Annotated in this window: 97 protein-coding genes, 4 tRNA genes, 1 rRNA gene and 1 riboswitch (1 of these 103 running past the window's edge); of the genes, 62 read left to right on the top strand and 40 right to left on the bottom strand. The window is 44.8% G+C overall.

Annotation, left to right across the window (positions count from 1 at the left end; genetic code table 11):
* The 6 genes from yqiA to folA form a co-directional block, all read left to right on the top strand.
* Positions 1 to 199: the 3' portion of an esterase YqiA gene (yqiA, locus tag AACS92_RS17060; protein WP_099108978.1), read on the top strand. Its footprint begins 410 nt before the window's first position; 199 of the gene's 609 nt are visible here — the last part of the coding sequence; the start codon falls outside the window, past its left edge; its stop codon occupies positions 197 to 199.
* Between the two features lie 131 nt (positions 200 to 330).
* Entirely contained in the window at positions 331 to 2,226 is a 1,896-nt protein-coding gene (parE, locus tag AACS92_RS17055; protein WP_099108977.1) for a DNA topoisomerase IV subunit B, read from the top strand.
* Between the two features lie 98 nt (positions 2,227 to 2,324).
* Positions 2,325 to 4,577: a DNA topoisomerase IV subunit A gene (parC, locus tag AACS92_RS17050; RefSeq protein ID WP_099108976.1), complete on the top strand. Its 2,253-nt coding sequence runs from the start codon at positions 2,325 to 2,327 to the stop codon at positions 4,575 to 4,577.
* A gap of 79 nt (positions 4,578 to 4,656) precedes the next feature.
* A complete protein-coding gene (locus AACS92_RS17045; RefSeq protein ID WP_099108975.1) occupies positions 4,657 to 5,388 on the top strand; it encodes a 1-acylglycerol-3-phosphate O-acyltransferase in 732 nt (243 codons plus the stop codon).
* Between the two features lie 330 nt (positions 5,389 to 5,718).
* Positions 5,719 to 7,143, top strand: coding sequence for a cell division protein FtsP (ftsP, locus tag AACS92_RS17040; RefSeq protein ID WP_099108974.1), 1,425 nt, complete (start codon positions 5,719 to 5,721; stop codon positions 7,141 to 7,143).
* A 104-nt stretch (positions 7,144 to 7,247) separates the two neighbouring features.
* Positions 7,248 to 7,733, top strand: a complete 486-nt coding sequence (gene folA / locus AACS92_RS17035) for a type 3 dihydrofolate reductase (protein WP_099108973.1) — start codon at positions 7,248 to 7,250, stop codon at positions 7,731 to 7,733.
* Between the two features lie 56 nt (positions 7,734 to 7,789).
* Here the strand turns inward: folA and apaH are convergent, their stop codons facing one another.
* The 6 genes from apaH to lptD all read right to left on the bottom strand — a co-directional run bounded on the left by apaH (position 7,790) and on the right by lptD (position 14,559).
* The gene (gene apaH, locus AACS92_RS17030) at positions 7,790 to 8,626 is read right to left on the bottom strand and encodes a bis(5'-nucleosyl)-tetraphosphatase (symmetrical) ApaH (RefSeq protein WP_099108972.1); all 837 of its coding nucleotides are present in this window, start codon (positions 8,624 to 8,626) and stop codon (positions 7,790 to 7,792) included.
* Positions 8,627 to 8,628: 2 nt separating this feature from the next.
* Positions 8,629 to 9,006 carry a Co2+/Mg2+ efflux protein ApaG gene (gene apaG / locus AACS92_RS17025; RefSeq protein WP_099108971.1) on the bottom strand — a complete coding sequence of 126 codons (378 nt, stop codon included), beginning with the start codon at positions 9,004 to 9,006 and terminating at the stop codon, positions 8,629 to 8,631.
* 34 nt (positions 9,007 to 9,040) lie between these two features.
* Complete coding sequence (rsmA, locus tag AACS92_RS17020; protein WP_099108970.1) at positions 9,041 to 9,871, bottom strand: 16S rRNA (adenine(1518)-N(6)/adenine(1519)-N(6))-dimethyltransferase RsmA; 831 nt, start codon at positions 9,869 to 9,871, stop codon at positions 9,041 to 9,043.
* Positions 9,864 to 10,862 carry a 4-hydroxythreonine-4-phosphate dehydrogenase PdxA gene (gene pdxA / locus AACS92_RS17015; protein ID WP_099108969.1) on the bottom strand — a complete coding sequence of 333 codons (999 nt, stop codon included), beginning with the start codon at positions 10,860 to 10,862 and terminating at the stop codon, positions 9,864 to 9,866. The genes rsmA and pdxA overlap by 8 nt, the downstream gene beginning before the upstream one ends.
* Positions 10,843 to 12,141 carry a peptidylprolyl isomerase SurA gene (gene surA / locus AACS92_RS17010; protein ID WP_099108968.1) on the bottom strand — a complete coding sequence of 433 codons (1,299 nt, stop codon included), beginning with the start codon at positions 12,139 to 12,141 and terminating at the stop codon, positions 10,843 to 10,845. The genes pdxA and surA overlap by 20 nt, the downstream gene beginning before the upstream one ends.
* Before the next feature lie 66 nt (positions 12,142 to 12,207).
* Positions 12,208 to 14,559: an LPS assembly protein LptD gene (lptD, locus tag AACS92_RS17005; RefSeq protein ID WP_099108967.1), complete on the bottom strand. Its 2,352-nt coding sequence runs from the start codon at positions 14,557 to 14,559 to the stop codon at positions 12,208 to 12,210.
* Positions 14,560 to 14,759: 200 nt separating this feature from the next.
* On the opposite strand from lptD, the gene djlA reads away from it, so the two are divergent.
* Positions 14,760 to 15,569 carry a co-chaperone DjlA gene (gene djlA, locus AACS92_RS17000; protein WP_099108966.1) on the top strand — a complete coding sequence of 270 codons (810 nt, stop codon included), beginning with the start codon at positions 14,760 to 14,762 and terminating at the stop codon, positions 15,567 to 15,569.
* 27 nt (positions 15,570 to 15,596) lie between these two features.
* On the opposite strand, the gene rluA is transcribed toward djlA, so the two are convergent.
* From rluA to AACS92_RS16985, 3 genes are all read right to left on the bottom strand, one after another.
* Positions 15,597 to 16,250, bottom strand: a complete 654-nt coding sequence (gene rluA, locus AACS92_RS16995) for a bifunctional tRNA pseudouridine(32) synthase/23S rRNA pseudouridine(746) synthase RluA (protein ID WP_099108965.1) — start codon at positions 16,248 to 16,250, stop codon at positions 15,597 to 15,599.
* A 127-nt stretch (positions 16,251 to 16,377) separates the two neighbouring features.
* Positions 16,378 to 19,287, bottom strand: coding sequence for an RNA polymerase-associated protein RapA (rapA, locus tag AACS92_RS16990; RefSeq protein WP_099108964.1), 2,910 nt, complete (start codon positions 19,285 to 19,287; stop codon positions 16,378 to 16,380).
* Between the two features lie 212 nt (positions 19,288 to 19,499).
* The gene (locus tag AACS92_RS16985) at positions 19,500 to 21,848 is read right to left on the bottom strand and encodes a DNA polymerase II (protein ID WP_099108963.1); all 2,349 of its coding nucleotides are present in this window, start codon (positions 21,846 to 21,848) and stop codon (positions 19,500 to 19,502) included.
* Between the two features lie 304 nt (positions 21,849 to 22,152).
* On the opposite strand from AACS92_RS16985, the gene AACS92_RS16980 reads away from it, so the two are divergent.
* Complete coding sequence (locus AACS92_RS16980; protein ID WP_099108962.1) at positions 22,153 to 22,860, top strand: hypothetical protein; 708 nt, start codon at positions 22,153 to 22,155, stop codon at positions 22,858 to 22,860.
* Between the two features lie 134 nt (positions 22,861 to 22,994).
* Here the strand turns inward: AACS92_RS16980 and AACS92_RS16975 are convergent, their stop codons facing one another.
* Positions 22,995 to 23,633: a LysE family translocator gene (locus AACS92_RS16975; protein WP_193756874.1), complete on the bottom strand. Its 639-nt coding sequence runs from the start codon at positions 23,631 to 23,633 to the stop codon at positions 22,995 to 22,997.
* A gap of 113 nt (positions 23,634 to 23,746) precedes the next feature.
* Entirely contained in the window at positions 23,747 to 24,001 is a 255-nt protein-coding gene (locus AACS92_RS16970) for an IS1 family transposase (RefSeq protein WP_099108960.1), read from the bottom strand.
* Between the two features lie 265 nt (positions 24,002 to 24,266).
* Between AACS92_RS16970 and AACS92_RS16965 the strand changes: the two genes are divergently transcribed.
* Together AACS92_RS16965 and AACS92_RS16960 are read left to right on the top strand one after the other, a co-directional pair.
* Positions 24,267 to 25,037 (top strand): hypothetical protein, encoded by a 771-nt coding sequence (locus AACS92_RS16965; RefSeq protein ID WP_099108959.1) that lies wholly within the window; start codon positions 24,267 to 24,269, stop codon positions 25,035 to 25,037.
* Positions 25,038 to 25,059: 22 nt separating this feature from the next.
* Positions 25,060 to 25,278, top strand: coding sequence for a hypothetical protein (locus tag AACS92_RS16960; RefSeq protein ID WP_099108958.1), 219 nt, complete (start codon positions 25,060 to 25,062; stop codon positions 25,276 to 25,278).
* A gap of 27 nt (positions 25,279 to 25,305) precedes the next feature.
* Here AACS92_RS16960 and AACS92_RS16955 read toward each other — a convergent pair whose 3' ends face one another.
* The 4 genes from AACS92_RS16955 to thiB all read right to left on the bottom strand — a co-directional run bounded on the left by AACS92_RS16955 (position 25,306) and on the right by thiB (position 29,397).
* A complete protein-coding gene (locus AACS92_RS16955) occupies positions 25,306 to 25,785 on the bottom strand; it encodes an Hcp family type VI secretion system effector (protein WP_099108957.1) in 480 nt (159 codons plus the stop codon).
* Positions 25,786 to 26,115: 330 nt separating this feature from the next.
* The gene (thiQ, locus tag AACS92_RS16950; RefSeq protein WP_099108956.1) at positions 26,116 to 26,811 is read right to left on the bottom strand and encodes a thiamine ABC transporter ATP-binding protein ThiQ; all 696 of its coding nucleotides are present in this window, start codon (positions 26,809 to 26,811) and stop codon (positions 26,116 to 26,118) included.
* The gene (gene thiP / locus AACS92_RS16945; RefSeq protein ID WP_099108955.1) at positions 26,804 to 28,408 is read right to left on the bottom strand and encodes a thiamine/thiamine pyrophosphate ABC transporter permease ThiP; all 1,605 of its coding nucleotides are present in this window, start codon (positions 28,406 to 28,408) and stop codon (positions 26,804 to 26,806) included. Before thiP ends, thiQ begins: the two co-directional genes overlap by 8 nt.
* On the bottom strand, positions 28,384 to 29,397 hold the full coding sequence (gene thiB / locus AACS92_RS16940) for a thiamine ABC transporter substrate binding subunit (RefSeq protein ID WP_099109054.1): 1,014 nt from the start codon (positions 29,395 to 29,397) through the stop codon (positions 28,384 to 28,386). Before thiB ends, thiP begins: the two co-directional genes overlap by 25 nt.
* Before the next feature lie 125 nt (positions 29,398 to 29,522).
* Positions 29,523 to 29,627, bottom strand: a riboswitch (TPP riboswitch).
* 259 nt (positions 29,628 to 29,886) lie between these two features.
* Here thiB and rppH point away from each other — a divergent pair.
* The 5 genes from rppH (at position 29,887) to AACS92_RS16915 (ending at position 35,369) form a co-directional block, all read left to right on the top strand.
* Positions 29,887 to 30,414 (top strand): RNA pyrophosphohydrolase, encoded by a 528-nt coding sequence (gene rppH / locus AACS92_RS16935; RefSeq protein WP_099108954.1) that lies wholly within the window; start codon positions 29,887 to 29,889, stop codon positions 30,412 to 30,414.
* 9 nt (positions 30,415 to 30,423) lie between these two features.
* Positions 30,424 to 32,670 (top strand): phosphoenolpyruvate--protein phosphotransferase, encoded by a 2,247-nt coding sequence (gene ptsP / locus AACS92_RS16930; protein ID WP_099108953.1) that lies wholly within the window; start codon positions 30,424 to 30,426, stop codon positions 32,668 to 32,670.
* Between the two features lie 116 nt (positions 32,671 to 32,786).
* Entirely contained in the window at positions 32,787 to 33,704 is a 918-nt protein-coding gene (lgt, locus tag AACS92_RS16925; protein WP_241537898.1) for a prolipoprotein diacylglyceryl transferase, read from the top strand.
* The gene (gene thyA / locus AACS92_RS16920; RefSeq protein ID WP_099108952.1) at positions 33,701 to 34,495 is read left to right on the top strand and encodes a thymidylate synthase; all 795 of its coding nucleotides are present in this window, start codon (positions 33,701 to 33,703) and stop codon (positions 34,493 to 34,495) included. Before lgt ends, thyA begins: the two co-directional genes overlap by 4 nt.
* Positions 34,496 to 34,748: 253 nt before the next feature.
* Complete coding sequence (locus AACS92_RS16915; RefSeq protein WP_099108951.1) at positions 34,749 to 35,369, top strand: RES family NAD+ phosphorylase; 621 nt, start codon at positions 34,749 to 34,751, stop codon at positions 35,367 to 35,369.
* Between the two features lie 57 nt (positions 35,370 to 35,426).
* On the opposite strand, the gene AACS92_RS16910 is transcribed toward AACS92_RS16915, so the two are convergent.
* Entirely contained in the window at positions 35,427 to 36,092 is a 666-nt protein-coding gene (locus AACS92_RS16910; protein ID WP_099108950.1) for a hypothetical protein, read from the bottom strand.
* Positions 36,093 to 36,441: 349 nt separating this feature from the next.
* Here AACS92_RS16910 and AACS92_RS16905 point away from each other — a divergent pair, with 349 nt between their 5' ends.
* Genes AACS92_RS16905 through recD form a run of 8 tightly spaced genes read left to right on the top strand, consistent with a single transcriptional unit; the run spans position 36,442 to position 50,262 of the window.
* Positions 36,442 to 36,936 (top strand): prepilin peptidase-dependent protein, encoded by a 495-nt coding sequence (locus tag AACS92_RS16905; RefSeq protein ID WP_099108949.1) that lies wholly within the window; start codon positions 36,442 to 36,444, stop codon positions 36,934 to 36,936.
* Positions 36,933 to 37,544 (top strand): prepilin peptidase-dependent protein, encoded by a 612-nt coding sequence (locus AACS92_RS16900; RefSeq protein ID WP_099108948.1) that lies wholly within the window; start codon positions 36,933 to 36,935, stop codon positions 37,542 to 37,544. Before AACS92_RS16905 ends, AACS92_RS16900 begins: the two co-directional genes overlap by 4 nt.
* 4 nt (positions 37,545 to 37,548) lie before the next feature.
* Positions 37,549 to 38,013, top strand: coding sequence for a YgdB family protein (locus tag AACS92_RS16895; RefSeq protein ID WP_241537897.1), 465 nt, complete (start codon positions 37,549 to 37,551; stop codon positions 38,011 to 38,013).
* 22 nt (positions 38,014 to 38,035) lie between these two features.
* A complete protein-coding gene (locus tag AACS92_RS16890) occupies positions 38,036 to 38,440 on the top strand; it encodes a prepilin-type N-terminal cleavage/methylation domain-containing protein (protein WP_099108947.1) in 405 nt (134 codons plus the stop codon).
* Positions 38,409 to 41,789 carry an exodeoxyribonuclease V subunit gamma gene (gene recC, locus AACS92_RS16885; RefSeq protein ID WP_099108946.1) on the top strand — a complete coding sequence of 1,127 codons (3,381 nt, stop codon included), beginning with the start codon at positions 38,409 to 38,411 and terminating at the stop codon, positions 41,787 to 41,789. The genes AACS92_RS16890 and recC overlap by 32 nt, the downstream gene beginning before the upstream one ends.
* A 25-nt stretch (positions 41,790 to 41,814) precedes the next feature.
* Positions 41,815 to 44,700, top strand: a complete 2,886-nt coding sequence (ptrA, locus tag AACS92_RS16880) for a pitrilysin (RefSeq protein WP_099108945.1) — start codon at positions 41,815 to 41,817, stop codon at positions 44,698 to 44,700.
* Complete coding sequence (recB, locus tag AACS92_RS16875) at positions 44,697 to 48,311, top strand: exodeoxyribonuclease V subunit beta (RefSeq protein WP_099108944.1); 3,615 nt, start codon at positions 44,697 to 44,699, stop codon at positions 48,309 to 48,311. Before ptrA ends, recB begins: the two co-directional genes overlap by 4 nt.
* A 19-nt stretch (positions 48,312 to 48,330) precedes the next feature.
* Positions 48,331 to 50,262: an exodeoxyribonuclease V subunit alpha gene (recD, locus tag AACS92_RS16870; protein WP_193756881.1), complete on the top strand. Its 1,932-nt coding sequence runs from the start codon at positions 48,331 to 48,333 to the stop codon at positions 50,260 to 50,262.
* An 8-nt stretch (positions 50,263 to 50,270) separates the two neighbouring features.
* Here the strand turns inward: recD and argA are convergent, their stop codons facing one another.
* On the bottom strand, positions 50,271 to 51,605 hold the full coding sequence (argA, locus tag AACS92_RS16865; protein ID WP_099108942.1) for an amino-acid N-acetyltransferase: 1,335 nt from the start codon (positions 51,603 to 51,605) through the stop codon (positions 50,271 to 50,273).
* A gap of 241 nt (positions 51,606 to 51,846) precedes the next feature.
* Between argA and amiC the strand changes: the two genes are divergently transcribed.
* Together amiC and AACS92_RS16855 are read left to right on the top strand one after the other, a co-directional pair.
* Complete coding sequence (gene amiC / locus AACS92_RS16860) at positions 51,847 to 53,091, top strand: N-acetylmuramoyl-L-alanine amidase AmiC (RefSeq protein ID WP_099108941.1); 1,245 nt, start codon at positions 51,847 to 51,849, stop codon at positions 53,089 to 53,091.
* A 116-nt stretch (positions 53,092 to 53,207) separates the two neighbouring features.
* On the top strand, positions 53,208 to 53,558 hold the full coding sequence (locus tag AACS92_RS16855; RefSeq protein ID WP_099108940.1) for a DUF2834 domain-containing protein: 351 nt from the start codon (positions 53,208 to 53,210) through the stop codon (positions 53,556 to 53,558).
* Positions 53,559 to 53,606: 48 nt separating this feature from the next.
* Here the strand turns inward: AACS92_RS16855 and AACS92_RS16850 are convergent.
* From AACS92_RS16850 to AACS92_RS16835, 4 genes are all read right to left on the bottom strand, one after another.
* Positions 53,607 to 53,683, bottom strand: a tRNA-Met gene (locus AACS92_RS16850).
* A gap of 52 nt (positions 53,684 to 53,735) precedes the next feature.
* Positions 53,736 to 53,812 (bottom strand) — tRNA-Met (locus tag AACS92_RS16845).
* A gap of 52 nt (positions 53,813 to 53,864) precedes the next feature.
* Positions 53,865 to 53,941 (bottom strand) — tRNA-Met (locus AACS92_RS16840).
* A gap of 52 nt (positions 53,942 to 53,993) precedes the next feature.
* Positions 53,994 to 54,070, bottom strand: a tRNA-Met gene (locus AACS92_RS16835).
* Positions 54,071 to 54,295: 225 nt separating this feature from the next.
* On the opposite strand from AACS92_RS16835, the gene mltA reads away from it, so the two are divergent.
* Positions 54,296 to 55,411 (top strand): murein transglycosylase A, encoded by a 1,116-nt coding sequence (gene mltA, locus AACS92_RS16830; RefSeq protein WP_099108939.1) that lies wholly within the window; start codon positions 54,296 to 54,298, stop codon positions 55,409 to 55,411.
* Positions 55,412 to 55,527: 116 nt separating this feature from the next.
* Positions 55,528 to 56,340: a tRNA cyclic N6-threonylcarbamoyladenosine(37) synthase TcdA gene (tcdA, locus tag AACS92_RS16825; RefSeq protein WP_099109052.1), complete on the top strand. Its 813-nt coding sequence runs from the start codon at positions 55,528 to 55,530 to the stop codon at positions 56,338 to 56,340.
* Positions 56,341 to 56,383: 43 nt separating this feature from the next.
* Here tcdA and AACS92_RS16820 read toward each other — a convergent pair whose 3' ends face one another.
* The 4 genes from AACS92_RS16820 to csdA all read right to left on the bottom strand — a co-directional run bounded on the left by AACS92_RS16820 (position 56,384) and on the right by csdA (position 58,805).
* Complete coding sequence (locus tag AACS92_RS16820; RefSeq protein ID WP_099108938.1) at positions 56,384 to 56,677, bottom strand: HigA family addiction module antitoxin; 294 nt, start codon at positions 56,675 to 56,677, stop codon at positions 56,384 to 56,386.
* A complete protein-coding gene (locus tag AACS92_RS16815; RefSeq protein ID WP_099108937.1) occupies positions 56,677 to 56,955 on the bottom strand; it encodes a type II toxin-antitoxin system RelE/ParE family toxin in 279 nt (92 codons plus the stop codon). The genes AACS92_RS16820 and AACS92_RS16815 overlap by 1 nt, the downstream gene beginning before the upstream one ends.
* 124 nt (positions 56,956 to 57,079) lie before the next feature.
* Complete coding sequence (gene csdE, locus AACS92_RS16810) at positions 57,080 to 57,562, bottom strand: cysteine desulfurase sulfur acceptor subunit CsdE (protein WP_099108936.1); 483 nt, start codon at positions 57,560 to 57,562, stop codon at positions 57,080 to 57,082.
* Between the two features lie 7 nt (positions 57,563 to 57,569).
* On the bottom strand, positions 57,570 to 58,805 hold the full coding sequence (gene csdA, locus AACS92_RS16805) for a cysteine desulfurase CsdA (protein WP_099108935.1): 1,236 nt from the start codon (positions 58,803 to 58,805) through the stop codon (positions 57,570 to 57,572).
* 428 nt (positions 58,806 to 59,233) lie between these two features.
* On the opposite strand from csdA, the gene AACS92_RS16800 reads away from it, so the two are divergent.
* From AACS92_RS16800 to AACS92_RS16765, 8 genes are all read left to right on the top strand, one after another.
* Positions 59,234 to 60,154, top strand: a complete 921-nt coding sequence (locus AACS92_RS16800) for a transcriptional regulator GcvA (protein WP_099108934.1) — start codon at positions 59,234 to 59,236, stop codon at positions 60,152 to 60,154.
* A gap of 29 nt (positions 60,155 to 60,183) precedes the next feature.
* Positions 60,184 to 60,579 (top strand): DUF423 domain-containing protein, encoded by a 396-nt coding sequence (locus AACS92_RS16795; protein WP_099108933.1) that lies wholly within the window; start codon positions 60,184 to 60,186, stop codon positions 60,577 to 60,579.
* Positions 60,572 to 61,669 carry a 23S rRNA (cytidine(2498)-2'-O)-methyltransferase RlmM gene (gene rlmM / locus AACS92_RS16790; RefSeq protein WP_099108932.1) on the top strand — a complete coding sequence of 366 codons (1,098 nt, stop codon included), beginning with the start codon at positions 60,572 to 60,574 and terminating at the stop codon, positions 61,667 to 61,669. The genes AACS92_RS16795 and rlmM overlap by 8 nt, the downstream gene beginning before the upstream one ends.
* Positions 61,670 to 62,110: 441 nt before the next feature.
* Positions 62,111 to 63,550 (top strand): serralysin family metalloprotease, encoded by a 1,440-nt coding sequence (locus tag AACS92_RS16785; RefSeq protein ID WP_099108931.1) that lies wholly within the window; start codon positions 62,111 to 62,113, stop codon positions 63,548 to 63,550.
* 156 nt (positions 63,551 to 63,706) lie between these two features.
* Entirely contained in the window at positions 63,707 to 64,024 is a 318-nt protein-coding gene (locus tag AACS92_RS16780; protein ID WP_099108930.1) for an AprI/Inh family metalloprotease inhibitor, read from the top strand.
* Between the two features lie 125 nt (positions 64,025 to 64,149).
* Positions 64,150 to 65,949 carry a type I secretion system permease/ATPase gene (locus AACS92_RS16775; protein WP_193756873.1) on the top strand — a complete coding sequence of 600 codons (1,800 nt, stop codon included), beginning with the start codon at positions 64,150 to 64,152 and terminating at the stop codon, positions 65,947 to 65,949.
* Between the two features lies 1 nt (position 65,950).
* Positions 65,951 to 67,288, top strand: a complete 1,338-nt coding sequence (locus tag AACS92_RS16770) for an HlyD family type I secretion periplasmic adaptor subunit (protein ID WP_099108929.1) — start codon at positions 65,951 to 65,953, stop codon at positions 67,286 to 67,288.
* 5 nt (positions 67,289 to 67,293) lie between these two features.
* Entirely contained in the window at positions 67,294 to 68,697 is a 1,404-nt protein-coding gene (locus tag AACS92_RS16765) for a TolC family outer membrane protein (protein WP_099108928.1), read from the top strand.
* A gap of 38 nt (positions 68,698 to 68,735) precedes the next feature.
* Here the strand turns inward: AACS92_RS16765 and xni are convergent, their stop codons facing one another.
* The 4 genes from xni to AACS92_RS16745 form a co-directional block, all read right to left on the bottom strand.
* On the bottom strand, positions 68,736 to 69,494 hold the full coding sequence (xni, locus tag AACS92_RS16760; RefSeq protein WP_099108927.1) for a flap endonuclease Xni: 759 nt from the start codon (positions 69,492 to 69,494) through the stop codon (positions 68,736 to 68,738).
* Between the two features lie 76 nt (positions 69,495 to 69,570).
* Positions 69,571 to 70,938: a nucleotide 5'-monophosphate nucleosidase PpnN gene (gene ppnN / locus AACS92_RS16755; RefSeq protein ID WP_099108926.1), complete on the bottom strand. Its 1,368-nt coding sequence runs from the start codon at positions 70,936 to 70,938 to the stop codon at positions 69,571 to 69,573.
* A 274-nt stretch (positions 70,939 to 71,212) separates the two neighbouring features.
* Positions 71,213 to 72,058: an NADPH-dependent 7-cyano-7-deazaguanine reductase QueF gene (gene queF, locus AACS92_RS16750; protein WP_099108925.1), complete on the bottom strand. Its 846-nt coding sequence runs from the start codon at positions 72,056 to 72,058 to the stop codon at positions 71,213 to 71,215.
* Positions 72,059 to 72,287: 229 nt separating this feature from the next.
* A complete protein-coding gene (locus tag AACS92_RS16745) occupies positions 72,288 to 73,976 on the bottom strand; it encodes a cholesterol oxidase substrate-binding domain-containing protein (protein WP_099108924.1) in 1,689 nt (562 codons plus the stop codon).
* A gap of 467 nt (positions 73,977 to 74,443) precedes the next feature.
* Between AACS92_RS16745 and syd the strand changes: the two genes are divergently transcribed.
* The 4 genes from syd to AACS92_RS16725 all read left to right on the top strand — a co-directional run bounded on the left by syd (position 74,444) and on the right by AACS92_RS16725 (position 77,187).
* Positions 74,444 to 74,995 carry a SecY-interacting protein gene (syd, locus tag AACS92_RS16740; RefSeq protein WP_099108923.1) on the top strand — a complete coding sequence of 184 codons (552 nt, stop codon included), beginning with the start codon at positions 74,444 to 74,446 and terminating at the stop codon, positions 74,993 to 74,995.
* 563 nt (positions 74,996 to 75,558) lie between these two features.
* Positions 75,559 to 75,900, top strand: coding sequence for a YqcC family protein (locus AACS92_RS16735; RefSeq protein ID WP_099108922.1), 342 nt, complete (start codon positions 75,559 to 75,561; stop codon positions 75,898 to 75,900).
* Positions 75,901 to 75,902: 2 nt separating this feature from the next.
* Complete coding sequence (gene truC, locus AACS92_RS16730; RefSeq protein WP_099108921.1) at positions 75,903 to 76,676, top strand: tRNA pseudouridine(65) synthase TruC; 774 nt, start codon at positions 75,903 to 75,905, stop codon at positions 76,674 to 76,676.
* Positions 76,677 to 76,740: 64 nt separating this feature from the next.
* Complete coding sequence (locus AACS92_RS16725; RefSeq protein WP_099108920.1) at positions 76,741 to 77,187, top strand: flavodoxin; 447 nt, start codon at positions 76,741 to 76,743, stop codon at positions 77,185 to 77,187.
* A 94-nt stretch (positions 77,188 to 77,281) separates the two neighbouring features.
* On the opposite strand, the gene AACS92_RS16720 is transcribed toward AACS92_RS16725, so the two are convergent.
* The 4 genes from AACS92_RS16720 to map all read right to left on the bottom strand — a co-directional run bounded on the left by AACS92_RS16720 (position 77,282) and on the right by map (position 82,497).
* On the bottom strand, positions 77,282 to 77,668 hold the full coding sequence (locus tag AACS92_RS16720) for a DUF3461 family protein (protein WP_099108919.1): 387 nt from the start codon (positions 77,666 to 77,668) through the stop codon (positions 77,282 to 77,284).
* Positions 77,669 to 77,954: 286 nt separating this feature from the next.
* Positions 77,955 to 78,797 carry a 2,3,4,5-tetrahydropyridine-2,6-dicarboxylate N-succinyltransferase gene (dapD, locus tag AACS92_RS16715; protein WP_369800371.1) on the bottom strand — a complete coding sequence of 281 codons (843 nt, stop codon included), beginning with the start codon at positions 78,795 to 78,797 and terminating at the stop codon, positions 77,955 to 77,957.
* Between the two features lie 45 nt (positions 78,798 to 78,842).
* Positions 78,843 to 81,497, bottom strand: a complete 2,655-nt coding sequence (gene glnD, locus AACS92_RS16710; RefSeq protein ID WP_099108918.1) for a bifunctional uridylyltransferase/uridylyl-removing protein GlnD — start codon at positions 81,495 to 81,497, stop codon at positions 78,843 to 78,845.
* Between the two features lie 202 nt (positions 81,498 to 81,699).
* The gene (map, locus tag AACS92_RS16705; protein ID WP_099108917.1) at positions 81,700 to 82,497 is read right to left on the bottom strand and encodes a type I methionyl aminopeptidase; all 798 of its coding nucleotides are present in this window, start codon (positions 82,495 to 82,497) and stop codon (positions 81,700 to 81,702) included.
* Between the two features lie 605 nt (positions 82,498 to 83,102).
* On the opposite strand from map, the gene rpsB reads away from it, so the two are divergent.
* The 20 genes from rpsB (at position 83,103) to AACS92_RS16605 (ending at position 106,816) form a co-directional block, all read left to right on the top strand.
* Entirely contained in the window at positions 83,103 to 83,828 is a 726-nt protein-coding gene (rpsB, locus tag AACS92_RS16700) for a 30S ribosomal protein S2 (protein WP_099108916.1), read from the top strand.
* A gap of 284 nt (positions 83,829 to 84,112) precedes the next feature.
* Positions 84,113 to 84,970: a translation elongation factor Ts gene (gene tsf, locus AACS92_RS16695; RefSeq protein WP_099108914.1), complete on the top strand. Its 858-nt coding sequence runs from the start codon at positions 84,113 to 84,115 to the stop codon at positions 84,968 to 84,970.
* Between the two features lie 278 nt (positions 84,971 to 85,248).
* On the top strand, positions 85,249 to 85,977 hold the full coding sequence (gene pyrH, locus AACS92_RS16690; protein ID WP_086955305.1) for a UMP kinase: 729 nt from the start codon (positions 85,249 to 85,251) through the stop codon (positions 85,975 to 85,977).
* A gap of 140 nt (positions 85,978 to 86,117) precedes the next feature.
* Positions 86,118 to 86,675 (top strand): ribosome recycling factor, encoded by a 558-nt coding sequence (gene frr, locus AACS92_RS16685; protein WP_099108913.1) that lies wholly within the window; start codon positions 86,118 to 86,120, stop codon positions 86,673 to 86,675.
* 234 nt (positions 86,676 to 86,909) lie between these two features.
* Positions 86,910 to 88,106, top strand: coding sequence for a 1-deoxy-D-xylulose-5-phosphate reductoisomerase (gene ispC / locus AACS92_RS16680; protein ID WP_099108912.1), 1,197 nt, complete (start codon positions 86,910 to 86,912; stop codon positions 88,104 to 88,106).
* 255 nt (positions 88,107 to 88,361) lie between these two features.
* Positions 88,362 to 89,114: a (2E,6E)-farnesyl-diphosphate-specific ditrans,polycis-undecaprenyl-diphosphate synthase gene (ispU, locus tag AACS92_RS16675; RefSeq protein WP_099108911.1), complete on the top strand. Its 753-nt coding sequence runs from the start codon at positions 88,362 to 88,364 to the stop codon at positions 89,112 to 89,114.
* Between the two features lie 9 nt (positions 89,115 to 89,123).
* Positions 89,124 to 89,987 (top strand): phosphatidate cytidylyltransferase, encoded by an 864-nt coding sequence (gene cdsA / locus AACS92_RS16670; protein ID WP_099108910.1) that lies wholly within the window; start codon positions 89,124 to 89,126, stop codon positions 89,985 to 89,987.
* Positions 89,988 to 89,997: 10 nt separating this feature from the next.
* Complete coding sequence (gene rseP, locus AACS92_RS16665) at positions 89,998 to 91,350, top strand: sigma E protease regulator RseP (RefSeq protein ID WP_099108909.1); 1,353 nt, start codon at positions 89,998 to 90,000, stop codon at positions 91,348 to 91,350.
* Between the two features lie 33 nt (positions 91,351 to 91,383).
* Positions 91,384 to 93,792 (top strand): outer membrane protein assembly factor BamA, encoded by a 2,409-nt coding sequence (gene bamA / locus AACS92_RS16660; RefSeq protein WP_099108908.1) that lies wholly within the window; start codon positions 91,384 to 91,386, stop codon positions 93,790 to 93,792.
* A gap of 97 nt (positions 93,793 to 93,889) precedes the next feature.
* The gene (skp, locus tag AACS92_RS16655; protein WP_099108907.1) at positions 93,890 to 94,387 is read left to right on the top strand and encodes a molecular chaperone Skp; all 498 of its coding nucleotides are present in this window, start codon (positions 93,890 to 93,892) and stop codon (positions 94,385 to 94,387) included.
* 4 nt (positions 94,388 to 94,391) lie between these two features.
* On the top strand, positions 94,392 to 95,420 hold the full coding sequence (gene lpxD / locus AACS92_RS16650) for a UDP-3-O-(3-hydroxymyristoyl)glucosamine N-acyltransferase (protein ID WP_099108906.1): 1,029 nt from the start codon (positions 94,392 to 94,394) through the stop codon (positions 95,418 to 95,420).
* A 229-nt stretch (positions 95,421 to 95,649) separates the two neighbouring features.
* Positions 95,650 to 96,102, top strand: a complete 453-nt coding sequence (fabZ, locus tag AACS92_RS16645) for a 3-hydroxyacyl-ACP dehydratase FabZ (RefSeq protein WP_099108905.1) — start codon at positions 95,650 to 95,652, stop codon at positions 96,100 to 96,102.
* 3 nt (positions 96,103 to 96,105) lie between these two features.
* Complete coding sequence (gene lpxA / locus AACS92_RS16640) at positions 96,106 to 96,903, top strand: acyl-ACP--UDP-N-acetylglucosamine O-acyltransferase (RefSeq protein ID WP_099108904.1); 798 nt, start codon at positions 96,106 to 96,108, stop codon at positions 96,901 to 96,903.
* A gap of 129 nt (positions 96,904 to 97,032) precedes the next feature.
* Positions 97,033 to 98,217: a lipid-A-disaccharide synthase gene (gene lpxB, locus AACS92_RS16635; RefSeq protein ID WP_099108903.1), complete on the top strand. Its 1,185-nt coding sequence runs from the start codon at positions 97,033 to 97,035 to the stop codon at positions 98,215 to 98,217.
* Positions 98,217 to 98,807, top strand: coding sequence for a ribonuclease HII (gene rnhB, locus AACS92_RS16630; RefSeq protein WP_099108902.1), 591 nt, complete (start codon positions 98,217 to 98,219; stop codon positions 98,805 to 98,807). Before lpxB ends, rnhB begins: the two co-directional genes overlap by 1 nt.
* A 28-nt stretch (positions 98,808 to 98,835) precedes the next feature.
* Positions 98,836 to 102,318 (top strand): DNA polymerase III subunit alpha, encoded by a 3,483-nt coding sequence (dnaE, locus tag AACS92_RS16625; RefSeq protein ID WP_099108901.1) that lies wholly within the window; start codon positions 98,836 to 98,838, stop codon positions 102,316 to 102,318.
* A 12-nt stretch (positions 102,319 to 102,330) separates the two neighbouring features.
* Complete coding sequence (accA, locus tag AACS92_RS16620; protein ID WP_099108900.1) at positions 102,331 to 103,290, top strand: acetyl-CoA carboxylase carboxyl transferase subunit alpha; 960 nt, start codon at positions 102,331 to 102,333, stop codon at positions 103,288 to 103,290.
* A gap of 151 nt (positions 103,291 to 103,441) precedes the next feature.
* On the top strand, positions 103,442 to 104,359 hold the full coding sequence (locus AACS92_RS16615) for a DMT family transporter (protein WP_099108899.1): 918 nt from the start codon (positions 103,442 to 103,444) through the stop codon (positions 104,357 to 104,359).
* Positions 104,360 to 104,390: 31 nt separating this feature from the next.
* Positions 104,391 to 105,764, top strand: coding sequence for a tRNA lysidine(34) synthetase TilS (gene tilS, locus AACS92_RS16610; RefSeq protein WP_099108898.1), 1,374 nt, complete (start codon positions 104,391 to 104,393; stop codon positions 105,762 to 105,764).
* A gap of 554 nt (positions 105,765 to 106,318) precedes the next feature.
* On the top strand, positions 106,319 to 106,816 hold the full coding sequence (locus tag AACS92_RS16605; protein WP_099108897.1) for a hypothetical protein: 498 nt from the start codon (positions 106,319 to 106,321) through the stop codon (positions 106,814 to 106,816).
* Positions 106,817 to 106,921: 105 nt separating this feature from the next.
* Here AACS92_RS16605 and rof read toward each other — a convergent pair whose 3' ends face one another.
* Complete coding sequence (rof, locus tag AACS92_RS16600) at positions 106,922 to 107,188, bottom strand: Rho-binding antiterminator (protein WP_099108896.1); 267 nt, start codon at positions 107,186 to 107,188, stop codon at positions 106,922 to 106,924.
* Positions 107,189 to 107,501: 313 nt separating this feature from the next.
* On the opposite strand from rof, the gene nlpE reads away from it, so the two are divergent.
* Positions 107,502 to 108,191, top strand: coding sequence for an envelope stress response activation lipoprotein NlpE (gene nlpE / locus AACS92_RS16595; protein ID WP_339373557.1), 690 nt, complete (start codon positions 107,502 to 107,504; stop codon positions 108,189 to 108,191).
* A 98-nt stretch (positions 108,192 to 108,289) separates the two neighbouring features.
* On the opposite strand, the gene proS is transcribed toward nlpE, so the two are convergent.
* The 6 genes from proS to metN all read right to left on the bottom strand — a co-directional run bounded on the left by proS (position 108,290) and on the right by metN (position 114,124).
* On the bottom strand, positions 108,290 to 110,011 hold the full coding sequence (gene proS, locus AACS92_RS16590) for a proline--tRNA ligase (RefSeq protein WP_099108894.1): 1,722 nt from the start codon (positions 110,009 to 110,011) through the stop codon (positions 108,290 to 108,292).
* A gap of 233 nt (positions 110,012 to 110,244) precedes the next feature.
* Positions 110,245 to 110,961: a tRNA (N6-threonylcarbamoyladenosine(37)-N6)-methyltransferase TrmO gene (gene tsaA / locus AACS92_RS16585; RefSeq protein ID WP_099108893.1), complete on the bottom strand. Its 717-nt coding sequence runs from the start codon at positions 110,959 to 110,961 to the stop codon at positions 110,245 to 110,247.
* 34 nt (positions 110,962 to 110,995) lie between these two features.
* Positions 110,996 to 111,388 (bottom strand): Rcs stress response system protein RcsF, encoded by a 393-nt coding sequence (gene rcsF / locus AACS92_RS16580; protein ID WP_099108892.1) that lies wholly within the window; start codon positions 111,386 to 111,388, stop codon positions 110,996 to 110,998.
* A 115-nt stretch (positions 111,389 to 111,503) separates the two neighbouring features.
* Entirely contained in the window at positions 111,504 to 112,319 is an 816-nt protein-coding gene (locus AACS92_RS16575) for a MetQ/NlpA family lipoprotein (RefSeq protein ID WP_099108891.1), read from the bottom strand.
* A 127-nt stretch (positions 112,320 to 112,446) separates the two neighbouring features.
* Positions 112,447 to 113,100 (bottom strand): methionine ABC transporter permease MetI, encoded by a 654-nt coding sequence (locus AACS92_RS16570; RefSeq protein ID WP_099108890.1) that lies wholly within the window; start codon positions 113,098 to 113,100, stop codon positions 112,447 to 112,449.
* On the bottom strand, positions 113,093 to 114,124 hold the full coding sequence (gene metN, locus AACS92_RS16565) for a methionine ABC transporter ATP-binding protein MetN (protein WP_099108889.1): 1,032 nt from the start codon (positions 114,122 to 114,124) through the stop codon (positions 113,093 to 113,095). Before metN ends, AACS92_RS16570 begins: the two co-directional genes overlap by 8 nt.
* A 188-nt stretch (positions 114,125 to 114,312) precedes the next feature.
* Here metN and gmhB point away from each other — a divergent pair, with 188 nt between their 5' ends.
* Both gmhB and AACS92_RS16555 read left to right on the top strand, forming a co-directional pair.
* Positions 114,313 to 114,879, top strand: coding sequence for a D-glycero-beta-D-manno-heptose 1,7-bisphosphate 7-phosphatase (gene gmhB, locus AACS92_RS16560; RefSeq protein ID WP_099108888.1), 567 nt, complete (start codon positions 114,313 to 114,315; stop codon positions 114,877 to 114,879).
* 370 nt (positions 114,880 to 115,249) lie between these two features.
* A 16S ribosomal RNA gene (locus AACS92_RS16555) occupies positions 115,250 to 115,343 on the top strand; the annotation flags it as partial.

The following is a 115,343-nucleotide window of genomic DNA, read 5'->3' as shown; positions in this document are numbered from 1 at the left end:
TCTTATCTGGTTATTGCAGCAAACCGGGGACGAAGTGCTGGACTACCGTCAGGCGGTTGCCTACCTGATGCAGTGCAGACAAACCGTCGAATCTGGTGGAAATCATGCATTTATTGGTTTCGAATACTATTTTCCTCAAATCATTGACTTCTTGGGGCTAGCCAGCGGCAATAGTAAAAAAATTGCCAAAAATAGGTAAGCGACTGGTATTATCAACAGTATCTATCCAATGGATTCCGGGTTAACGCCGTTCTGATGGTGTTCCGGAATACGTAGGGTAATCAATACTGATTGGCCCTTTAATCATGAAGCAACCGACAGAATTACAACATGACTCAATCTAGTTATAACGCAGAGGCCATTGAAGTCCTCAGTGGCCTGGAGCCAGTTCGTCGCCGCCCAGGAATGTATACCGACACCGCCCGCCCGAACCATCTGGCACAGGAAGTGATCGATAATAGTGTGGACGAAGCGCTAGCTGGTCACGCAAAGCATATTCAAGTGATTCTCCACAGCGATCAGTCTCTGGAAGTGATAGATGATGGCCGTGGTATGCCGGTTGATATCCATCCTGAAGAAAAAGTATCAGCAGTTGAATTGATCCTGACCCGTCTGCATGCAGGTGGTAAATTTTCCAATAAAAACTACCAGTTCTCCGGTGGCTTGCACGGGGTTGGTATTTCGGTCGTTAATGCTCTGTCCAAACGGGTCGAAGTGACCGTTCGTCGCGACAGTCAGGTTCATCAGATCGCCTTCGAAAATGGCGATAAAGTACAGGAACTGGCTGTTATAGGTAGTTGCGGAAAACGTAATACCGGGACCAGTGTGCATTTCTGGCCGGATGAAAGCTATTTCGATACTCCCCGTTTTTCGACTTCACGTCTGGCTCATTTGTTGAAAGCAAAAGCAGTTCTGTGCCCCGGCGTTGAAATTATCTTTAAGGATAAACTGGCCGGAACCGAGCAAAAATGGTGTTATGCCGATGGGCTGACTGACTATTTGCTGGAAGCGGTTAATGGGCTGGTGACATTACCTCAGGCCCCGTTTGTCGGTGCACTCAGTGGCGAAACTGAAGCCGTGGACTGGGCGTTGCTCTGGCTGCCGGAAGGAGGTGAGTTACTGGCGGAAAGCTATGTTAACCTGATCCCGACAATACAGGGCGGTACCCACGTCAATGGCTTGCGTCAGGGGTTGCTGGATGCCATGCGTGAGTTCTGTGAATTCCGCAACATTTTGCCTCGTGGCGTCAAACTTTCTGCTGACGATATCTGGGATCGCTGTGCTTATGTATTATCCCTCAAAATGCAGGATCCACAATTTGCCGGGCAGACTAAAGAACGTCTGTCATCGCGCCAGTCTGCGGCTTTCGTTTCCGGTGTTGTCAAAGATGCATTCAGCCTGTGGCTGAACCAGCATATTCAGGAAGCAGAGCAATTAGCTGAAATGGCCATTGCCAGCGCTCAACGCCGCATGCGCGCGGCCAAAAAAGTGGTACGTAAGAAGCTGACCAACGGCCCGGCATTGCCGGGGAAACTGGCTGACTGTACCTCACAGGATCTGAATGTCACTGAACTGTTTCTGGTGGAAGGGGATTCTGCTGGTGGCTCTGCCAAACAGGCCCGTGATCGTGAATTTCAGGCTATTATGCCTCTTCGCGGTAAGATACTGAATACATGGGAAGTCTCTTCAGATGAGGTATTGGCTTCGCAGGAAGTCCATGATATTTCGGTCGCAATCGGTATCGATCCTGACAGTGAAGATCTCAGCCAGCTGCGTTACGGTAAAATCTGTATTCTGGCCGATGCAGATTCCGATGGCCTGCACATTGCAACGCTGCTGTGCGCCTTATTTGTCCGCCATTTCCCGACGCTGGTCAAACGCGGTCACGTTTATATGGCGATGCCACCACTGTATCGTATCGATCTTGGCAAAGAAGTTCACTATGCACTGGATGAAGGTGAAAAGAGTGCGGTACTTGACCGCCTGAGCCGTAAGCGTGGTAAGCCAAATGTTCAGCGCTTCAAAGGATTGGGTGAAATGAACCCGATGCAGTTGCGTGAAACTACGCTAGATCCCAATACTCGCCGTCTGGTGCAATTGACTATCAATGATGAAAATTATCAGGAAACCCTTTCCGTTATGGATATGCTTCTGGCGAAGAAACGCTCGGAAGACCGCCGTAACTGGCTGCAAGAAAAGGGTGATTCCATTGATATTGAAGTATAGCAATTGAATTGAAATTTAAACCCGATAGATTTCAAGATGCATCGCGGCCAACTAAAGCGGCAACTTGAAAGATGACGGGTTTTGAGGAAATTATTAACATGAGTGAAATAACTCACGATGGAGTGGAACGTCAGCCGCTCCACACATTCACTGAAAACGCTTATCTGAATTATTCCATGTACGTCATCATGGACAGGGCGCTGCCTTTTATCGGTGATGGATTAAAACCCGTGCAGCGTCGTATCGTCTACGCGATGTCAGAGCTTGGGCTGAGTAGCAGTGCAAAATTCAAAAAATCTGCCCGTACTGTCGGTGATGTACTGGGTAAATATCATCCACATGGTGATAGTGCCTGTTACGAAGCGATGGTGCTGATGGCTCAGCCTTTCTCTTACCGTTATCCACTTGTGGACGGTCAGGGAAACTGGGGTGCTCCGGATGATCCTAAATCTTTTGCGGCAATGCGTTATACCGAATCCCGCCTGTCTAAGTATGCAGAGTTGCTGCTGAGTGAACTGGGGCACGGGACAGTAGACTGGTTGCCAAACTTTGATGGTACATTGCAGGAGCCGAAAATGCTGCCTGCGCGTCTGCCTAATATCCTGCTGAACGGCACAACAGGTATTGCTGTTGGTATGGCAACGGATATACCGCCTCATAACTCACGTGAAGTGGCCAATGCGCTGATTTCCATACTGGATAAACCAGAGTCTTCACTTGATGAAGTCATGGAGCACGTGAAAGGCCCGGATTACCCGACAGATGCGGAAATCATTACTTCGAAAGAAGATATCCGTAAGATCTACAAAAATGGTCGTGGCTCGATACGCATGCGTGCTGTGTGGTCAAAAGAAGAGGGTAACGTTGTCATTACCGCTCTGCCACATCAGGTATCTGGTGCGAAAGTATTAGAACAGATCGCCAGCCAGATGCGTTCGAAGAAGTTGCCGATGGTGGATGATCTGCGGGATGAATCCGATCACGAGAACCCGACGCGTCTGGTGATTGTGCCCCGGACTAACCGTGTGGATGTCGAGCAGGTTATGAACCACCTGTTTGTCACAACCGATCTGGAAAAGAGCTATCGTGTTAACCTCAACATGATTGGTCTCGACAATCGCCCGAGTGTTAAAGGTCTGGTTGAAATTCTCAGTGAATGGCTGGTATTCCGTCGTGAAACGGTACGTAACCGCCTTAACCACCGTCTGGAAAAAGTGCTCAAGCGACTGCATATTCTGGAAGGTTTGCTGGCAGCCTATCTCAACATTGATGAAGTGATCCATCTTATCCGTAGTGAAGATGAGCCGAAACCAGTGTTGATGCAGCGTTTTGGTTTAACAGAAACACAGGCAGAAGCGATTCTGGAACTGAAACTACGTCATCTGGCAAAACTGGAAGAAGTCAAAATCCGGGGTGAGCAGGATGAACTGGCAAAAGAGCGGGACAAACTTCAGGCTATCCTTGGCTCTGAGCGCAAGCTGAACACACTGCTGAAAAAAGAGATTATTGCAGATGCGGAAAACTATGGTGATAAGCGTCGTTCTCCGCTGAAAGAGCGCTCAGAAGCGAAGGCAATGAGCGATCATGATATTCTGCCATCAGAGCCGATTACGGTTGTGATGTCTCAAATGGGCTGGGTTCGTAGTGCGAAAGGGCATGATATTGATCCTACTGGTTTAAATTACAAATCTGGTGACAGTTATCGCGATGCTGTGCGTGGTAAGAGTAATCAGCCGGTAGTCTTTATTGACAGTACCGGGCGTAGTTATTCTATTGATCCTCTGGATTTACCTTCAGCCAGAGGACAGGGAGAGCCTTTGACCGGCAAACTGGCATTACCGGCCGGAGCATCCGTTGAGCATCTGCTGATGGAGAAAGAAGATCAGAAACTCCTGATGGCATCGGATGCGGGTTATGGCTTCATCTGTACCTTCAGTGACTTAATTGCCAAGAATCGGGCAGGGAAGGCCCTGATTACGTTGCCACAAAACGCTAAGGTCATGTCACCATTGGCGATCGGCAATGAACAGGATGATATGTTACTGGCGATCACCAAAGCGGGACGCATGTTGATGTTTCCTGTCGCTGATCTCCCACAGCTGTCAAAAGGTAAGGGCAATAAAATAGTTTCCATTACCTCGGCGCAGGCGGCTTCTGGAGAAGATATATTGAGCTGGTTGCTGGTATTGCCGCCAAAATCTTCAATCACGCTTTATTTCGGTAAGCGAAAATTACAGCTTCAGCCAGAGGAATTGCAGAAATTCAGGGCAGAAAGAGGCCGTAAAGGAACCGCCCTGCCGCGTGGCTTACAGCGTGTTGAGCGTGTAGAAATAGAAACAAAATTGAACTGAATATAACTTCATTTTTATATAATTAAATAACCCTGACAGCAGGCCAGTACAACACTGGCCTGCCTTGCAAGAGGAAACTATGCTAACCATTATTCGTGGGATCATTGTTATTCTGTTTACCTTTCTAGTCTGTATATTCGGCGGTATTTACTGTTTATTCAGCCCCCGGGATCCGCGTCATGTGATGACCTTTGGCCGTGCATTTGGCAAGCTGCACACAATATTCGGTATCAAACTGATTGAACGTATTCCTGAAGATGAGCCACAAGTTGGCCCAAGCATCTATATCGGTAATCACCAGAACAATTTCGACATGATAACCATGTCAAACGCTGTACAGCCCCGCACGGTGACAGTTGGTAAAAAAAGTCTGGTTTTTATTCCTTTCTTTGGTCAGTTGTACTGGCTGACAGGCAATATCCTGATTGACAGACAAAACCGGACAAAAGCACACGGGACGATTTCACAGGTTGTTGAGCAGATTAAAAAGAACCGTGTTTCTGTCTGGATGTTTCCGGAGGGTACCCGCAGTCGTGGTCGTGGTTTAATGCCGTTTAAAACGGGGGCTTTCCATGCAGCCATTGCGGCCGGAGTGCCGATTGTACCGGTTTGTGTTTCTTCAACACATGGCAAGATCAAGCTTAATCGTTGGAATAATGGCACGGTTATTGTTGAAATGCTGCCGCCGATTGATACAACAAAATATACAAAAGAGCGGGTTCGTGAATTGGCTGAACATTGTCATCAGGTGATGAAGGCCAAGATTGAAGCGCTGGATAAAGAAGTTGAGGAGCTTAACAAGCGAAGTTAATTGAATTAAAATAACTTACGCTATTTTTACGCAGTACTCCTTTCTGATATGGGGATGAATTCTGACTATAAATTTAAGATAGTTTTAGAATTTATCCCCTGTTCGCGATATGATTGCTTCTTGATAAATTAACGTTTTTTATTAAACGCAATCGATAAGATATATACCTATACCCAGTGGATTTCAACGAGTGTCCAGCAAAGACATGATGTGGAAGACAAAGGGTAGTACCGCCGCGATATAATTTGAAATCAATTAGATATGAATAAGCACTCAATTTGGGAAGTTATTCTTTCTTTTCGTGGCGCTCATTCCTGCCGTGGAGAAAATATGTCACTGAGTCGGCGCCAATTTATTCAGGCATCTGGTTTAGCAGTATGTTTAGGAGCGCTCCCCTTTGCTGTTCAGGCAGATAAAGACCAACAAATAGCATTACCTGTTCCCCCCTTACTGGAATCTCGCGGTGGCCAGCCCCTGTTTTTAGCTCTTCAGAGAGCCAGCTGGTCTTTTGACGGGGAAAATAAGGCATCAGTGTCGGGTATCAATGGTCTCTATCTGGGGCCGACTATTCGTGTCCGTAAAGGGGATAACGTTAAACTGATATACAGTAATCGCCTGTCAGAGCCGGTTTCAATGACTGTAAGCGGGTTACAGGTACCCGGAACACTGATGGGGGGTGCATCACGCCTGATCCCTGCTCATGGGAACTGGTCTCCGGTCATTCCGATTGATCAACCAGCAGCAACATGTTGGTATCACGCCAATACACCACACCGGATGGCGGAACAGGTTTATGCAGGGTTAGCAGGAATGTGGCTGGTGGAAGACGAAAATACCCATCGCTTGCCTTTACCCAGACATTATGGCGTCGATGATTTTCCGGTTATTTTGCAGGACAAACGATTGGATAATTTTGGTACGCCCCGCTATGACAAGGCTTCTGCCAGTCAGGGATTCCTTGGGGATACACTGGTTATTAACGGGGTGGAAAACCCGTTTATCGAAGTTGCCAAAGGGTGGATCAGGCTGCGTCTGTTAAATGCTGCCAATGCCCGCCGTTTCCAGTTACAGCTCAGTGATGGCCGGCCTTTCTATATGATTGCGACTGATCAGGGGTTATTGCCAGCGCCGGTGGCGGTTCAGACGCTTTCATTGGCACCGGGAGAACGTCGTGAGGTGCTGATTGATATGTCGAAAGCAGACAGTGTTGTTATCACGGCAGGAGAATCTGCCGGCATGATTGATCGACTGAAAGGGCTGTTTGAACCATCCAATAAATTACGCTCAACAAATGTTCTGACGATTAAATCAGGTGGGTTGCTACCTCTGGTCACAGAAGAGCTGCCCTCCCAGCTTGTGACTGATACGACTGGCATTGATTCCTCAATTCGCAACCGACAAATTGTTTTAGGGGATGAAACACAGGGCATCAATGGAGTATTACTGAATCCCAACCGAACCGACATTACCAGCCATCAGGGAGCATGGGAACGCTGGATAGTGACAACCTCGATTCCACAGCCTTTCCATATCGAAGGTGCCAGATTCAAAGTTATCAACCACAACGGGGTACAACCGGAGCCGCAGGATTATGGCTGGAAAGATACCGTTTGGGTGGATGGCAGAACTGAGCTGTTGGTCAATATGATGCAGCCATCCTATGAACACTACCCGTTTATGTATTACAGCCAGATATTAGAATGGGCCGATCGTGGCGTGGCAGGGCAATTGGTAGTGACTCCGGCGGGGATGTAAGGGAATACGTTTCACATTGATAAGTTGCTAATCTTATCGACTGTGACTACCCCTTTCCGTATAGTGTCCGCAATTTTCATACTACTTGCCTGTAAGGTGACTTAATGAATATCAGCTTGATTGCTGCAATGGCGATGGATCGCGTTATTGGTCTGGACAATGCTATGCCGTGGACTGTTCCGGGTGATTTAGCCTGGTTTAAGCGTAATACACTCGGAAAGCCGATTGTGATGGGAAGAGTAACCTATGAATCGATTGGTCGACCTTTACCGGGCCGTCTGAACATTATCATCAGCCGTCAGCCAGGCAGCGATGATCGTGTAACCTGGGTCAGCTCTATCGAAGAAGCTCTGGCTGCGGCAGGTGATGTCGAAGAAATAATGGTGATAGGCGGTGGTAAAATTTATGAACAATTTATTCCTCTGGCCAGTCGCATGTACCTGACTCATATTGACGCCGAAGTGATCGGGGATACCCATTTTCCTGATTATGAACCCGATGAGTGGAACTCGGTTTTTACTGAATATCACGATGCTGATGAGCGCAATTCACACAGCTACTGTTTTGAAATTCTGGAAAGAAGGCAGTAATTATTTTTCTCTGTCAGGTTTGAGAAATGGAGTGTCAGACGACCCTCCATTAAAAATTACGAATCTGAATCATCTGACTGAGTAGTAAATGCAGGCTGACTGAAATATTGTTTATCTTCCCAACGTAAAAGCGTCAGCTCTCCACCCCAGCAACAGCCTGTATCTAAAGCATAAATATCAGCAGGCGTTCCTCTTCCTTCCAGTGCTGCCCAGTGACCAAATGCAATGGAATAATCTTCAGGAATTTTTCGCGGGAGTTCAAACCAGGGTTTTAGTGGCGCGGGAGCATTTTCGGGCTTGGATTTGCAAATCATATCCAGCTGACCATTCGGAAAACAGTAACGCATTCGTGTCAATACGTTGGTGCTATAACGCAGTCGTGACAGTCCGCTTAATTTTGGTGACCAGCTATTGGGCATATCACCATACATAGCATTGAGAAACAGGGGATAACTGTCACTACGCAGGATCGCTTCCACTTCGTGGGCACATATTCTGGCTGTCTCCAGATCCCATTGTGGAGTCAGCCCTGCATGAGCCATGACCAGTTTCAGTTCATCATCGATCTGTAATACCGGTTGTTTTCTCAGCCAATTAATCAGTTCATCGACATCAGGAGCAGTAAGCAACTCATCCAACTGGTCTTTAGGTTTATTACGACTGATTTTGTTATACACAGCCAGCAAATGCAGGTCATGATTACCCAGAACCAACCTGACGGCGGATCCCAGTTGCTTAACATAGCGCAGAACCGCCAGAGAATCAGGGCCGCGGGCGACTAAATCACCTGTCAGCCACAATGTATCTCTGTCGGGATCAAAATCAACCTGTTGTAAGAGTGCAATCAGCTCGCGGTAGCAGCCGTGAATATCGCCGATAAGGTATGTAGACATAGTTAATTTATCAGTGTTGGGATAGCCAGTCGGAATACTGGAATAGCAACCCGGAATGGATTGCCAAGATGATCAATCATCTCATAATGGCCTTCCATTGTTCCCAAAGGTGTTTCCAGAACAGTCCCGCTACTGTAGCGATACTCCGTTCCGGGCGGGATCACCGGCTGCTCTCCCACCACGCCTTCGCCATGAACTTCTGTCTGATGGCCGTTACTGTTGGTTATACGCCAGTAACGGCTGATGAGTTGCACGGGGGAATGCCCAAGATTACGAATTAATATTATATAAGAAAACACAAAACGTAGCCGGTCCGGTTCTGACTGGCTTTCAACGTAAGCGCTTTGAACTTGAATATGAACTCTTGGTTCGTTGAGCATAAATGCCTCCTTTTACTGCAACGTATGTCCGTTATCAGACAGTTTCAGATTGAGACGATAACCAGTTTGCCATTTTACAGTATTGCTCGACTGAAATATTTTCAGCACGTGTGCCCGGATCAACACCCAAATCAGAGAGTTGTTCAGGAGAAAACAGGTCACTCAGGCTATTGCGGATAGTTTTGCGACGTTGATTAAATGCTTGTGTCGTGATCCTTGCCAGCATGCGGATATCCTGCACAGGATGAGGTATCGACTTATAAGGCATAGCCTTATGAGGGATTAATCGCACGATAGCAGAATCGACTTTCGGCGCCGGGGTAAACGCGGTCGGCGGTACTTCCAGTACTGGCATAACATGACAGTAATATTGCGCCATGACACTCAAACGCCCGTAGGCTTTACTGCCCGGCCCGGCAACAAGACGATTTACGACTTCTTTCTGCAACATGAAGTTCATATCAGCGACAGCATCAGTGAAGCTGAACAGATGAAACATTAATGGCGTAGAGATGTTATACGGCAGATTACCGAATACACGCAGAGGTTGCCCCAGTTCTTTGGCGATCTCACCAAAATCAACGGTCATGGCATCCTGCTGAATAATAGTCAGCTTATCTTTCAGTTTCGGATGGAGCTGCAAACGAGCAGCCAGATCACGGTCAAGTTCGACGACCGTCATTTTATCCAGACGCGCTGCAACGGGTTCGGTCAGTGCTGCCAGACCCGGCCCGATTTCCACCATAGCCTGCCCAGGCTGTGGGTTCATAGCATCAACAATGCTATCAATGACATACTGGTCGGTTAAGAAATTTTGCCCGAAGCGTTTACGGGCATGGTGCCCTTGGTGGACTTTATTATTCATTACTGTTTTGTATCATTTTAATTGCGAGATTCAATGCGGTGATAAAACTTCCCACATCAGCTTGACCTGTCCCTGCCAGCTCCAGTGCGGTGCCATGATCGACAGAGGTTCGGATGAATGGCAGCCCCAGAGTGATATTCACCGCTCTGCCAAAACCCTGGTATTTTAGCACGGGCAGCCCTTGATCGTGATACATAGAAAGCACTGCATCAGCATGATCCAGATATTTTGGCTGAAACAGCGTATCAGCAGCTAATGGCCCTTCCAGCCAGATACCTTCGGCTCTGAGGCTCTCCAGTGCCGGAATAATCACATCAATCTCTTCACGCCCCATATGGCCGTTTTCACCTGCATGAGGGTTAAGACCACAGACATAGATATGAGGGCGCGGGATGCCAAACTTGGTTTTCAGGTCATGATTAAGTATGGTGACCACTTCCCGCAGAGAATCAAAAGTTATCGCTTTGGGAACATCCAGAATCGGTAAATGGGTTGTTGCCAGAGCGACCCGTAACTCTTCTGTTGCCAGCATCATTACAACGCGTGAACACTGGCTATGGTCAGCAAAAAACTCAGTATGCCCGGTGAAGGCGATCCCGGCATCATTGATAACCCCTTTATGTACAGGGCCTGTTACCAGTGCCGAAAACTCACCTCTTAAACAACCATCGCAGGCTTTAGCCAGAGTTTCTGTTACATAAGTACCATTCTCCCGGTTTAATTCACCCGCGACAGCCGGAGTATGGAGAGAAACGGGGAGAATACTCAGTGTTCCGGCAGACTGTGAGTCAGATAAATGTTCCGGGGAGTAAGGCTGCAATTGCAAGGGCAGGTTCAGTTGCCGTGCACGGGAGAGCATGAGTTCAGGATCGGCACAGACAACTAATTGGACGGGCCACTCAAATTGGGCGAGGGCAATGACTAAATCCGGGCCAACCCCGGCTGGTTCGCCGGGGGTGATAATGATGGGTTTATTTTGCATCGTTGCCATCTAAAATTTTCACATAAGCAGAGGCGCGTAATTCCTGCATCCAGGTTTGCGCTTCTTCATTAAATTTACGGGTAAACAGCAGCTTGTAGGCACGATCTTTCTGTGCTGCATCGGTTTTGTCGACTTTGCGGGTATCAAGCAACTGAATCAGATGCCATCCGAAAGCAGAGTGAATAGGCTGGCTGATTTCGCCTTTTTTCAGTTTAACCAGAGCATCACGGAAAGCAGGATCATAAGCACTTGGCACATTCCAGCCCAGTTCACCGCCACGCATGGCAGAGCCAGGGTCTTCAGAATACTCTTTTGCTGCTTTCTCAAATGTCGTTTTACCGCTTAAAATTTCTTCCCGGAGCTGTCTTAATTTGTCGCGGGCCTGCTCATCAGTCATCACTGGTGATGCTTTCAGCAGAATATGGCGGGCATTGACTTCGGTGACTGCAACAGGCGCATTACCGCCACGGATATCATTCACTTTCAGGATATGGAAGCCGACACCGGAACGGATTGGGCCGATAACCTGCCCTTTTTGAGCTGACTGAAGCTGTTCAGCAAATAATGATGGTAGTTCCTGTAACCGGTTCCAGCCCATGTTGCCGCCTTTTAAGGCTTGTGTATCGCTGGAATAAGCAATTGCCAGTTTCCCAAAATCCCCGCCTTTTTTCAGATCAGATAAGATCTTGTTTACGGTAACTTCTGCTTTCTCGACCTGAGCGTGAGTTGGGTTCTCAGGCAGAGGGATCAAAATCTGACTAACGTTCAGTTCAGTATTCTGATCATTATGGCTACTGAGTTGATTCACTAAAGAATCAACTTCTTGAGGCAGAATAGAAATGCGACGACGGACTTCGTTGTTACGCACTTCAGCAATCAGCATTTCTTTGCGGATTTGATTTCGATAGGTATCGAAACTCATACCCTCCGCAGCCAGACTTTGCTTCATCTGAGCAAGGCTCATATGGTTCTGTGCTGCAATGTTTTCAATGGTTGAGTCCACATCCGCATCAGGAATAGTAAGCTGCATCTGCTTTGCCATTTGCAGGACGATGTCATCCATAATCAGACGCTCAAGAATTTGGTGGCGCAATGTCTTTTCATCCGGTATCTGCTGACCAGATAATCTTGCGTTATTCTTAACGGACTCTAAGAGGTTGTTGACGTCACTTTCCAGCACGACATCATTATTAACAATGGCAGCGACCTTATTGATTTCCTGTGGTGCTGCTATGGCAGTGTTCATTGCAAACATCAACCCGAGAATGAGCGTTCTCCAGTTCTTCATATGTTTCCCATCATATCAATCCCGCCTTACAGCGGGGTTATTGTGTTTACATTTTGTTTATTGGTATCAGAAAGCACGCTGATAAGGCAAAATACTTTGCTGAAGCATCTTCTGGCTACCCAAACTATGATTGTTACTTAAGCCACGGAGTTCAATATTGAGTGACCATTTATTATCATATTCACTCTGGTTATCCTTCCAGCTGACTATCTTACGCTCGTAACCGACATTCACAGCCCAACAACAGGTACTATACTGCATACCGAGCATCTTGCTGGCGGGTTGTTTCTCTTTGGCATCGTAGTAATATGCGCCGACGACCGCCCAGCGATCAGTCAACGGCCAGCTTCCTATCACACCTACCTGAGAAATACCCTGCTGATACGCAGGAGCGTTTCTGAGAGTAGCCCGAATATAGTCACGATTAACAAAGCGATAATTCAGCTGTATCAGGCGGTCAGCATCACGGCGGTATTCCACGACTGAATTCCCCATTGAAACCTGGCTCAGACGGGTATCATACTGCACTCCACCTTTGAAGCCCCAGGATGAGTTGATGTTCCATTCAACATCACTGGCCCAGGTTGTAGAACCCGTTCTTCGGTTATTACTGGCATCAATAGGACTTTGTGTTTGCCCGGAAGAGTCAGCATCTTTAACGCGTGGTGCCTCAAAGTAATAAATTTGACCTATAGAGAAACTAAAACGTTCAACTAAATCTTCATCATAGATACGGGTGGTGATACCACTTGTAAATTGGTTGGCTGATGAAATGCGATCCAGACCACTGTAGAACCGATCACGGAACAAGCCGGTATAATTGGTGTGCAGCAGGGAGGAATCATAGTCGTAAATATTATTCTGATTCCTATAGGGAACATAAAGGTACTGAACCCGAGGCTCCAATGTCTGCGTAAAACCGGGCTTAAAGTACATGGCCCGTTCAAATACCATCTGTGCATCTGATTTAAACTGTGGCAGAACGCGATTAACCGATTTCTCCAAATCAGAGGTCTTTTGCGCCGCAGGAATATCTTGTTGGTAGTGGGTTGCCATCAACTTAACTTCATTGTTGAGACTTGCCCAGCCATTGGAGAGTGGCAGGTTGATGGAAGGCTCTACATGCCAGCGGGTTGCGTTCGGCTGTTCCTTACCAACGCTGGTAAATTTGGCAAATTGCGCATAGGTGCGGAAATCAAATGGTCCCAGATCATTTTTATAGTAATTCAGATCTAGCTGAGGGGTAGCACGGTATGCTTTTCTGGTATCGCTGGCGGTAAAGATCTGGAATTGCTTGGTGGTTAACGTTGCATTCCAGTTCTGTTGCGCATAACCGATACTGAATTTTTGCGTGGCGTAACCATCAGTACTGGTTCCGTACTGAGAGCTGTAATCCGTAAAATAGTGCGGATCACTGACTTTGGTATAATCAGCACTGAAGCGCCAGACCTGATTCATCACTCCACCGTGGTTCAGGTAAAATAACCAGCGGCTGTTGCTATCCCGTTCAGGTCTGAGATTAAAATCTTTATCTTCTGCGTACAGGCGGTCTTTCTTAATCCAATCCAGTGCTACGGTGCCTGAGCCCGCTTTCGTTAAGTAACGGAACTCGTTATCGAGCTTCAGACCGCGTTTGCTGATCAAGTGCGGAGTGATGGTCGCATCGTAGTTGGCAGCAATATTCCAATAATAAGGCAGGATGAACTGGATACCGTCTTTATTGGAAAAACTGGCATTGGGGATCAAAAAACCAGAGCGGCGTCTATCGCCAATCGGTAGTTGCAGGTAGGGAGTATAAAATACGGGAACATTTGCGACCCTGAAACGGGCGTTCCAAATCTCAGCCACTTCTTCCTGACGATCCAGAATGACTTCTGAACCGATAACGCTCCAGCTATCGTTACCCGGCAGACAGGAAGTAAACACGCCATTATCTAAAATGGTATAGCGATTCTCACCGCGCAGCATCATTTTATCTGCGCTACCGCGTCCCTGGCGACCTACCATCTGGTACTTCCCTTGTTCCACATCGGTATCTTTTGTGGTTAAGTTAGCCCAGGCGCGTGGCCCTTTCAGAATTATCTGAGGATCATCATATCTGACATTCCCGGCAGCATGGATAGTCCGCACCGGGTCTTTAGCTTCAGCCTGCTCGAATCTGACTCTGTCGGCAGTCAGTGTTTTATTTCCTTGTTGGATATCGACATTACCGACAAACTCTACAGCAGTAGGGTATTCACCATGGGTATCATCAGACTGAATTTTAATCGGGAGTGTGTTGGGATCCCCGGTAATAATGGGTTTGTCGTAGACAGGGACACCCAGCATACATTGTGCTGCAAGGTCAGCGTGTGCCTGCTGACTGTAAAGTGCTGCCCATACCATCGTGGCCAGCAAAGTGGGATAACATTTATTCATAGATGCTTATGCGGTTCCATCATGAGTGGCATCATGCCGACAAACGCTGAGAGACTAACGCACTTGATAGATATGCGCCAGAGTAAAGTTAAATTTCACTAATCATGCTGTTAGGCACAGAGCTTAATGGATAGTATGATAATGATGAATAGTATGATAATGCAAAATTTCACTCAGGGCATTGAGGAATTAGAGAGTATATGCAGTATTGGGGAAAATTATTAGGGTTAATATTTGGTATTGCATCTGGTGCCGGGTTCTGGGGCATTGTGGTGGGTGTTCTGCTGGGCCATATCCTTGATAAGGTGAGGATACGGAATCAGGGAACCCCTGCTAAAAACCCATCGCGGCAGGCACTGTTTTTCCGCAGTACCTTTCAGGTATTGGGCCATTTGACTAAGTCAAAAGGACGGGTTACTGAAACGGATATCCAACTGGCCAGCCAGCTTATGGATCGAATGCGCCTGCATGGTGACGCCCGCCTTGCTGCACAACAGGCATTTCGTGAGGGTAAACGCCCTGAGTTTCCATTACGTGAGACATTAAAACAGCTTCGTCGGGCCTGTTTCGGGCGCTTTGATCTGATCAGAATGTTTCTCGAAATCCAGCTTCAGGCTGCATTTGCTGATGGTGAACTTCATCCCAATGAAAGAAAAGTGCTGTTTGTGATTGCTGAAGAACTGGGAATTTCCCGTATGCAGTTCGAGCAGTTTCTGGCGATGATGGAAGGCGGTCGTCATTTTGGCGGTCAATATCAGCAGAATGGTCATTATCAGGGAGCCGCCCAACAGCGTGCGACGCTGGAAGATGCCTGTAAGGTGCTGGGGGTCAGCCAGAATGATGATGCCACAACCATTAAGCGGGCTTACCGGAAGCTGATGAGTGAGCACCATCCCGATAAGCTGGTGGCAAAAGGTTTACCACCAGAAATGATGGAGCTTGCCAAACAAAAAGCACAGTCCATTCAGGCCGCTTATGATCTGATCAAGAAAGAGAAAGGCTTTAAATAACGGCTGTCAGAAAGAAATTAACGGCAATTAAAAGTCGGCGATACATTCAAAATGCATCGGAGAACCATAAGCCGGATGAGTGATAGACAGCTCCTGTGCGTGTAATTGCAGGCGAGGAGCTAACTCTTTTGCCTGTTGATGCGCATAGAACCGATCACCCAGAATGGGATAACCAAGTGCCAGCATATGTACCCGAAGCTGATGGGAACGTCCGGTGATAGGCGCGAGCCTGACGCGGGTTGCCTGTGCTTCATATTCAAGTACCTGATATTCGGTCTGTGCCGATTTTCCCGTTTCAAAGCAGACTTTTTGTTTCGGGCGATTCGGCCAGTCGCAGATTAACGGTAAATCAACCAGCCCTTCTTCCGGTTCTAATCTCCCCCAGACACGTGCGATATAGACTTTTTTCGGTTCACGCTCACGAAATTGTCGCTTGAGTTCACGTTCAGCCGCTTTGGTCAGTGCGACCACCATGATGCCACTGGTCGCCATATCCAGCCGATGAACAGATTCGGCAGAGGGAAATTCGGCCTGTACCCGGGTCATGATACTGTCTTTATGTTCCTCAGCTTTTCCCGGAACAGAAAGCAATCCGCTGGGTTTATTGACAACCATAATGTGCTCATCCTGATAAAGCACATGTAACCAGGGGTCAGTCGGGGGATTATAAAACTCCAGCATAGTCGCTCCAATGGGTTTGGAAAATTGGGTTGGAAAAAATAACGGGGCGCATTCTAACAGCATATCGATGGGATAAAACAGAGGGGCACCTCGTTATGGATGCCCCTTATGACAGAATAACTATTCTTTATTGGTGAGAGACAACGACCAGACGAATTGCATCCAGACGCCAGTTTGCCTGATCCAGATTCAGCAACAGATGCTTATGCTCGGATTCAATGGCTTCCAGTTCATCATCACGGATATTCGGGTTGACCGCTTTCAGGGCTTCCAGACGTGACAACTCAGCGGACAGGACTTCATCAGCTTCTTTTTTCGCTTTCTCGATTAACTCACGCGCCTGTTGTTCAACCAGAGGTTCAGACTGCTGCAAAACAGCATGAACTTCTTTTTGAACCGCGTTAACCAGCTTGCTGGCATTATGGCGGTTGATGGCATTCAACTGACGGTTAAAACTTTCAAACTCCACCTGAGGTGCCAGGTTAGTGCCTTTCAGGTCCATCAATAAGCGTAACGGTGTCGGAGGCAGGAAGCGGGTTAATTGCAGGTGTTTCGGTGCCTGAGCCTCAACAACATAAACTAACTCAACTAACAGCGTACCAACCGGCAGTGCTTTGTTTTTCAGAATAGAAACTGCACAGCTTCCGGTATCGCCTGACAGGACAAGATCCAGACCGTTCCGGATAATCGGATGCTCCCAGCTCAGGAACTGAGTATCTTCGCGGGATAAGGCTTTTTCACGATCGAATGTAACAGAACAGCCATCCTGTGGCAGACCCGGGAAGTCAGGCACCAGCATGTGTTCAGACGGGTTGAGAATGATAATGTTATCGTTGCGATCTTCCTGATTGATACCAATGATATCGAACAGGTTCAGGGCAAAATTCACCAAATCAGTATTATTATCCTGTCCGGCAATGGTTTCAGCCAGAATCTGCCCTTGCTCACCACCGTTAGAATTCATCTCCAGCAGACGGTCACGGCCTTGCTCCAGCTGTTGTTTGAGCTGTTCGTGATGCGTGCGGCACTCGGAGATAAACTCGTTGAAACCCGTTTGTTCGTTAGGCTTGGCAAGGAAATTCAGCAGCGTTTCATAGTACTTATCGTAAATCGGGCGACCTGTCGGGCAGGTATGTTCAAAAGCATCCAGACCTTCGTGATACCAGCGTAGCAGGACAGATTGTGCGGTACTTTCCAGATAAGGCACGCTGATCGTGATATTGCGGTTCTGACCGATACGATCCAGACGACCGATACGCTGTTCCAGCAAATCAGGATTGAAAGGCAGATCGAACATAACGAGCTGATTGGCAAACTGGAAGTTGCGTCCTTCGGAACCAATTTCAGAACACAGAAGCACCTGCGCGCCTTCTTCTTCGGAAGCGAAGTAAGCCGCTGCACGGTCACGCTCCAGCAGGGAAAGCCCTTCATGGAATACCGCACTGCGGATCCCTTCGCGTTCACGCAGAACCTGTTCCAGTTGCAGGGCAGTCTCCGCTTTGGCACAGATCACCAGTACTTTTTCATCGCGGTTTGCCAGCAGGAAGCCAAGCAGCCATTCAACACGGGGGTCAAAGTTCCACCATGTTGCATTTTCGCCTTCAAACTCCTGATAAATCCGTTCAGGGTAGAGCATATCTTTTGCACGCGCTTCCACCGTTTTTTTCGCCCCCATAATTTCAGACACTTTGATAGCAGTCTGATACTGGGATGGCAGTGGCAGCTTAATTTCATGCAGTTCGCGGTGAGGGAAACCTTTTACACCACCACGGGTATTACGGAACAGCAACCGGCTGGTGCCGTGGCGATCCATCAGCATCGCAACTAATTCACGGCGGGCGATTTCACTTTCTTCTTCCTGATTGCTATTCGCCGCTTTCAGCAGAGGTTCAATATCCTGTTCGCTGATCAGCTCAACAATCAGGTTTTGCTGGTCATTGCTCAGCGTTTCACCAGACAGCAGTAACGTTACTGCATCAGCAACCGGGCGGTATTTCTGCTGTTCGTCAATGAAAGCCTGATAATCGTGGAAACGATTTGGATCAAGAAGACGCAGACGGGCAAAGTGGCTTTCCTGTCCTAACTGTTCTGGTGTCGCTGTCAGAAGCAGAACAGACGGAATTTGTTCTGCCAGTTGTTCGATAACCTGATATTCGCGGCTTGGCGCTTTTTCACTCCATTCCAGATGGTGTGCTTCATCCACGACCATCAAATCCCAGCCCGCTTCCAGCAAATGCTCAAAGCGCTGTTTATTACGGCGAACAAAATCCAGCGAACAAATAACTAACTGTTCCGTTTCAAATGGATTATCGCTGTCATGCTGGGCTTCGGAATAACGGCCATCATCAAACAGAGAGAAGCGCAAGTTAAAGCGGCGCAGCATTTCCACCAGCCACTGATGCTGGAGACTGTCTGGCACAATAACCAGCACACGTTCGGCACGACCAGCCATCAGTTGTTGATGGATAATCATACCGGCTTCAATGGTCTTACCCAGACCAACTTCATCCGCCAGTAATACGCGCGGAGCATGGCGCTTACCGACTTCATTAGCGATATGTAACTGATGTGGGATCAAACTGGCACGAATGCCGCGCAGACCACTTTCTGCCAGCCGAAATTGTTCACTTTGATGCTTACGAGCACGGAAACGCAAGGCAAAGCGATCCATTCGATCAATCTGGCCGGCAAACAGGCGATCCTGTGGCTTATTGAATGTCAGCTTACTATCCAGAAATACTTCCCGCAGGATGACATTTTCTTCTTCAGTATCTAAACGAGTACCGATGTAGTTCAGCAGGCCATTCTCTTGTTGAACTTCATCGACCTTGAGTTTCCAGCCTTCGTGACTGGTCACGGTATCGCCCGCATTAAACATAACTCGGGTGATTGGGGAATCATTGCGTGAGTAGAGGCGGTTTTCTCCGCTGGCTGGAAAAAGCAATGTCACCATGCGCGTGTCAAGCGCCACGACTGTACCTAATCCAAGTTCGCTTTCTGTATCGCTTATCCAGCGTTGACCAAGAGTAAATGGCATAAATTTTGGCTCAGTTTTCTGTTAGATAATGTTATTTATGGTTGCAGGGTGGCTGCTTTTGTTGGATATCGATCATCATTGGTTATCGATAGGATTCGTCTTTATGACTAGTTTTCATGACTAGTTCTGTGACACTTTTCGGGAGTAATTTCCCTTTAAAGGGGCGTTATGTTAATTGAAGCTGAGCAAGTCGTCACCTGCAAAAACATCAATTAATCGAAAGTAAGGTTCATTTGCCCCGTCAGCAGGGTAGTAAAATCATCCTGAAGAAACGGCAGAATGGCATCTGCAATCGGCATAATCTGCTTACTGATATAGTGTTCATAGTCCGGTGGAGAGGTGAGATTTTCCAGCGGCTCAGGCCCGGATTGCGTGATTATGTAACTAATCCAACCGCCATTCTGATACTGCAACGGGCGGTTTTTCTGCTTGTTGTACTCATCTGCCAGACGAGCAGCCCTGACATGGGGAGGAACATTGCGCTGATAATCAGTGAGATTACGTCGCAGCCGTTTTCGGTAAACCAGACGATTATCAAATTCACCGGCGAGAGTACTGGCAACATAGTTACGTATATAATCCTGATAAGGCTTCTTATAAAAAATAAGGGAATACAGCTCCTGCTGAAATGCCTGTGCCAGCGGAGTCCAGTCACTTCTTACTGTTTCCAACCCCTTAAATACCAATTTATCGCCGCTTAACCCGGCATAACGTTTTTTACTCCCTTCTTCTGCTCCCCTTACCGTCGGCATCAGAAAACGGCGATAGTGGGTTTCAAATTCCAGTTCTAGTGTACTTTCGAGGTTGAATTTTGTCTTGAGGTGATCTTTCCACCATTGGTTGACGAACTGTGCCAGCGAATGACCAATCTGGCTGGCTTCTGTTTCAGAGTGAAGGTGTTTCAGGCAGACAAACGTGGAATCAGTATCACCATAAATCACCTGATAGCCTTTTGATTCAATTAATTTTCGTGTCTGGTGCATAATCTTGTGGCCGCGTATGGTAATTGATGAGGTTAGGCGCGGATCAAAAAAATGGCAACCGGAGGCACCGAGTACACCATAAAAGGCATTCATGATAATTTTCAGCGCCTGAGCAAGCGGAGCATTGTTTTGCTGCTTTGCTTTATCTCGCTCATGCCAGATGTGAGTGACAATATCGGGTAAGCAGTGCTGAGTGCGGGAAAAAAATGCCTCCCGGAAACCGGGAACAGAATGTTCTTTATCGGGCTGGGCGAGGCCTTCCACCATTCCGACCGGATCGATAAGAAAAGTACGGATAATAGAAGGGTAAAGGCTCTTATAATCCAATACCAGAACGGAATCATACAGACCGGGGGATGAATCCATCACAAAACCACCGGGACTGTGGTCGGTGAAACTCGTTGGCTGAACAGGAGCCACATAGCCGATTCGGTGCATACGAGGCAGATAAAGATGAGTGAATGCAGCCACTGAGCCTCCGGCACGATCCACTGCTAACCCGGTGACAGTCGCCCGTTCCAGCAAAAATGCCATGAGATTGGTTTTCTCAAAAATCCGGTTGACCAGAATACAGTCCTGCAAATTGTAGTGAGCGAGGGCGGGTTTATCTTCCTGAAAGCGGCGATTAATTTCATCCATCCGGTCATAAGGGCTATCAATCGCTTTCCCTTCCCCCAATAACGCCTGAGCGACATATTCAAGGCTGAACGAAGGAAAATTCCATGTTGCGGTTTTCAGCGCATCAATACCATCAATGATCAGGCGGCCCGCCGCAGAAGCGAAAAAATGCCCGGGTTTAAAACCATGTTCGCGCCATTCCAGTACCCCTTTTCCACGACCAAACCGCAGGGGAATGTTATAGCGTTCAGCATGTTTCTGGAGCACTCTTAAATCAAACTGAATCAGGCTCCAGCCGATAATTGCATCGGGATCGTAAATTTCCAGCCACTCATTGAGCTTCTCCAGCATTTGTGGACGGCTGGCAACATATTCCAGCTTGAAATCCAGTTCCTGCTGTTCACCATTCTCCGATCCCAGCATAAATACCGTTTTCTCTCCGCAGCCTGCCAAGCCGATAGAATACAGCTCGCCATGCTGACTGGTTTCGATATCCAAAGAAACCCATTTCAGGCTGGGACGATAGTCAGGATTGGGTTTCATTTGATAACTCCCGTCGGATTTTTGGCTAAACCAGACGGGAGCAGTAATAAAACGTTCCATCATAAAGCGATCCGGCGGACGGATATCGGTTTCGTACAGGGGAATATTCTGTTCCTTGAGAACCTTTTCAAAATGCTGTAGATGGTGGTATTGTGAACAATACAAAGCGGAGACAGGCTGGCGGTTAAAATCTTTCAGAGAGAGTTTTTTCAGCTCATAATGGCGCTCCTGAGCCAGCCGTTTTTCAGCTTCAGGCAAATCACGTTGAGGGATAAAGGCGACAGCTTTCTGATGAAGGATAGTAATACGTCGGCTACCTTTATCCGTGGCTAACCAATACACCAACTCAATACCGGATGGCGTATCTTTCCAGTGACGAGACAGGATGAAACCTTGTTCAGCGTGATTTATTTGCATACTATTTTAGCTTTAAGGTAAGGCACACTTTCTTTTGTGAGGGATAGGCTTTAATTATAGCATTTCATGTTTATTTATACAGTTGTTTTTGTAGCAAGCTGATATCATGACGTCGATAGATATCATTATTTATTCTCATGTATTGAGATTTTTTTACAAACGATATTAAGGTTTGTTGATATTTGGTGTTCATCATTTACTCCTTCTATACATAATGGATTTCAAGATGCATCGCGGCGGCAAGGGAGCGAATAGATGATCGTATGTTGGTTAAAAACAGGTTAAATATAAATGAGGTTAATATATGCCATTTGAGCCTCCATTCAGAGACAAATTTCAGAAAGGCGATTTGATATATGGGTTATCCCAAGAAATTATAAAGAGATATTCAACTAAAATTGAATTTTTTGAAGATGCAAAAATTCATTATGATAATAAAGATTATCCTCCGATAACGATTGCCAGTTACTTAATTCCTTCAGAAATAAGGAATATGAATAATTATATTAAAAATCATAAGGATAGTAAAAATCCTGAGTGTATCAATAGAATGAATTTTGCTAAAGAACAATTGCAATATATAGAAAATGAAAAGTATAAGAAATATAAAGAAAACTATTTTAATCATTTGAGATTAAATGAAAAATACCGTAGTGTCACTGAGAGTGAAAAATACACTGATCAGCTCTTGGGAAGAAAAAGTAAAGGAGGATTATCTTGGGTAACAATAGGTAATGACCTATTAAATAACCAAAATAACCAACTGACGAGAGATATGCATGTTCATTTCATACTTGATGGTCTCGAAATGGAAAGTATCGTTAACAAAAGTGGGCAATTTAAAGATAGTATAACTGGAAAAGAGTTAAGGTGGATTTTCAGAAATAGACAACATCCTAATGTTGCTGCAAGAATTCAATTTTGGAAAAATAATTGTCCTACATCTGCGCCTTGGAGACTAAACCCGATATGGAGACCGTATCTTTATCATCTGGCAGAAAAAAAAGGATAAGAAGAAGAGCGATATGAAGGAAGGTTAACATGCATCAAAATGAGTATTGCAAAAATGGGAGAGCATAGATTTATGTTCTCCTAAAAAACCGACTTTCGTCATCTTGTCTTGGAAGTATTATCTAAAAAAATAATTTATTGATAATAAATTGAAAGTGTATCATATATCATCAGGCAACCTAGAAAGATAAGAATAATTCCGGGGATAACTCCTAGAATCAAATGAGATTTATTGGGGGAAAGTTTTTGTATTCTAGAAAATAAGAAGCAATACAACATGTTAAAAAATGTTGCGCCTAAACAAAACACACTACCGAGAATCAGTATTAGATAACTAGGGCTACCAGAAGTTATAAATTGAGGGAAAAATGAAACAAAGAATAATCCTACTTTAGGATTAAGAACACTAATAACAAATCCTCCTAAGAAATCATAGTTTTTTGTGTTTTTTTTATGACTATTTTGTTCGCTGTTTTGCTTAGTCGTTATGGGAGAAGACTGAATAATACTCTTGCCCATCCATATTAGATAAACAGCACCAATTAATTGAATGACTCCAAAGAGTGATGGGTTTGACAGAAGTATAGCGGTAATACCTAACCATGTAATAAATATATAAAAATAATAACCGACGGCTAATCCAGTAGCTGATAATACGGCACTTCTTTTCCCCTTTGTATAATACTTCCCTGTTACATAAACAACATCAGCACCAGGAATTGCGTTTATGGTAAGGCTTGCAACCAAGAAAAGCCCCCAGTTAATATCAAGCATATTATTCTCCAAATTTATATGAGAAAAATTTATTTTCAGCCAAAGACTTAACATCTTCAGTAAAGTTTTTACTATAAAATAACGAGATTATGTATTCAACTCGTTGATCATCCTCAAACATAATATTCATATTCAATGAAAGTCCCGATGACTTTATCATGCATTTCCGGTAAATTAGAATAACCCAACGTCTTACGATTGAGTCGTTTAAGCCGGTTGCGCAATGTCAAATTCTCCCGCTCAACCAGTTGGAAAGTTCGCTTGCAGGAGAAACAACGATAGTGTTGATGCTCGGCCTCACCTTTGCCATGCTTTTTGACGTATTCAATTTGCTGACAAAATTGACATTTTACTTCAACAGTCTCCATGTGATTTCTCCAAAAAAATAACGATCATGCACAACCATCCACAGGTTGAATACGTCACTGTCAATATAGTAATGTCACTTTTTGAGGCATAAAGGAGAAAACATTTTAGCGGCAATAACAATTTTTTATGGTATTGCGATGTAAAATTTACGATGTTTACTGGGAATTAATACAAGTTATTGTCCTTTTTTAAGGGTTTGATTGGTGTAGTCACTTTTTATATGAGTGTGATATATTAATTTTCAATTAAGAATGGAGGTTTTATATGGGATTCGATAGTAACAGACATGAAAATGCCATACAGCAAGCGCAAAGGATTTTAAAAGAAGCCCAAGCTGATTTTGCAATAAGATTGGAAAAGGCTGTTGATGGTGTGAGGGACGTTGCACAGGATACAGTGCATACAATAAAAAAAGGTGGGCAAAGATTATTATGGAGAACTTCATATTTTTTCGACGGTTATGAAGATGTTAATAAAAGATTAAATAAAGAGGATGGGAGGTTATTACTGGCCGCGTGGACGGTAGCTAAAGGAGGTGCATTTGAAAATGATATTATAAAGAAGTTTGCTTCTATTTATTTAGAAAAATTATTGGAGCCTCATGAGCGTGACCAAGCATTTTTAAACGATCTTCATGAAAAATTAGTTCGTACGTCTGGTTCTATGATGTATTTATTTGCTAAATTTAAAATATCAGGTGTAACAAAAAATGCTATTGTTGCTGCCATAACCGAATCTATTTATGTGGCATTAATTGAAAAAGCATTTATTAGAGAAGGTCTTAGAAAGATTGGACTGGCTATTACTGCTTTATTTCAATTTTATGGTTATTTTGATAAGGCGGCTGTATCTGCGAGTAAGTTAAAAAGAGAATGCCCTACTTTATATTGGTCTTTATATAAAAATGATATAGAGATGTTTTATTTTATTTTTGAGCCTTTATTTAAAAAAGGTGTTAAAATAATACAAAAAGGAAAAGCTAGTACTGTGGATGATGTTTATTTTTCTATAATGGATATTGTTGGTTATAATTAAACTGTACGTTAGGAGATGAAATATGTTCAGTAAAGGATGGTTAAAAAGAGAAGTGCTATCATGGTTGAAAGGAGTTTATTCCTACGTAATATGGACTTTTACTCCAGCTTTATGTGTATTTATTTGGTCTCTTTTTATGTATGTTGTTTTTCCTAATCATTGGGGGGGGCTATCCTTAATAGGAATTATTGTTGTTTTATTGTTTGCAGCTTATTTTGCATTTAAATCTAAACCTAACTAAGCATAAAAATATGCTTAGTTAATGTTTTTAATAAACTCGTTCATCCCATATGCTATAAGATGATGTTCCTGCAATTACATGACTCCACGATATGGATTTATAATTCAGCAATATTTTTTCATATGGCATTCTATCATTATTGTTAATTGAATTAGGATAAACACAGGATACATCGACAATTGTTGCATCTGTGATTTTTAATTCATAAAAAAGTTCTAATTGCCCTGTTGAATTTGTTCTATAGAACACAAATTCTCCATTTAGTGATTCATTAGAATCTATAGCTAGAGCTAATAATGGTGATGATTTATCTATTGGTTTTATAAATTGTATTGGATGATGACTTATGTTTTGAGATCTAGTCATAGAGTGATCTAAACTTAATACTTGTATTTGGTCTTCGTGTCCTCTTTGGTATCGATTTCCTATAGAATCAAGTGTTGAACACCCTGCTGATATTAACCCCTGTTTCTTACCATTCAATGTTAGATATATCATATATGACATAAAATTACCGTCCTAGTTTCTATTCAAATAATGTTGGTTTGAACACCAATCCAGTAGACGTTAATTTAACACATTAAAAGCAGTTGTAATGGTAACATCAAAACAAAAAAGATCGGGCTGAACTTCTTTTTGTCAACTGTATTACACGATATTGCATTGTAGTACCGTGTAAGGATAGTTTCTTAACTACATTGTATTATAATGTAAATGTTCCTCATGATTTCTACTTTGCAAAAACGCTATAGCTATAAAGGACATTATTTTTAGAATACGACTATACGGAATATCAAAATCAGAGTACGTCTCATCTGAACTAATACACATTACCAATTATATAATTCCCAAAACCCCGGCTTCTGCTACCTCGCCCTTTACCAGTTTCTCCGTGGCGCCGTCATAATAAATTTCACCATCTACAATCAACAGGGAACGCGGGGCGATTTTAGCGGCATCATCAAGATTATGGGACACCATCAGTAAAGTCAGTTTCCGATCTCTGCATACCTGATCCAGCAATTCCAGCATCTCATTGCGCAACGCAGGGTCAAGTGCTGAAAAAGGCTCATCCAGCAATAAAATGGGCTGCTGACGCACTAAACAGCGCGCCAGCGCCGCCCGCTGGCGTTGTCCACCAGAAAGCTGGGCAGGCAGGCGGTTCAGATATTCTGTTAGTGATACCTGCGATGCAATTTGTTGCAGTGTTTGCTGCTGTTGAACACTTAATTTAAGTCCGGGATGTAAACCCAGACCGATATTTTGTTCAATGGTTAAATGGGAAAACAGATTATTTTCCTGAAACAGCATGGATACCGGGCGATTGGAAGGGGATGTATTGGTATGATTTTCCCCATTCAGCCGGATATCACCGCGTTCTGCGAACTGAAATCCTGCGATTAAACTTAATAATGTACTTTTACCCGCCCCACTCGGGCCGAGGATGGCTATGCGCTCACCCGCCTCAATACTGACGTTGAAATGCATGGCAATTTGTTCATAGGTATAAGTCACATTTTCAAGTTTAATCATGGCGTCGGCCCGGTAAGCGTTCAAGCACGCTGAACAAAATAAAACAGAGGAGCAGAAGAAGGAAAGCAGTGACTGCTCCATCCTGACTGCGGTATGCCCCGATTTGTTGGTAGAGATAGAAAGGCAGGGTACGGAAATTTTCGTCACCAAATAACGCCACAATGCCAAAATCCCCGATTGACAGCACACTGGCAAAAGCCAAAGCCTGTGCCAGCGGGATTTTCAGGGCTTTAAGCTCGATCCAGCGCAGGCGATTGAATCCCTTTATATTCAGGGAGTGGCACAATGGATTGTAGCGCGCTGCCAGATCGCGCATTGGGTTATCCAGTACTTTTAACGCATAGGGAATTGCGATTAAGGCATTGGTCAGGATAACCAGCCCGTAAGGAGAATCAGGTAACCCGATGGTATTATTCAGCAGAATGAAAAAGCCTGTCGCAAGCACAATACCCGGCATCGCCAGAATCAGTAAGCCACTGCTTTCCAGAGCTTGTCCCCAGCGCGATAAATGACGCAGGTATAATTCGCGGCTGCTCCATAACAGCATCATCGTCAGGAAGATACACAACAACCCCGCTCCCAGTGCGATAACAATGGAGGTTGTGAACGCCTGCCATAATTCGGGTTTACTGAGAACATCTAACACCGCGCTGTTCAGCCCATCCATGATGACCGCCAGTAATGGCGGGAGCAGAAGCAGTAATGCGATAGTGATAAGCAATCCGTCACATAACTTTTTCGACCAGGAATCCTGTGGGTTACGCCATTGTTGCTGATGCCCATAACCTACCGAAAGTATGCCTTTAAGCTTTTGGCTCAGTAACACCAGACCAAGACAGCAAAAGAGCTGGATAAGTGCGAGCAAGGCGGCCTGACCCAGATCGTAGTCATACTTGATAGCCTGATAAATAGAGAGCTCAATCGTAGTTGCAGAAGGGCCGCCGCCTAATGTCAGTACGGTGGCAAAGCTGGCGAAGCACAGCATGAAAATCAGTGCGCCTGTTGGCAAAATCTGGCGGCGCAGGTAAGGCCATTCGACAAAACGAAAATGTTGCCACTCATTCATACCAAGCTGAGCTGCAAGCTGCCGTTGTTCTATTGCAATATTTTCCAGTGACTGGAGTAATAAGCGCGTAGCCATCGGCATATTGAAGAAAATATGAGCGAGTAAAATACCCTGAAGGCCGTAAGGCGTGAAATGGTATTCAATCCCTATCCACTGGCAAAGACTGGCCAGCCAGCCAACGCGTCCGTAAACAGTCAGTATGCCAAACAGAGCGACTAAAACCGGCAGAACCAGCGTCATGGCACACAGGCGTAGGAAAAGCGTTCTGCCCGGAAAACGGCGGCGATAGAGCGCTCTGGCCAGAAATATGGCGGGTATCACTGAAAATAAGGCGGATAAAAATGCTTGCCAGAAAGTAAAACGAATCACATGCCACAAATAGCTGTCATTCAGAAATACCTGCCAGTGACTTTCAGGCGCATAAAAAAACAGTACACCAAAAGCGGAAAGCGCAATGAGGAGCAACAGGCCGGAGGCAATTACCCCCGGCAATAACCAACCCGCGATTAACGGCTTACAGCACTTTGCCATGTACGGATCCATTGTATTCGGTGTTTTGCCACTTCATCTGCGTTGAATTGCAGTGATTTCTCTGGCACAGGCAGTTGTTTGAACACTTCTGGCAGAGGAATATCAGTAACAGGATACATCCACTGTGTAGTCGGAAGAACTTGCTGGAATGCTGGAGAAAGCATGAATTGCATGAATTTCTGAGCCAGTTCAGGCTGCTTGCTTGAAGCCAGCTGTGCAGCAACTTCAACCTGTAAATAGTGCCCCTCATCAAATATGGCTGCGGCATAATTATTCTTTTTCTCGGACATGATGTGATAGCCCGGTGAGGTGGTATAGCTGAGCACCATATCGCCTTCTCCTTTCAGGAATAACCCGTAGGCTTCACTCCAGCCTTTAGTTACCGTCAGCGTTTTCTTGGCTATGTTCTGCCACTCTTGTGCGGCCTTATCACCATAGAGTTCCTGCATCCAGAGTAAAAAACCTAAGCCGGGGGTACTGGTGCGCGGGTCCTGATAAATAATCTTCCAGTTCTGCTGGCTGTTAATGAGCTCAGCCATACTTTTTGGGGGATTAGGCAGGGTGTTTTTATTGTAAATAAAAGCAAAATAACCGTAATCGTAGGGAATAAAAGTACTGTTATTCCAGGTGAAAGGCAGTTTTAATTTTGTGGTATCAATGCTGACAGGGGTGAATAACCCTGTCTGTTGAGCAGACTGAATCAGGTTATTATCTAAACCCAGCACGATATCAGCCTGGGTTTTTTTACCTTCCATTCTTATACGGTTCAGTAAAGAAACACCATCCTCCAGCGCAACGAGTTTTAATTCACAGTCACACTCGGATTCAAAAGCTTTTTTAATAGCCGGGCCTGCTCCCCACTCGGAGGCAAACGAATCATAAGTATAAACAGTCAGTGTAGGCTTAGCCTGTGCTGCCTGAGCAAAGGCACATGCAGAAACCGATAATGCACTGATTGCGATCAACCGGGAAAATAAACGCTTAAACACTTTGCTCTCCTGTCGTTATTAATAGTGGTTATTAATAATCGTTATTAGCACTCATAATTAAACAAGTGACCAGCAGGTTGGTAAAGGATTTGAGAAAGTGTCTGATAAAATGACTGCTATATATCAATGAGTAGTGGCTCAAATCCCTACGCCGGTACCAACCGGATCAGGTTCTACGGGTTTGCTCTCAGCGATGTTGTCCGACAACAATCGCACCCCGTTGAGATGAGCATATTGTAGAGGCTAAAGTAGTGACTGCAAAGCCTCATTAATATATCTGACATCTTTCTGACTATTTTTTCTGATTTATTGGCTGTGCTCACATTCCTGCTATCGTTTTATAAATAGGCGGAGATCCGAGTTCCAAAGGGGTGTTTCCTTACCGCCGGGATGCAATTCTAAATCCATTAGGTATAGAGGTTTACCGCTTGAGGGGAGTGTGAAACAATTAGCTATCTTTTCAAATTCGTTTTATCGAGAGGTAGTCTGGTGATCGATGATGATGGCTACCGCCCGAATGTAGGAATTGTAATTTGTAATCGTCAGGGGCAGGTTCTGTGGGCCCGCCGTTATGGACAGCATTCATGGCAGTTCCCCCAAGGAGGTATCAATCCGGGAGAATCGCCAGAGCAAGCGATGTATCGTGAGTTGTTCGAAGAAGTTGGTTTAAGTCGCAAAGATGTACGGGTTTTAGCCTCCACTCGTAGCTGGTTGCGTTACAAATTACCCAAACGTTTGGTGCGTTGGGATACAAAGCCCGTCTGTATAGGGCAAAAGCAACGCTGGTTTTTATTGCAGCTGCTTTGCAGTGAAAAAGAGATTAATGTGCAGCGCAGTAGTACACCAGAATTTGATGGTTGGCGGTGGGTGAGTTATTGGTACCCTGTCAGGCAGGTTGTTTCCTTTAAACGGGATGTGTATCGCCGTGTGATGAAAGAGTTTTCCTCCATCGTGATGCCAGTACAGGAATCAGCGCCACAACCCTACTCAGCCTATTATCGTCGTAGAAGAAGTTAGGTAATTGTTATGCTCATGCGCTTACGGGAAATTGTTGAAAAGGTTGCGATGGCAACGAATTTATCGGAAGCGCTTGAGCTGTTAGTTAATGAAACCTGTTTAGCAATGAACACGGATGTTTGTTCTATTTATCTGGCCGATCATCAGCGCCAGCGTTATTACCTGATGGCAACCCGGGGGTTGAAGAAGCCGGGAAAGCGCACGGTCAGCCTCTCCTTTGACGAAGGTGTTGTGGGTGAAGTCGGGCGCTTGTCAGAGTTAATCAACCTTGCTGATGTACGTGATCACCCCAGCTTCAAATATATTCCTCAAGTAAAAGAAGAGAATCTCCGGGCCTTTTTAGGTGTTCCGATCATCTACCGCCGCCAATTGCAGGGGATTCTGGTCGTTCAACAAAATGAGCGGCGCTCGTTTGATGAAAGTGAAGAGTCTTTTATGGTGACTCTTGCCATGCAATTGGCGGCGATCCTTGCTCAGGCCCAGGTTCGTGGATTATCAAGTCAGTATTGTCAGACCCACATCAAAGCACTGGCGGTCTCTCAGGGTATTGCGATGGCTCAGGGCTGGCAGGATTGTTCCCAGCCATCACTTGAGCAGGTATCTGAAGCGTTAACACTCGATTATCAGGCAGAACGTTCCCGCCTGACCCGTGCGCTTGAGCAGGCAACAGCAGAATGTCGCCGGATAAGTAAACGCTTTACTGCCAGCTCGCAGAAAGAAAGTGCTGCTATTTTTGATCTCTATTCCCACTTACTGAATGATCCGAAACTTAAACAGGATCTGTTCCACTCAGTTGATAATGGTTTTATCGCAGAGTGGGCGGTAAAAAGTGTTGTGGAGAAATATGCGGAACAATTTGCCAATCTTCAGGATGCCTATATGCGGGAAAGGGCTTCTGATCTACGGGCGCTCGGGCAGCGGTTACTCTTTCATCTGGACGATGATTTTACCGGCAATAGCCAGTGGCCAGAGCGTTTTATTCTGGTGGCAGATGAACTCAGCGCTAACTTACTGGCTGAAATCCCGCAGGATAAGCTGGTGGGTGTTATTGTGCGTGATGGGGCAACGCATTCACATTCTGCAATCTTAGTCAGGGCGATGGGAATACCGGCGATTATGGGTGCTGATATTCATCCGGAATTGCTGCATAACCGAATGTTGATTCTGGATGGTTATCGGGGAGAATTTTTCATTGATCCAGAGCCGCTGGTTGTTCAGGAATATCGCCAGATCATTGAAGAAGAGCAGGTTCTCAGTAAACTGGCCGAAGGGGGGCAGCAACAAAAAGCCCGGCTTAAAAGTGGAGAGAGGGTGCGGGTTCAACTCAATGCAGGGTTGAGCCTGAAATATGAGCAACAAATAGGCGATAGTATTGATGGCGTCGGGTTGTATCGTACTGAGATCCCTTTTATGCTGCACAGCGGTTTTCCATCAGAAGATGAACAGAAAAATCGCTATCAGGAAATGCTGACACTTTTCCCTGACAAATCAGTTGTATTGAGAACACTGGATATTGGCGCTGACAAACATCTTCCTTATATGCCTATTAATGAAGAAAACCCTTGCCTTGGTTGGCGGGGAATTCGCATAACGCTGGATCAACCGGAAATATTTCTGATCCAGCTTAGGGCGATGTTGAAAGCGAATATATCGATCGGAAATCTGAAAATATTGTTGCCGATGGTAAGCTGTATTGAAGAGATTGATGAAGCCAAAAAACTGATCAACAGGGCAAAGACAGAAGTTGAACAATCCGCTGCCACAACCATTGCGATGCCACAAATTGGCGTCATGGTAGAAGTGCCCTCTCTGATCCTGCTGTTACCACAATTGAAGAAACGTGTTGATTTTATCTCTATTGGTACCAACGACTTAACTCAGTATTTACTTGCGGTAGATCGTAATAATACCCATGTTGCTTCTTTGTATGACAATCTTCATCCGGCAATGATTAAGGCCTTAAAACAGATTGTTGATGAAAGTCAGCGCATTGGTTTACCCGTTAGTGTTTGTGGGGAAATGGCGGGTTTGCCGATGGGGGTGCTGATATTAGTTGGTTTGGGTTATCGTTGCCTGAGCATGAGCGGTCGGAGTATTCCACGAATTAAATACCTATTACATCATTTAGATTCCGCAGAACTGAGTTATTTTATTCAGGAAATCCTGAGAGCAGAAACCACCCAACAGGTGAAAGAAATCTGTTCTGCTTTTATGGAAACCCACGGCCTTGGTGGGCTGGTGCGTGGTGGCATTTAGCCGCCCATGCTATTATTTACCATTGTTATTTAAGGTGATCGGTTATTTACGGTGATCTGTTATTTACAATGATCTGCCTTAGGGCATTCACACAACATTATTTTTAGTGGGGAACGATGAGCACTAGCTATCTGGCATTTCCTAATATTGATCCGGTCATATTCTCAATCGGGCCGGTATCACTTCACTGGTACGGTTTTATGTATTTGGTTGGCTTTGTTTTTGCCATGTGGCTGGCAAATCGTCGGGCAGCAAAACCAAATAGTGGCTGGGAGAAGAACGAAGTAGAAAACCTGTTGTATGCGGGGTTTGTCGGTGTATTCCTCGGCGGGCGTCTCGGGTATGTTCTGTTCTATAACCTCCCGGTGTTTATGGAGAACCCCCTGTATCTGTTTAAGGTATGGGATGGCGGGATGTCTTTCCACGGCGGGCTGATCGGTGTTATTTGTGCCATGTGGTGGTTCTCCCGCAGGACGAAACGTCACTTCCTGCAAACCGCCGATTTTGTTGCTCCACTGGTGCCTTTTGGCTTAGGGATGGGGCGCATTGGTAACTTTATCAATGGCGAACTGTGGGGGCGTGTCACGCTTGATACACCGTGGGCAATGTTGTTCCCCGGCTCTCAAAGTGAAGACATCGCACTGGCAACTAAAGACCCTTCTTTATGGCCTATTCTGGAAAAATATGGTGTTCTGCCCCGTCACCCCTCACAACTGTACGAAATGATACTGGAAGGCATCGTACTGTTTATCATCCTTAATTTATTTATCCGTAAGTCACGCCCGATGGGAAGCGTTTCAGGATTATTCCTGATCGGTTACGGTGCATTCCGCATCATCGTTGAGTTTTTCCGTCAGCCTGATGCCCAGCTCGGATTATTTGATGGGATCAGTATGGGGCAAATCCTTTCCATCCCAATGATTTTAGTCGGGATATTGATGATGATATGGGCCTATAAACGTCCCAGCAACAATAATACCGGCAACAATACGCGAAAAAATACGCAGAAAGACAAGGTACAAGAGGCAAAATGAAACAGTATCTGGATTTAATGAAAAAAGTGCTGGAAGAAGGCACAGCAAAAGATGACCGCACAGGCACAGGAACACTTTCGATCTTTGGTCATCAGATGCGTTTCAATTTGCAGGAGGGTTTTCCGCTGGTGACAACCAAGCGTTGCCATCTTCGTTCCATCATTCATGAACTGTTATGGTTTCTGAATGGTGATACTAATATCAAATACCTGCATGAAAATGGCGTCAGTATCTGGGACGAATGGGCTGATGAAAATGGTGATTTAGGCCCGGTTTATGGTAAACAGTGGCGTTCATGGGGAGCACCGGATGGCCGCCAGATTGATCAGCTGACCAGCGTTATTGAACAGTTGAAAAGTGACCCGGACTCGCGTCGGATCATCGTTTCTGCCTGGAATGTCGGAGAACTGGATAAAATGGCACTGGCACCATGTCATGCTTTCTTCCAGTTCTATGTGGCAGATGGCAAACTGTCCTGCCAGCTTTACCAGCGCTCTTGTGATGTTTTCTTGGGGCTACCATTTAACATCGCCAGCTACGCATTGTTGGTGCATATGATGGCTCAGCAGTGTGATCTGGAAGTGGGTGATTTTGTTTGGACGGGTGGTGATACTCACCTTTATAACAACCACATGGAACAGACGAAACTCCAACTGAGCCGCGAACCGCGCGCATTGCCGAAACTGGTTATCAAACGTAAGCCAGCATCGTTGTTCGATTATCGATTCGAAGACTTTGAAATCGAAGGCTATGACCCGCATCCGGGTATTAAAGCACCGGTTGCAATCTAATTCTGACTTAATTCAGTCAGTAAAAATAATTACCTATTTTTTCCATCCCCGTTTTGGGGATGGAAATATTCTTTTTATATTTAGATATCATTGGATAAGTAAACCAGTAAAGAAAAAAACAATTTAATAAATTATCATTTCTGGAAAACCTGAATACCCTTCACAGAAGAAATAAATTAACGAGAAAGTGACAAAGATATACCGCATGGATTTCAAGATGCATCACAGCCAATAAAGAGTGAGAGTTTTTGAAATGAAAAGTAAATCTATTGAAAAAAAAGTGGAAAGTTTTTCGGAGGATATATTTCACGCCTGTTCAATGAAAGTACCGTCAAGTAGTGAAAAAATACGATTGCAACATGGAGAGCATGGCGGAAGTTGTGTCTTTTTCAATCCGACTGGTACTGATACCCGTTTTGGTTTAACTGACGGGATAAATGGCACAATGTATCTGGCAAGTGATCCCCTGACGGCAATGAAAGAAGTATTTCAGGGGAAGTTGGGGATTCGGGAATCTGATCTGGAAAATTTCTATATTGGTATTGTTGTCATCGAAAAGGATCTGAAGCTCCTTGATACAACAAAATTAATAAAGAAAACCTCGTTGACACTCAACGATATGACCACATCATCCCGGAAAACAACTCAATTACTGGCCAAAAAAGTCCATGTAGCTGGGCTGAATGGTATCAAATTTTCTTCTAACGTGACGACTGAAGAATGTTTTGCTCTATGGCATGATGTTCCCGATGGAACCGGAATTGCAGTCACTAAAGCGTATTCTATACAGCGCCTTAGTGAATTTGAATATCAGGGAGAAGCTGTGGCAGATATTCTGGTAGAACAATTAGGAATTCCGGTAGAAGAAGGCTGATATTGAAATTTATAGAATATAAAGACAGATAGGGGAAAATTACCCCCCTTTTCCTGATTATGCGGCATCCTGAGAGCCGTATAAGTGAACAAGATGATGCAATTCCTGCATAACGGCATCAGATGCCCCCTCTTGTAATAACTGGGCAACGCTAAATTCTTTTCCTTCTGGAAATATGCCATTCAATGCGGTATTACGTTTTTCCATAAAGAATGAATATTGCAGGCGATCACTAAACCCTTTTTCTTTCAGTAAAGGCAGTAATTGACCAATTCCTTTTAATACACCTTTATTAGAAATCTTGCTGTTATCAGTAAACTGAAATACTGGAAAATAAAATTCCCCATCAATATTTAGTGCTAACAGTTTTCCCGCATCTTTCCAATTTTTAACGGTCACTTTCGATACACCTAATTGCTTGGCAGCTTCTGAGGAGGAAAGCACTCCGCCATCTTTTTTCAGGTTTTCCATGAAAATGAGCTTGCTTTTTAAGCGGCGCAATAGCGTTTTCTTTTCAGGAGTAATTTCTTCTATTGCCATCGCCTTAGTTGTGCTGGCCAGAACTTCAAACATAAATTCAACATCACTCTTTCCCAATATACGTTTATCGATATGGGCCTGACCTGAGGTAAATGCTTTTCTTATGATGTCAGAAACAGTTGCAATGCGGTCTATCACTACATCAGTGTCGTTGTAATCACGGGCTTGGGCATAAGTGTTCATCTGATACTCCTTATGTAAGTTGCATCTTGAAATATGCAGAAGGTAAGCTATTTTATTAACGATTTTATATTTAGCATAGTATATTAAATCATTAATGCGATCAAATTTTAATCAGTTATGTCATTATTGCAACTGTGCGGAAATGGTTTTACTCACATCTCAGATGTACGATGATTCCAGAGTCTCTTGGTGATATTACCGAGCAGGTTCGCAAATAAAATGTAACCCCGCAATATACTGATTTCTTTCCTCAAATCCTCTCGCATAAATAGAAACTGACGCTTTTACTCTCTTTCGGATTGAAGATATTTTACCTGTCGGAATGAATTGCGGCATAGGCTGAATACTGATGGGGAATAAACAAAATGGATTCACGCTATTAGAACTGTTGGTGGCAATGGTTTTAGTTTCTATGAGTCTGCTCTGGGGGCTGTATAGCTGGGGAAATTATCAGAACAGCCTGCAATTACAATCGGCAACACAGAATGTGTTGTCGTTTATGGAGAGGCAGCAGGCTCTGGCTAATTATCAGAACCGGGAACGGACATTATGGCTGGTGACCGGTCCACCCTGGTGTCTGGTTTCATCAGTCACTAAAAGCAGTGATTGCCATGAAGGTGAGGGCGAACGGGTTAGCTCCCCCCATGATGATGTGTTTCTGGCATCAGCAACCAGCCATCGAATTGATTTTTATGGTATCCGGAATACCGCAATGCCAGCCAGCTTTGCGCTGGCAAATGCTGCCGGAGAAATAAGTGTTGTGATCTCAGGGCGGGGCAGGATCAGGACATGCAGTAATAATCTAAATCAGCTGCCTGATTGTGAGGGAATAAAAAACCTATGAGCTGGGCTATTGGCTATTGCAGGCAAAAACAGTCAGGTTTTTCCCTGTTGGAAGTGTTAGTGGCCATGTTGGTTGGTAGTGTCATTTTTATTGCGATGGCAAAAACCTATCCGGTTTTATCGAGTCAGATACTCGATCTTTATCGTCAGTATCGTCTTCATTATCTGGTCAACCGAGTGGTACATATGATGGAAAAAGATCTCCGGCGAGCGGGTTATTGCCTGAACAGAAAGCAATGTAAAGGGGAACCGCTGGTGATCCAAAATAAACAGGCTGAATCTATAAACTCCTGCTTTATTACCGCTTTTGATCTTAATTTAAATAATCGCTGGGAAGAACCTGAACATGCAGCCTCTGAATTCTTTGGTTATCGGCTAAATAATCGCATTCTCGAATGGAAAAGAGGGGCGGTAAACTGTCAGGACAATGGCTGGGAACGGCTTTTTGATCCCAAAGAGGTAAATATTGATAAGTTTCACCTTGAACAATCGCGGTCACCGCATGGAGTAATATTTATCACGTTATCCATCAAGGCCAGTTGGGTGAAATCTCCTTCTATTATTCATCATCATCGCACCACAATCCGGTTGCGTAATATCAGGAAATAATTCGGTGAATCAACACAGGTATTCAAGATGCGAACAGCAAAGCGGAAATGCCTTATTGATCTCTATTCTTATGATGCTGACATTAAGTTTGATGACGCTGAAAGCACTTCATTATCAACAGGAAAACGCCATGTTAATGATGTTCGATGAACAACGGTATCTGAATGCTTTTCAACAGGCAGAATCATCTCTGGCGTGGGGAAAAGTCCAGTCATGGCCGCTTGAGTCACAAGAACTGGAAAACTGGTACTGTTTACAAAAGCCCGGCTCTTATTTGAAAAGCTGCCTCCGGCACTTTGAGGACAATCTTTTTCTGTTAAGGGGAACGGCACAGTTTGCATCTGGAGAACAGCTTGAATTTTATCAATGGATGAAACGGATGAAATACTTAAATCGGGATACACTTATTCCTACTGAAAGTGGCTGGCTGGATTTTTGCCCTGTGACTCAGGCTGCTTTTTGTTTATGAACGTTGTTTATGAAAATCGTTTATGAAAATAGCCCCGAGAAACCAGAGAAATAACCGACAGAGTGGCATAAGTTTGCCGGAGGTTATGGTGGCATCTGTGGTGTTCGCTATCTCCCTGTTAGGTTTGATGCGTTACCATCAGGCGCTGTCATCAAATTTTCAGCAGTACTGGCTGCAACTCAAGGCAGTAAAGCTGGCACATGAACAATTGGAACGATATGAACCATCAGAAGGCAAACCTCTGCGGAATGAAACAGCTCCACAACAAGGGTGGGAAACTGAGTTTCAGCAGGAATTTGAATTATCGGGGTGCTACCGGATAACGGTGAAGGTGACAAAAGGCTATAATCCTTCAGGTAAATTAGAACGCTGGTTTTGTGCAGGTGGGAGTATTGATGTTTACAGTTTATCATTCAAATCAACTTGATCTTCTGAAGGAGTTGATGACGAGATTTATTAGGGAAAAACCTCTCGCCAACCCATTTGACAAAGAAGTGATTCTGGTTCAAAGCCCCGGTATGTCACAGTGGGTGCAAATTCAGTTGGCTGAAAAACTGGGGATTGCGGCAAATATCGAGTTTCCACTACCGGCAACGTTTATCTGGCAGATGTTCACTGTGGTATTACCGGACGTTCCTAAAGAAAGTGCATTCAGCAAAGATGCTATGAAATGGAAACTGATGACACTTTTACCTGATCTGTTAACAGAACCTGAATTTATAGCACTCAGGCATTATCTTGATCAGGATAACGATAAACGCAAAATTCACCAATTGGCTGGTAGGGTAGCTGACCTGTTTGACCAGTATCTGGTTTATCGTCCGCAATGGCTGGAAAGTTGGGAAAAAGGGCAACTTGTTGAAGGGCTGAGTGCCAGTCAGGAGTGGCAAAAGCGGCTATGGGTTGCACTGAACGAATATACTCTTCAATTGCAGCAGCCTATGTGGCATCGTGCCAACTTATATAGCCGGTTTATTTCAACGCTGGAAGAGGGCAATTTTCCACGAGAAAAACTGCCTTCACGGGTTTTTATCTGTGGCATATCCTCCCTGCCACCCACTTATATGCAGGTAATTAAGGCGCTGGGGCAACAGATTGATATCCATCTGATGTTTACCAACCCATGCCAATATTATTGGGGGGATATTCAGAGTTATACATTTCTCGCCAGACTGAACAGCCGTAAACCTAAACATTATCGCACTCAGAAAAACCTAGAGCGGTTCCGAGACCCAGAGAATGCCCCTTCTCTTTTCAACGAAGAAGGTGAACAGGAACTGAGTAATCCGTTACTGGCATCATGGGGAAAACTGGGACGAGATAATCTTTATCTGCTGTCACAGCTGGAGCCAGATGCTGATATTCATGGCTTTGTTGAACAGGAGCCGGGCTGCCTTTTACATCAGATTCAGCGTGATATTCTGGACCTTGAAGATCATGCCCAGATTGGTTCCACGGAAAACACATTCAGTAATAGCCTGAAAAAACGTCCGATCGATCGAAAAGATCGCTCAGTGTCTTTTCACTCATGCCATAGCCCACAAAGAGAAGTGGAAGTTTTACAGGATTATGTCCTGCGCCTGTTAGATGAAAATCCCTCTCTGACGCCACGGGATATTATTGTGATGATGGCGGATATCGACAGTTATACACCTTATATTCAGGCTGTATTCGGTAATGCCCCGAGTGAACGTTATATTCCTTTTGCTATTTCTGACCGTAAAGCCCGTCAGGCACATCCGGTATTACAGGCTTTCATTACGCTGCTGGATTTACCTCAAAGCCGTTTTACTGCAGAGCAAGTATTGGCACTATTGGAAGTCCCGGCACTAGCGGGTAAATTTTCAATCCAGGAAGAAGGGCTGCGTTTATTACGTCGTTGGGTAAAAGAATCCGGGATCTGTTGGGGGCTGGACGATGACAATATTGAAGCGCTGTCCCTACCTGCTACAGGGCAGAATACCTGGCATTTTGGCCTGACACGTATGCTATTGGGTTATGCGATGGATAGCCATGCTGGGCCGTGGAATGATGTTTTACCTTATGATGAATCCAGCGGATTGGCAGCAGAGCTGGCAGGGCAACTGGCTGAATTTCTGATGGAGCTAAACCGCTGGCGCAAGATCCTGAGTGAAGAACAGCCTCTGGCGGACTGGCTCGGTATTTGTCCGCAATTGCTGGAAACCTTTTTTATTGCAGATAATGAAACAGAACTGGTATTGGCATTGATTACCCAGCAATGGCAGAAAGTAGTAGAAAATGGCCTGTATGCGCATTATGACCAAAAAATACCGCTGGTATTGTTGCGTGATGAACTGGCACTTCGTTTTGATGATGAAAAGATAAGCCAGCGTTTTCTGGCGGGTTCACTGAATTTCTGTACCCTGATGCCCATGCGTTCTGTTCCTTTTAAAGTTGTTTGTCTGCTGGGAATGAATGATGGGGTTTATCCGCGAACTATTCCGCCACTTGGCTTTGATCTCATGGCAGAAAAAAGCCAGAGAGGTGATCGGAAACGGCGTGATGATGACCGCTATCTGTTTCTGGAGGCCTTGATCTCAGCAGAAGAATGTCTTTATGTCAGCTATATTGGTAAATCAATCCGCGATGATAAAGAGTGCAACCCCTCCGTGCTGGTGAATGAATTGCTGGATTATATTTGCCAGAGTTGCCGCTTGCCGGAAGATGAGATGCTGAATGTTGATGACAGCGCAAAAAGGATCAGAAACCATTTATTGCTCCAGCATACCCGTGTCCCTTTTGCGATAGAAAATTTTCAGCCTGAACATGAACAACAAAGTTATGCGGCTGAATGGCTGCCGGCGGCCAGTTTGCAGGGCGTTTCCCCGGTTTATTTTGGTCAGCCATTAGATTGTGACACCAGCGAAATAAAAGAGGTATCACTGGATGAGCTGGTGCGGTTCTATCGCCATCCGGTCAGGGCATTCTTCCAGCAAACACTGAAAGTCCATTTTGTTATTGAAGAAACGGAGCTGCCTGAAGAAGAGCCTTTTGTATTGGATCACCTGCAACGTTATCAATTCAACCAACTATTGCTAAATATCCTGATTGAACAGGAACGGCCTGAATCGCTGTTTTATCACCTGCGTGCATCTGGCGGGCTGCCGCATGGCGCATTTGGGGAAGTGTACTGGCTTAATCAGTTGGAAGCGATGCAGTTACTGGCAGATAAGATCCGTGAAGAGAGAGTAGAGAGCTCTGTTATTGAGCTATGCTATGAGTTGGATACTGTCACGTTGACCGGAAAGGTGAATAAAGTTCAACCGGATGGAATTTTATGTTGGCGTCCAGCGAACTTAACTGCCAATGATGGTATCCAACTATGGATTGAGCACCTTGCCTATTGCCTTTCTGGAGGAGACGGCGAAAGCCGCATATATGGAAGAGAAAACAGTGCATGGCGTTTTTCGTCATTATCGGTTAACGAAGCCAGAGATTATCTGAATCATCTGGTTGCTGGTTATTTTCAGGGAATGACAGAGCCTCTTCCCCTATTTTGCCGGAGTGGTTGGGCATGGCTTGAGGCTTGTTATGACAGGGAAAACCAGCAGATCGATTTTAGTGAAGAAACTCAGCAAAAAGCAGAAAGTAAATTAATGCTGCAATGGCTGGGAGCACAAGGAAAAAATGGTGAAATTAACGATGCATATACTCAAAGGGCATTCAGACAGGTAGATCAATCGTTTTGGGTTCGCATGAAACACGAGGTACAGAGTTATTTGTTACCGATGGCGCACCATCTAAAAAAGACATAACAGGCAATAGGGAGAATATTAGGTAATGCCTAAACATGTTATTCGCATCATGACGATGCTTTTTTTATTTTTCTGGGAAGTCACCGTATATGCCAAACCGTCTTGGCAGCCGTTACCGGAAACGATTCATAAAAGTGAACGTGACTCACGTGAATATCGCGCTATCCAACTGCAAAATGGGATGACAGTCCTGCTGGTTTCAGATGAAAAAGCGGTTAAGTCTCTGGCGGCTGTAGCACTTCCTGTCGGTCATGTGGAGAACCCGGATAATCAGCTTGGGCTGGCCCATTATCTGGAACATATGGTGCTGATGGGGTCTAAACGCTACCCTCAGCCGGGCGGTTTTGCCGAGTTTTTGCAGAAAAACGGAGGAAGCCGTAATGCCAGCACTTCATCTAACAGAACCGCTTTTTATCTGGAAGTTGATAATGGAGCTTTAGCAGAGGCGACAGATCGTATGGCCGATGCATTGGCCGAGCCTTTACTGGATCCGGTCAATGCAGATCGTGAGCGTCATGCCGTTGATAACGAGATGACCATTGCCCGTGCAGGTGAAGGGCATCGAATCTGGCAGATCCGTTCAGAAACGCTTAATCCGGCCCACCCTAACGCCCGTTTTGCTGGTGGTAATCTGGAAACACTGAAAGATAAGCCAGACAGTAAGTTACAGACGGCACTTATGGATTTTTATCAGCGCTACTATTCAGCCAATCTAATGAAAGGGGTGCTGTATGGAAAACAGCCTATAGACAAACTGGCTCAAATTGCCGCAGAGACTTTTGGCCGTATTCCTAATCGGAATGCTTCTGTGCCTGCTATCACAGTCCCGGCGATAACGGAGAAGGAAGAAGGCATCATTATCCATTATGTGCCATACAAACCGTACAAATCATTGCAACTGGAGTTCAGTATTCCTAATGAAATTGCGAATTTTCGCAGTAAAACCGAGGGTTACATTAGCTATCTGATTGAAAACCGCAGTGAAAATACTTTATCTGATTGGTTACTGAAACAAGGATTAGCCGAAGGGATCAGCGCCAGTGCTAACCCAAATGTTGATGGTAATTCGGGTTCATTCAGTATTTATGTCGAATTGACCGACAAAGGCCTTCAACAGCGTGATCAGGTTATTGCTGCCATCTTTTCTTACATTAACCTGTTGAAGCAGAAAGGCATTCAACAGAGTTATTTTGATGAAATGGTTAAGGTATTCAATTTGTCATTCAAGTACGCATCAATCGTACGGGATATGAACTATATTGAGTCGTTAGCCGATACGATGCTGATAGTGCCGGTTTCCCATGTGCTGGATGCCCCCTATCTTGCTGATAAATATAATCCTAAAGCCATTCTCAGACGATTGGATCAACTGACACCTGAAAATGCCCGCATCTGGTTTACCAGCCCGGAAGAGCCACACAACAAAGAAGCTTATTTTGTTCAGGCACCGTATCAGGTTAATAAAATCAGCCTAAAACAGCTTGAGGAATGGCAAAAACTTGAAAAAGGAATGTCATTTTCTTTACCGGAACTGAACCCTTATATTCCTGATAACTTAACTCTGATTAAAGCATCGGGTAGCCAGAAACATCCCCGAATGATTCTGGAACAGCCTAATGTGCGTTTGCTTTATATGCCGAGCCAATATTTTGCGGATGAACCGAAAGCAAACATCGTGCTGGAGCTACGTAATGCTGATGGTATGAAAAGTGCTAAAGAACAGGTGACCTACTCACTGTTATCTTATCTATCTGATCTTGCACTGCATCAGCTTGGCTATCAGGCATCAGTCGCCGGTATGGGTGCATCAGTCGGGTATGCGGATGGTCTGCAAATAGGAGTATATGGTTATACTCAGCATTTACCTGAATTATTAACTTCTACCATTAGCCAGTACATGGCATTTAGGCCAACTCAGACTGAACTGCAACAAGCGAAGTCCTGGTATCGTAACCAACTGGAAATGGCAAATGAAGGCAAAGCTTATGAAATGGCAATGCAGCCTGTTTCCCGCTTATCCGGCGTGCCTTATATCGAACAGGCTGAACTCCTGAAATCACTGGATGGCGTCAGCATTGATGATGTTATTAAATACCGTCAGAAGATGATCCAAAGTGCTGCTTTACAAGCGATGATCTTTGGCAATTTAACTGAAAAGCAAAGCGTTGACATTATTAACTCTGCACATAAACAGCTCGGGAATCAGGGAACAGAATGGTGGAGTGGTGAGCATATCGAATTGGATCGCCCTTATGCCGTGAATTTCGAAGGTACTGCCAGCAGCACCGATAATGCTTTGGCTGAGATTTATATTCCAACGGGATATGATCGCAGTACTGGTGCTGTCTATTCCAATCTGTTGAGTAGCATTTTATCTCCTTGGTTCTATGATCAATTAAGAACAACAGAACAGTTGGGCTATGCAGTTTTCGCTTTCAATACAAGGGTCGGAGAGCAGTGGGGGCTGGGATTCCTGTTGCAGAGTAACAGCAAGCAGCCGGATTACCTGCACCAGCGATATCTGAGCTTCTATCAGCAGGCTGAAAAGAAATTACGGGCGATGTCCGATGCTGAATTTGAGCAGTATAAAACGTCATTACTTACGGAAATGCGTCAGCCGCCACAAACGTTTTCTGGAGAGGCATCCCGTTACAGTCATGACTTTGGTCGTAATAACTTCAGTTTTGATACCAGAGAAAAATTACTGACTTCTCTTGAAAAAGTGACTAAAGCACAATTGATGGAGTTTTACGATAAAGCAGTCATGAAACGTCAGGGATTGGCACTTATTTCACAGATTACCGGGAAGAAAGGCTCACTTCATCAATATGCGCAGTTGAAAGGTTGGAAAACTTATCCGAATGTATCCACCTTCCAGAAAAAACTACCGGTTAAGGTGAATGCTCAGTGAGCACAGAAATACTCAGTAACATAACGTCTCATAAACTTAACCCATTAACATTGCCGCTGCATGGTCAGCGGCTAATTGAGGCTTCAGCGGGAACAGGAAAGACCTATACGATAGGTTTACTCTACCTGCGCCTGTTACTCGGACTGGGCGGCGATGCCGCCTTTTTCCGTCCTCTTAATGTTGAAGAGATCCTGGTTGTAACTTTTACCGAAGCTGCAACAGATGAATTACGTGGTCGTATCCGTGAAAATATTCACCAGCTACGGCTGGCATGCATTCGGCAGGATAACGACGTGAGTGATCCGGTTTATCAGCAATTGCTGGCCGAGATCCCTGACCGGCAAAGTGCTGCCGCTTGGTTACTGGCTGCTGAACGTCAGATGGACGAAGCGGCAATTTACACGATTCACGGTTTTTGTCAGAGAATGCTGGTGCATAATGCGTTTGAATCCGGTGTATTGTTCGAGCAGACACTGATTCAGGATGAATATCCTCTGCGTAAGCAGGGATGTGCAGATTTCTGGCGTCGTCACTGTTACCCCTTATCACTTTCAATGGCGACGGTGATTAGTCAGGAATGGAGTGGGCCGGAGGCTCTGCTGATGGATGTTTTAGCCCATTTGCAGGGGGACATGCCTTATATCGTTAATGCGCCGGATGAGAATGAAACCTTAGTCAGCCGACATGAAAAGATAATTGCCCTGATCGACGGAGTAAAACAGCAGTGGAATGAAGCAATACCGGATTTACAGGCGCTGATTGAAAATTCTGGGGTAGATAAGCGTAGTTACAGTAAGAAAAATCTGCCTAACTGGCTGAATGAGGTTTCTGAATGGGCCAACTCACAAACCAGAGATTATCAGCTTGCTGAAAAACTGGATAAATTCTGCCAGTCAAGGCTGGAAGAAAAGACCAAAAAGGGCGAGATTCCCCACCATCCTGTATTTGCTGCTATTGATGATTTATATCAGCAACCGCTGACTCTGCGCGACATTATCCTCTCTAAAGCGATTGTTGAAATACGCCAGTCCGTTAATCAGGAAAAGCTGATGCGTGGGTATATGGGGTTTGATGACCTGCTGACGCGATTAGACATTGCCCTGAAACGGGAAGGAGGAGAGCAGCTTGCGGAGACGATCAGGCAGCGCTATCCCGTTGCCATGATTGATGAGTTTCAGGATACCGACCCGCAACAATACCGGATCTTTCAGGCTATCTATCGTAATCAGTCGGAAAATGGCCTGTTGTTCATTGGCGACCCTAAACAAGCTATTTATGCGTTTCGTGGCGCGGATATTTTCACATATATCCGGGCTCGTTCTCAGGTCAGCGCCCATTACACGCTGGAAACTAACTGGCGTTCTTCCGCACCGATGGTACAAGCTGTTAATACGCTGTTTTCTCATACTGAGAAGCCGTTTCTGTTTGACCAGATCCCGTTTATTCATGTCAATTCCGCAGAGAAAAATCAGAACCTGAAATTCCTGCTCAATGGTCAGGAACAGACGGCCTTACAGTTTTGGCTTCAGTCTGTAGAAGGTGTTTCAAAGGGTGAATATGAAAAGGGAATGGCAAAACTGTGTGCCGCCCAAATCAGAGACTGGTTACAGGCAGGGCAAAACGGTGATGCCTGCTTGCAACAAAATGAAAAGTGCCGTCCGGTTACTGCGGCGGATATTACGGTACTGGTGCGCAATCGCCGTGAAGCGGCCTTGATCCGTGATCAATTGAATGAACTGCAAATCCAGTCGGTCTTTCTTTCCAATCGTGAAAGCGTGTTTGATACGCCGGAAGCGAAAGATTTGCTCTGGCTTTTACAGGCGGTGTTAGCACCGGAAAAAGAACGTGTACTAAGAAGTGCATTAGCCAGTAGTTTATTCGGTCTGAGTGCCCGTCAGATTGATGCGCTGAACCATGATGAAAATAAATGGGATAAGCTGGTGGATGAGTTTGATGGTTACGCGCGGCTGTGGCGTTCACGTGGTGTTTTGCCGATGCTGCGGGCTGTCATGGGGAAATATCAGATTGCAGAAAACCTGCTGGCAGGCTACGAAGGTGAGCGTCGTCTGACTGATATCATGCACATCGGTGAGCTGTTGCAGGAAGAATCATTACAACTGGATAGTGAACACGCAGTCGTTCGTTGGCTGGCACAACAGATTTCCCGCCCTGATCCACAGTCAGAAAGCCAGCAAATGCGGCTGGAAAGTGATAAGCATCTGGTACAGATCTGCACTATTCATAAATCAAAGGGACTGGAATACCCGCTGGTCTGGCTGCCTTTTATTTGCAGTTTCAGGAGACAGGAGCAGGCCATTTATCATGACCGTCAGAATTTTGATACCCATTTCAGTATGTTTCAGGATAGTGAAAAGCTGGAATTAGCGGATGAAGAGCGTTTAGCTGAAGATTTACGTCTGCTTTATGTGGCTCTGACGCGTTCGGTATATCACTGTAGTGTCGGTGTTGCGCCGCTGATTGTCGGCAATAGGAAAAAAAGCGGAGATACGGATTTACACTTTTCTGCTCTTGGTTATTTGGTGCAGAAAGGGGAAAAAGGCGATGCCGAATTACTGCTGCGTAGCCTAGATGAACTCCGGGATGACAATATTCAGGTGACACAGCCAGAAAATTTCGGAGATGAACAGTGGGATCCACAACGGGAAAATACTCTGTCTCTGGCTGCCAGAAAATTCCGGCGTTTCATCCGGGATGACTGGAGAGTGACCAGCTACTCCGGCTTACAAAACTCGTCTGCACATTCATCTTCCCAGCTCCATACCAGCGCATTCGGTGAATCGGTGGAAGTGATTGTGCAATCTATTGCCCCGAAACTTGATATTGATGTCAGCGGTGAAAAACAGGCTGAACCTTCATTGCTGATGACACCACACACTTTTCCCCGTGGAGCAACAGCGGGGACTTTTCTGCATTCTATTCTGGAAGATCTGGATTTCAGTTCCCAGCCGGATCAGCTCTGGCTGGAAGAAAAACTGTCAACAGCAGGGTTTGATGAAAGCTGGGCACCGGTTTTGCAACAATGGATGACAGATATTCAGACGGCAGAATTGAATGAGCAGGGTATGCGCCTTGCGGATATTCCGCGCCATCATCAACAAAACGAGATGCAGTTTTATCTGCCTGTTGATCAGTTGCTGCATTCTAATGCGCTGGATGCGGTGACCCACCGTTATGATCCATTGTCAGCACAATGCACACCACTATCTTTTCATCAGGTGAAAGGCATGTTGAAAGGGTTTATTGATTTGGTGTTTTGCTGGCAGGGTAAGTTTTACGTGGTGGATTATAAATCAAACTGGCTGGGAGAAAGCAGCGGTTCATATACTCAGGAAGCAATGGCCGCAGCTATGATAGAGCATCGGTATGATTTACAGTATCAGCTCTATACACTGGCCTTACATCGTTATCTGCGTCATCGGCTGGTGAACTATGATTATCGGCAGCATTTTGGTGGAGTGATATACCTTTTTCTGCGTGGCATCGATAATAATAATCCGGGGCATGGTATTTATCGCTATCTGCCGCCGGTTGAGTTTGTTGATGAACTGGATGCGCTTTTCAGCGCGGCTGGTGAAGAAGAGAAGGTATGAGTGCAGTTCTATGAATGTCATGATGTCATTATTGCAGCAGGCAGTGGCCCAGAAACTACTGCGCCCATTGGATGTACAATTTGCCTATGCGATGGTTGAAGATGAAAACCCATTGCTGTTATTAATTACCGCCTATTTGAGTGCGGAAGCGGGAGCCGGTCATGTTTGTCTGCCCTTAGAGCGTGTTACTCCTGAACATTTATTTGAAGGGCGTAATCCTGAGCTGGTGGCATCACTCTGGTCTTTGGCTGGGGAACCTTCCCGGCAACAGATTATTTCTGCATTGCAGGCCTGCCCTGCCATTGGGGACGGGCAGTCTCCTACACCGATCATACTTTCCCTGCGTGGGCTTTCTGATTATCGCCTTTATCTACAGCGTATGTGGCAGAGTGAGTGTCAGGTAGCGGCATTTTTTGCTGATGTGGCATTGGCGGACGATATTGATGAAAAACAGTTACGCAGCATCTTAGATGAGTTATTTGGTGTTATTGATCAAGATCTGGCTGATGAAGAGGCAACTGACTGGCAGAAAGTAGCCGCTGCGGTTGCGGTGACCAGCCGTATCTCCGTTATCTCTGGCGGCCCCGGAACCGGGAAAACAACGACGGTAGCAAAACTACTGGCTGCGTTAATTAAGCTGAATGAGGGGCGGCAATTAAGCATTCAGCTAGCTGCTCCGACGGGGAAAGCGGCGGCCAGACTGACGGAATCGCTTAGTGAAGCGGTGAGTAAGCTTGCTTTGACGGATGAACAGCGACGGAGTATTCCTGATCAGGCGCAAACTATTCATCGTTTATTGGGAGCACAACCGGAAAGCCAGAAACTTCGTTACCACCGGGGTAATCCGCTTTCTCTGGATATCCTGATCATAGATGAAGCTTCTATGGTGGATTTACCGATGATGGCCCGTCTGATTGAAGCCTTGCCGGCAAAAGCGAAAGTCATTTTTCTGGGGGATAAGGATCAATTGGCGTCTGTGGAAGCGGGAGCAGTCTTAGGGGATATCTGTCGCTTTGCGGAACAGGGTTACAGTGTGGCTCGTGCAGCACAATTGTCCCGGTTAACTGGCTGCCAGTTAGCATCATATTCAGAGCCTGAATCGGAAGATGCGGCGTTGGCAGTACGTGATAGCTTATGTTTGCTGCGTAAAAGTTATCGTTTTAATTCCGCATCCGGCATCGGGCAACTGGCCTCAGCGGTCAATCAGGGGAATAGCAGGCGTGTTTCCACGGTACTGAAACAACCTTTGTCTGATGTGTACTTTAACACTCTGGCTGATGATGAAGATTATCAGCGATTACTGACTGAAACTGCTGAAGGTTATCAACGATATTTGACTCTGGTGAAAGAAAGAGCCTCTGAAAAGGAGATTCTGGCCGAGTTTAACCGTTTCAGATTACTCAGTGCATTAAGGGACGGGCCATTTGGTGTCAGTGGGTTAAATCAGAGAGTAGAGCAATTATTGCATAGTAAAGGGATGGTTGTTTTACCGAGATATACAGGTAATCGGCACAGCTACATCAAAAAAGAATACGCAGAAAAAGAAAACCGGGGCTATGTCGGTCGGCCGATTATGATCCTACGTAATGACAGCACATTGGGGCTGTTTAACGGGGATATCGGCATTATGCTGAAGGATCAGAATGATGAGCTGAAAGCCTATTTTCAGTTATCTGACGGGCAGATAAAGCCTTTCCAACCGAGTCGATTGCCTCTGCATGAGACAGCATATGTAATGACAGTACATAAGTCACAGGGCTCTGAGTTTGAGCATACGGCATTAGTGCTGCCGACTCAGTTTTCTCCTGTTGTCAGCCGGGAGCTGGTCTATACAGCGTTGACCCGCGCCCGTGAGAAACTGACTATTTATGCGCATAAAGCAGTTCTGGTTAAAGCGGTAGCGACACCCACTCAAAGGCGGAGTGGGCTGGCCGAATGGTTTAAAGCCTAATTTCTTCTTTAATGGATTTTCAGGTTTAACATCAGGATCTTGGAGCGGCGCTGGTAATTGTACAGCGCCTGTTTTTCCACCGGTAACATCGTAATCTCTGCGGGTTCAAAGCCTTTCTCCTGAAACCAGTGAATGCTTTGTGTGGTCAGAACAAATAATTTTTCCAGCCCGCTTTGCCGGGCCTGATTAATGATTGCACCCAATAAAACTTCACCGCGCGCAGAGTTCTGATAATCCGGATGTACAGCAACACAGGCCATTTCACCGATTTTCTCTTCAGGATAGGAATAGAGTGCTGCACAGGCGATAGTGATATTATCGAGTTCTATCAGGGTGAATTTATCGATTTCCATTTCTAGTTGTTCGCGTGAACGGCGAACCAGAATTCCCTTTTGCTCCAGTGGGCGGATCAACTCAAGGATGCCACCAATATCATTGATATTAGCCCGGCGGATCTGTTCGGATCGCTCCATGACAATCTGGGTGCCGATGCCTTCGCGGGAGAACAATTCCTGAATGAGTGAGCCATTCTCCTGATAACTGAGCAGATGACTGCGCCGAACGCCACGGCGGCAGGCTTTAATGGCTCCACGCAGAAAACGTACTGTTCCGGAGGAGTAATCACCGGCGTTTTCCAGATTATTCAGCCGTGTTTCTCCTTCATTGGGGAACATTTCTGATAAGGTATGTCCTTCAGCATCGGTGACCCCTTGTGATGAACAGAACCCTATCAATTTTTCGGCTTTCAGTTTAATTGCCAGTTGCGCAGCAATTTCTTCCGTTGTCAGATTAAAACTTTCACCGGTAACGGAAACAGCAACAGGCCCAATCAGTACAATGGAATTATTATCTAACTGCTGATTTATGGCCTCATCATCAATTCGGCGAATTTTTCCGCTGTGGTAATAGTCGATACCGTCATCAATACCTAAAGGCTGAGCAATAATAAAATTGCCGCTCACGACATTAATATGAGCGCCTTGTAATGGTGTATTACTGAGGCTCATAGAAAGGCGGGCGGTAATATCAAGTTGTAGTAGGCCTGCGGCCTGTTTAACCAAATCCAGTGTTCGGGCATCGGTTACCCGGGTGTACTTGTGATAAACCGGCTGGCAGTGATGTTCTGTGAGATTTTGATCGATTTGCGGGCGGGCACCATACACGACAACCAGACGAATGCCGAGACTGTGCAGTAAACCGATGTCATTGACGATATTCGGGAAGTTTTCATGGGCGATAGCTTCACCACCCAGCATAACGACAAAAGTTTTGTTGCGATGTGCATTGATATACGGAACCGAATGCCGGAAGATTTCGACCAATTCGGTACTACTTTCTTTCATGAAGCTCCCCTTTAATGAATTTTTATTCGTGTTTTTTATATTTTTATTCATCGAGGGAGAAATGGCAAGAGTGAGTACGGATTAAAAGAATACTATTATTTATATGGGTATTAAGCTATTGAAGGAACAGGAAATGCTTTTTTTGATGACAGTTTGGTTGTAATTAATTAGAGTTTCCCACCTGACTGTCTTTTGCTTTTTAACAAAAGTTACTGTTTGATTGTTTTAAATGGAATAAATAATGAGTCATTCAGACCATAATTCTTCGCGTCGTCGTTTACTGAAAGGTACAGCGGCTCTATGGCTATTAAGTATCAGCCCCGTAGGGCACGCTGCTGCATCAAAAGTGATTGCTGTCCGTATCTGGCCGGCATCGAGTTATACCCGCGTGACGCTGGAGTCTAATATTCCTCTTAAATACCGTCAGTTTTCACTTGTGAACCCAAACCGTATTGTCATTGATTTACAAGGGGTTCAGCTTAATAGTGTGCTTAGCAGTATGGGTTCGAAGATTCAGAAAAATGACCCTTATCTGAAACTGATACGAGCCGGGCAATTTGATCCTAAAACGGTACGTCTGGTATTTGAAATTAAACAATCTGTTTCACCGCATATTTTTACTTTGCCACCGGTTGCGGGATTTAAACACCGTCTGGTGCTGGATCTCTATCCAAAAGCAGCGAAAGTTGATGATGATCCGTTACTGGCGCTGTTGGAAGAGTACAACAGCGGAAATCTGGAAAAGCATATGCCGGCAAAGAGGAAAAAAGCCGGCAAGGCAGGAAAAGACAGACCGGTTGTGATAATGCTTGATCCGGGGCACGGTGGTGAAGATCCGGGCGCTATCGGCAAGCATAAAACCCGTGAGAAAGATGTTGTTTTACAAATTGCCCGTCGCTTGCAGGCTCTCATTAAACGTCAGCCGGGGATGAAAGTATATATGACCCGCAATGAAGACGTTTTTATTCCGTTGACTGTCAGGGTTGCAAAAGCACGTAAAATGCAGGCAGACCTGTTTGTCTCTATCCATGCGGATGCTTTTACTAATCGTACGGTTCGGGGCTCTTCTGTATTTGCGCTGTCGACCAAAGGGGCAACCAGTAATATGGCCCGTTTTCTGGCTCAGACTCAGAATGAGGCTGACCTGATTGGTGGAGTCAGTAAAAGTGGTGACAAGTATCTGGATCATACCATGCTGGATCTGGTTCAGACCGCGACGATCAATGACAGCCTGAAATTCGGGGATGAGGTCCTGACACGAATGGGGAAAGTGAATAAGCTGCATAAAAACAGTGTCGATCAGGCTGGATTTGCCGTATTAAAAGCACCGGAAATACCGTCCATTCTGGTTGAAACTGCCTTTATCAGTAATCCGGAAGAAGAAAAAAAGCTACGTACTGCGAAATTCCAGCAGCAAATAGCAGAGTCTATTTTTTCGGGTATTAAAGCCTACTTTAAAAATGGGGCAGAATTAGCACGAAGGTGAGATATTTCCCCAAAAAAATTAGAGTTTTTTATCTAGCATATTAGATGCCGGTTAATCTCAGTATATTGTGTTAATAGGACTATTTAACTGGAATAAAGTAATTAAGGGTTTACATCATGACGCGATTTTACTTAGTTTTGGCTATCTTAGGTGCAGTAATCCCGTGGTATTTTGTTTTCCTGTTTTTAGCCGAAAATGGCTTAAACATATCTTTGTTTATACAGCTTTTATTGGGAAATGATGCCACTTGTTTCTTTGTGGCTGATGTTGTTATTTCAGCTATTGTTTTAATTTTCTTTGTTGTTTATGAAAGCAGGCGCCTGAAAATGTCAAATGGCATTTATTCCCTGTTAGGTTTGTGTATTGGTGTATCATTCGCATTACCATTATTTCTCTATATGAGAGCAAGGTATATGGAAAAGGCGGTAAATTTTGCTGAAAAAGAAGAAAATTACAGGAATGAGTAAGCTAATTGGGAATCTGAAAAGGAAGAAATAAGATGTGAATCTGAGAATTGGTTGCGGGGGCCGGATTTGAACCGACGACCTTCGGGTTATGAGCCCGACGAGCTACCAGGCTGCTCCACCCCGCGTCCGTCTAACTACTGCAAATGCTGAATTGTCTCGATAAACGTGATATCGAATTGGTTGCGGGGGCCGGATTTGAACCGACGACCTTCGGGTTATGAGCCCGACGAGCTACCAGGCTGCTCCACCCCGCGTCCGTCTAACTACTGCAAATGCTAAATTGTTTCGATAAATATGATATCGAATTGGTTGCGGGGGCCGGATTTGAACCGACGACCTTCGGGTTATGAGCCCGACGAGCTACCAGGCTGCTCCACCCCGCGTCCGTCTAACTACTGCAAATGCTAAATTGTTTCGATAAATATGATATCGAATTGGTTGCGGGGGCCGGATTTGAACCGACGACCTTCGGGTTATGAGCCCGACGAGCTACCAGGCTGCTCCACCCCGCGTCCGATGTGGGCACACTATACTCTGGATCCTTTCCGTTGCAAGCTTTTTTGTTGATATTTACCAATTTTGTTTGCTTATGGGTTAAAAACGAAGCGCTCTGTTTTGTTTTTGTTCACTTGTGATTTAAGTGGCATAATCTATTTTTTTCTAACTACATTTTATTATTTATACAGGTTTGATATTGTTCGCTGTCAGATTAGGGATGGCAGGAAATGGAGCATAATATGAAACTTTGGAGTAAATATTTTTTATGTGGCGTCGCCATTTCTTTACTATCTGCTTGTCATCAGCGCCCGCCTGAACAAGGGCAGCAAACTGGACAAGGACAGCAGTATAAGGATGGCCATTTTGCTCAGGATTTCCGGCTGGTTGATACACCAAATACGCAAGGCTATCCCGTCAATATCAGTGATTTTGCCACTCAGGTGAGATTAATCAGCGAAACTTCTCCCAAACTGTATGCCAGCCATCGCGCAACTTTTGATGCAATTGAAAACTGGACGCAGGATGGCGGCGATGTCCGCAATTTAAATCAGTTCGGTCTGCTTGCTTATCAGATGGAAGGCGAAGACAACTACGGTAATGTCAAATTTACGGGTTACTATACGCCTATTTTGCATGCTCGCCACAGCAAGCAAGGGGAATTTAAATATCCTCTGTACCGGATGCCGGATAAATCAGTTTCCCGCTTACCGGAACGCTCAGCTATCTATAATGGTGCCCTCGATAAAAAATGGATCATCGGCTACAGCAATTCCCTGATTGATAATTTTTTCATGGAAGTGCAAGGAAGTGGTTATGTGGATTTTGGTGATAACAGCCCGCTAACGTTTTTCGGCTATGGCGGGAAAAATGGTCAGGTTTATCGCAGTATAGGCAAGGCATTGATCGATAAGGGAGATATTCCCCGTGAAAAAATGTCAATGAAAGCGATTCGTCAGTGGGCTGAACAGAATAATGAATCTGATGTGAGACAAATTCTGGAGCAAAACCCGTCTTTTGTGTTTTTTAAACCGGAACCATATACCCCGGTTCGGGGAGCCAGCGCCGTGCCTTTAATTGCCAAAGCCTCAGTGGCATCAGATAAAATATTGGTTCCGCCGGGAACAGTATTACTGGCAGAAGTGCCTGTACTGGATAATTTGGGCCAGTTCACCGGGCAATACCGGATGCGTCTGTTGGTATCACTGGATGTCGGCGGAGCGATAAAAGGCCACCATTTTGATATTTATCATGGTGTTGGTGGCAGCGCCGGAGAAATGGCTGGTTTCTATAATCACTATGGACGTGTCTGGATATTAAAGAAAGCATCAACTGGCTTTTTGGCGGCAAACCAGTAAGATCCTGCTCAGTTCAAACTATCGATCACCTATCATCTTTTATCTATTCATGACCGATTACCTGTCAGGAAATAACGGTATCAGCTGGGATAGGTTTTATTCAGGATTTATTAATGATGCAAGTTTCTCTCTCTGATGCTTATCTTCAACGTTTTGCTGGTACTGCACGGTTATATGGCCAGAAAGCGCTTTCATTATTTGCCCGTTCACATGTCTGCGTTGTCGGTATTGGTGGTGTAGGATCATGGGCGGCGGAAGCGTTGGCTCGCACGGGCATCGGGGCGATCACGCTGATTGATATGGATGATGTCTGTATCACGAATACTAACCGCCAGTTGCATACACTGGTACAGAATGTCGGGTTAGCAAAAACGGACGTGATTGCGGAGCGGATACGGGCAATCAATCCTGAATGTCGAGTCACCTGTATTGATGACTTCGTTACACCGGATAATGTGGCGGTACTGATATCGGCGGATTTTGATTATGTCATTGATGCTATTGACAGTGTTCGCCCGAAAGCTGCTTTGCTCGCTTATTGCCGTCGTTATAAGATCCCTGTGGTGACAACCGGAGGCGCTGGCGGGCAACTCGATCCCACTCAGATTCAGGTAGTGGATCTAGCTAAAACAGTGCAAGACCCTTTGGCTGCTAAATTAAAAGAACGCCTGAAATCTGATTATCGTGTTGTGAAAAACGGTAAAGGAAAACTGGGTATCGACTGTGTTTTCTCAACAGAACAGTTGGTATACCCACAATCTGACGGCACAGTGTGTGCGGCTAAAAGTACGGCTGATGGCTCGAAACGGATGGATTGTGCTTCTGGTTTTGGTGCCGCAACCATGGTTACGGCAACTTTTGGGTTTGTTTCAGTCTCTCACGCATTGAAGAAAATGGTCGCCAAGGCAGAGCGGGAGAATCGTCTTTAGCAATGTCACCCCGCATTTCTAGGCGGGGTGAATAATGAATCTACTAATAATTAACTGGGGTAAATAACGGTGTTAATTTTGAAACATCGACGGTCTTTTCTGCCTTATCAAGGCTATAAGTTTCTTGTAATTTCAACCACAGCCGGGGGCTACTACCGAGAACTTTAGATAATTTAACGGCCATCTCTGGTGTCACAGATGCTTTACATGTTACGAGCCGCTGGGCTGTAGAAGGTGCAACATTTAATGCTCTAGCAAGGTCACGAATACCTAAACCTAACTCTTCTAAAGCATCGGCAATAACTTCACCGGGATGAGGGGGGTTAAACATCTTCATTAGTGATAATCCTCATAGTTAACAATATATGCGTCACCATCAATAAACTCGAATGTCACACGCAAATTCCCTGACACAGTAACCGACCATTGACCTTCTCTATCACCAGTTAGTGGGTGTAGTCTGTATCCGGGTAAATTAATATCCCCGATAACTTCTGCATCATTAATCACTGCAAGTCTCTGCCTGAGTTTTTTGGCATGTTGGGAGTTAATGCCAGATGTCTTTCCTGTTTCAAAAAATAAACGCAATCCCTTATGTTTGAAGCTTTTGATCATACCTCAATGCTCCCTGTTGCGCTACAAGGAGCACTGTATATCCCTGTTTCATCTGACGCAACACTTTTTCAGTAATCAATTATAGGAAATGCTGGTAAAACATCAGATCCAGCAGCGAAATATACTATAAAGTACGACTTTGATAAGTACGGGCGATTTCCTGTATAGCGTTAATCAGGGATTTGACACCATTAACTCGTGAGCCACTGAGTTGTTGTTCAAGGCCTGCTTGCTGAAATAGTTCGATTAATGGTGTCTGCAAGACCTGTTCCGGTGTTTTTCCTTCCACTATGGTCAGGATAAAAGCCAGCAAGCCTTTTACAATACGGCCTTCACTATCACCGTAAAAATGCAGATGGTTCTCAGCAAGTAGTTGGTGTCCCAACCAAACCCTGTTTTCACAGCCTTTGATTTCAATTTGTTGTTGTTTCAGCTCATCGGGCAGAGCCGGTAGTTTTTTGGCAAGCCCGATAAGATGCCGGTAGCGATCTTCCCACAAGCGGCATTGCTCAAATGTTTCCATCAACTGCTGCTCTGTAATTTCAGTTCCGAATGGATGCGGAGCAACGATAGATGTTGACGGTATTCGGGTTGAAAGTGATGTCATCAGTTATTTAATCCTCAAGCAGTGACAGGGCGAATTTGACCGCACTGACTAATTTATCTGCATCTGACCTATTGTTATAAGGCATAAATGAAGCCCGTAGGCATCCGTCTATCCCTAATGCATCAAGCAGAGGCTGAGCACAGTGTTGCCCTGAGCGCAGGGAGATATTCTGTTCAGCAATAAGCATGGCCAGATCGCTATGATGTATATCGGCAATATTGAAGGCCAGCAGACTGGAACCCGTTGAGCGATAGCTGATAAAGCCCGGTATCGCACTCAGTTGTTGCTCTGCATAATCAGTCAGGGCAACGGCATAGGATTCGGCAAGTGGAATATCGACAGTTTTTAACCACTCGAGAGTAGCCGCGAAACCAATAACACCAGCCACGTTCGGTGTGCCTGCTTCAAAACGATAAGGAACGGCTTCTGGAGTGAAGCCGTCGAAAGAAACTTGAGTCAGCATTTTTCCGCCACCCTGCCATGGGGACATTGCATTCAGTAATGTTCCTTTGCCATACAGTGCCCCCAATCCATTCGGGCCATAGAGTTTATGAGCGGAAAAAGCATAAAAATCGATATCTGAACGCTGTACATCAACAGGTGAATGCACAATTCCCTGAGCGCCATCAACCAGTACCAGACAGTTATATTGATGAGCGAGGGAGGTGACCTGTTCCAAATCGACCGCAGCCCCGGTGACATTTGACATCTGGCTAATCGCAACCAGCCGGCTTTTTTCATTGAGCAGTGTTGCCAGCGTATCAATTTCTGGTTGGTATCGTTTTTGTTTATTTGTGCCAATCGGCCATTTTACAACTTTAGCGCCGGTCTGTTCTGCCAGAATCAGCCACGGCAGCAGGTTGGAATGATGTTCCTGCTCACTGACGATAATTTCATCACCCGCTGATAAGCGGGAACGAAAGTACCCTTGTGCAACCAGATTAATGGCTTCGCTGGTGCCTTTTGTCCAGATAATATCTTCCAGTTGTGGGGCGCTGATCAATTCAGCTACTAAAGAACGTGCCTGTTCGTAGCGCTCTGTCATTGCCTGTGCCGTTGCATGTTGGCTGCGATGAACTGTCGCACTGTGATTCTGGTAGTAGCATTGAGTTGCCTCAATCATACACGCGGGTTTGAGGGAAGTTGCTGCACTGTCCAGAAATACTGCCGGTTCTGGAAACTCAGAGGATGGCTGTAGGGCAGGAAACTGGCAGCGAAATTTTTCTGAATCAAAGGATTTCATAAATGATGTTAATTAGAGTCGTAAAAGAATTAATTTTCTTTAATCAGGTTGGAGGGATTTTACAGCAAAGCAGCGAAAAAAAGCACCGCAATTGCGGTGCATAAAAAAATCACTATGGACAGACAGGGTAAATGTACAGGAAGTGAAAAATAAACTGTAGCATACGCTACAAAGTCTGGTTTCCCAGACAACTTGCAAACACAACATCACAACCACAAAGCCAAAAGTACCTATGTATTGCTGCAAATTTGTATCACTCCAAATTTGCCCGCGACAGAGCTACTTTTCGTTCCGGCTTAGGAAGTGCGCACACTATAGGGATTTGCTGGTATATCATCAATGGACAAATTATAATGCTTCGGATTACAAAAACTAATACCTGAGAGAAAAGAGTTACCGGTATCGTAACCACTATATAAGAAACCAACATGTCCAAACGTTTACCACCACTCAATGCGTTACGAGTTTTTGATGCTGCTGCACGTCATTTAAGTTTTACTAAAGCGGCAGAAGAATTATTTGTTACTCAGGCTGCTGTCAGTCATCAGATGAAAAGTCTGGAGGATTTTCTGGGGCTGAAACTCTTTCGTCGTCGCAACCGCTCTTTGTTGCTGACGGAAGAGGGGCAAAGTTACTATCTGGATATTAAAGAAATATTCACCGCCATTAATGAAGCGACCCGGAAACTTCAGGCCCGTAGTGCCAAAGGTGCACTCACGGTCAGTCTTTCTCCCAGTTTTGCTATTCAGTGGCTGGTGCCACGGCTTTCTGGTTTTAATCAGAGCTTTCCGGGGATTGATGTGCGGATTCAGGCCGTGGATCGGGAAGAAGATAAACTGGCAGATGATGTTGATGTCGCTATTTTCTATGGGAGGGGAAACTGGCCGGGGTTGCGGACAGACAAGCTCTATCCTGAATACTTACTGCCTGTTTGTTCACCTTCTTTATTAATGGGTGAGCGACCGCTGAAAACACCGGCAGATCTTGTTAATCATACTTTGTTGCATGATTCTTCCCGCCGCGACTGGCAAGCCTACGTTCGCCAGCTTGATATGCAGCAGTTGATCAATGTCCAGCAGGGGCCGATATTCAGCCATAGTGCTATGGTGATTCAGGCTGCTGTACATGGGCAGGGCGTAGCGCTTGCCAATAATGTGATGGCGCAAAATGAAATTGATGCAGGGCGTCTGGTGTGCCCGTTTAATGATGTTCTGGTCAGCAAGAATGCATTTTATTTGGTTTGTCAGGATAATCAGGCAGAATTGGGCAAGATTGCAGCTTTTCGTAAATGGGTACTTACACAAGCTGCGAGCGAACAGGAAAGACTTGGCTTTATTACAAGCGAATGACATTAACGAATGAGAGCAGGAGCAGCGCAATGAATAGCCGTGCAATGCTTGTTTTTTCTGGAATAAGTGGCTTCTTCTACGTGGCCTTTGGAGCGATGGGAGCTCATCTTCTGGCATCGGTGCTGACACCGAAGCAAATAGAGTGGATTCATACCGGCCTGCAATATCAGGGGTTACATACATTGGCGTTGATGGCGCTGGCGGCTGTACTGATAAGGCAACCCGTGATGTTATTTAGCCGGGCAGGAATATTTTTTGTAGCCGGGATCATCCTGTTTAGTGGCAGTCTTTATTGTCTGGCCTTTTTACCGCTAAAATTTTTGGTTTATCTGACACCAATTGGTGGGTTCAGTTTTCTCATCGGTTGGTTATGTGTATTAATTGGCGCTCTGCGTCTAAGGAAATCGGCGCTTAGCCATGAATAAAGTTGCTTTATATTGCCGCCCCGGGTTTGAAAAAGAGTGCGCGGCAGAAATTACGCATAAAGCCGGGCAGAAAGAAATCTACGGTTTTGCCCGCGTGAAAGAAAACAGCGGTTATGTGCTGTTCGAGTGTTATCAGCATGATGATGCCGATCGCCTGATCCGTGAAATCCCATTCCGTGAGTTCATTTTTGCCCGCCAGATGCTGGTTGTGGGTGAATTGCTGAAAGATTTACCTCAGGAAGATCGTATCACGCCTATCATTGGCATGCTGAGCGGTGTTATTGAACGTGCAGGTGAATTGCGCGTAGAAGTACCGGATACCAATGAAAGTAAGGAATTGATGAAATTCTGCCGTAAATTTACGGTTCCTTTGCGTAATGCGATGAGACAAGAAAAGCTCCTACTGGCAAAAGAAAATCCCGGTCGTCCGGTCATTCATGTCTTTTTCATTGCCCCAGGATGTTGTTATGTAGGGTATTCTTACAGTAATAATAACTCGCGTTTTTACATGGGTATCCCGCGTCTGAAATTCCCGTCAGATGCACCAAGCCGTTCGACGCTGAAATTGGAAGAAGCTTTCCATATGTTTATCCCTTATGACGAATGGGAAGAGCGTCTTGATAGTGGTTTGTATGCTGTGGATCTGGGAGCCTGTCCGGGAGGCTGGACTTACCAGCTAGTAAAACGCAGTATGATCGTTCATGCCGTAGATAACGGGCCAATGGCTGAAAGCCTGATGGATACCGGTCAGGTTAAACACCATCGTGTGGATGGTTTCAAGTTTGAACCATCGGTAAAAAATATTTATTGGTTAGTCTGCGATATGGTGGAAAAACCGGCGAAAGTTGCCCAGCTTATGACTGACTGGCTGGCCAAAAGCTGGTGCCGTGAAGCAATTTTCAACCTTAAATTGCCGATGAAAAAACGTTATGAAGAAGTGGCTCATATATTGGAAAAAATTGAGATTCAATTGAAAGAAAGTGGGGTTAATGCCCAGATTCAGGCAAAACACTTATATCATGATCGTGAAGAAATCACCGTACACGTTCGTCGCATTTGGTCTGCTTATGCAATGTATCGTGATTTTTAATTGAACACGTCCTATTTTCCTGTAGTTACCTCTTAAACAATCTGAAAATGCCCCGGTTATTTGATTTTTTACATAACCGGGGCATTTTTTATCTTTCTTTTTTCTAAATTTAAAATCACAAGAAATTTTCACCTAAGTTAACTCTTTATTTGAATTAATTTCATATATACAAAGATATATTTTTTAATAAATAAAGAAAGATTCTTTTTTGTTAACGCAATCGTTTATTTTCAAATTAATAATTAGACATGGAAATTAAATATGTTTAATGTATAACTTAAAATGATGTATCAATCATTTTTACACAGCCAGAAACTGACGTTATTTTATCCAAGAGTTTTGCTTCTAATAACTTGCTTAGGAAGAATAATAAACTTATATACCCGCTATTATAGAAATTGCGGGGCATAAACTATGAGTCTTTTTTTACAGGAGATTTATATGACCTCAAAGAAAAAATATACCTATACGGGGTTATCCGACTCTAACTCTCACTCTGTACAGGATGTGACATCACTATTATCAGCCTACGTTCCAAACTCTGATCTAAATATCCGCGTTATTCATAAGCCTTTAGGGGATAAGGCCCCAGATGAGCTTTTGCGGACCAACTTCCATTGGGGGAATAATAAAGTCGGCTCTTCCGGCACATTAGAATTAACCTATCATTTTTTAAAAACAGCACCTTCTATTATGCCTAGGTTTGATATTTCAGACTTCCGGGCTTTTAATTCGGAACAAAAAGAAGCCGCCAGACTTTCATTACAATCTTGGTCTGATGTTGCCAATATAAAATTTACGGAAGTCAGCAAACTTTCCGATGCTAATATCACTTTTGGTTTCTTTGATTATAGTACGAATGGCGATTATGCCTTTGCCACTTTACCAAGAGGACAAAATACAACATATTCTTGGTACAACGCGCAAAACCATACTTTCAAAACGAATGATATCGGTGTAAATGGCTACGGACGACAGACGTTTGTTCATGAAATCGGGCATACTCTGGGTCTGGAACATCCTGCTGATTATGATGCCTCTGACGCAGTAAGACCAACTTATCCTAATGTCGGCCAATATTTCGAAGATAGCCGTGCTTATACCGTAATGAGTTATTTCAGTGAGAAATTCACAGGTCAGGATTTTCAGGGGAATTACTCATCAGCGCCATTATTGAATGATATTACTGCTATTCAGGCTCTGTACGGTGCCAATATGGAAACCCGTAAAGGTGATACCGTATATGGCTTCAACTCCAATACCGACCGCGATTTTATGACAGCAACAGATGCTGACAGCGAACTGCTGTTCAGCGTTTGGGATGCGGGCGGGGAAGATACATTTGATTTCTCCGGTTTTACCCAGAATCAGCGTATTAATCTGAATGAAGGCGCGTTCTCTGATGTGGGCGGCCTGAAAGGTAATGTTTCGATTGCACGCGGCGTGGTTATTGAGAATGCGATTGGTGGCAGTGGTGACGACATCATCGTCGGCAACAGCGCAGATAATATCCTGAAAGGTGGGGCAGGCAATGATGTCATTTATGGCGGTCTGGGCGCTGATCATCTTTGGGGCGGTTCAGGCAAGGATACTTTTGTCTATCTGGATGGCAAGGAGTCACTGAAAAGTAACCCGGACTGGATCCACGATTTTGTCTCAGGTGAAGACAAAATCGACCTGTCGCAATTTAACTTCGGAAGCAAAGGCGATCTCAAGTTTGTTAACTCATTCTCAGGTAAAGCAGGTGAAGTCTTACTGAATTATAACGAGTTAACGGATGTAACAGATATGTCTATCAGTCTCGGAGGAGAATTAGCTGGGAATGATTTTCTGGTGAAAATTATTGGTCAGCCATCGCCTGAAATGGATTTCATCGTTTAATCGGATAGGCTGCTGTCTCTTTTGAGGCAGCAGCCATTTATAGGGTGAGCTGTGATACAACAACATCTGGTTTCCTTCAATATCAATAGGCTGTCTAATTTATTGAAGTTTTTCACTCTATCGATAACGGTATCTTTATTTTTCATTGGAGGATGTATGGCAAGTAGTTTGAATCTCCCTGAACCGACTGAACTGACAGGCATCTGGCAGGTTACGGATAAACATCAGGTATGCAGTATCGAACTGACTGATGTGCGTTTACCAGAAGGTTCTATCTGGGCACTGAAAAGTGACGACTGTCTGACAAAAATGATAGGAAACCCGGTAGCAGGCTGGCGTGCGGCACCTGATGGTATCACTCTGACGGATGCAACGGGTTATGGTCTGGCTTTTTTTAGTCAGGGTTCTGAAGAGTGGGTCGCTTATCTTGTCGATGGCCGAGAGCTGGTTATGACATTAAAAAGTAAAGAATAAACAAAATTAAGAAAACAATATCCCCAGTGCTTTTCAGTAAAGTGTTTTTCGAGAAACTGAAATTTGCTGGGGATAGTGAAAACAAGACAAAGATAAGAACATAAATAAGCGACTTTCTTTTGATAATGAAGTCTTCTGATAATGAAGGGATTTCTGTGAAATTACGCCATTCAAAAGGTGAAATGACGGATATTATCCGTGCACGCAGCAAAGTATTCTGGACAATCGGTTTATTTACAGCATTTATTAACTTACTGATGCTGGTTCCCTCCATTTATATGCTTCAGATATATGATCGAGTTCTGCCGTCCAGTAACACAATGACTTTGCTGATGTTAACGCTGATTACGCTGGGCATGTACGCCATCATCGGCGGACTGGAATATATTCGGAGTCAGGTTGTTATCCGTATCGGCAGTCAGTTTGATATGTGCCTGAATCAGCGCGTGTATACCGCATCGTATGAATCTAATCTGAAAAATGGTTCGACAGATGCGGGACAAATGCTGAATGACTTATCGTCTATTCGCCAGTTTCTGACGGGAAGCGCACTGTTTGCTTTTTTTGATGCTCCCTGGTTTCCGGTTTATTTGGGCGTTATTTTTCTGTTCAGCCCCTATTTAGGATTATTGGCACTGGTTGGAGCGCTTATCCTGATTGCGCTGGCTGTTCTGAATCAGTGGTTATCTCATTCTCCTCTGGCACAGGCCAGTCATCTTTCTCTGCGTTCGGCTAATCTTGCCAGTACCAATTTACGCAACGCAGAAGTCATTGAAGCATTAGGCATGTTACCGGCACTGCGCCGACGCTGGTTCAGCCTGCATGAACGTTTCCTTAACTTTCAGCGTATCGCCAGTGAAAGGTCTGCATCGATTACAGCCATCACAAAAACAGTGCGCATGGCATTACAGTCCTTGATCCTTGGTTTAGGAGGCTGGCTGGCAATTGAAGGCAATATCACGCCCGGTATGATGATTGCCGGCTCAATCCTGATGGGGCGGGCGTTGTCTCCGATTGAACAGTTAATACAGGCATGGAAAAGCTGGAACGCTGCCCGTCTGTCATGGCAGAGGCTGGATAATTTGCTGAAAGCACAGCCTGAGCGGAAAAGCGGAATGACGTTACCTGCTCCTAACGGAACGCTGTTGTTAGAAAAAGTGTTTGCTTCTCCGCCCGGAAAAATTAAAGCCGCTAAATCCACTGAAAAGAATAAGCCTGTTTTGCAGGATATCAGCTTTTCCCTTGAAGCCGGAGATATCCTCGGTGTTATTGGACCCAGCGCATCAGGAAAATCCACTCTGGCACGCTTGCTGGTTGGTGTCTGGCAAGCTCAGGAAGGTGTGGTGCGGCTTGATGGTGCCGATATTTACCAGTGGAACAAGGATGAGCTGGGTTCTCACATCGGTTATTTACCACAGGATATTGAATTATTTGCCGGAACGATTGCGGAGAATATTGCCCGTTTTAATGATATTGATGCGGAAAAAGTCATCTCAGCGGCTGAGAAGGCTGGTGTACATGATCTAGTGCTCAATCTTGAACAGGGTTATGACACGCTGATTGGTGCCGGAGGTATGGGATTATCCGGCGGACAGAAACAGCGGATCGGGTTGGCTCGGGCGCTTTATGGTAATCCATCGTTGGTTGTGTTGGATGAACCTAATTCCAATCTGGATGATATCGGGGAAAAAGCACTGAGCCGAGCGATTAACCAATTACGTCAACAGGGAAAAACGGTAGTGGTAATTACCCATCGTCCGGCACTGCTCTCCCAAACAAATAAAGTTTTGCTGTTAGTACAGGGAAAAACGAAACTATTTGGCCCATCTCAGCAGGTTATGGCGGCATTGGCACAGTCCGCATCAGTACAGACAACACCTGTACAGGCGAAACGTGCCGATAATATGAATTTGTCTGGGAGCTAAAATGTCCGAACAGACCAACATAAAACAGACTCAACATGATGAACCCGCATTACTGCCGCTGGATGCAAGTCGTTATCTGCGATTGGGCTGGCTGGTTATTGGTATTGGCATTCTGGGGTTTTTAATATGGGCGGCATTTGCTCCGCTCGATAAGGGTGTCGCTTCTTCCGGCATGGTCGTGGTGGATGGTAACCGTAAGACTGTTCAATCCCCGACTAATGGCATCATCAGGCAGATTTTAGTGGCAGAAGGAGAACATGTCAGAGCTGGTCAGATATTGATTCAGCTCAGTCAGGTTCAGGTTAATGCCCAGATTGATTCTCTGAAACAGCAGTGGCATACCATGCTGGCAACGGAAGCGCGTTTACTGGCTGAGCAGCAGGGTGCAGATGAATTGGTTTTTCCAGAGTCTTTACAGGCCCAGTCTTCAGAGCCACGGATTGACAATATTCTGGCGTTACAAAAACAACTTTTTCTTTCCCGGCGAGAGATGCTGAAAAGTGACTTAGCGGGAATGAAACAGTCAGAAGAGGGCGTGATTGTTCAGATCAAAGGATTGCGGGAGGCAATGGCAAATAAACAGCAGCAGAAGGCTTCACTTAAAGAACAAATCGCAAACCTGCGCCCACTGACAGAAGAAGGCTATTTTCCCCGCAACCGTTATCTGGAATTACAGCGCAACCAGATTGAGTTAAGTGGCAGTATGGCTGAGATGGCAGGACGGATCGGGCTGCTTGAAAAGCAACAGCAGGAAACGCAACAGCGGATTATTCAGCGACAGGCGGATTATCAGCGTGAAGTTCGTAGTCAGCTTGCTGATGTACAGGTTCAGGCTAATGAACTGCACAATAAACTGGAAACTGCGCAGTTTGATTTATCCCATACCTCGATTGCGGCTCCTGTTGAGGGGACGGTAGTCGGACTGAAGGTTTTTACTCAGGGAGGCGTTGTTGCATCAGGGGAAAAACTGATGGAGATCCTGCCTGAACAGCGTGCACTGGAAGTTGAAGCCCGCCTGATGGTACACCTGATTGATAAAGTTGAGATCGGTCAGAACGTTGACCTGATGTTCACGGCGTTAAACCAGAACCGTACACCTAAAGTGACCGGGAAATTGTTGGTTATTTCCGCCGATCGTTTAATGGATGATGTGACCCGAGAATCCTATTACCAGATCCGAATACGGGTGACTCCAGAAGGTATGGCGAAGCTGACGGATTTACACATCAAACCCGGAATGCCGGTTGAGGTTTTTGTAAAAACAGGGTCACGCTCATTGCTGAGTTATTTATTCAAACCGCTGGTGGACAGAGCATCAACATCGCTGATCGAGGAGTAGTGGAAATGTTAAGGCATCATCAAACTACAGGGAAAAATACAAGGAAACGTTTTGTGCTCCTGTCGTTATTTTTAATCACTGCTCCCGCAATATTGCATTCAGCTTCGGTCAGGGCACTTTCCCTGACGGAAGCTTATGCTCTGGCGTTACATCATGATCCAACGTTTCAGGCCGCGATAAAAGAGCAGGAAGCCGGGCAGGAAGAGAAAGCGCTCGGGCGGGCAGAGTTATTACCTAAGTTATCCATTAGCTATCAGAATGCCCCAAAGAACTGGCAGCAGATGGAATCCAGTTCTCCGAATACAAGGGGGCATCAGGTTAAAGAGCGTTTTGATCGGCAGTATGACAGCTACAGCGGCGTACTGCTCCTGACTCAGCCATTGTTCGATATCGAAGCCTGGTCACGTTATCAGACCCGTAAGGCTTATGCGCTGATGAGTGATGCCCGTTTTCGGTCTGACAGCCAGCTACTGGCTGTCAGAGTCGTGAATAGCTATGTTGCTGTCGCGTATGAGCAGGACAGGCTGGCGCAGATAGTGCAGCGGCGTATGGCCTATGAAAAGCAGTTGGAACTCAATCAGAAATTATTCACTTCCGGTGAAGGAACCCGCACGGATATAGCAGAAACTCAGGCCCGTTACAGTCAGGTTCAGGCGGATGAGTTGACTGTGCGGGATGAGCTGGATGCGGCAATTCGTGACTTACAGCTATTAGTAGGAACGCCATTACCGACCGATATCCCTGTGACTCGTTTATCGAATGTTGAGCATTTCAATACCATAAATCTGATGTTTGAACGCTATGCCGATTGGGAACAGGCTGCATTGCGTCAAAATCCTCAATTAGCGGTCGCTCGCCAGAAAATTGATGTGGCATATCAGGATATTAAACGTAGTCAGGCAGGATATTTGCCGAAACTGGAATTATACGCTTCTCATAGTGAAAATAAATCTGGTACTGACAACACCATCAATCAGAAATATCGTACAGATTCTATTGGCGTGCGTGTTTCCATGAATCTCTATAACGGCAATGGAACATTGGCATCTGAGCGTCAATCGGCGGCTAATTATGATAAGACCAAATATGAAATGGATGCGCAGGCAGGGGAAATCCTCAATGCACTGCGTCGCCATTATAACGGGTGTGTTAATGGGCAGAAGCGGATACGTGCTTATGAAGAAGCGGTAAAAGCCGCTGAGTTGCAGGTACAGGCAACGGAAAAAAGCGTCCTGTTGGGGCAACGGGTAAATGTGGATGTATTGAACGCAGAGCAGCAACTTTATACTGCCCGTCGTGAACTTTCCCAAGCAAAATATGATTATATGAAATCCTGGATTGGGCTATTGAATGAATCAGGGCAGCTAAATAGCGAACATATTCAGCTGCTTTCTCATTATTTTGGTTGAACCCTGAATTTTGGTTGAATTCGTTACCCGAATTTGATTCAGAGACGGTTCAGCCTAAGTTGTTGCAAGTTACCATGCAGGGATAAATCGGTTTTTAACGAAGCAACTTCACGGCAGATATAGGCCATTTCTTTGTCAGACGCCAATTTATTACGCCATTTCTCCGGTTGAGCTTCCAAATCCCGGAAGAGGTTATCTAACGAACCCGCCTGTTGCAGCAAAGTAACGGCTGTTTTGGGACCAATGCCCTGAACTCCCGGAATTTTGCTGCTGCTGATCCCCGCCAGCCCCCAGTAATCGGGTAACTGAGCAGGAGAAACTCCAAACTCCTGCTGTACAAAAGGTAAATCCAGCCAGCGTTTCTGGAAGTAATCACGGATTTGGATATTCGGAGAAAGTAGCTGGCAATAGCCTTTATCTGTCGAAACAATGGTAACCCGATGCCCTGTAGCGGCAACTTTGGTTGCCAGCGTTGCCGCTAAATCATCTGCTTCATGCCCTTCAGCATGCCAACTGGCCACCCCCAACGCATTGAATGCCTGTTTAATTTGCGGCATTTCCTGTTGTAAATCTTCCGGCATCGCCGAGCGCCCCGCTTTGTAATTGGGAAGTAACTGATGGCGCCAGCTATGGTAGCGATCATCTTCGTCAAATACGGCTACGGCATGGGTTGGAGAAGAGTGAGAGATTAGTTGCTTCAACGCATGTTCACAGGCGGCAACGCAAGGCGTTCCCTGCACAGCATGAATACGTCGGATCAAATTCAGGGCATCTACAATCAAAAGGTGTATCATAATTTCTTATTCCATCCGTGGACTTATTCCCTGGCGACTGCCTCACTGGGTTTTGATGAGGCAGGTAATCTGCCGTTATTTATCTGATGATTTTATAACATGGCTCATAAGCTGTGCCACCCGGAAGTTTCATGCGATTCTGCTTCACAAAATCTTCCAGCAGGCTATCCATCCGGCGCATAATTTCAGCATCACCGTGAATCTCGAACACCCCGTGCTTTTCGATAGCCTGAATGCCGAACTCTTTCACATTGCCCGCTACGATACCAGAAAATACCCGTCTAAGTGCCGCTGCCAGTTTTTCCGTTGACTGCTCCAGATGTAAATCCAGATTCGCCATGTTTTCATGGTTAGGGTCAAAAGGATGCTGCAAATCATGAGGGATTTTCATTGCCCAGTTAAAACTGTAGGCATCACCGGTTGAGCGGCGATTTTCCTTGACCAGTGGCATCGCAGTTTTCATCACTCTGGCCACTTCTAATGGGTCATCCACAATAATCTGGTAGTGACGGCGAGCCTGTTCACCCAGAGTGTTGACAATAAATTCATCCAGAACATGAAAATAATCGGCACTCTCTTTTGGCCCGGTTAAGACCAGAGGTAATACCTGATTTTCATTTTCAGGGTGCATCAGGATCCCCAGCAGATAAAGCAGCTCTTCTGCTGTTCCCACACCTCCGGGGAAGATGATAATACCGTGAGCAATACGAACGAAGGCTTCCAGCCGCTTTTCGATATCTGGCATGATGATCAATTCATTAACCAGTGGGTTGGGCGGCTCAGCAGCAATAATGGAAGGTTCTGTAATACCAATAAAACGGCTATTTTTATAGCGCTGTTGCGCATGACCGACCGCAGCACCTTTCATCGGTGCTTCCATTGCACCCGCTCCACAGCCGGTACAAATATTCAGCTCCCGTAAGCCAAGCTCATTACCGACTTTACGGGCATACAGATATTCTTGTTCATTGATAGAATGCCCGCCCCAGCAGACGATCATATTCGGGTTTTCAGCAAGATGCAGTGCTTTGGCATTGCGCAGGATAGAGAAAACGGTATTGGTAATATGCATACCATTTTTCAGATTCAGAGAGTCGGCTTTTTGGGCATCGGTAATCTGCGCATGAACAAACAGAATATCCCGCAATACTGCGAATAAATTTGCCCGCAGAGAACGGATAATTTTGCCATCAACAAATGCTTCTTCCGGTGGATTGACCAGCTCCAGTTTAACTCCCCGCTCTCTACGCAGGACGTTAATATCAAAATCTTTATGTTTTGATAGTAGTTCTTTGCTGTTATCAGTCTGGCTACCAGAGTTGAGCACGGCGAGTGAGCAATTGCGGAAAAGGCGGTACAGATCACTGCTTGCTGTGCGTTTAAGGGTATCCACCTCAAGCTGAGAGAGTAAATCCATTGACCCTAACGGGCTGACATGTGTAATCAAGAATGGCTCCTTTATACCCCAATAGGGGGTTCTCAATAATGGTTCTACCTGAAATTTGTAGGGACTATACACTTCGTCTTTCAAGTTGCCTCTTTGTTGGCCGCGCTCGTTCACCCCAGTCACATAGTTATCTATGCTCCCGGGGATTTACTCGCTTGCCGCCGTGACTCATCTTGAAATCCATTGTGTATAATTGAATGTATCTGGTTTAAAAGTCAGCCCGTTAGGTTACCGGATGGCATACAGATGTATGCCATCGGTGTGGATTCAGCGATTACTGACGGGCTAGCCTGCCGGTTGGCGGTACAAATGAGTCATTACTGCGCCACGGATTGATATCCAACCCGCCCCGGCGGGTATAACGCGCATAAACAGTGAGTTTTTCCGGCGCACATAACTGCATTAAATCGTTGAAAATACGTTCAACACACTGTTCATGGAACTCGTTGTGGTGACGGAAGGAAACCAGATAACGCAATAATTTTTCCTGATCGATTTTCGGGCCTTTATAGCGAATTTGTACTGAACCCCAATCAGGCTGGTTTGTGATCAGACAATTTGATTTTAATAGATGGCTGACCAAAACTTCATCAACAACAGGCCCTGTCGCTGCCCCATTAAGATAATCGCGATTGAATTGATAATCATCAATTTCAATATCCTGATTATCAATACATTTACCTTCAAAATCGGCAATTGGCTGTTGATTGAAATCATGCAGAGGATATAAAACAACGTCAATCTCACCGTTAGCACAGGCAGACAAGTCCCGTTGCAGCGTTTGCTGGACGGTCTCCCAATCCGCGAAGCGGGTTTGGTTAAAGCTATTCAGATAGAGCTTGAAACTTTTTGACTCGATAAGATTTTCACTGGCAGCGTTCAGACTGACATGTCCGATGGCAACTTGAGGAACACCCCGCGAATTGAGCCATGACAGTTCGTACATTGTCCAGATGTCTGCGCCGTAAAACGGCAGATTATCAGGATACAATCCAAGTGGCTCACGGTTCATACTGCGGGGAACGGCCTGTAGTAATGCAGGTTCATAGGTATCACAGTAGGAAGTTGGTTTGCCGAGAGTAAGTTGGGAGAGTGCCTGATTATCTTGATACAAAGACATAAGATTCCTCAAAGGTAATATACCCTGCATTTAAGAGCGATAGGGCGGAGGTTATTGTTTTGAATACAAGCAGTAGTGTATCAAGGAATATTGATAATTCGTATTTTTATTGCGCATTTTCAAGAAACTCAGCCCGATAATTGCCATCTAAATCAGAACAGATTCTTAAACGGGCTGAATTATTCATCCCGTGGGATATAATTAGATAACTAATATAGAGTATTCGCTTTTATTTGGAAGAAATTAACTTCTCTAATAATGGCGATCTGAACAGATTGTGCGGATCAAATTTCTGTAAGGTATTAATTGCCGAATGCCAATTATTATCAGCGGGTAATCCATCCGTAAATGAGGCCGGGATTTTTTTGGTCAGTATATCCTCATTAGCCCATGCGCCCTCTTTGCTGTATCCCCAGCCTTTACTCCATTCAACACGAATAGACGCGTAAGTGTCATCAAATTCTTTAAACATCCATGCTTCAAGCCTGTTATAAAATTCAGCAGAATATTGGGTATCTGGATGGGTTAACACATCGAGCCAAATAGCGACATCCCACTCTGGACGATCCTGACGTGGGCGAATAGCCGATAGACTCGGTACTACAGCATTTTCCTGCACCACTTCAGAAGGTTCATCCAGTGTTGTAATCCGGATCTCAATGGGTCCGTTGACAGGGAATTTACCCTGATTCTGGTATTCCTGCATTAAGGATTGCCATTGGGAATAAAAGAGATGGAGAACTTTTTGAATATTGCTGCGGCTGGTTAATATGGCATAACCATTTGCAGTAACACGTAATGTTGTTGGTTTAACATATAACAGTAAATTTTTGCTCCAGCCCCAGATATCATTTCCAGTAGCTAAAAAATAACCTAGCATGACTGCGTACTGAAGATGGGAAAATATAGGAGTGAGGTTCGGATTATCATGGGTTATCTGTTTAATGAGCTGAGATATTTGAACAGGGATATTATCAGAAAATGGATAGTTGTACGGTTGGGTCACTTCAATACTGGAAGTAGGCTTTTTCGGTGCAATACTCCATACTTTTAACCAAGGGTTAGCAGTGAATGGGAATAAAATAGCTTCAGCACGCCCACTTTTATCCAGAAAGTGACTAAAAGTTTTTTTATTTTTTTTATCTTGAGAAAGTGCAAATAGTTCTGTCGCCGGAATATCAGTAATACTTTCACACCGAAGACGCTGGTTTTTACCAGCCTGAAGCTCAGCATGTAAAATCAGGGAACAGCCTAAATTCACGAGAAGAGGAGCGCACTCAGGGTCATTGCGCTTAAAGTTCCTGATAATATATTGTTCGCTTTTTTCATCCCAAACGACGGCAGACAGAGATAGGACAGAGTTACTGATTGAGCCATAGTTATGGCCGGGTTGCGTTTCTTCATTCAGCGCTTTAACACTTGTTCCATGCCCACCGATTGCCAGTACTCCGCCGAGAGTTAAATCACCGGGTGCCGGAGTTGCGGTAAAACCAACCCCTTGCTCTTCCATTTTTGTCATGAGTGTTTCCATTAATACACCAGCCTGCGCAGTGACAATGGCATAATCAGGAAGATGTTTAATGCTTACTTGATTAAAGTGCTGCCTAAGATCCATGAGCATGACTTGATGACTATTTTGTTCCTGAGCTGAAATAATCAAAGGCGACCAGTTATGTGACTCTCCCACCACTCTCAGTTTATAATTTTTTTTCCACGCCCAATTAACAACTAAAATAATTTCTTTGTCTGATTTAGGGATACAGCATGGAATATGATTCGAATAAATTTCTTCTGACCAGTTAATGAATTCTCTATATATCAATTTTACGTCTTTAGGGAAATCAGTTAATGTCAGGTTTGTTTTTTTATTCTTATTTTCTTTATTTAATTTATTTGGATTTTTATTTTTTATGTTCATTATGTTATTACCTTGTAGGATATAAATAAAATCACTATTTTGAATCCACATTTATAATGTGGATGGCAAGAGGTATTATTTTTTATATTAATGCTATTTTTGTTTTAACTTGTGACTTATTAGCGATGGTTTTATTCATCCCTTGGCTATAAATTCAGGCCAAGTACACGGCATAATATTACTTGAAGGGAGATGATTCTCTTTACTGTTATAAATAGTGTAGAGCCTGATACCATTATTTTATGGAAGTGATGACACTATTTTTATACACAATGGATTTCAAGATGCGTCGCGGCAGCAAGCGAGTAAATCCCCAGGAGCATAGATAACTATGTGACTGGGGTGAACGAGCGCAGCCAACAAAGAGGCAACTTGAAAGACGAAGTGTATAGTTGTTATTTTGCTTAAAACCGTATAGGAATACGCAGAATACGAGTAACAGACAGAAAAATGGAAGAAACAAACATATGACCTTCAATGTGACAGAAGCACTTGCTGATTTTACCCGACGCTATGTTGAATTGTGGCAGGAGGAAACCGGATTACCGCCAGCGAGTAGTGAATTATATGGTGTGCCGTCCCCCTGTATCGAACGGACAGGAGATGAGGTGGTGCACTGGCTTCCGAAGCCTTTTACTCCAGCGGATAAACTCAGTAAGGTAGAAAATGCACTGGATATCTGTTTGCAGAATTCTATTCACGATTATTATGTCACTCAGTTAGCGGGCGACATGTCTGCCAGTTTTGATGGATTGAGCTTCAGTTTGATTCAGGTATGGAGTGAGGATGATTTTGTCCGGCTACAGGAAAATTTGATAGGCCATCTTGTGACGCAAAAGCGCCTGAAACTCTCACCGACGGTATTTATTGGTACAACGGATTCTGACATGGGGCTGATTTCTGTATGTAATCTGACAGGTCAGGTCATACTTGAGCAATTTGGCAGTAAGGAACGAACCGTATTATCTGCTGATTTAGCCGCTTTCCTTTCTGCTGCTACCCCTGTGGTATCTTCATAGGTGCAGATATCAGTTTACTTTTTTGTAAGACATATCTCACATGTGATGTGAGATATGTCTCTTAATCATCGTATCAATACCTCTGATAAATATTATTTTTATTTTATATCAATAATATGCAAATTATTATCAAGATATCTTTTTGGTGAAATGCTTTTTCTGACAATTCAGGTAGCTTGTTTCAAGCCACTGAATCGACGATTATTTTGTTGTTCCGCTAGGAATCACAGCGACAAAATTATTAAGGAATTATGTCATCAGGAAGGTGACTCAAGGATGATTCGGTTCGGGCAGGACTGCCAGATACTATCAATATAATGATCTTTTAAGGAATAACAGACAGGGAAGTACTTTGTCAGGGAATGCGCAGGAAGCGATCAATTTAGCCGGATTGCTATAATAATCAAATAAGAGGGGAGATTCTGTCTCCCCTCTTATTTTGTTTTGTGGCATTTTATGCTGCCACATATTTTTCGCTGAGATTGAACAGTGATACTCTTACGATTTAATGACACAATGGCCGTTCCTGCTATTGGGGTCACAGTCAGGATAAGATAATAATCATGAGTATCGAGAAACAAATCCTCCACAAATTACAGCTCATTGAAGCCACGATGAAAACCGCTGGCTTATGGCAGAGTTACCCGCCCAAACCAGAAGCTTTCGAAAGCACAGAGCCTTTTTCTATTGATACGATGGCGGCGGAAGAATGGCTCCAATGGGTATTAATTCCCAGAATGAGTGCACTGATTGAGCAAAAAGCTAGCTTACCAACATCATTTGCAATCGCTCCCTACTTTGAAGAAGTCTATAAAGAAGAGACTGAGCGCTATTTACCGTTACTTGAGCATTTGCGTGAACTGGACAACCTGTTTACACCGGATGATCTGACGGGGAATAGTTGATAATGCTGGATATTATCTATCAGGATGAACACATTGTTGCAGTAAATAAGCCGGCGGGCTGGTTGGTTCATCGTAGTTGGCTGGCGCGTCATGAAACCGTTTTTGTTATGCAGACACTGCGTGACCAGATTGGTCAGCATGTTTTTCCTGTTCATCGGCTGGACAGGCCAACATCCGGTGTTTTGCTGATGGGGCTGTCAAGCGATGTGGCCCGAACACTCTCCCAGCAATTCGAACATCAGCAGGTACAAAAAACGTATCATGCAGTTGTGCGTGGTTATGTCGAAGGAGAGGAGATTATCGACTACGCATTAATGGAGGAGTTGGATAAAATTGCGGATAAATTCGCTGATACGGACAGGGAAGCGCAATCTGCCATTACTCATTACCGCGCACTGGCAAAAATTGAGTGTCCGGTTGAAATAGGGCGTTACCCAACATCACGTTTCAGCTTATTAGAACTAAAACCCAAAACCGGGCGTAAGCACCAACTACGACGACATATGTCACATATCCGCCATCCCATTATTGGGGATACCACACACGGGGATTTGCGTCAGAATCGAGGAGTTGCTAAATATTATCAGACAGGCAGATTAATGCTGCATGCAAGCCACCTTCAACTCAGGCATCCGGTAACAGGCCAGGAGTTGTTATTGACCGCCCGTTGGGATTCTTCATGGCAGCATTTGCTTGAACAATTTGGCTGGCAAGGCCTTGTACCGGAACTGGAATGTTCACATCCGGTTGCTTGTGAATTACAGCCGACAGAATAGCCGCCTGAAAAAATAAAGGTTCAACGACTAAAGCAGTATCAAACAGAATGAAGGGATCATATCTATGGCAAAGATTGGTATTTTCGTTGGTACAGTTTATGGCAATGCATTGGCTGTTGCCGAAGAAGCTCAGCAAATTCTTGAGCAGCAGGGGCATGAGGCTGAAGTATTTGAAGAGGCAACTCTGGAGCAATGGCAGGAATACTTACAGCAGGTAGTACTGGTTGTGACATCTACAACCGGACAGGGGGATTTGCCTGATAATATCCAGCCGCTTTATGCTGAATTGAATGATCAACTGGGTTATCAGCCTGATTTACGTTACGGCCTTATTGCGCTGGGAGACAGTAGTTATGACACTTTCTGTGGAGGAGGTCATATCTTTGATGCGCTGTTACAAGAGCAAGGCGCTAAGCGGATCGGTGAAATTCTGCAGATTGATGCTCTTGAGGTAGTTGAGCCGGAAGTTTTTGCTCAGGGCTGGGTTGAGGAGTGGGGAAATTTATTATAGACGCTCCCGCTCATGCCGTTGATTATACCGCTTATACCCTTTATCTCTTTGCTGCCAGAAAAGGGATAAGCGGTGTATGACACTGCTGATATCATTACTTGCGGGTCAGTTTTTCTAAATCTGCTTCTATTTCTGCGATCTTATTGGCAACGACATGCTCAAGGTGACGTAAGTCGTCGAGGATTTTGTGTTTCAAATCCACTTCTGCCTGTTCACGTTTACAAATCTGATCCAATTCTTCCAGCACATAACGCAGGTTGGTGTTGATCTCTTTAACTTCTTTGTAACCTTGCCCTGTATTATCGTCAGAGACAGTTTTGAGCTGGCGTGGGTATTTGAATTTAACGCTTTTGGCAAAAAATTCACCCCTATCTTTGCGAAAATAAATCTTAAGAATGTCGTTATTCGCTTCCTGACGGAGGCTATAGCGATCAATATCTTCAGGGTGAGTAATCCCTAAACTCTTCAAGTTATCGTACATAGCGCGTCACCTAGTCACCTAAATGAAATGGAAAATATCAAGAAAACAGCGGATTTATTATCCATTTCGAGTTTGTCGAAAGTCAATCAGTTAATTGTCAGAGAGGGGTTGTACAAAAAGTAACAGGCTTGCTTATTAAACTTAAAGGATAACTAAACTAATATCGGTTGAAGAGATATTTATTAATTTGATAACTGCACTATTCATTTAAATGAACGAAATGATGCTGGGTATTATCCAGTCAGTAAAGTTGAGCCATCCCAAAAGATGGCTCAACTTTTAAAATTTAATCAATATTTCGCAGCAATTCATTGATACCCACTTTGCCACGGGTTTTGGCATCGACCTTTTTCACGATAACAGCACAATACAGGCTGTAGCTGCCATCTTTGGAAGGCAGGTTACCGGATACGACGACAGAACCCGCAGGTACTCGGCCATAATGGATTTCGCCGGTTTCACGATCATAGATTTTGGTACTTTGGCCGATGTAAACACCCATTGAGATCACAGAACCTTCTTCTACGATAACCCCTTCCACAATCTCAGAGCGTGCACCGATAAAGCAGTTGTCTTCAATGATAGTCGGGTTGGCCTGTAGTGGTTCCAGAACACCACCAATGCCGACACCGCCGGACAAGTGAACATTTTTACCGATTTGCGCACAGGAACCTACGGTTGCCCATGTATCGACCATTGTTCCTTCATCCACATAAGCGCCCAGGTTGACGTAAGATGGCATTAATACAGTATTACGTGCGATGTAGGCGCCCTGACGTACTGCTGCTGGTGGTACGACACGGAAGCCTTCTTTTTCGAAACGTGCCTGATCATAATCAGCAAATTTCATCGGTACTTTATCGAAATAGCGGCTTTCAGCACCTTCCATAACCTGATTGTCATTAATGCGGAAAGAGAGTAGGACTGCTTTTTTCAGCCACTGATGTGTTACCCACTCACCTGCGATTTTTTCAGCGACACGCAGTTTACCGCTGTCCAACATTTGAATGACTTGATTGATGGCATCACGTGTTGTTTCGTCAACAGTTGCTGGAGTGATGCTGGTACGGTTTTCAAATGCATTTTCAATAATGCTCATTAGCTCGGCAATAGGTTGTATTTGCTGCATTGGTAAGGGATCCTTTATTCTTAGTCAAATATTGGTTAGTGAATGCTATACTTTATCCTTGGTGTTAAGGGCTTCTGTCAACCTTTCTGACAATTCATCTTTGATTTTTTTATCCAGTGCCAAATAATCTTTATCCGTCAGTACAAAAAAATCCTCTACCCGCTCACCGATGGTTGTAATGCGCGCACCATGTAGGGAAATTCCTAATTCGGCAAAAATACTGCCGACTTTGGCCAGTAAGCCGGGTTGGTCCAGAGCGACGAGTTCCATATAAGTGCGTCGGGTATTTTGTGACGTTAAGAAACTGATTTTGGGAGGCACGTCAAAGTGGCGTAATTTAGCCGGTAATTTACGCGTTTTGGGTGCTTTCGGATGAGGATCGTTAATGGCTTTGAGCAAAGACTGGCGGATAGGTTCATGGCGGTCAGGCGCCAGAGAATGATCATTCGGATCCAGTATGACAAAGGTATCCATTGCCATTTCGTCCCGATTAGTAAAGATCTGGGCATTATGAACACTTAAATTGCGCCGATCTAATTCCCCCACGACAGCCGCGAAAAGAGAAGGTCTATCCTGACACCAGATAAATATTTCCGTTCCTCCATGAGAAAATGAAGTACTGATCAATACCATTGGATCAGGATATTGATGGTTAACTAAATGGCTGGCATGCCATGCCAGTTGATCCGGCGTATGACGCAAAAAATAATCTGCGTGGCAGCGGCTCCAGATATTATGCAGTCTTTCTTCGTCAATCGCTTCCTGACGTAACAGTGCCAAAGCCTGCAAGCGGTTATGCCGGATACGCTCCCGTAAATCAGGCGTATTTTGTATCCCCTTAAGTAGCTGGGTTTCAGTCGCGAAATAAAGTTCGCGCAGCAGGCTCTGTTTCCAGCTGTTCCATAGTTTGGCGTTTGTGGCACAGATATCGGCAACAGTAAGGCAAAGCAGGTAATTCAGGCGGTTCTGATTTTTGACCTGACAGGCAAATTGCTGGATGACTTCGGGGTCCTGAATATCCCGTCGTTGGGCAGTGATTGACATCAGTAAATGATAGCGAACAAGCCACTCCACCAATTCAGCTTCGTAAGTTGTCAATCCATGCTGTTTGGCGAAGGCAAACGCATCTTTCGCTCCCAGCTCGGAGTGGTCGCCATTGCGCCCTTTGGCAATATCATGGAAAAAAGCGGCCAACCGCAGTAATTCAGGCTGCGGTATGCGTGGGTAGAGTTCAATACACACAGGGTGAAGTATGCGGTTATTTTCATCGGCAAAACTTTCCAGTTTCTGCAATAACCGGATGGTGTGCTCGTCGACGGTATAAGCATGGAACAGGTCAAACTGCATTTGGCCGACTATGTTGCTCCAAAGCGGAGTATAGGCACTTAATACACTGTGACGATGCATTGGCAGCAAAGCACTTTTGACAGCGTGAGGGTGCCTCAGGATTGCCATAAAAATTTTTCGTGCCTGAGGAAGTTCGCACAATGGCTGCTTAAGGTTCCGGCGGGCATAGCGAAGCTGGCGTAACGTAGTGGAATAGATCCCGTTAATTTCCCGGTGAACGGCCATGTGATAAAACATTTTCAGAATTGAGGCAGGATCACGGGTAAACAGTGATTCATCAATAACATCGATAAGATCTCCCCGTAACTGAAAGGCCTCATTCAGGGGACGGGGTTTTTCATCTGGCTGTAGTGTCAGGATTGCTTCATCAAACAGTTGCAACAGCATGTCGTTCAATTCGCTGACTCGGCGGGTCACGCGATAGAAATCTTTCATCATACGTTCAACAGGCTGATTATGTTCGCCTTTATAGCCGAGAAGCTGAGCGACACTAAACTGCTGTTCAAACAATAGACGGTTATCGTAACGGGTAACAGACAGATGGAGGGCAAAACGGATACGCCAGAGAAAATTCTGGCATTCGTTTAATTCATCCCGCTCTTCGTGAGTCAGAAAACCAAAATCGACCATTTCATCTAAAGATGTCGCCCCGAAATGACGGTGAGCCACCCAAAGGAGAGTATGGATATCACGTAATCCCCCTGGGCTGCTTTTTATATCGGGTTCCAGATTGTAGCTGGTACTGTGGTATCGCTGATGACGATTTTTCTGTTCGGTGAGCTTGGAGGCAAAAAATTGGGCTGATGGCCAGAAGTCATCACTGAAAATGTGTTTTTGTAAGCGCAGGAACAGAGGTAAATCACCACAAATTAAGCGGGATTCCACTAAGTTAGTGGCGATAGTCAGATCGGAAAGCCCTTTTTCAAGGCACTCTTCGAGAGTTCTGACACTGTGGCCGACATCCAGACGAATATCCCAGAGCAGAGCAATAAAGCGTCCAATCTGGCTTGATTGTTCTTCAGTCAGCGGATGTTCACTCAGAATCAGCAGATCGATATCTGAAAGAGGGTGCAACTCGCGTCTTCCATAACCCCCAACGGCAATCAGGGAAAGAGTATCTATCTGATCAAACCCATACTGCTGCCACAACCGGGTCAGAAGTTTATCAATATAATCACTACGTGCATAAATCAGTGCGGTCGGGGAAATACCCGCTTTGAATGCCTGTTCAAGCCACAGTTGAAACTCATCAATATGCTGCTTCAGCACCGGGCATTGCAGATCATCACATGAAAATTCTACCGGAGAGACAGGAGGAATCGGGGCGTGCGCAAAAGCAATATCAACTGGCATATTCAGAAACCTATGATAAGAAACTGGGAGATGGGCAGGCGTTTGTAGTCGATGATGAAGCCCTGTGAGGACAGTTTATGTACAAGGGCTTCATTTGGCAATGCTATCCTGACAACGGGATCTTTGGCAGGAGGAGCAAATTATGTCAGCAGATTGTTATCGATTAATCTGTGGTTGGTTTACGTAACTGTTCGTTAAGCGATTACGCGTTAACCAATACCGCTGAAATCTGTGCTTCTTCCTCTTTGCGCCATGTCATGATTTCGCAGCCGTTGTCAGTAACGACAATAGTGTGCTCGTATTGTGCAGACCAGCCGCGATCTTTGGTTTTGACAGTCCAGCCATCTTTCATGGTACGGATACGATAATCACCCGCATTGACCATGGGTTCGATGGTGAAAGCCATGCCTTTTTGCAGCACAACCCCGCCATCATCGGCATCGTAATGAAGTACATGCGGTTCTTCGTGGAAAACCCGGCCAATACCGTGACCACAATATTCACGAACTACGGAGAAATCATTCCCTTCCACATATTGCTGAATCGCTTTGCCGATAGTACGCAGACGGATACCCGGTTTCACCATTTTCAGTGCAAGGTACAGACTTTCCTGAGTCACACGGCACAGACGTTCGCCTTGAATCGTTGGTTTACCAACGATGAACATTTTGGAGGTATCACCGTGAAATTCATCTTTAATAACAGTAACATCGATATTAACGATATCGCCGTCTTTCAGTACCTTGTCATCACTTGGAATACCGTGGCAAATCACGTCATTGACCGAAATACAGACTGATTTAGGAAAACCGTGATAACCCAGACAGGCAGAAATAGCCTGTTGTTTATTAGTGATGTGTTCGTGGCAAATCCGATCAAGTTCACCCGTGGTAACACCTGCTTTAACGTGTTGCTCGATCATCTCCAGAACTTCAGCTGCCAGACGACCGGCAACGCGCATTTTCTGAATATCTTCGTCTGTTTTGATAGTAATAGCCATGAAATCAGTCCATTAGAACCGGTAAATCACCGATTCTTTGATATTAGTTAATGAAAAAATGATGGAGTTAATGGTATCAGCCTGCCTGATATCTAACAATATACCCGTCGTATTTCAAGTTGCAGCTTTGTTGGCTACGCTCACTCACCCCAGTCACCGTTTTTATAAATATACAGTTATCAATGCTCCCGGGGATTACTGAGAGGCTCCTGCCTCTCACCGGAGGGCAGCCTTTGGCTGGGCAAATTCGTTCCCGACGAATTTGTCACTCCCTTGCCGTCGCGCTGCATCATGAAATCCATTGGGTAACCGTTGATTGCTAAGACGTCAGAAAGCGATAACAAATGTTGGTGTATAGGGCCGGATTATGGTATAAAGCGCGCCGGTATTCTGTGTAATTGTTTCCTGTGGAAGCAATATTTCAGAAATGCTAAATAAACTCATTTGTGTAAATAACACACACGGATCGGCACATACACCGGGGTGCTCTCATGTGACTAATTCGTATGAATCTCTTTCATGCGGTATGAATAGCACACAGTTAAAGAGTCGGTGTCATGGGATCTGTGGAGGCATAACCCCAATTAACTTTATAGAGGTCTAAAATGGCAACTGTTTCCATGCGCGATATGCTGCAAGCGGGCGTTCACTTCGGTCACCAGACTCGTTACTGGAACCCAAAAATGAAACCTTTCATCTTTGGCGCTCGTAACAAAGTTCATATCATCAACCTGGAAAAAACTGTTCCAATGTTCAACGATGCTTTGGCTGAGCTGAACAAAATTGCTTCCCGTAAAGGCAAAATTCTGTTTGTTGGCACCAAGCGTGCTGCAAGCGAAGCAGTAAAAGAAGCAGCTCTGGGCTGTGACCAATACTTCGTTAACCACCGTTGGTTAGGTGGTATGCTGACTAACTGGAAAACTGTTCGTCAGTCAATCAAGCGTCTGAAAGATCTGGAAGCTCAGTCTCAGGACGGTACTTTTGACAAGCTGACTAAGAAAGAAGCGCTGATGCGTTCTCGTGAGCTTGGCAAACTGGAAAACAGCCTGGGCGGTATCAAAGACATGGGCGGCCTGCCTGATGCTCTGTTTGTTATCGATGCTGAACATGAACACATCGCTATCAAAGAAGCAAACAACCTGGGTATCCCAGTATTCGCTGTTGTTGATACTAACTCTGATCCAGATGGCGTTGATTTCATTATCCCTGGTAACGACGATGCAATCCGTGCAGTAAAACTGTACCTGACTGCTGCTGCGACTTCTGTTCGTGAAGGCCGTTCACAGGATCTGGCTGTTCAGGCTGAAGAAGGTCTTGTAGACGCTGAATAATAAGGCATGCTCATTTCTGAGCCCTTATTGACCAGGTATTGAAATATATTGGTTAGGGGGCCTGTCAAGGCCCCCTTTACATATCTGATATAGAACTATACCCAATGGATTTCGAGTTGCATCGCGGCGGCAAGGAAGAGAATCCCCGGGAGCATAGATAACTATGTGACTGGGGTGAACGAGCGCAGCCAACAAAGAGGCAGCTTGAAAGACGAAGGATATTATCTGATAACTTTCCACGCGGAATATTATCTTCCCGCGAGACACATCGAGGAATTAAACAAATGGCTGACATTACCGCTGCTCTGGTAAAAGAACTGCGTGAGCGTACTGGCGCAGGCATGATGGAATGTAAAAAGGCACTGGTTGAAGCGAATGGTGATATCGAGCTGGCTATCGATAACATGCGTAAATCCGGTCAGGCAAAAGCGGCTAAAAAAGCAGGCCGTGTTGCAGCTGAAGGCGTTATCCTGGTTGAAGTTTCAGCAGATGCTAAATTCGCAGGTATCGTTGAACTGAACTGTGAAACTGACTTCGTTGCTAAAGATGCTGGCTTCCTGGCATTCGGTAAAGAAGTTATCACTTCCGTTATGGCTGACAAAAATTCTGACATCGATGCACTGAAAGCTAAGTTCGAAGAACAGCGTACTGAATTGGTTGCTAAAATCGGTGAAAACATCAACATCCGTCGTGTTGCTATTCTGGAAGGCGAAGCTGTAGGTTCTTACCTGCACGGTGCTCGTATCGGTGTTCTGGTTGCGGCTGAAGGCGCAAACGAAGAACTGATCAAACACGTTGCAATGCACGTTGCTGCAAGCAAACCAGAATATGTTGACCCATCTGACGTTCCTGCTGACGTTGTTGCGCGTGAGCATCAGATCCAGCTGGACATCGCAATGCAGTCTGGCAAACCACGCGAAATCGCAGAGAAAATGGTTTCTGGCCGTATGAACAAATTCACCGGCGAAATCTCTCTGAATGGTCAGAACTTCGTGATGGACCCAAGCAAAACTGTTGGCGCTCTGCTGAAAGAGAACAACGCTAAAGTTATCAACTTCATCCGTTTTGAAGTTGGCGAAGGCATCGAGAAAGTTGAAGCTGACTTCGCAGCAGAAGTTGCTGCAATGAGCAAACAGGCTTAATTGTCTTAACGGAGCCGCCGATTGGCGGTTCCGTCTTATCTATACCCAATGGATTTCAAGATGGATCGCGGCGGCAAGGGAACTCATCCCCGAGAGCATAGATAACCGTATGTTTATAAAAACGGTGAACGGGGTGAGCGAGCGCAGCCAACAAAGAGGCAACTTGAAAGACGAAGAGTAAGAAGAATTTTTACATCTGGCTATATAGCATGGATGTGTATTAACTGAATAATTGTAGTAACCCCCAATAATCCTTATCTGCTTAGGACTGAAACACCATGGCAACCAATGCAAAACCCGTATATCAGAGAATCCTGCTTAAGCTCAGTGGAGAAGCCCTGCAAGGCGCAGAAGGTTTTGGTATCGATGCTAGCGTCTTAGACCGCATGGCTCAGGAAATCAAAGAACTGGTTGAGCTGGGTATTCAAGTCGGCGTCGTTATTGGCGGAGGCAACCTGTTTCGCGGAGCCGGTCTGGCTGAAGCAGGAATGAACCGTGTAGTCGGCGACCACATGGGCATGTTGGCAACAGTAATGAATGGTCTGGCAATGCGTGATGCCTTACACCGCGCCTATGTGAACGCCCGTCTGATGTCCGCTATTCCGCTGAATGGCGTTTGTGATAACTATAGCTGGGCTGAAGCTATCAGCTTACTGCGTCATGGTCGTGTTGTTATTTTCTCGGCAGGTACTGGCAACCCGTTCTTTACGACAGATTCCGCAGCTTGTCTGCGCGGCATTGAGATTGAAGCGGATGTTGTGTTAAAAGCAACCAAAGTTGACGGGGTCTACTCCGCTGATCCTGCAAAAGATCCAGAAGCTGTTCTTTATAACAAACTCGATTATCAGGATGTATTGGAGCGTGAACTGAAAGTTATGGATCTTGCTGCCTTTACACTGGCCCGCGATCATAACCTGCCAATCCGTGTCTTCAATATGAACAAACCAGGTGCACTTCGTCGTGTTGTCATGGGTGAAAATGAAGGTACCTTGATTTCTCACGACTGATTTCTTCGTACACAGAGACATCGGTGAGATTTGACGGTATGATCAGCGTCCTGATGCGCCAAATTTAATGACACAGGGTCATAGTATGCCATGCTGGCATGTATGGTCTAGAAAATAACCAGTTCCCAAGGGTTTATAACGTGATTAATGAAATCAAGAAAGACGCACAAGACCGCATGGAAAAAAGCGTCGAAGCACTGAAAAACCAAATCAGCAAGGTACGTACTGGCCGTGCTTCTCCTAGCCTGCTAGATGGCATCAGCATCGAATATTATGGCGCAGCGACTCCATTGCGTCAGATTGCGAACGTTGTTGCTGAAGATGCACGTACTTTAGCGATCACAGTATTTGATCGTTCTATGACTCCGGCTGTTGAAAAAGCGATTATGGCTTCTGATTTGGGTCTGAATCCATCTTCTGCCGGAACCATTATTCGTGTTCCTCTGCCTCCACTGACTGAAGAACGTCGTAAAGATTTGATCAAAGTGGTTCGTGGTGATGCAGAGCAGGGACGTGTATCTATCCGTAATATCCGCCGCGATGCTAACGATAAAGTTAAAGCACTGCTGAAAGATAAAGAAATCAGCGAAGATGAAGAACGTCGTTCACAGGACGATATTCAGAAACTGACTGATACCTTCATTAAAAAGATTGATGAAGCACTGGCGAACAAAGAAACAGAGTTGATGGAATTCTAATTGCCATTTCTCTGCTATGCCTGGTTGATTTCGGGTTGTTTCTCAGTCAATAAAGAGGCAGCTTGAAAGACAACGGGCATAACTTAACGCCGCAGCCCTGCGGCGTTATTCTTATCATTTAATATTATCAATATTACATTTCGTATCACATTTCTTTCTCAGGCAATGGACATAGCGATCAGGACAGATCAAACTATTGCGATATTATGTCAGTAGAATACTCAGAGTATTAATATGAAACGCTTAACTATCCTCGGCTCAACGGGGTCCATCGGGACAAGTACACTCTCAGTTGTCAGAAAGAACCCAGATAAATTCCGTGTTGTGGCACTTGTTGCCGGGAAAAATAGTGGAGTCATGGCACAACAGTGTCTGGAATTTCAGCCTCAGTATGCCGCAATGTCCGATGAACATGCCGCAACAGAATTGCGGCGGTTATTGCAGGAACAGGGTTGCCAGACTGAAGTTCTGTCTGGAAAAGAGGCTATCTGTGATTTAGCCGCGCTGGAAGATGTCGATCAGGTTATGTCTGCTATTGTCGGTATTGCGGGGTTACTGCCAACACTGGCGGCTATCCGTAAAGGTAAGCAGGTTCTGCTGGCTAACAAAGAATCGCTTATTACCAGCGGGCGTTTATTTATGGAGGCGGTTAATCAATATAAAGCACAGTTGTTGCCGATTGATAGCGAACATAATGCCATTTTTCAGAGTTTACCTGAGTCAGTCCAACACAATCTTGGTAATGCAACATTAAAAGATCATGGTATTTCCAGTATTATTCTGACCGGTTCTGGCGGCCCATTCCGTAAAACGCCGCTGGAAAAATTCTCTTCTGTCACCCCCGATGAAGCTTGTGCTCACCCAATCTGGTCAATGGGTCGTAAAATTTCCGTTGATTCTGCAACAATGATGAATAAAGGGCTGGAATATATTGAAGCCCGCCATCTGTTCAACGCTTCTGCTGATGAAATGGAAGTTCTGTTGCATCCACAATCCGTTATCCACTCAATGGTGCGTTATCAGGATGGCAGTATCATTGCACAGTTGGGCACACAGGATATGTGTACGCCAATTGCTTATAGCATGGCTTATCCCAATCGCATTGAGTCTGGCGCTAAACCGCTGGATTTTACTGAACTCAGCACACTGACTTTCGAAGCTCTGGATTATCGTCGTTATCCCTGCCTTAAACTGGCGATTGACGCCTGTCATGAAGGTCAGGCCGCAACAACTGCATTGAATGCCGCTAATGAAGAAACAGTGAGTGCCTTTTTGCAGAATCAGATTCGTTTCACTGATATTGCGGTGATGAATCGACAGGTTGTAGAGAAATTAAATTTGCCTGAACCTCAAAGCATTGAAGAGGTCTTAGAAATCGACCATATAGCAAGAACTCTGGCGAAAGAGGCAATTGGCGCCTTTGCTAACTAGCGAATTTTGTTAATAAGTATATGTTTGTTTGCATTTTGGCAAATGATATAGTTCGCAGGTAAATCGTAGTTGCTATAATAGCCAGTTCAATATTTAGCTTATTTTGGTATCTGTTTTTAAAGCATGTATCAGAGATAAAGGTTTTCGACCGGGTCTATGCCAGAAACAGCCGTGATAATTGTTGGCACGGCTTTTTCATGTGTGGAAATTCTTGAGCTATAAAGTGTCAGCTTAATTATTTAAGGATTAGTTTGAGTGATATCTCCTAGTGATTGTGACTCATCGCTGTCATTACCCAGACATGTTGCCATCATTATGGATGGTAATGGGCGTTGGGCAAAAAAGCGTGGGAAGTTAAGAGTTTTTGGTCATCGTGCAGGGATTAAGGCTGTACGAAGTGCTGTGAGCTTTTCGGTTAAAAATAATATCGAATCACTGACATTATATGCTTTCAGTAGCGAAAACTGGAATCGTCCACAACAAGAAGTCAGTTCATTAATGGAACTGTTTGTTTTTGCTCTCGATAATGAAGTGAAGAGCTTACATAAGCACAATGTGAAATTGTCTGTTATTGGTGATATTAGTCGGTTCAGCTCACGGTTGCAGGAGCGTATCCGCCGTTCAGTTGAGTTGACGGCGGGCAATACCGGATTGCAGCTTAATATTGCTGCCAATTATGGCGGTCGTTGGGATTTAATTCAGAGTGTCAGGCAGGTTGCTGAAAAAGTCAGGGCAAATCAGCTTGAACCTGAAGACATTACCGAGTCAACAGTAAGCAGTTTTATGAGCCTGAGTCAGCAGTCTGATGTTGATTTAGTGATCAGAACCGGGGGCGAGCATCGTATCAGTAATTTCCTGTTATGGCAGATAGCTTATGCAGAATTATATTTTACCGATATACTTTGGCCTGATTTTGATGAAACAGCCTTTGAAGGTGCTATTCATGCCTTTATTAAACGAGAACGCCGTTTTGGCGGAACGCCAGACGATGCCGAAGTGGGATCATAGGAGGAGAACTTGCTGAAGTACCGTCTTTTAACTACGTTAATATTAATTCCCCTTGTTGTTGCAGCTCTGTTTTTACTTCCTCCTTCAGGGTTCGGGCTGGTTGTCATTGCAGTTTCAGCACTCGCTGCATGGGAATGGGGGCAATTTGCCGGATTATTCACACAGTCAAAACGCATAGCACTGGCAGTATTGTGTGCCGCTGGGCTGCTTGCTTTACAACATTCTTTGGCAGACTTTACTCACCTGACTGAGAAACCTCAAATTCTGTATCTTTTATGGGCAGGAATGCTCTGGTGGGTTGTCGCTGTCATATTAGTTGTTGCTTATCCAGCTTCAGCTTCTATTTGGAAATCTTCCGTTATATTGCGCCTGCTATTCGGTTTTCTGACTATTGTGCCATTCTATTGTGGAATGATGGTTCTCCGCACTCAGGGGTATGAAAATAATACCTATAATGGTGCGTGGTGGCTGCTGTATGTGATGCTGCTGGTTTGGGCCGCTGATTCAGGGGCTTATATCTTTGGGCGCACATTAGGTAAACACAAAATGGCACCTAAAGTATCCCCGGGTAAAACTCTTGAAGGGCTGGCCGGAGGGCTGCTGACTGCGGCACTTATTTCCTGGTTATTCAGTAAATTTGCTCCAGTCCCAGTGATGCCTGAAAACTTGTTGCTGATTTCTGCTGTTGTCGTTATTGCCTCTGTTTTTGGTGATCTGACCGAAAGTATGTTTAAACGGGAATCGGGTATTAAAGATAGCAGTCAGTTGATCCCGGGGCATGGCGGAGTGATGGACCGGGTGGACAGTTTAACGGCGGCAGTACCTGTTTTTGCCGGCCTGGTAATGTTAGTTTCTTCTGGATTTGGTCTCTGAAGGTACATTAATGGATATTCTCTGGAATCTGGCTGCATTTATTGTTGCATTGGGAGTGCTTGTTACAGTGCATGAATTTGGTCACTTTTGGGTGGCCAGACGGTGTGGTATTTACGTTGAGCGTTTTTCTATCGGGTTTGGTAAAGCGCTTTGGCGTCGTACAGATAAACAGGGAACTGAATTCGTTATTGCCCTTATTCCTTTAGGCGGCTATGTCAAAATGCTCGATGAAAGAGTTGAGACTGTCGCTCCTGAGCGCCGCCATATGGCGTTCAATAACAAAACTATCGGGCAGAGGGCGGCAGTTGTCAGTGCCGGGCCAATCGCAAACTTTATTCTGGCTATTGTTGCTTACTGGCTGGTTTTTGTGATCGGCGTACCTTCGGTTCGTTCAGTTATCTTGGATGTTAAGCCTGACTCGATTGCGGCCCAGGCAAATATTTTGCCCGGAATGGAACTAAAAGCCGTTGATGGCATCGAAACTCCTGACTGGAATTCAGTAAGACTCGCTTTGATAAGTAAAGTCGGAGAATCTTCTGTGTCGCTGGATGTGGCCCCGGAGGATTCTTCGGAATCCATTCAAAAGACTCTGGATTTACGGCACTGGGCTTTTGATCCGTCCCGGCAGGACATCCTGCTGTCTTTAGGCATTATGCCTGTTATTCCGTACCCTAGTTCTCAGATAGAGAAAATTTATCCCGGCTCAGCGGCGGAAAAAGCGGGTTTACAAAGCGGGGACAGGATCGTTAAAGTCGATGGCCAGAACGTAGATATTTGGCACTCTTTTGCATCTTACGTCAGGAAGAATCCGAATACTCCCCTGAAACTTGATGTTGCAAGAGCTGGCAGTATGATGACTCTGTCATTGATACCTGAGGCTAAGAAACTTTCCGATGGGCGCGAAGAAGGTTTTGCCGGAGTTGAATTGAAAATTATTCCATTGGCTGATGAATACAGAACAGTTCAGCAGTATGGGCCTTTCTATTCCGTTTATGAAGCTGGAGAGAAAACCTGGCAATTGATCAAGCTGACCGTGAATATGATTGGCAAATTGATTGTCGGGGATGTGAAACTTGATAATTTGAGTGGCCCTATTTCCATAGCCAAGGGTGCTGGTGTGTCAGCGGATTCTGGCTTGGTGTATTATTTGATGTTTTTGGCGTTAATCAGCGTCAATCTTGGGATCATAAACTTGTTCCCGTTACCTGTACTAGATGGTGGACACTTGCTTTTCCTTGCTATCGAGAAGATCAAGGGAGGGCCAGTTTCCGAGCGTGTACAAGACTTCAGTTATCGCATTGGTGCTATATTGCTGGTGTTATTAATGGGGCTTGCACTTTTCAATGATTTCTCCCGCTTTTAGGTGGGGGACCAGTTAGGAAAACGCATAACAACGATGGCGATGAAAAAGTTGCTCATAGCGTCGCTGCTGTTCGGCAGCGCCACTGCATACGGTTCAGACGGATTCGTAGTTCAGGACATTCATTTTGAGGGTCTTCAACGTGTCACCGTTGGTGCAGCATTATTGAATATGCCAGTTCGCGTAGGTGATACAGTCAGCGATGAAGATATCAGTCGTATGATTCATGCCCTGTTCGCGACTGGAAACTTTGAAGATGTTCGTGTCTTGCGTGATGGTAATTCACTGGTTGTTCAGGTAAAAGAACGGCCAACCATCGCCAGTATTACTTTCTCCGGTAACAAGGCCGTGAAAGATGACATGCTCAAGAGTAATCTTGAAGCATCGCGCGTTCGTGTTGGTGAAGCCCTTGACCGCACCATGCTGTCGAATATCGAAAAAGGGCTGGAAGATTTTTACTATAGCGTCGGTAAATACAACGCTACAGTGAAGGCTGTTGTTACACCACTTCCCCGTAATCGGGTTGACTTGAAACTTGTTTTTTCTGAGGGTGTCTCCGCCAAAATTCAGCAAATTAACATTGTTGGCAATAAAGATTTCTCAACGAGTGAGTTACTCGATAGTTTCCAACTCAGAGATGATGTTCCGTGGTGGAATCTGACGGCTGATCAGAAATATCAGAAGCAGAAATTAGAAGGTGACCTTGAGAAATTGCGTAGTTTCTACCTTGATAGAGGCTATGCGCGGTTTAATATTGATTCGACTCAGGTGAATCTGACGCCTGATAAAAAAGGGATTTATATTACTATCAACGTCACTGAAGGGGATCAATATAAAATCTCAGGTGTTGATGTTAGTGGTAATCTGGCAGGGTATCAGGCTCAAATAACAAAACTGACTACTATTAAGCCGGGTTCACTGTATAACGGAACAGAAGTTACCCACATAGAAACAGCAATCAAACAGCTTCTTGGCCGTTATGGTTACGCTTATCCTCGGGTCATGACACAACCTGAAATCAATGATGCCGACAAGACGGTGAAGTTGCATATCAATGTGGATGCCGGTAACCGCTTTTATGTACGTAATATTCGTTTTTCTGGTAATACCACCAGTAAAGATTCGGTATTGCGTCGCGAAATGCGCCAGATGGAAGGGGCGTGGCTGGGTAGTGACTTAGTTGAGTATGGCAAAGAGCGTCTCAATCGTCTGGGTTATTTTGAAACTGTTGATGTTGCCACCGAACGTGTGCCGGGTAGCCCGGATCAGGTTGACGTCATTTATAAAGTTAAAGAACGTAACACAGGCAGCATGAACTTTTCTGTTGGCTACGGTACTGAAAGCGGCATGAGTTTTCAGGTCGGCGTTCAGCAGGATAACTGGCTGGGTACAGGTAATGCGGTTGGGATCAGCGCCAGTAAGAATGATTATTCAACATCGGCTGACTTGTCGTTTACTAACCCTTACTTCACTGTTGACGGGGTAAGTTTAGGCGGGCGGATATTCTATAGTGATTTCCGTGCGGATGATGCCTCGCTTTCTAATTATACCAATAAATCATACGGTACAGATGGCTCTCTTGGCGTTCCTCTGAATGAAAATAACTCATTATATTTCCGATTAGGTTATGTTCATAACTCGTTGTCTAATATACGTCCTCAGTTAGCGATGTGGCGCTATATGGAGAAAATGCATAAAAAGCCGGATTTCACGGATAAAATCAGGTTTGATGCCAATGACGTAACAATGACAGTGGGCTGGAGCTATAACAACCTTGACCGTGCTTTCTTCCCAACATCAGGTGTTAAAGCCGGTTTGGATACAAAAGTCACGGTGCCTGGCTCTGATAACCAGTTCTATAAAGTTACGCTGAACTCTTCCGGCTACTATCCTATTGATGAAGATCGTACATGGGTCATGATGGGACGTACCCGATTGGGTTATGGTGGTGGCATTGGGGGCAAGGAGCTGCCATTTTATGAGAACTTTTATGCCGGTGGCTCCAATAGCGTCCGTGGTTTCCGTCCTAACAACATTGGGCCAAAAGCGGTTTACCTTGAAAAAGGCCCGGGAGGCCAGCCTAAGGTTAACTCAAGAGGTTCATTCCAGGATGCAGTGGGTGGTAATGCGATAGCAGTTGCCAACTTCGAGCTGATTACGCCAACACCGTTCCTGGATGCAAAATATGCTAATTCTGTACGAACATCTCTGTTTGTAGATGCGGGAACAGTATGGGATACCAGCTGGAGCAACAGTTACGATGGGGTAAATTACCCTGATTTACCTGATTACGGTAAACCCAATAGAATACGTGTTTCTACTGGTATCGCACTGCAATGGTTATCACCATTGGGGCCTCTATCTTTCTCTTATGCGAAGCCAGTCAAAGATTACAAAGGGGATAGAACAGAGCAATTCCAGTTCAACATCGGTGGAACCTGGTAAAAAACCAATCGTTATTGGTAGGAAATCGCCTTATTATTAGATAAGGCGATTATAAATATCCCAACGTGTAAAATGGCGTAGGTCAAAGGAGTTTATAGTGAAGAAAGTACTGTGTGCAGTAAGCCTTGGTATTGCATTAGCGTTTTCTGCCGGTGTTCAGGCAGCGGACAAAATCGCTGTTGTGAATATGGCTGAAATTTTCCAACAATTGCCAGCTCATGAAGCTGTTGCAAAACAATTGGAAAATGAATTCAAAGGCCGCGTTTCCGATTTACAACGTATGGAATCTGATTTGCAGTCTAACATCCAGAAATTGCAGCGTGATGGCTCAACAATGAAAGCGAGCGACCGCGAAAAACTGGAAAAAGACGTAATGGCTAAACGTGATGAGTTTGCGAAGAAAGCACAGTCTCTTGACAACGATAGCCGTCGCCGTCAGATGGAAGAGCGCAATAAGCTCGTCAACCGCATTCAGGATGCAGTTAAGGTTGTTGCCGGTAAAGAAGGTTATGACCTTGTTCTTGATGCAAGTACCGTAGTATATGCTGCATCCGGTAAAGATATTACTTCAGACGTCATGAAGCAGGTTAAATAATTAAATGGTTTCAATTCGATTGGCTGATCTTGCTCAGCAGTTGAATGCGCAATTACATGGTGATGGCGATATCGTCATCACTGGTATTGCTCCTATGTATTCAGCAAACAGCGAACAAATTACATTTTTATCAGATAGCCGTTATACCGATAAACTTGCAGAGTGTCAGGCTGCGGCAATTGTGTTGAGCGAAGCCGATCTTCCTCATTGTAAAGTTGCTGCACTGGTGGTTGATAACCCGTATCTGGCTTATGCGCGTATGGCGCAAATTATGGATATAACGCCACAACCAGCGCAGGATATCCACTCGTCAGCAGTGATTTCTCCAGAAGCGACATTGGGACGAAATGTTGCAATCGGAGCAAATGCTGTCATCGAATCTGGTGTTGTACTTGGTGATAATGTCATCATTGGTGCTGGCTGTTTTGTTGGTAAAAATACCCGTATTGGTACAGGAACCCGTCTTTGGGCCAATGTTTCGGTATACCATAACGTTGAAATGGGTGAACAGTGCCTTATTCAGTCAGGTGCTGTAATAGGCTCTGATGGTTTTGGTTATGCGAATGATCGCGGTAACTGGATTAAAATCCCGCAGTTAGGCACGGTCATTATTGGTGATCGCGTTGAAATAGGCGCATGTACGACTATCGATCGTGGTGCTCTGGATAACACTATCATCGGTAATGGTGTTATCATTGATAACCAGTGCCAGATTGCTCACAACGTTATCATTGGTGATAACACGGCAATAGCGGGTGGCGTCATTATGGCAGGCAGCCTGAAAGTCGGTCGTTATTGTATGATTGGTGGGGCCAGTGTTATCAACGGACATATGGAAATCTGTGATAAAGTAACTGTGACTGGCATGAGCATGGTAATGCGCCCAATCACTGAACCTGGTGTATACTCATCGGGTATCCCGCTGCAACAGAACAAAGTCTGGCGTAAGACGGCTGCTTTGGTAATGAATATCAACGAAATGAATAAGCGGTTGAAATCTGTTGAACGCAAGCTTGAAGGTGACAACAAGTAATCATACAAACATTTTGTTGGTTAAGTTTTTATTTTTACGGCCTGTCTGATAACTCCACCGGAGTTAACGCAGGCCGTGTCATTAGTGCTTTTTTTATACTGCATTAGTTTTATTCACAATGGATTTCAAGATGCGTAGCCAACTAAAGAAGCAACTTGAAAGACGAAGTGTATTGTATAGTGCATATTTTTTAATACTACGATTGGATATAGACAGGAAGAGTATTTAGATGAGTGATAATCATACTCTGCAAATTGAAGAAATTTTGAAATTACTGCCACATCGCTACCCATTTTTACTGGTAGACCGAGTTCTGGATTTCGAAAAAGGCAAGTTTCTGCGAGCAGTTAAAAATGTAACGGTTAATGAACCATTCTTTCAGGGACATTTCCCGGGTAAACCTATTTTCCCCGGCGTTCTGATCCTTGAAGCAATGGCTCAGGCGACAGGAATTCTGGCATTCAAAACTGTTGGTACGCTGGAGCCAGGAGAATTGTATTACTTTGCAGCGATTGATGGCGCACGTTTTAAGCGTCCGGTTCTGCCAGGTGATCAAATGATTATGGAAGTAGAGTTTATTAAAGAACGCCGTGGTGTTGCGCGTTTCAGAGGTGTAGCGAAAGTCGATGGAGAAGTGGCTTGCGAAGCTGAAATGATGTGTGCCCGCCGCCGTGAGGCTTAATGCATGATTGATCAGACCGCTGTTATTCATCCTTCTTCAATTATTGAAGAAGGAGCTGTTATTGGTGCCAATGTTCGTATTGGCCCATTTTGTTATATCGGTTCGCAAGTAGAAATTGGTGAAGGGACTGAATTGAAATCCCACGTTGTGATCAACGGGATAACCAAAATTGGCCGAGATAACCAAATTTATCAATTTGCTTCAATTGGTGAGGTCAATCAGGATCTCAAATATCAGGGTGAACCGACTCGTGTTGAGATCGGGGATCGTAACCGTATTCGCGAAAGTGTATCCATTCACCGTGGTACTGTTCAGGGTGGTGGATTAACTCAAGTCGGCAGTGATAACTTGCTGATGATTAATGCTCACATTGCCCATGACTGTATTGTGGGTGATCGCTGCATCATTGCCAATAATGGTACTTTGGGCGGGCATGTCATTCTTGGTGATTACGTGATCATCGGTGGTATGACTGCTGTTCATCAGTTCTGCCAGATTGGCTCCCATGTTATGGTCGGCGGTTGTTCCGGTGTTGCTCAGGATATACCTCCCTATGTTATTGCGCAGGGGAATCACGCCACGCCTTTCGGTCTGAATATTGAAGGCCTGAAACGTCGTGGGTTTGATAAAGAGTCGCTGCACGCTATTCGTAATGCTTATAAAGCACTTTATCGCAGTGGAAAAACGTTGGAAGAAGCCAGAAACGAGATCGAAACTCAGGCCGAAAACAACCCACACGTAAAATTATTCAGTGATTTTCTGGCGAATTCAGCAAAATCCAGTCGCGGCATTATTCGCTAAGTATACCCTATGGATTTCGAGTTGCATTGAGGCGGCAAGGGAGTTCATCCCCAGGAGCATAGATAACTATGTGACCGGGGTGAGCGAGTGCAGCCAACAAAGAGGCAATTTGAAAGACGACGGGTATAGATAAAGGGTGTTCCTTTGACTACCATTTCTTCTGTTAACCATCAGCGTCCACTGACAATTGGCTTAGTCGCCGGAGAAACTTCCGGTGATATCCTGGGGGCGGGGCTGATCCGTGCATTGAAAGCTAAAATTCCTGACGCCCGCTTTGTGGGGGTCGCAGGTCCTCTTATGCAGGCCGAAGGTTGTGAAGCCTGGTATGAGATGGAAGAACTGGCGGTCATGGGGATCGTTGAAGTTCTGGGGCGTTTGCCGCGTTTACTGAAAATCCGCAAAGATTTAACGGCTCGTTTTACGGAGTTGAAGCCGGATGTTTTTGTTGGTATTGATGCACCAGATTTCAACATCACTTTAGAAGGCCGTCTGAAACAGCAGGGGATCCGGACGATTCATTATGTCAGCCCATCGGTATGGGCATGGCGCCAGAAGCGGGTGTTTAAAATCGGCCGCGCAACAGATCTGGTACTGGCATTTCTACCCTTTGAAAAAGCGTTTTATGATCGGTTTAATGTGCCATGCCAGTTTATTGGGCATACAATGGCTGATGCCATGCCGTTGCAAACAGACAAAATAGCCGCCAGAAAAGGTTTAGATATTCCGGCAAATGCCCATTGTCTGGCTATCCTGCCGGGCAGCCGCCACGCTGAAGTAGAAATGCTCAGCGCCGACTTTTTGAGAACCGTGCAGTTACTCAGGAATGAAATCCCTGATCTGCATGTATTGGTTCCATTGGTAAATGCCAAACGGCGTGAGCAGTTCGAGCGTATCAAAAATGAAGTTGCACCGGATTTATCCATTCACATATTAGATGGTCAGGCTCGTGCAGCTATGATTGCCAGTGATGCAACCTTATTGGCATCCGGTACAGCAGCACTGGAATGTATGCTGGCTAAATGCCCGATGGTAGTGGGTTATAGAATGAAACCTTTTACATTCTGGCTGGCAAAACGTCTGGTAAAAACCCCTTATGTTTCCCTGCCTAATTTGCTGGCAGGTAAAGAATTAGTCAAAGAGTTACTACAGGATGAATGTGAGCCTCAGGCACTGTCGGCGGCATTGTTGCCGTTGTTACGTGGTGGTGTTGAGGTGGAAGCATTGAAAGAAACCTTCCTGCATTTGCATGAAAGTATTCGCTGTGATGCCGATGAACAGGCGGCACAAGCGGTACTGGAATTAGCGAGAAAATAATGAATTTTGTTTATCCGCAGGCGAATCTGATTGCCGGTGTTGATGAAGTCGGGCGTGGCCCGCTGGTGGGGGCCGTGGTGACTGCGGCAGTTATTCTTGATCCGGCCAGACCTATTACTGGCTTGATGGATTCGAAAAAACTGACAGAAAAACGTCGCGAGGTGCTTTATCTGGAGATCACAGAAAAAGCGTTGTGCTGGAGCCTTGGGCGCGCTGAACCGGAAGAGATTGACCGTATCAATATTCTCCATGCCACCATGCTTGCAATGCAGCGTGCTGTTGAAGGCTTAGCAATTCAGCCAGATTATGTCCTGATTGACGGAAACCGTTGCCCGGTATTATCAATGTCAGCACAGGCAGTCGTTAAGGGAGATAGTCTGGTTGCAGAGATCAGTGCCGCTTCCATTCTGGCTAAAGTGACGCGGGACAGAGAAATGGCCGAGCTGGATAAACAGTTCCCTGAATATGGTTTTGCAAAGCATAAAGGTTATCCTACCGCCCTGCATTTGGAAAAACTGTCTCTGCTGGGTGCGACGGAACACCATCGTAAAAGTTTTGCGCCAGTTAAACGCGCGCTGGCTATTGGATAAAAATCTGGAATAAGTATCTGGACAGACTATGACAGAACCACGTTTCGTACACTTACGTGTTCACAGCGATTATTCAATGATTGATGGCTTAGCCAAAACCGGCTCACTGATAAAAAAAGTCGCCGGATTGGGGATGCCTGCTTTTGCAATCACTGATTTTACCAATCTGTGTGGCCTTGTGAAATTTTATGGCAGTGCCCATAGTTCAGGAGTCAAACCCATCATTGGGGCCGATTTCTATATGGAAAGTGAACAGTTAGGTGATGAGTATGCCCATCTGACCGTTCTGGCCCGTAATAATGAAGGTTATCAAAACCTGACTTTACTGATTTCTGAAGCTTATCAGAAAGGCTATGGTGCGGTCGGCCCGACTATCAGACAAGAATGGCTGGCTAAACACAAGGCGGGGTTGATATTGCTGTCAGGCGGACGCATGGGGGATGTCGGCAAGTTTTTGCTGCGTGGTAACCGCGTGTTAGTCGATCAGTGTCTGGATTTTTATCAGGAACATTTCCCGGATAGTTACTATCTGGAACTTATTCGCACCGGGCGTCAGGATGAAGAATCTTATCTGCACGCTGCGGTTGAACTGGCAGCAGAAAAAAACCTACCGGTTGTGGCGACCAATGATGTCTGCTTTCTGGAAAGCGGTGATTTTGACGCTCATGAAATTCGTGTTGCTATTCATGACGGCTATACACTTTCCGATCCTAAACGCCCGAAAAATTACAGCCCACAGCAATATTTGCGCAGTGAGCAGGAGATGTGTGAGCTTTTTTCAGACATCCCTGAGGCATTAGCAAATAGCGTAGAAATTGCAAAACGCTGTAATGTCACGATTCGGCTTGGCGAATATTTCCTGCCTAAATTCCCGACAGGGGATATGAGTACCGAAGACTATCTGGTCGAAAAATCAAAACAGGGCTTAGAAGAGCGTCTGGAGTTCCTCTATCCGGATCCGGCAGTCAGGGCCGAAAAGCGGCTGGAATATGATGAACGTCTGGATATTGAGTTAAAAGTTATCAATCAGATGGGTTTTCCCGGTTACTTCCTGATCGTGATGGAGTTTATCCAGTGGTCGAAGGATAACGGTGTGCCGGTAGGCCCGGGGCGTGGCTCCGGTGCGGGTTCTCTTGTCGCTTATGCGCTGAAAATCACAGATCTAGACCCATTGGAGTTTGACTTACTGTTCGAACGTTTCCTGAACCCTGAACGTGTCTCCATGCCTGACTTTGACGTCGATTTCTGCATGGAAAAACGTGATCAGGTGATTGACCATGTTGCGGATATGTACGGACGTGATGCGGTATCGCAGATCATTACCTTTGGTACGATGGCCGCAAAAGCGGTAATTCGTGATGTTGGGCGCGTGCTCGGGCATCCCTATGGCTTTGTTGACCGGATATCTAAGCTGGTTCCTCCTGATCCGGGAATGACACTGGAAAAGGCGTTTGCCGCAGAGCCTCAGCTACCTGAAATTTACGATGCGGATGAAGAAGTTAAAGCGCTGATAGATATGGCGCGGAAACTGGAAGGCGTCACTCGTAACGCGGGTAAACATGCTGGTGGGGTGGTCATCGCTCCGACTAAGATCACTGATTTTGCTCCTATATATTGCGATCCGGAAGGGTTGAACCCGGTTACTCAGTTCGATAAAAACGATGTGGAGTATGCCGGGCTGGTGAAGTTCGACTTTCTTGGTCTGAGAACCCTGACCATCATCAACTGGGCACTTGAGATGGTCAATGCCCGCCGTGCCGGAAAAAATCTGGAACCGATAGATATTGCCGCCATTCCACTGGATGATCAGAAAAGTTTCGATATGCTGCAACGCTCCGAAACGACCGCTGTATTCCAGCTTGAATCCCGTGGCATGAAGGATTTGATCAAACGTCTGCGTCCTGACTGTTTTGAAGATATGATCGCACTGGTGGCCTTGTTCCGGCCGGGGCCTTTGCAATCGGGAATGGTGGATAACTTTATCGACCGTAAACACGGACGGGAAGAAATTTCGTATCCGGATGTTGAATGGCAGCATGAAACGCTGAAACCTGTACTGGAGCCAACTTACGGCATCATCCTGTATCAGGAACAGGTCATGCAGATTGCACAGGTTCTGGCAGGTTATACGCTTGGCGGGGCAGATATGCTCCGTCGTGCGATGGGTAAGAAAAAACCGGAGGAGATGGCTAAGCAGCGCTCAGTCTTTGAAGAAGGGGCTATAAGTCAGGGAGTTGATGGCGAACTTGCGATGAAAATCTTCGATTTGGTGGAGAAATTCGCAGGTTATGGTTTCAATAAATCTCACTCTGCTGCTTACGCGCTGGTTTCTTACCAGACATTATGGTTAAAAGCGCATTATCCGGCAGAATTTATGGCTGCGGTAATGACAGCGGATATGGATAATACAGAGAAAGTTGTTGGTCTGGTGGATGAGTGTTGGCGCATGGGGCTGAAAGTCCTGCCACCGGATATCAATAGCGGGTTATACCATTTCCACGTCAATGATGAAGGCGAAATTGTTTATGGTATTGGCGCAATCAAAGGCGTCGGTGAAGGGCCGATTGAAGCCATTATCGAAGCACGCCAGAAAGGCGGGCATTTTAAAGAACTGTTCGATCTGTGTGCCCGTGTTGATACTAAAAAGCTGAACCGTCGTGTGATGGAGAAGCTGATTATGTCAGGGTCATTCGACAGGCTGGGGCCACATCGTGCTGCTTTGATGTCTTCGCTGGAAGATGCCCTGAAAGCGGCGGATCAGCATGCTAAAGCAGAAGCCACTGGGCAGGCTGATATGTTCGGGGTACTGGCTGAGGAGCCTGAACAGGTTGAACGCTCATATGCCAGTACACCTAAATGGCCGGATCAAGTGGTATTGGATGGCGAGCGCGAGACGCTGGGATTATATCTGACAGGCCACCCGATCACCGGTTATTTAAAAGAAATTGAACGATATACGAATGGATTACGTCTAAAGGATGTGAATCCAACACCCCGTGGTCAGGTAACCACTGTGGTAGGTTTGGTACTGGCATCCAAAATTGTGACGACTAAACGAGGTAATCGGATTGGTATCTGCACATTGGATGATCGTTCAGGACGGCTGGAAATTATGTTGTTCTCCGATGCCCTGGAAAGATATCAACATTTGTTAGAGCAGGACAAAATTTTAATCGCAACCGGACAAGTCAGCTTTGATGACTTTAGCGGTGGGCTTAAAATGACAGCGCGAGAATTAATGGATATCAGTGAGGCGCGTGAAAAATTTGCACGCGGGCTTGCTATCTCGTTATCAGACAGGCAAATTGATGAGCAATTATTGAACCGTCTCTGTGGTGCACTGGAACCACATCGTTCAGGCACGATACCGGTTCATCTTTATTACCAGCGGGTAGATGCCCGTGCCCGTTTACGATTCGGGGCAACATGGCGGGTAACTCCAACGGATACCCTTTTGACAGATCTGCGAACTCTGCTGGGTAGCGAGCAGGTAGAATTAGAATTTGACTAAAATAGGAACGTTATGAGTCTGAATTTTCTGGATTTTGAACAGCCGATTGCTGAGTTGGAAGCGAAAATCGATTCGCTCACTGCGGTTAGCCGTCAAGATGAAAAGCTAGATATCAATCTGGATGAAGAAGTCCAGCGTCTGCGGGAAAAAAGTGTCGAACTGACTCGCAAAATATTCTCTGATTTGGGAGCGTGGCAGGTTTCTCAACTGGCACGTCATCCTCTCCGTCCCTATACGCTGGATTATATTCAGCGCATTTTCACTGACTTTGAAGAGCTGGCGGGTGATCGTGCCTATGCAGATGACAAGGCTATCGTCGGTGGTCTGGCACGTCTTGAAGGCCGTCCGGTCATGGTTATCGGGCATCAGAAAGGCCGTGAAACAAAAGAAAAAATCCGTCGTAACTTTGGTATGCCATCGCCGGAAGGTTATCGCAAGGCTTTGCGCCTGATGGAAATGGCTGAGCGCTTCAAACTGCCGATTATTACTTTTATTGATACCCCGGGAGCATACCCTGGAGTGGGGGCTGAGGAACGAGGTCAGTCGGAAGCCATTGCCCGCAACTTGCGTGAAATGTCCCGTCTGTCTGTGCCGGTTATCTGTACTGTTATCGGTGAAGGTGGTTCTGGTGGTGCTTTGGCACTGAGTGTCGGTGATAAAGTGAATATGTTGCAATACAGTACTTTTTCTACCATTTCTCCGGAAGGTTGTGCGTCTATCTTGTGGAAAAGTGCAGAAAAAGCGCCTTTGGCAGCAGAAGCGATGGGAAATACCGCTCCCCGCCTGAAAGAACTGAATCTGATCGATACCGTGATCCCTGAGCCGTTGGGTGGTGCGCATCGCAACTACGATATAGTGGCAGAATCACTGAAAACCCAATTGTTGTCAGATCTTGCTGAGCTGAGCGAACTGGATAGTGAAGAGTTGGTTAACCGCCGTTATGAGCGTCTGATGCAGTACGGTTATTGCTAATACCCCTCGTCTTTTGACCATTTTGTCGCAGGTGGAAGTATTGGAGAATAATAATTCTCCATTATTTCCACCTGTTTTATTGAGTATGGGAAAAAATCAGTAAAACTATATCTATTGCAGCACTTAAAAAAATAACAAACTGGGTTTTGCTATGGCCAAATATAAATATATTATTTATGCGTTTTCCTGTGTGTTTATCTGGAGTTTTATCCCTTCTATATCGCGCTTTGGTCAGAAAGAGATGGACCATTTTCAATTTTTATTCTGGTCAAATGTGCTGTCTGTGCTGGCGGTTTTTTTGGTTGCAGTGATGATGGGAAGAAACTGGAAGGATCTTATATTTGTTCCTTTTCCTGTCATGATTAAGGTTTTCATACTAGGTGCTCTGGACTGTTTTTTTTATCTGCTGCTGTATTATGGTTATTCCATCGAAAACGGTGTTGCTGTTTTAGTTATTCAATATAACTGGCCGTTGATGATAATCGGGTTATCGTTTTTCCTGTTTAAAGAAAAATTGTCTATTAAGCAGATGATAGGCATGGCAATTGGCTTCATCGCAGTTGTGATTACCTTTACTCAGGGGAATATTACTGAGATTTCTGTGCAGCATCCGCAAGCTCTGCTTCTGGTCTTTAGCGGAGCATTCTGTTTTGCTCTGTTGTCTGTTTTATCAAAACAATTTGCCATTGATCCTTATATCAGTACGTTTTGGGTATTTGTTAACTCAACTGTCGTTTCTCTTATCTTTTTATTGGCATTCAGCAAATTCAACTGGCCTGTGGGAGATTCACTGATGCCAACAGTGCTGAATGGCATCATATTAAATGGAATATCCTATATTATCTGGTTCAAGGCCATGAGCAGCCCTGATTCGCCTAAAATAGCTTCAATATTATTTTTAGCACCGATATTGTCGATGATGTGGCTGATTTTGTTCTTTGGTGATGAGTTTGTTCCGGCCTACGTAGTAGGATTAGTGCTTGTGATCATATCCGGGATACTTTGCATCAGTGCAAAAAATAAAGCTGATACACAAAACAAACTGCCGGACGATTTAATTGAGGACTGACTTTTCGGTCTGAAAAAAGAGTTTATCCACAATGAATAATATCTATGAGCCTCTGATGCTGAAATTAGCTTATCAGATAGGGGCACATAAAAAATTTTTAGTCGGGTTTAGCGGTGGATTAGATTCCACCGTTCTGTTGCATTTACTGGCTCGTCTGCGTCAACAAGCTTTGCAATCATGCAGTGATAAACAGAACGCATTCACATTAAGGGCAATTCATATTCATCATGGTTTAAATATAAAAGCAGATGAATGGGTTGCTCACTGTCGTCAGATTTGTGCAGATTGGCAGGTTGATTTTTGTGTTGAAAAAGTGTGTTTGGATAGCCGTAAAAAAGGTATTGAAGCCGCCGCTCGTGATGCCCGTTATCAGGCTTTTAAACATGAATTGCGGCAAGGGGAAATTCTGTTAACAGCACAACATCTTGACGATCAGGCTGAAACATTTTTGCTGGCATTAAAGCGGGGAAGTGGTCCGGCTGGGTTATCTTCCATGCCTGCTGCTATGCCTTTTGCTGAGACAACATTAATTCGCCCATTGCTGAATATTAGCCGGGCAGAATTAGAACTCTACGCGCAGGAACACAGGCTAAAATGGGTTGAAGATGATAGCAATCAGGATGATCGTTATGATCGCAATTTCCTGCGTTTGAATATCATGCCGTTACTCAATCGGCGTTGGCCACACTTTTCGCAGGCGGTTTCCCGTAGTGCAGATTTATGTGGTGAGCAGGAGCAATTGCTGGATGAGTTGCTTGAGGAATCGTTAAATGCACTGATAACCCCGGAAGGATCAATGTCTATTCTGCCACTGGAGACATTTTCTGAGGCGAAACGTAATGCACTATTGCGTCGATGGCTCAGCCGGTACGGAGTGAAAATGCCATCACGTGAACAGCTTCAGCGAATTTGGGCAGAAGTGGCTCTTTCCCGGCAGGATGCCGAGCCGAGTTTCAGATTGGGGCAGCTTGATATCCGTCGTTATCGTCAGCATTTATGGTTGGTTCCTCAGTACCAGTCGCTTTCTGGTATTGTTATTCAATGGAATACAAAGCAGGAACTGCAATTACCTGATGGGCTGGGAGTGCTTTTCATTTCTGAAGATAAGGAAACTGAAAGAGAGGCCGTTAATATCAGGTTACCGAGGAATGATGAACGGGTTACGATCCGCTTTGGCATTCAGGCAAATATCAGCATCGTAGGGCGGCAACATTCCCGCCATAGCAAAAAATTATGGCAGGAGTTTGGTATTGCTCCCTGGCTCAGGGAAAGGACACCGTTACTCTATTATGATGACAAACTTATTGCGGCTCTGAATGTTTTTGTGACAAAAGAAGGCCAGTGTCAGGCTGATGATCGGCAACTTTCCGTTTTGTGGCAGAAAACTGTGTCTGCTACTCCGTAATTCAATCGTTGTAGTTTGGTGAAGTAAGGCTTTAAGAGGTTACATTAGAAATAATGCAACCTTTTTATTTGGTAAATTCAATGCACTACATTGATTTTTGTTGGTAATATATAAAGTTGAAATAATTTAATGTTGAAAATATGTGAGAATGTACTAGATTTTAAAATATAAGTTAATTCTTAATCGGGAAAGTGGTCTTAAATTTAAAACAGGCAGTGTTGTCAGAGTGGTTGATAATTAAATAAAGATAATTATACATTAAAATTTTAACTGGGATTTAAAACGCCATGAATAATTGTGTTTATTCTTAATTTTAATGTCTTTTTTTTAAAAAAATATATCAAAATAAAATCCCTTTTATTTAAAAATTTGGTGAAGTTGGGAGATCGACAGTTATTGGGAACGGTAGAGGTCATGGTGTTTGGGATAATACCGAGTAATTTTTTTTATTGAATTTTTATCTCTGGATTATAAATAAAAGCTATGTTTTTATCATTTGATTGCATAGGGAAATTATCTTCGATGATTATTTTTTTGAAGATTAGGAGTTAATTATGAAAAAATATAAATGGTTAGTATTAATATTGACTGCGGTATGTTGTTCATTTTCTGCTAATGCTGGAAATGGAGAAAAGAAAGCTGAGTCTAATAATAAACCTGATATTAGCATCGTCAAATCAGTTTCTTTATTGACAAAATCAAATCAGGAGGAAAATGGAAGTGTGATTGGATGTGGTTCGGGTTATGTGGTTGGGTTCTTTGTCGCTCCATTTGATAAGAATACTTGGGCAGTTTGGTTATCAGATTCAGGAAGGTGGGCCTCCAGTGCCAAGATTTATTGGGCATACGGCCGAGCAAAAAACGATAATGATGGTGGAAAAAGTATTTATGCAGCCCTTTTAGCTGCTCAGGCTAGTGGACAAAAGGTAAATATCCGTGATGATGGCTTCGGTGATGGAGACATACAACATATAAAATGTGAAAAAGTCCATCTTACGCCAAGCGTATACACAGGCTCAAAATTTGACTCTGTAGAAATTTGGTTCCCATAACAATGAAAAAATATACTTCTCAACGATAAAAGTCCTCACATAGAATGAGGACTTTTTGTTATGCGGTAATTCTTTGTTGTGTAGTAAACGTGTTAACTACGTCATTTACAATGAAGAATGCTCAACAACAATCGTGCCAATTTCTGGATTACTGAAACTGATAATGTGATCCAATCTTAACTCACGGGTTTCTTCACTTGATTCTATGAGAATATATTCGACTTTTTTTCTCAAAATCAATTTAGTCGCTTTTCCTTCAAAAATTTCACCACCACGCAGCTGAACGTGTAAATGAAGCTGGTGTTGGCAAGCTAGCTCAAGGCTTTCATAATCATCACAGTTAATGGGTTGATATTCAGTATCTATAGACATATTCGCTCACCACTATGTTAGTGGCGGTTATCGTGCCGCCCGCGATTGACCAAACTCAGATGCAAAAAAATGCTACCTACGACTATAGCACAGTAAGTTTTTCCTGATGACTGTGACTATATAAGTTTGTTGAGTTACATTGAAAAAGCCAGTAGGTTAAAGCCTAACCTTATCATTAGGCAACAAAATTACGTCATATTAGCGGGTTTTGCACTGTGTATTTTGAGATACGGTAAAGTAATGTCAAAGCTGTTCATGTCTTATGTGGAACTCATGTTAAAACGGGACTTTCTGCTGCACTTATTGGATGAAAATGATGAATAAGAATATATTGCTTGCTTTGGTTGCATCGGGTGTATTGACTGCGGTTGGATGTCAGACTAATCCTCCTGTACATCAGGTTGATTCGACATCCCCCAATAAATTTACAATCAACGAGAAAGTGTTTAAAGGCGTGATACCTTGTGCTGATTGCGCAGGTATTGAAACTACCTTACAACTTGCGAAAGATGGTTCGTATATTCTGGAACAAACTTATCTGAAATCGGGGCAAGAAGAGCCTTTTTTTGATACAGGCCATTGGATCGTCAACGGTAAAAAAATAAACCTGACCAGTGGAGAAGAAGGTAAAAAAGCGTATTACCAGATGAAGGGAGAAAATCTGGTTATGCTGGATATAAATGGTGAGCCAATCCAGTCCAAATTGAATTATGAACTGACAAAAGTCACTCCTCAAAAACTGTCTGGAGAATATATCTATTTTGCAGATAGTGCGACGTTTACGGAGTGCCGTACAGGGAAACGCTACGATGCATCGGAAAATATCGATCTGGAGAGGGGTTACAGCGCAACAGGTGTTGAAGGTGGCAAACCTGTTTATGTCGAAGTAGAGGGATATTACACGCTTCGCCCTTCAATGGAAGATGGATTATTTGATAATGCACTCATTCAGACAGGTAAAATCCATTTTGATAAGTCCTCTTCCTGCCAGACTAAAAAGTAAGCGGCGATAGAAAATATTCTGACATACAAAAAAACCTGCGCACTGAGTACGCAGGTTTTTTATTACTGACTTTGCCTGATCGCAAGATCAAGGCTTAATCATGATTGCTTGATGTTACTTTTCAGGTAGTCAACCACGTCTTCCAGTTTCAGCATCTGCTTATCACCGGTACGACGGTATTTGTATTCCACTTCGTCGTTATCGAGATTGCGATCACCAATAACGACAGTATGTGGGACGCCCATTAATTCCATATCGGCAAACATGACACCCGGACGTTCTTTGCGATCATCTAAAATGACATCAATACCACTAGAACGTAAGTCTGCATAAAGCTTTTCTGCTACTTCTTTGACACGATAAGATTTATGCATGTTCATTGGCAAAATGGCTACCTGGAATGGGGCAATGGCATCTGGCCAGATAATACCGCGATCATCGTGATTCTGTTCGATAGCCGCCGCGACAATTCGGGTGACACCAATTCCGTAACATCCCATAGTCACAACCTGATTATGACCATCTTCGTTCTGTACGGTAGCTTTCAGTGCATCTGAGTATTTGGTGCCGAGCTGGAAGATATGGCCGACTTCAATACCACGCTTGATCAATAACGTGCCCTGACCATCCGGACTGGCATCACCTTCAACCACATTACGGATATCTGCAATTTCTGGCAGAGGAAGATCACGTTCCCAGTTAATACCGAAATAGTGTTTATCATCAATGTTAGCGCCCGCACCAAAATCACTCATAACAGATACTGAGCGATCAATAATCACAGGCATAGGCAGATTAACAGGGCCTAAAGAACCAGGGCCGGCGTTGACGATAGCCCGGATTTCTTCTTCTGTTGCGAATTGCAGTGGACTTGCGACTAAGGCCAGTTTTTCTGCTTTGACTTCATTTAATTCATGATCACCACGAACCAACAAAGCAACCAGTTTGTGTTCGCTTTCTTCTGCAGCATGAACAATCAGAGTCTTGACCGTTTTTTCAATCGGCAGGTTGAACTGTTCTACCAGTTCCGCGATGGTTTTCGCCTTTGGTGTATCCACCACACGCATATCTTCTGTCGGAGCAGCGCGTTCTGCGGATGGCATAACGGCTTCAGCCAGTTCAATGTTAGCGGCGTAGTTAGATTCTGTGGAGAAAACGATATCATCTTCACCGCTGGCAGCCAGAACCTGAAATTCGTGAGATGCACTACCACCAATGGAGCCTGTGTCAGCCAGGACAGCGCGGAAATCCAGCCCAATGCGGGTAAAGATCTTACTGTAAGCATCGTACATCTTATCGTAAGTCTCTTGCAGGGATTCCTGAGTGGTATGGAAAGAGTAAGCATCTTTCATGATGAATTCGCGTGAGCGCATCACGCCAAAGCGTGGGCGAACTTCATCACGGAATTTAGTTTGGATCTGATACAGACTTAGTGGCAGCTGTTTATAAGAAGTCACTTCATTGCGAACCAGATCAGTGATGACTTCTTCATGGGTTGGCCCCAGAACAAAAGGACGGGCACCACGATCTTCAAAACGCAGTAATTCCGCACCATATTGTACCCAACGACCACTTTCCTGCCATAAATCTGCTGGCTGAACTACCGGCATGGAAACCTCAACCGCCCCGGCATTATTCATTTCGTCACGAACAATGTTTTCAACTTTTCTCAACACGCGGACACCGGTTGGCATCCAGTTGTACAAACCTGAAGCGAGTTTACGGATCATTCCTGCACGAAGCATCAGTTTATGACTGACTACTTCTGCATCAGCAGGCGTCTCTTTCAAAGTAGACAGCAAATATTGGCTAGTACGCATAGTAAGTTTCCATTGGACAGCAAATTGCTTCTAGGTGGCAATGAAGACAGAGCCACCGAACCCAAAAATAAAGTAAACCGTTAGTCTACCAGTGAGTTTGTGATGTCAAAAGGAGTTTTATCCCTTTCATCTTTCAAATTGTCTCTTTGTTGGCTGCACTCACTCACCCCAGTCGCATAGTTATCTATGCTCCTAGGGATTCGTTCCCTTGCCGCCGCGATACAATTCGAAATCTATTGGGGATAGCGGAGTTCGATAGAAACTACTTCTGTTATGGCACCATTAATTAACCAACGGACATTAAAATCCAGAATATGAGCAGCGTATATGCGGTTTTCCTGCTCTTTTTTGCGGTAGGCCGGACGCGGATCCTGAGCCAGAATCTGGCAGATAAAGCGTCGTAATTGCGGATAACTTACCTGATGGCATAAAAGTTGATGTTCTGCGTTTGAAGAAAAACAGACCTCCATATCTGTATTTGGTGCTTCCTGAGCAAATCCTGCTTTGGCATCAGGGCGTGATTCAGCAAAAGGCAGATAAGGTTTAATATCGAGTACGGGAGTTCCATCCACCAGATCCAGACTGCCAAGTTGCAGTAGCACGCGATTGTTCTGATAATCAATCCCTTTCAGTTCAACTAAAGACATCCCAATCGGATTAGGGCGGAAAGTTGAGCGGGTGGCAAATACACCCATTTTGGCATTGCCGCCTAAGCGGGGCGGGCGAACCAGCGGGTTCCAACCTCCATTCATCGTTTGGTGAAAAACGAAAACAATCCATAAATGGCTGAACTGTTCTAATCCCCGTACAGCATCCGCCTGATTATAAGGAGCGAGCAATTCGAGTTGCCCCGTGCCATCTTCCACCAAACCCGGCTGACGGGGAATGGCAAACTTCTCTTTATAAGGAGAATGAATGGTTCCTATTTGAGTAAAATGAAAATCTGCCATGAGCCTTTTTTAGTACCAAATTTATAATAAATAATTAATTCGTGGTTCTTATTGCTGTACCTTCGCAGATAGCTATCTGGTAACAGCCCTGGCCAGACATAATGGCACATTGGTGAAGCAAGACGGCGTTAGCATTCAGGCGGGAGGCTTTTGTCAGCATCTTCTGCCGTGCAGTTGCGATACTGGCCGGAGGATCCTGAAATGTATTACGACAGGATTCACCAGCAACAATACCAAGATCTTTAAATGGTGAGCCCAACAACTCATCTGGTTTTTTATAAAGCCGGACATAAGTTGCCTCTTTATTTCTGAGAGCTGGGTATTGTTCAGCTTCAGAGCCTTGTCTGTCAGTTTTATTAATCTGAGTTGGCGATGAAGTACACCCAACTATAAAAAGCACCATGAAACAGACAGGTAACATACGCATTGAGCTTTATCCTTATTGCGGTTGCATCAGTGAGTGTGGGATTAATTCTAATAAAAAGGGGCGGATATCTTTATCCGCCCCAGAATTTTAATCTTGATTGTCTAAATATGAAAGATTACCAGCCTTTTATTGCTCCGCCCTTGAAGACTTTCTGAGCTTCCTGCTCAACTTCAGGAGATTGGTAGGCTTTCACAAATTTTTGTACATTTTCAGCATCTTTATTATCTTCACGGCTTACGATGATATTCACGTAAGGTGAATCTTTATCTTCAACAAAAATCCCGTCCTGTTCTGGTGTCAGACCAATCTGCCCGGCGTAAGTATTATTGATAAGAGCCAGCGCGATTTTTTGATCGTCCAGAGAACGAGGTAGCTGTGGTGCTTCCAGTTGAACAATATCCAGTTGTTTAGGGTTACTGGTGATATCCAGAATCGTTGGCAGCAGACCAACACCCGCTTTCAGCGTGATAAGACCCTGTTTTTGTAATAACAACAGAGCACGGCCCTGGTTGGTCGGATCATTCGGGATAGCAATTTGAGAACCATTCTGAAGTTCATCCAATGATTTTATCTTTTTAGAGTATGCAGCCATTGGAAAGATGAAAGAGTTACCCACAATCGCCAGTTTATAGTGACGTTCTTTTATCTGCTGATCTAAATAAGGTTTGTGCTGGAAGACATTAACATCAATGTCTCCTTTGCTCAGTGATTCGTTTGGCAGTACATAATCATTGAATGTTGTCAGTTCAACATCAAGGCCATATTTCTCTTTCGCTACTTTTTTCGCGACTTCAGCAACTTGTAATTCAGGCCCTGCAATAACACCGACTTTAATATGGTTTGGATCTCTCGGTTCCTGACCACAGCCAGTAAGTGCTAGTGTGCCTAATAAAGCCCCGATGACGGCAATGGATTTCAATTTCACTGACATATTTTTACCCCTATTGAATACTGATTAAATAACCTGTCTTATTAAATTATCGTACTACTATAGTGAGGCTTTTGAATGTAAGCCCTAATAATAGGTGCCGATAATGGCACCTTTTGTTGAAATAATCTTATTTACGATTTACAGCCTTAACTAAATAGTCGCCGCCTAACTGAATCAGGAAAACCAGAACAACTAATAATGCGAGTACCGTATTCATCACCGTTGCATTGTAGCCAATATAGCCATATTGATAACCAATCTGACCGAGACCACCCGCACCGACAGCGCCACCCATCGCTGAGTAACCAACCAACGTAATCAGAGTAATTGTGGCCGCGTTGATCAAACCGGGTAATGCTTCAGGTAACAAAATCTTTTTCACAATCTGAAGTGGAGTCGCGCCCATTGCACGTGCCGCTTCAATCAACCCTGATGGGATTTCTAATAAAGCATTTTCCACCATACGGGCAATAAAAGGTGCTGCACCAACCGTTAAAGGAACAATCGCCGCTTGTAATCCGATTGACGTTCCTACAATCAGCCGGGTGAATGGAATCATCCATACCAGTAAAATAATGAACGGAACAGAGCGGGTAATATTTACCAGCGCAGAAAGAATACGGTATAGAGTACCATTTTCTATGATTTGACCAGGACGAGTGACATACAAAAGCACTCCCGCTGGTAAACCAATCACGAAGCCAAAAAAGCCGGAAACAAAAGTCATCACGAGAGTTTCCCAGACTCCTTTAGCTAATAATAAAATCATTCCTTCAGACATAACCGAGAACCTCTACTTTCACATGATGCTCTTTTAAAAACGTAATTGTTGATTCAATGCTGCTGTTCTCACCATCCAATTCAGCCAGCATAACCCCGAACTTAACCCCACCGGCATAGTCCATCTGAGAACTCAGTATGCTGATATCGATATTAAAACGACGAACTGCCATGGAAATTAATGGAGCATCAACTGATTTACCTGTAAATTCCAGTTTCACTAATGGGCATTTATCCGATGCAGGTTCAGACTGCAACTTTTGCAGATAATCTTCAGGTATATCCAAATGTAACGTAGACTGAATAAACTCCTGAGCCACAGGCGTTTTCGGATGGGAAAATATCGCGCTGACCACATCCTGCTCAATCAACTGCCCACCACTGATAACGGCAACCTGATCACAAATGCGTTTAACAACATCCATCTCATGGGTAATCAGCAGGATGGTTAACCCTAAACGACGATTAATGTCTTTCAATAATTCCAGAATAGAACGGGTTGTTGCGGGATCTAATGCGCTGGTGGCTTCGTCACACAAAAGGACTTTGGGTGAATTTGCTAAGGCGCGGGCAATGGCGACACGCTGTTTCTGTCCACCAGATAAGTTAGCTGGATACGCATCATGTTTCTCAGAAAGACCAACCAGCTCCAGTAATTCACTGACTTTTTTCTTTATTTCTGCTTTTGGCGTGTTATTCAGTTCTAAAGGTAATGCCACATTGCCAAATACTGTTCTGGATGACAGTAGATTAAAATGCTGGAAAATCATGCCAATATGACGACGGGCACGAGTCAGTTCACGCTCAGAAAGAGAGGTTAAATCTTGCCCGTCAACCAGTACCTGACCAGAAGTAGGGCATTCAAGCATATTCACACAGCGGATTAATGTACTTTTCCCTGCACCAGAAGAGCCAATAACACCATAAATCTGCCCTTGGGGGACATGCAGGTTGATATCAGAAAGGGCATTTATAGAGCGCGTTCCTTGTTGAAATACTTTATTTACCTGGTTCAGTCTTATCATTTTTATGCTTTTTCTCTTATGAGATATAAAAGTGAATAACTTGAAAGCATTTGCAACAAGTCATGAATTGATGTGGATGTTAAGGCGTCTAGACGTCTAAGTCAACTAGGAATAAATTAAATGCTGCATTCTCATTCACTGACAAATCATGCGATACTGTCGACTTTGTACATTCTTGGAGCAATCAGGTGACTCAAGGTATTCCCGCTGTATTTTTAGATCGTGACGGCACAATTAACATCGATCATGGGTATGTTCATGAAATAGATAATTTTCAATTCATTGATGGCACGATTGAAGCCATGCTTGAGTTGAAAAAAATGGGTTATGCACTGGTATTAGTAACAAACCAGTCTGGGATTGCCAGGAAAATGTTTACGGAAGATCAATTCTTGCAGTTAACAGAATGGATGGATTGGTCATTGGCAGACCGGGGTGTTGATCTTGATGGTATCTATTATTGTCCGCATCATCCAGAAGCAAGCGACGAACACTATAAAAAGACGTGTGATTGTCGTAAGCCACAACCGGGTATGTTATTTGATGCACAGAAAACACTGCACATTAATATGGCGGCTTCTTATATGGTAGGAGACAAAATAGAAGATATGTTGGCAGCGAATGCCGCCGGTGTTGGTACTAAGGTCCTTGTGCGCACAGGAAAACCAGTAACAATAGAAGCAGAACAGTCTGCTGATTTGGTTATTAATAGCCTTTCCGACCTACCAAATGTGATAAAAAATAGGCAAAAATAGCCTTTTGGATTAAATTGTAAGCGCTTGAAAAAGAAATTGTAAAAAACGCTTGCGTAAATTCTAAGGCTCCCTATAATGCGCATCCGTTGTCACGACAAACACACAAACAAGTCGAGATGACAAGAGTTGAAAGCCGCGAAAATAAAGGCTTGACACTCTGAGAGGAAAGCGTAAGATACGCAGCCTCGCAACACGGAAGACGCTTCCGGTTGCCACCGCTCTTTAACAAATTAATCAGACAATCTGTGTGGGCACTCGCAAGACACTATCGACATGCCGAAAGGCAAAAAAAGATTCAAGTCTTGAAGAGTGACTGAAACAGTTAATTCATTACGAACTAACAGTAACGATTCTTTGAGCATCAAACTTTTAATTGAAGAGTTTGATCATGGCTCAGATTGAACGCTGGCGGCAGGCCTAACACATGCAAGTCGAGCGGTAACAGGAAGCAGCTTGCTGCTTTG

The sequence above is a fragment of the Xenorhabdus sp. KJ12.1 genome, from assembly GCF_963876495.1.
Lineage (GTDB): Bacteria > Pseudomonadota > Gammaproteobacteria > Enterobacterales > Enterobacteriaceae > Xenorhabdus > Xenorhabdus stockiae.
The sequence above is the reverse complement of the archived record's forward strand: the minus strand, read 5'-3'. Positions and strand labels throughout refer to the sequence as shown.

What these genes read in the sequence shown, in the direction of transcription:
- parE (WP_099108977.1), top strand. Translation starts at nt 331, where the DNA reads ATGACTCAATCTAGTTATAACGCAGAGGCCATTGAAGTCCTCAGTGGC.
- parC (WP_099108976.1), top strand. Translation starts at nt 2,325, where the DNA reads ATGAGTGAAATAACTCACGATGGAGTGGAACGTCAGCCGCTCCACACA.
- AACS92_RS17045 (WP_099108975.1), top strand. Translation starts at nt 4,657, where the DNA reads ATGCTAACCATTATTCGTGGGATCATTGTTATTCTGTTTACCTTTCTA.
- ftsP (WP_099108974.1), top strand. Translation starts at nt 5,719, where the DNA reads ATGTCACTGAGTCGGCGCCAATTTATTCAGGCATCTGGTTTAGCAGTA.
- folA (WP_099108973.1), top strand. Translation starts at nt 7,248, where the DNA reads ATGAATATCAGCTTGATTGCTGCAATGGCGATGGATCGCGTTATTGGT.
- apaH (WP_099108972.1), bottom strand. Translation starts at nt 8,626, where the DNA reads ATGTCTACATACCTTATCGGCGATATTCACGGCTGCTACCGCGAGCTG.
- apaG (WP_099108971.1), bottom strand. Translation starts at nt 9,006, where the DNA reads ATGCTCAACGAACCAAGAGTTCATATTCAAGTTCAAAGCGCTTACGTT.
- rsmA (WP_099108970.1), bottom strand. Translation starts at nt 9,871, where the DNA reads ATGAATAATAAAGTCCACCAAGGGCACCATGCCCGTAAACGCTTCGGG.
- pdxA (WP_099108969.1), bottom strand. Translation starts at nt 10,862, where the DNA reads ATGGCAACGATGCAAAATAAACCCATCATTATCACCCCCGGCGAACCA.
- surA (WP_099108968.1), bottom strand. Translation starts at nt 12,141, where the DNA reads ATGAAGAACTGGAGAACGCTCATTCTCGGGTTGATGTTTGCAATGAAC.
- lptD (WP_099108967.1), bottom strand. Translation starts at nt 14,559, where the DNA reads ATGAATAAATGTTATCCCACTTTGCTGGCCACGATGGTATGGGCAGCA.
- djlA (WP_099108966.1), top strand. Translation starts at nt 14,760, where the DNA reads ATGCAGTATTGGGGAAAATTATTAGGGTTAATATTTGGTATTGCATCT.
- rluA (WP_099108965.1), bottom strand. Translation starts at nt 16,250, where the DNA reads ATGCTGGAGTTTTATAATCCCCCGACTGACCCCTGGTTACATGTGCTT.
- rapA (WP_099108964.1), bottom strand. Translation starts at nt 19,287, where the DNA reads ATGCCATTTACTCTTGGTCAACGCTGGATAAGCGATACAGAAAGCGAA.
- AACS92_RS16985 (WP_099108963.1), bottom strand. Translation starts at nt 21,848, where the DNA reads ATGCAAATAAATCACGCTGAACAAGGTTTCATCCTGTCTCGTCACTGG.
- AACS92_RS16980 (WP_099108962.1), top strand. Translation starts at nt 22,153, where the DNA reads ATGCCATTTGAGCCTCCATTCAGAGACAAATTTCAGAAAGGCGATTTG.
- AACS92_RS16975 (WP_193756874.1), bottom strand. Translation starts at nt 23,633, where the DNA reads ATGCTTGATATTAACTGGGGGCTTTTCTTGGTTGCAAGCCTTACCATA.
- AACS92_RS16970 (WP_099108960.1), bottom strand. Translation starts at nt 24,001, where the DNA reads ATGGAGACTGTTGAAGTAAAATGTCAATTTTGTCAGCAAATTGAATAC.
- AACS92_RS16965 (WP_099108959.1), top strand. Translation starts at nt 24,267, where the DNA reads ATGGGATTCGATAGTAACAGACATGAAAATGCCATACAGCAAGCGCAA.
- AACS92_RS16960 (WP_099108958.1), top strand. Translation starts at nt 25,060, where the DNA reads ATGTTCAGTAAAGGATGGTTAAAAAGAGAAGTGCTATCATGGTTGAAA.
- AACS92_RS16955 (WP_099108957.1), bottom strand. Translation starts at nt 25,785, where the DNA reads ATGTCATATATGATATATCTAACATTGAATGGTAAGAAACAGGGGTTA.
- thiQ (WP_099108956.1), bottom strand. Translation starts at nt 26,811, where the DNA reads ATGATTAAACTTGAAAATGTGACTTATACCTATGAACAAATTGCCATG.
- thiP (WP_099108955.1), bottom strand. Translation starts at nt 28,408, where the DNA reads ATGGCAAAGTGCTGTAAGCCGTTAATCGCGGGTTGGTTATTGCCGGGG.
- ptsP (WP_099108953.1), top strand. Translation starts at nt 30,424, where the DNA reads ATGCTCATGCGCTTACGGGAAATTGTTGAAAAGGTTGCGATGGCAACG.
- lgt (WP_241537898.1), top strand. Translation starts at nt 32,787, where the DNA reads ATGAGCACTAGCTATCTGGCATTTCCTAATATTGATCCGGTCATATTC.
- thyA (WP_099108952.1), top strand. Translation starts at nt 33,701, where the DNA reads ATGAAACAGTATCTGGATTTAATGAAAAAAGTGCTGGAAGAAGGCACA.
- AACS92_RS16915 (WP_099108951.1), top strand. Translation starts at nt 34,749, where the DNA reads ATGAAAAGTAAATCTATTGAAAAAAAAGTGGAAAGTTTTTCGGAGGAT.
- AACS92_RS16910 (WP_099108950.1), bottom strand. Translation starts at nt 36,092, where the DNA reads ATGAACACTTATGCCCAAGCCCGTGATTACAACGACACTGATGTAGTG.
- AACS92_RS16905 (WP_099108949.1), top strand. Translation starts at nt 36,442, where the DNA reads ATGGGGAATAAACAAAATGGATTCACGCTATTAGAACTGTTGGTGGCA.
- AACS92_RS16900 (WP_099108948.1), top strand. Translation starts at nt 36,933, where the DNA reads ATGAGCTGGGCTATTGGCTATTGCAGGCAAAAACAGTCAGGTTTTTCC.
- AACS92_RS16890 (WP_099108947.1), top strand. Translation starts at nt 38,036, where the DNA reads ATGAAAATAGCCCCGAGAAACCAGAGAAATAACCGACAGAGTGGCATA.
- recC (WP_099108946.1), top strand. Translation starts at nt 38,409, where the DNA reads ATGTTTACAGTTTATCATTCAAATCAACTTGATCTTCTGAAGGAGTTG.
- ptrA (WP_099108945.1), top strand. Translation starts at nt 41,815, where the DNA reads ATGCCTAAACATGTTATTCGCATCATGACGATGCTTTTTTTATTTTTC.
- recD (WP_193756881.1), top strand. Translation starts at nt 48,331, where the DNA reads ATGATGTCATTATTGCAGCAGGCAGTGGCCCAGAAACTACTGCGCCCA.
- argA (WP_099108942.1), bottom strand. Translation starts at nt 51,605, where the DNA reads ATGAAAGAAAGTAGTACCGAATTGGTCGAAATCTTCCGGCATTCGGTT.
- amiC (WP_099108941.1), top strand. Translation starts at nt 51,847, where the DNA reads ATGAGTCATTCAGACCATAATTCTTCGCGTCGTCGTTTACTGAAAGGT.
- AACS92_RS16855 (WP_099108940.1), top strand. Translation starts at nt 53,208, where the DNA reads ATGACGCGATTTTACTTAGTTTTGGCTATCTTAGGTGCAGTAATCCCG.
- mltA (WP_099108939.1), top strand. Translation starts at nt 54,296, where the DNA reads ATGAAACTTTGGAGTAAATATTTTTTATGTGGCGTCGCCATTTCTTTA.
- tcdA (WP_099109052.1), top strand. Translation starts at nt 55,528, where the DNA reads ATGCAAGTTTCTCTCTCTGATGCTTATCTTCAACGTTTTGCTGGTACT.
- AACS92_RS16820 (WP_099108938.1), bottom strand. Translation starts at nt 56,677, where the DNA reads ATGAAGATGTTTAACCCCCCTCATCCCGGTGAAGTTATTGCCGATGCT.
- AACS92_RS16815 (WP_099108937.1), bottom strand. Translation starts at nt 56,955, where the DNA reads ATGATCAAAAGCTTCAAACATAAGGGATTGCGTTTATTTTTTGAAACA.
- csdE (WP_099108936.1), bottom strand. Translation starts at nt 57,562, where the DNA reads ATGACATCACTTTCAACCCGAATACCGTCAACATCTATCGTTGCTCCG.
- csdA (WP_099108935.1), bottom strand. Translation starts at nt 58,805, where the DNA reads ATGAAATCCTTTGATTCAGAAAAATTTCGCTGCCAGTTTCCTGCCCTA.
- AACS92_RS16800 (WP_099108934.1), top strand. Translation starts at nt 59,234, where the DNA reads ATGTCCAAACGTTTACCACCACTCAATGCGTTACGAGTTTTTGATGCT.
- AACS92_RS16795 (WP_099108933.1), top strand. Translation starts at nt 60,184, where the DNA reads ATGAATAGCCGTGCAATGCTTGTTTTTTCTGGAATAAGTGGCTTCTTC.
- rlmM (WP_099108932.1), top strand. Translation starts at nt 60,572, where the DNA reads ATGAATAAAGTTGCTTTATATTGCCGCCCCGGGTTTGAAAAAGAGTGC.
- AACS92_RS16785 (WP_099108931.1), top strand. Translation starts at nt 62,111, where the DNA reads ATGACCTCAAAGAAAAAATATACCTATACGGGGTTATCCGACTCTAAC.
- AACS92_RS16780 (WP_099108930.1), top strand. Translation starts at nt 63,707, where the DNA reads ATGGCAAGTAGTTTGAATCTCCCTGAACCGACTGAACTGACAGGCATC.
- AACS92_RS16775 (WP_193756873.1), top strand. Translation starts at nt 64,150, where the DNA reads ATGAAGTCTTCTGATAATGAAGGGATTTCTGTGAAATTACGCCATTCA.
- AACS92_RS16770 (WP_099108929.1), top strand. Translation starts at nt 65,951, where the DNA reads ATGTCCGAACAGACCAACATAAAACAGACTCAACATGATGAACCCGCA.
- AACS92_RS16765 (WP_099108928.1), top strand. Translation starts at nt 67,294, where the DNA reads ATGTTAAGGCATCATCAAACTACAGGGAAAAATACAAGGAAACGTTTT.
- queF (WP_099108925.1), bottom strand. Translation starts at nt 72,058, where the DNA reads ATGTCTTTGTATCAAGATAATCAGGCACTCTCCCAACTTACTCTCGGC.
- AACS92_RS16745 (WP_099108924.1), bottom strand. Translation starts at nt 73,976, where the DNA reads ATGAACATAAAAAATAAAAATCCAAATAAATTAAATAAAGAAAATAAG.
- syd (WP_099108923.1), top strand. Translation starts at nt 74,444, where the DNA reads ATGACCTTCAATGTGACAGAAGCACTTGCTGATTTTACCCGACGCTAT.
- AACS92_RS16735 (WP_099108922.1), top strand. Translation starts at nt 75,559, where the DNA reads ATGAGTATCGAGAAACAAATCCTCCACAAATTACAGCTCATTGAAGCC.
- truC (WP_099108921.1), top strand. Translation starts at nt 75,903, where the DNA reads ATGCTGGATATTATCTATCAGGATGAACACATTGTTGCAGTAAATAAG.
- AACS92_RS16725 (WP_099108920.1), top strand. Translation starts at nt 76,741, where the DNA reads ATGGCAAAGATTGGTATTTTCGTTGGTACAGTTTATGGCAATGCATTG.
- AACS92_RS16720 (WP_099108919.1), bottom strand. Translation starts at nt 77,668, where the DNA reads ATGTACGATAACTTGAAGAGTTTAGGGATTACTCACCCTGAAGATATT.
- dapD (WP_369800371.1), bottom strand. Translation starts at nt 78,797, where the DNA reads ATGCAGCAAATACAACCTATTGCCGAGCTAATGAGCATTATTGAAAAT.
- glnD (WP_099108918.1), bottom strand. Translation starts at nt 81,497, where the DNA reads ATGCCAGTTGATATTGCTTTTGCGCACGCCCCGATTCCTCCTGTCTCT.
- map (WP_099108917.1), bottom strand. Translation starts at nt 82,497, where the DNA reads ATGGCTATTACTATCAAAACAGACGAAGATATTCAGAAAATGCGCGTT.
- rpsB (WP_099108916.1), top strand. Translation starts at nt 83,103, where the DNA reads ATGGCAACTGTTTCCATGCGCGATATGCTGCAAGCGGGCGTTCACTTC.
- tsf (WP_099108914.1), top strand. Translation starts at nt 84,113, where the DNA reads ATGGCTGACATTACCGCTGCTCTGGTAAAAGAACTGCGTGAGCGTACT.
- pyrH (WP_086955305.1), top strand. Translation starts at nt 85,249, where the DNA reads ATGGCAACCAATGCAAAACCCGTATATCAGAGAATCCTGCTTAAGCTC.
- ispC (WP_099108912.1), top strand. Translation starts at nt 86,910, where the DNA reads ATGAAACGCTTAACTATCCTCGGCTCAACGGGGTCCATCGGGACAAGT.
- rseP (WP_099108909.1), top strand. Translation starts at nt 89,998, where the DNA reads ATGGATATTCTCTGGAATCTGGCTGCATTTATTGTTGCATTGGGAGTG.
- bamA (WP_099108908.1), top strand. Translation starts at nt 91,384, where the DNA reads ATGGCGATGAAAAAGTTGCTCATAGCGTCGCTGCTGTTCGGCAGCGCC.
- lpxD (WP_099108906.1), top strand. Translation starts at nt 94,392, where the DNA reads ATGGTTTCAATTCGATTGGCTGATCTTGCTCAGCAGTTGAATGCGCAA.
- fabZ (WP_099108905.1), top strand. Translation starts at nt 95,650, where the DNA reads ATGAGTGATAATCATACTCTGCAAATTGAAGAAATTTTGAAATTACTG.
- lpxA (WP_099108904.1), top strand. Translation starts at nt 96,106, where the DNA reads ATGATTGATCAGACCGCTGTTATTCATCCTTCTTCAATTATTGAAGAA.
- rnhB (WP_099108902.1), top strand. Translation starts at nt 98,217, where the DNA reads ATGAATTTTGTTTATCCGCAGGCGAATCTGATTGCCGGTGTTGATGAA.
- dnaE (WP_099108901.1), top strand. Translation starts at nt 98,836, where the DNA reads ATGACAGAACCACGTTTCGTACACTTACGTGTTCACAGCGATTATTCA.
- accA (WP_099108900.1), top strand. Translation starts at nt 102,331, where the DNA reads ATGAGTCTGAATTTTCTGGATTTTGAACAGCCGATTGCTGAGTTGGAA.
- AACS92_RS16615 (WP_099108899.1), top strand. Translation starts at nt 103,442, where the DNA reads ATGGCCAAATATAAATATATTATTTATGCGTTTTCCTGTGTGTTTATC.
- tilS (WP_099108898.1), top strand. Translation starts at nt 104,391, where the DNA reads ATGAATAATATCTATGAGCCTCTGATGCTGAAATTAGCTTATCAGATA.
- AACS92_RS16605 (WP_099108897.1), top strand. Translation starts at nt 106,319, where the DNA reads ATGAAAAAATATAAATGGTTAGTATTAATATTGACTGCGGTATGTTGT.
- rof (WP_099108896.1), bottom strand. Translation starts at nt 107,188, where the DNA reads ATGTCTATAGATACTGAATATCAACCCATTAACTGTGATGATTATGAA.
- nlpE (WP_339373557.1), top strand. Translation starts at nt 107,502, where the DNA reads ATGATGAATAAGAATATATTGCTTGCTTTGGTTGCATCGGGTGTATTG.
- proS (WP_099108894.1), bottom strand. Translation starts at nt 110,011, where the DNA reads ATGCGTACTAGCCAATATTTGCTGTCTACTTTGAAAGAGACGCCTGCT.
- tsaA (WP_099108893.1), bottom strand. Translation starts at nt 110,961, where the DNA reads ATGGCAGATTTTCATTTTACTCAAATAGGAACCATTCATTCTCCTTAT.
- rcsF (WP_099108892.1), bottom strand. Translation starts at nt 111,388, where the DNA reads ATGCGTATGTTACCTGTCTGTTTCATGGTGCTTTTTATAGTTGGGTGT.
- AACS92_RS16575 (WP_099108891.1), bottom strand. Translation starts at nt 112,319, where the DNA reads ATGTCAGTGAAATTGAAATCCATTGCCGTCATCGGGGCTTTATTAGGC.
- AACS92_RS16570 (WP_099108890.1), bottom strand. Translation starts at nt 113,100, where the DNA reads ATGTCTGAAGGAATGATTTTATTATTAGCTAAAGGAGTCTGGGAAACT.
- metN (WP_099108889.1), bottom strand. Translation starts at nt 114,124, where the DNA reads ATGATAAGACTGAACCAGGTAAATAAAGTATTTCAACAAGGAACGCGC.